Here is a 115,343-nt window from a genome sequence, read left to right as displayed (position 1 = left end):
GAGGCGGGCTCTTCGCCCGGTTCCAACCACAATCGCAGCGTGCCGGTGACATCTTCGCCAAGATAAGGTCGCGGTGCGGCGAGGAAGACCGACGCGCCTTGTTCGGCAGCGGCGATCGCGGCCGAGACGGCTCCGGTCGTTCCGCCCACGACCACGACGTCCGCCTGGTAGGCGATGGGCAATTGGCGCTGCGATTCAATGATCGATGTTTCCGCGAAAACGGACCGCGCGCAAGCGATCCAACAAAGCAAGGCGATCGAGGTGCGATAGTGCTGCATGATGGAAGGTTTATCGATTGGGGAAAGGATGGATGCGTTGGGAAGTTCCGGCGGGCTGGATTTTCAAGCTGGAACCGCTGAGGTACAGTCGGTCTGCCTGAGTGCGTTTTTAAACGTTCGAGTGTCCGAGTCGATTTATGGTAGACTGCAGGCCCGCAATCGCCGACTTTTCGGCTTTCATTTTGCCCGCCATTATGATGCAAGACACTTCCCCAAACAAGCAATTGCCGGCGAAGAGCCTCGATACCGCATGACCGAACTACCGATCGTTGAACGCCCGACGCAAAAGCGTCCGGGAAGACTTCAAACCGCCGCCCTGCATTCCTACCGTGTGATCTTGTTCCTGGTGATTATTGCGGCGATCCATCAGCAGCATCGTTGGTATGTCGCGCAACAGCGCGGCGATCGAGTGCAGGCGTTGGTCGTCGATCAGGTGACGGAGTTGTTTCCCGATGCCAAATCGCTGGGGCCGTGGGATCCCGATCATGGCGGGCAAACGGTGTTGGATGCCGACGAAAAAGAGTTAGGCTTTGTCGTTCAGACGTTTCCCGAAGCCGACAGAGTGATCGGATTTTCGGGCCCGACCAATACGCTGCTCGCCTTTGGGCCGGACAAACGGATTCTCGGGATGTCGGTTTTGCACAGCGGCGACACGCGCGAGCATACGCGCGACGTGGTCGAGAACGAAAGGTTTATGACCAGTCTAAACGGGCTGAATTGGCAAGCGGCCAGCCAGCCGCAGGTCGATGCGGTCTCCGGCGCGACCTTGACCAGCCTGGCGATCATCGACGGGATCGCGCGGCGGTTGGGCGGGGCGAATCCATCGTCGCGGTTTCCCGAGCTGATCACTGTCGAGGAAGCCAAGGCGTTTTTTCCCGAGGCGACCGGTTTAACCGACGATCCGCAGAAACCGAGTTTGCAGATCGTACAAGACGCTCAAGGGACGGAGCTGGGCAAAGTGCTGAGGACTTCACCGCACGCCGATAACATGATCGGATACCAGGGCCCGACTGACACTTTGATCGCGTTGGATCCCGAGCACCGGATCGTCGGGGCGGCGATCCGACACAGTTTCGACAACGAACCGTACGTGCGGTATGTCAAAGAGGATGAGTACTTCTTCAATATCTTCAAAGGGTTTTCGCTAGCGGACATCGCGGAGCTGGATGTTGTCGACGCGGGGATCGAAGGGGTTTCGGGAGCGACCAAAACGAGCACTCAGGTCGCCGAAGCGTTGATCCACACGGCGGCGGAGGTGCAGGCGGAACAACCGATCGTGGTGGCCGAACCGCCGCGTTGGTACGATTTTTCGCCGCGAGATTACGGCACGGCGATCGTTGTCCTGCTGGCGCTGCTGCTGGCGCTGACCCATCTGCGAGGCAAGCGTTGGTTGCGGATCGGATTCCAAGTCGTGTTGATCGTCTATTTGGGATTCATCAACGCCGACATGGTCTCGCAAGCTTTGTTAGTCGGCTGGGCTCAGAACGGCGTCGCTTGGCAGGTCGCACCCGGCTTGGTGCTGCTGACCGCGGCAGCATTGGCTTGTCCGATCTTCACCGGACGGCAGGTCTATTGCACGCATCTGTGCCCCTTTGGTGCAGCTCAAGATTGGCTGCGCCGCGTTCCGCTGCGAGCGAAGTTTCCGCGTTGGATCGACCGTACGCTGCGTCTGCTCCCCGCGCTCCTGCTGATCTTTGTCGTAGTGGTGGCGATGATGCATCTGCCGATCAGCCTGGTCGGGATCGAGCCGTTTGATGCGTTTGTGATCCGGATCGCCGGCTGGGCGACGCTGAGTGTCGCGGTGGTTGGGCTCGTCGTGTCAGCTTTTGTTCCGATGGCTTACTGCCATTACGGTTGCCCGACCGGAGCGATGCTTCGCTTTCTGAGATGGCACGGCGGCAGCGGTCGCTTTACACGCGGCGATCTGTTTGTCACCGCGCTGGCTGCGGTGGCGATCGGGATCTATCTGAGTTGAGATTCGCAGGGTTCTTCGTTTAACCGCGTGGGCAACGGGCCGCGCGTTGGGGCTGCAACGGAGGGATGCGCGCGGTCGGCTAAAGCCTTTACTCCAGCGCGCGGTCGGCTAAAGCCTTCACTCCAGCGCGTTGTCGGCTAAAGCCTTTACTCCAGCACGCGGTCGGCTAAAGCCTTTACTCCAGCGCGGGGGCGGCTTGGTCGGAGAGGAACTTGGTTATTTGGTCGACGATCTGGTCGGGCGTTTTATCGCTGACGTCGATCCGCAGATTGCCGACTTCGCGATACAGCGGCTCGCGCGCCTCCATCAACTGACGCACCTCTTGCAGCATCGGATGTTCGGTCAAGCTGGGGCGGCGGCTGGCGCTGGTGGCATCGGCTTCGATCCGCTCGACCAGGACTTCGGGACGGGCGTCGAGCCAGATCGCCTGGCCAGTCTGGGCGATCACTTTGCGGTTCTCCGGTCGCAGGTGCGCTCCGCCCCCGAGTGCGATCACTTGCGGCGGCGTCTTGCTGAGCGCTTCGATCGCGGCGGTCTCTCGGTCGCGGAACCCCGGTTCGCCGTGGGCTGCAAAGATCTCGGCGATCGAGACTCCCTCGCAGCGTTCGATCTCGTCGTCCGAATCGATCCAGGTGCAACCGATTTTTGCGGCCAGGAGGCGAGCGACCGACGATTTGCCCGAGCCGCGATAACCGATCAAGTAGAGATGTTTTGAATTCAACAAGCGAGTTTACTTTCAGGCAGGTGTTGGGGGGGCGATCCCGCGTCGGACGCGGTCGATCATTTCGCGTATCGTTTTGTCGTCGTAACCGATCTGTCTGCTGACCTTGCGAATCGTACGGATTTCATAACTGGAGAGCGAGCCGTCGGCCATCGCCAAGCGAATCAGGTTTTGCAAGTGATCGTCGTTCGATTCCGCGGCCGCTTCGGTCCCCCGATTCTGCTTCGCACGCTGAATCATCGCATCGCATTTCGCTTTGTCCCAGCCGTGTTTGCGAGCCCACTGGGACAACACTTTTGCTTCGCTCGTGTCGAGTTTGGCGTCCGAAAACGCCAGCTGCGCCAACTCGAGGAACTCTAGATCTTTCAGCTCTTCATCGCTCAGCTGGTGGCCGTACTGTTGGTCCAGGTCCTGTTTGAGGATTTGCTGTGAGGCTTTGCCGCGTTTGCGAATCCAGTAGATGAGGGCCGCGATTCCGGTCACGATCGCTGCCAGAACGAAGGGGTGGGAGGCGAGATAGCCGCTGACGATTGTCAGCAGTGCCAGCGGCAGACCGATCAGCAGGGCGACCAGGAACATTCCCGATTCGGCGATCGGACCGATCACTGGAATGTGGAACAGGAACCCGACAAACGTCGAACCGAGGATCAGCGTTCCGACCACGACTGCGGCGGTGCCGATCGCGCGGACGATCCATTTCACCCGTTGGATATGGGACTTCATCGACGCCAAAGCGGTTTGGCGATCCCCGGCGACGATGTAGTGAAGGTTCCCCGAGTCTTGGATGATCTGATTGATGAACCCACGGCGTCGGTGCGATTGGTCGGCGACGCCTCGTCCCGCCGCGGACTTGCCAAAATAGGTTGCCACCGCGGGGACGGGAATTCCGGTGTAACGGACCCGTTCATCGCCTAGGTTGTCCGAACGATTCTTCGACAGGTAGAAGTATTCGCCTTGCGGCTGCAGACGCAAGTTGGTGCCCGCTTGAGAAAGGGTGAGACTGCTGGGGGAGATGGGGTTGTAGGCGTCGACGAATTCGATCAACTGGCTATCGACCGGCAGCTCGCCAACCCGATATTCCGACGGGTGCAGCGAAGTCGACGAACATTGCTGATGAATGCCGCTGTTGCGCGAATTGCTCTCGACGCTGCTCATCCATTTCATCGACCAGCGAACTTGATCGTCATCTTTGTCGCGGTCCCAGCAATAGACTTGGGCGCTTCGCGCGACGATCAGGTAGCCGGTGAACGAATCGACGTATTTGCCGGAGTAGGTTAATTCAGGATCCATCGAACCGGTCAGGGAGAAGTTTGATCCCGGTTTCGCATCGGCGGCCGTACCAACTTCGGTCGTCTTCGCGGCTGCTTTGTAGTAGTCGAACCGCGTCTCGTTGCACCACAGTGCCGCCATGGCAGCGAGCATCACGACGGGACCAATCACAATGCCGCCCCAGCGGCTTTTTTCTTTTCGAGCCATCGTGGCACCTGTCTTATCAATCGGGAGGTCGACGCCGGCCAACAGCGTTGGGATGCCGTTCGCCTATCTCTAGGGTTCAATACGTAATTGCAAGCGGTTTTGGCGATGGTCGTATCCGACGATACTTCCTTCACCGCTCCACGGACGATCGGTCGCTTGGTCGAACTCATCGGCCAGGGAACGCGGAATGAACATCGTGACCGGCATCACCGGGTCGATCGTTTGGCCGATCACCACGTGTCCATCGGGATAGGCGTGCGTCTTGCTGCTACTGCTGTAGAGTTCGCGGCGCTGCGGAATCAGATTCAACTGCATCGGCAGATCGCGGACGGCATCGACGATCCGGTCGACCTGCCGGTCGTCGTCGATCACCGATTGGATCATCTCCAACGTCGCTGCGAACGTCACGTCGGGTTCGTCCCCGGCCGTCGTGGTCGGCTGCGTCGAGACGCTCCCGCCGTTGTCGATCGTTTCGACGGAGGCTGCCTGGACAAGTTCCTTCGACGGTGCCAGTTGCATCGCAAGCGAATCGTTCCAGTCGGGCCAACGGGGGATATCGATGCAGATCTTCGTTTCCCAGAGGATCTGATTCGAACCGAGATTCATCGTGAAGCAAGGCTCGTTGGGCAGTTCCAGTTCCAGCGGAATCCGCGTCTCTTTGTTCCCGGGCAGGGTGCGGATATCGTCGACCAATTTTCCGCCGCGGAACAGTTCGTGGCGATGCGTTCGTCGGTTGCTGCCCGAACCCGAGACGCAGACCTCGGTGCCAGTTACCGTCCAGATCACGGAATTGATCGGGATATCTTTTTGAGGATGAACGCGAAGCGTCGCCCGAAGGGTTTCACCCGGTTGGAAGCTTTCTTGATCGAGTGTGTATTCGACTTGTCCCAGTAGTTTCTTTGGCAGGTACTTTTTGAAGAACCACCAGATGCCGGCACCGATTCCAATCGGGATCCCAAAGATCCAAAGCATTGGGTTGAGCAGCATGAACAACACAAAGACCACCAGCAGGATCTTCACGATTCCGCCGATGACGGGACTGGTCACGGTGTTTTTCTCGACCAGGCCCGCATTGGGGGCGGTGGAGCTGACGACCTGATAAGGTCGCGATTCCTTTGGATCGAATGCCCAAGGGATATCGGCGGTCGCGTGGACGTAGTGGTCGACGCTCAGGAATCTACCGTGATAGGTGGGAGGCCAGGACGAGACGGGCAGGTCGAAGCGGTAGCGATGCTCTTCGCCGCTGCGCCATTGTCCTTGGAACAGCACCTCGGAGTGTAGATCATGCGAATCGATGTTGCCGCGGCCGTGCGTCGCCCAGCCACTGCGCACCTTCAGCCCTTTGCACTGGACGTCGTCGTCGGCGCGAACAACGACGGTGCCGCGGATGCGGTCGTTGGACGTGTAGAGGCGGTCGGGTTCGTCGAGTTCGATTGCCAAGCTGCATTTTGCCATCAGCCGACTCCAATCTGCTGTTGAAAGCGTTCATATAAATCGAATTCGATCGCGCGGATATCGCTGCCATGGCGTGTCATCCAATCGGCTGCCTCGGTTTCGCTGATTTGCGGAATCGGGCCGCTGCGAAGTCGGGCCAGCTGAATTCGACGGTTGAGCATTTCGGCTAGTCGTTCTGCCGTGAGATCTTGCCCCACATGATACGTCCAGACGCGGTATCCTGCACGCCGTAGGGGGCCGGCTAAATCGACATGCGTTCCCAGCACCAAACCGCCGCCGCGGGCGAAGACCCGCCGTCGCACAAGCCAAGGCAGTCGTTGGACTTCGTCGATCAGCAGCGGTTGGCCGTGTGGAATCGGCGGGCAGCGTTCGTCTTCGGGCAGATAGACGTAGGCCGCCGCGGGGGCTTGAGCCGCGATCGACAACAGATGCGTCGTCTTGCCGCGACCACAGTCGGCTATGAACTGCAAAGCCGTTTGCGGTTGCTGCAGTCGATCGATGCAATCGGCGACATCGACCACGGCGGCGCGCACGCGGTCGTCCCGCGTCAGTTCACCAAACGGATTGCGGAGCAGGTTCATCGCCGCAAAGGGTTGCCAATCCATCGGATCTACAGTTCCCATGCCTTCATCGGCGACAACAGTTCTTGACGCGTCAGATCGAATTTCAGCGGCGAGACCGTAACAAATCCTTCCGCCAACGCGTTGAGGTCGGTGTTGTGGTCGGTCGGTGCGGGGGGCGGATCGACGGTGGCCCAGTAGTAGTCGCGGTTGTTGGGGTCCTGGCGTTTGATGTACTGGCTGCCGTAATGCCCGATGCCCATCGGGACGACACGCACTTCCGCCGGCTGACGCGTCGCTGCGGTGGGGATGTTGATGTTGAACAACCCCGCTTTGGCTTCGTCGCGGGCGACGATCTTCATCACGATCTCGCGGGCGATCTCGGCGGCGCGGTGAAAGTCGGCATGGGGATCGTATTCGAGCGAGACGGCGAAGCTGGTGACGCCAAAAAAGGCGGCTTCGATCGCGGCGGCAACCGTTCCCGAATAGAGGACGTTGATACCAGCGTTCAGCCCGCTGTTGATGCCGCTGATCACCACGTCGGGGCGATGTTCGCAGAGTTCGGAAATGCCCAGCTTGACGCAATCGGCCGGCGATCCGTCGACAGCAAACGCGCGTCGGTCGTTTTCGCGGAAGACTTCTTTATAGGTCAGTGGAGTCAGGTAGGTGATCGAATGCCCGACGCCACTCTGCTCGGTCGTCGGCGCGCAGGTTTGGACATCGCCCAGCGGCGTGAACTCTCGTTCCATCGCCTCCAACCCCGGCGCGAAGATTCCATCATCGTTTGTTAACATAATACGCATCGTTGATCAGCTCCTTGTGTTATGCAGAGCAACCTAGCATCAATGTTCTCGATTTTGAACAGGGTGCCGCGAGCGCGTTGTGTGGCCATGGCCCCTGCCGCTTTGCTTGTCAGGGTCCCGGGCAATCGGTAATCTTAATGCGATTCGTGGCTGCGGGCTGCGAGGACGCTCGCCGATCCAAAACTACCTTGGCTCCGGGCCATTTGCGACCCGTCGGTTGACGGCGTCCGACATTTCATCGCCCCAAGGTTCCTCGTCGTGAGCAAACTCGATTTTTCGTCGCGCAATTGGTTGGTAGGGATCTGGATCGCGCTGGCGGGATATTTGGTCGTGGCGTTGCAGGTCACCGGTCGCTTGCTTCCTGAGCAGGTCCCCGATTCGCCCAGCTATCTCGAGTTCCCCTTTGATTCGGTCGCGGCTGCGTTACAGAGTACTCGCACGCCGGTCTATCCCGCGATTCTGGAACTGTTTGAGTCGACCGGGACGATGTCGCTGGTGCCACACTTTCAGTTGCTGGTGCATCTGATCGCTTGCGCGATGTTGGCCCTTGGGTTCTCCAGAATTGGGATCCCTCGTTGGCAGACGTTTCTGATGGCGGCGGCGGCATTGCTGAGCATCACTCTCTGGTTCAACGTCAACCTGATCTCGACCGATTCGCTGGCGGTCTCGATGAGTCTGATCACCTGCAGTCTGCTGCTGATGTATTGCAGCACGCGATCGCTGCGGCTGCTGCTTGCGATCAGCCTGATGTCGATCCTCACCATTCTGTGCCGTCCGGCGTATCTATTCCTAGTCGGCTTTTTGCCAGCCGCGGCGGCATTGATCTGGCGGGACGAGGGGCTCGCTTGGATGCCAACGATGCGTCGGTGCGGCGTCTTGTTTTTTGCAAGCCTGGCCCCGGTGTTCGTCTATTCGCTGATCAGATTAGTCGTCGTGGGGCAGTTTGGTGTTGTCGCGTTTGGCAGCCAGAACCTCGCCGGCGTCACGGTACAGTTCATGGATCAGGGAATCGTCCAGCAGCTGCCTGCCGATCAGCAGGCGTTCGCGCAACATGTGCTCGATTCTCGCATCGATTGGTATGCGCAGCATCCCGCGTTGTCCGAAGGGATGGGGTACCAAACGATGGAGGACCGTTGGAACGCCATGATTTACGAAGTGGTTGTCCCGACGGCCAGCCGCGAATTTGGTGACAGCGTGCTGCGGCAGCATGAGGAGATCTCGAGCTTGAATCGCGAGATCATCATGCGTAAGCCGATCGCCTATGCGATTTGGATCGTCAAAGCGGTGCGGCAGACGGTGCGCATCACCCTGGCTCACATCGGTTTGCACCCACCATTTTTCGTCTGTTTGCTGGTGGGGACGGTCGCGTTGATTCTGTTGCCCCTTTGCCGTCGTGACGCCGATCGCAGCGTTTTGGCGATCCTGGTGCCTGAAGAGGTCACACGAGCGAACGTCTTAACGCTCGCATTCGCTTTGCTCTACTGTGTGTTGGGGATGATTCCGGTCATCCTCACCTCCGCTCCGCTGGGCCGCTTTGTCGATGCGGTGACGGTCCTGATTCCGGGAGCGGTCGCGGTTTTGCTGTCGCATCATCTGGCCAGTGTGCTCCGCAACTATCGAGGCAGCTAAGCCTAGAGGATCTCTCACAACATTCGCCTCTGCGAAAGCTATCCGGCAGCGGGCGAAGATTCACAAAAGTTTCATCGAACGCGGCGTTTACTGTTTCGTTGGGCAGGAACGTACCGTTCCTGATTCGCCTATACTGATGTGTGCTTTGGTCGCATCGGGCGTTTGTCCGATGCGAACCGCGAATCAACCGTCGGCCCAACTTTACGGAGGACGCTCGGATGAGTATTCGTTGTGCAGAGAGACTGCCGGTCGCAAAACAGATCGCGTTGATCTCGGAGTCCGCTGTTTTGTGCGATAGCTTGGTCGATCGAGCCCGCCAGCGATCGGTCGGCCTGTCGCATGTCGTGTCGGTCGGAAAGTTGTTGGGGACGACGCTTGTCGATTATGTCCTCCGCGTCGCCGCCGATCCGGAGACCGATGCGATTGGGATCTGCGTCGATTCGATCGACGATGTCGCGGCGCTGATCGAAGCGGCGGAGGAGTGTTCCGGTCGCAAGCCGATCGTGATCTATACGCCGAAAACTTTTTGGGCGTCGGCACGCGACACGTTTCATGAGGAAGTCTGGTTGGACCGCGACCGGATGGATGACGCTGTGTTCCGAAAATGCGGCATGGTTCGAGTCGCGGCGCCGGAGGATGTTGTTGATGCCGCGGCATTTCTATCGCGAAAGCCACGTGTGTCAGGGGCTCGTGTTGCGATCATTACCAATGCCAGCGGGATCGGTCGGGTTGCTGTCGAAGCGATGCAAGATCGCCGCAGCGTGTTGGCGGAACTGGAGCCGTGCACCATCGAATCACTAAAGCGTCTGCTTCCCGAGCACAGCGAGATCGCAAGCCCGTTCGATGGCACTGACTGTTCCGCCTCGCATCGGTTTGCCGATGCTGTCGGTTGCGTCATGGAAGACGGAAACGCGGATGTGGTGCTTGTGCTCTGGAGCCCTTCGACGTCCACTGATCTTGGCGAAGCGGCTACGCTTTGGATCGATCGTTGCCGCGATTCGACGAAGCTGGTGTTGGCGGTGGTGATGGGGGAGGCTGGGGCGACGGCGGTTGAGCCGTTGTTGCAAGCTGCGGGCATCGCAAGCTTTCGATCGCCGCAACAAGCGATCATGGCACTCGACTATCTATTGCAACCGCGAGGCCACCGCGAGTATTCGGATCAACCGGCCCGCAGTTATCAGCTGCGCAGCGATTGCAGTCCGCTGATCGTGCAACAAACGCTATCCGACGCGGTCCGGGATTCGATCGAAACAATGGCGGAAGATGCATCGAAGCGAGTGCTGAGCGCTTACGGCATTCCGGTCGCTGAATCGCTGCGGGCGGGGAGTGTCGATGAGGCGGTCGCTTGTGCCGAAGTGCTTCGTTATCCGGTGGTGTTGAAGATCGTCTCGCAGCAGATCGCACACAAGACCGATGTTGGAGGCGTGGCGTTGCACCTGCATGACGCATCGGAAGTCCGGGCTGCGTTTTGCGGATTGATGCGTTCGGCGAGGCAACACGCTCCCGATGCGATCGTGCCGGGCGTGACGGTCCAGCCGATGATCGATTCACGCGATGCGTTTGAATTGATCGTGGGAGGCTTCCGCGACCCAGCGCTGGGACCGATGTTGATGTTGGCGACCGGCGGGATCGCTGGCGAAGCGTTGCACGATACGGTCTTTGAGTTGCCGCCGTGGAACACTCCAATCGCCCGCGGGATGATTCGCTCGTTGAAGATCTGGCCGTTGATGCAAGGCGTTCGCAATCGCGCGGCGATCGATGTCGATTCGCTTGTCGACGTGATGTTGCGGACGGCGCAGATGCTTACCGATTGCCCGGAAATTCGCCAGCTGACGATGAACCCTTTGCTCGTCTCGCCACACGGTGCGGTCGCGTTGGACGCGCGGATTCATGTCCGCCGCGTTGCCTAAGATGCGTGCGACGCGATCAAAGATCCATCTGGTCCAGTTCATCGATCAGCGATTCCATCGCATCGTCCACCGCGTCGTGCGGTTCGTCGTGGTGATCGTTCCGCCCCAGAGCGACATAGCGCTCGGCCGTCGATGGACTCTCCGCAGCAGGCGGAGCGGGCTGGGATGTCGGCGGCGACGAGGGTGTCACCGGTGGAGCCGCCTTTTTGGGGCCGGGTGCCGACAGGCCAATCTGAACGGTTTTGTTCGCTCGGTTGGCCGAGCAGGCTTTGATCTGTGCGATCGCGTCGTCGATCGATTTCAGTTTCGTGAGGTCGATAAAGTAGACGCCGCGGCAGGATCTTAAAGGCGGGTTTCGGTCGCCCGCATGGGCGGCGCGACGGGCGGCGATGCCGAGCGCCTGCAAATTTCGCAAGCTCTCCTCGGGGGCGTGCCAGCCGAGTAGGATGAAGTCGCTGGTTATGCGTTCGAGCATGACTTGGTCGGTCGAATTGCCTTGCAGCTGCTGCATTGGTCCGATCAGCCGAACGTCAGCTGCTTCGTCGAGCATCAGCCGCGTGACGAGCTTCTCTTCCAGATCGCGATGAGCTTGGTTTGCGCCAGCGGCTTGGCTGACGACGACGGGCATAACAATAGGCATTGCTGGTTTATTCGCGGAGCGAGACAACTCGAGGGGACTGTGCACGAAAGGTTGCGCGGCACCAAAAGGAATTCCGCAGCGGGCTAGCGAGACGCGAGCGCCTCGGCTTGATACCAATCATACATGGCGAACCACAGCTCGCGGAGGTTGCCGTCGAGATCATCCCAGATTTGGTCGATGAAATCATGGGCCGCAGCGATCCGCCGGGAATCTTCGCTCAGTAGTTCGCTGGCCAGTTGTTTGGCTAGGTCGATCGTTGCGGCGGTGCGATGCAATTCGCAAAACCCGGGAAGCGGGGCGTGGGCGGTCGCCAGGCAACGGATGCGGCGCAGGCGGCAGATGAGCAGTAACGCCTGGAGGCGGAAGCTGTCCAATTGTTCCAGCCCGTCGACGATCAGCAACGATCCGGCGGGCTGGCGAATCGCCCAGCGAATGAAGCCACGCGTCGGATCGCCGATGCGGAGCGTCTTGTTTTGGATCGAGGTGAAGTCGTCCTGAAGTATGCCGCTCAGATGCGCTACAAGAGTCGATTTGCCCGAGCCGTGAGGGCCGATGATCGCCGAGCCGACAGCGGATTGAGATCGAAGTTTGTCGGCGAGCGATTCGAGATCGACACCGGTTTGATCGAAGCGAAAACGAAGCGCGGCGGGACGTACGCAGCGGCTTGAAAACGGATTGGTCGGCTGGCGCCAAGCGGCTTGCCGATCGTGCGGGCTAGGCGTCGCTGTCGGCATAACCAAGGAAAAACGGCTGTTGCCAAACGGTGTCGTTTTCATTGGGAAGGAAGATTCGCAATCGGACGCACCAACGGATTCGCAGCAGTTGTCCGTCGTAAGTCAGCGGGCTCATCGGTAGGGCGGTGACCAGCGAGTGTTGATAGCTGTCGCCCAGTTTACGCAATTGTTCGCCCGAGACGCGGACAAAGTGGTGGACGGAAAAGTCTTCGTCACCCTTGCCTTCGGTGTACCACAACACAGAAGCTTCGACACTTTGGATTTCATCGAGCCCAATCCGACCAATCCGCCAATTGCACTCGAGCAGGTCGCCAGGGGCGTAGACACCCTCTTCGCGATCCAGCTGGATGCTGATCATGGGTTGGTTGCGGTTGTTGCGCCGTGGGGTAGCACTACGACCGGGAATCTTCGGAAGTACGATGGCCAAGGGGAACCTTCTCCGTGGATGACAATCCACCAACTGATCGAATTGTGCGGGCTCTGAAATGAGTGCATCGCACTTGGTGGAACTGCTAACGTGAATTTTTGCTCCCAAGGCTGGTTGGGGTCAATGGTTATTTTGCTAATAGCAAGCACAATTTCTTCAAAAACAGGATGTTTCTCGGTTCGGACGTCGGTACCTTGCCGGAAAGTGGATAACTCCTCACAGACTAGTTTAGCCTGGAAAGATTTGAGGGCGGCGCGTCCGTATTGGGCTACGTAGACTTCGCATGTCTGACCGGGTTGTAACGGATGGTTGCTGATCTCGACGATTGTCAGGCCGATGCCAGCGGATTTCTTCAGTTGGATGATGAAGCGGCGGAAGGTCCAGATCCCCGCGGCACTGATGGGCACGATCAATATCGTCAGCAAAACACGCGGCTGGCCTTCGACGATCGATACGATCGAGACTCCCAGCAGCGACAGCGCACATCCGTTCCAAAGGAAGGCCAAGGCGGCCGTTGCGGCAAGATTCCAGACCGGTGACGCGATCGTTGGCAAACGATAGGCAAGCTGTGTGCCAGGGCTTTCGGTGATCCGATTTAATTGGGGCACATTGGGTAGGTCGACTTTGCCCAATTTATTGCGTGGCATCAATTCGAGCCCAGCGGCCCGTTTAGCCAACGCGCTGCGGCGTTCATGACTCGCCCCCACGCCCAGGATCCGGTAGGTCACGCCGCTGGTCCCCAGGAAAATCAGGGAGATCGAGGCGATCAGAAGAGTCCAGAATCCGAAGCCGGGTGTGACGGGGGCTTGGTCGGTGGCGAAGGTGACGATCGCGATGATCAGTCCAAACCCAAAGGATCCCAGCAGAAACAATCCCGCAAAAAAGAGGGTTTCGCCAACGGTTCCCCAGATTTCCCATCCCGAACGCCGGCTGCCACGTTTTTTATTAAGAAGGCGAGGCCAGCGGATCATCGGTGTGTCGTGGGGGTGATGGAGTGGGGACGTGGCAGCGCGGAACATCGGTCACTGGCCGCCTCGAATGGTTCGGTCTGCTGTATCATATCAATACTTTCCCCACCGTCTCGAACCCCTCGACACAAAATGTGCATACAACAATTCCTTCCAATCGATGTTGCGAGTTTACCGCCATCGTGTGGTTTTAAAACTTGGACTGCCCCGAGATGGATGGCTTTCGTCTTGGCCCTCGCCTTTACTCCCTCGCTTCACGCAGGCGATTGGCCGCAGATTCTTGGTCCCGAGCGGAATGGGATCGCGAGCGATGCGGGGGATGGTTTGTGGCAACAGACGCCTCGAATCGCCTGGCAGATCCCTTGTGGGTCGGGATATTCCGGAGTGGCCGTTGTCGACGGGAAGGTTTTTTTGTGGCACCGAGTCGATGACCAAGAGCGACTCGATTGCTGTCGTTTGAGCGACGGCCAACAGCTGTGGCAGGCGGAGTTTCCGGCGACCTACGGCGGTGGATTTAACAACGACCGCGGCCCGCGATGCGTGCCGGTGGTCGATCGCGGGACGGTGTATGTCTACGGGGCTGCGGGAGATCTGCACGCCGTCGCCGCGTCCGATGGCAAACCGATCTGGTCGCGAACACTGCGCCAGGACTATGCCGCCGAAGACGGCTACTTTGGCGCCGGCAGCACGCCGATCGTCAGCGGCGATACGGTTGTCGTGGCGGTGGGTGGCGATGAGGGGCATGGGATTGTCGGCTTGGATCGCAAATCGGGCAAAACCGTTTGGGCGGCAACCGATCTGACAGCCGACTACGCTTCGCCGATCGCTTTCGACGCAACGACAGTGATCGTGCCGATGCGTTTCCAAACCGTGGTGCTGAACGCGGCCGATGGCGAGATCGTTTTTGAGATTCCGTTTGGACAGCGCGGTCTGAACGTGATCGGTGCGACGCCAACGCGGGTGGGGGAGTTGTTGCTGTTGAGTGCCAGTTATCGGATCGGAGCGGAATTGGTCGATCTGTCGAAGCGTCCGCCGGAGGTCGTGTGGAGCGGCGATGATATTTTGAGTAGCCAATACAATTCGGGAATCGTCCGCGACGGCTACGTCTACGGAATCCATGGACGCGAGGATATGGGGGCGGCGACGCTGCGATGTATCGAACTGGCGACCGGCAAGGTCCAATGGTCCGAGGAGGATTATGGCGTGGCGCATTTGATCGGCGCCAGCGATCGGTTGATCGCGCAGCGGACCGATGGGACGCTGGAGTTGTTTGCTGCGGATCGGACGAAGTTCCAATCGCTCGGGAAGTTGGAACTGCCGCCGGGAACCTACCGCGCGCTGCCAGCATTGTCGGGCGGCAAGTTGATCTGCCGGATGAGCGATGGCGAGCAGAGCAAGTTGCTTGCTGTCGATCTGGCGGCCGGTGGGGCCGATCAGAAATAATACCGGTCGTGTCGGTGGTTATCGTCCGCAAGGCGTCGAGCTTTTTTGAAGTGCGGTCCAGACGTGTGCGGTGGGACCTCGGCAGACGTTCCGTTGCGGTTCTGCTATCTATAATGAGGAAGTCCGGGAAACGCATCTCGCACAACGGCGTCTCTTGATGTTATTGTCAGCAGGATCAAAGGTCTGCTGCCGCTCCACTGGAGGGGCGTGTCACTCCCCCATGCCGCCTCTCGGGCAACCATCCTGTGTGGCGAGACGATCCCCTTAGCTTTTACTTTCATTTATGTACCGCACGCTCTTTTTTATCCCTCACGAATTTGCTGGCATTCCACTGTTTGGCTTTGGCTGGTTGCTGGGAGCGATCGTGTTGTATGCGATCGCGATCACGATCTTTTCCAGCCGCGATCCGGCCCGTCGTTCGGAACTTTACAGCACGTTGGGGATGTGCGCGATCGCGGCGGTTGTCGTTGCGGTGGTCTTTCCCAATGTCGAGATCCGCAACCAAGCGGGCGAACCGATCGGGATGGCAATCCGCGGCTATGGCTTCATGATGCTGTTGGGGGTTAGTGCGGCGGTGGGTTTGGCGATCGTCCGTGCCCGCAAATATGGGATGGGATCCGAAACGATCATGTCGGCCGCGCCGTGGTTGTTTGTGCTGGGGATCTTAGGAGCACGTGCATTTTATGTCATCGAGTATCGCGACCGGTTCGAGCACGAGAGCATGCTGCAGATGTTGCGATCGATCGTCGATTTCACGCGTGGCGGGATCGTGGTGTACGGTTCATTGATCGGCGGGTTTGTTGGGCTGGTCCTCTTTTGTCGTCGCCATAGTCTGCCGTTCTTTCGGATGGCCGACATCATCATTCCGTGCGTCTTCATCGGTCTGTTCTTCGGCCGCATGGGATGTGTCATGAATGGGTGTTGTTATGGCGGTCGCTGCGAACCAAGTGCTTATTCGATGCAGTTCCCCAAGGGGAGTCCTGTCTACGAGGATCAGGCACGCTCGGGCGATCTGTTGGGACTGGTCGTCGATTGGGGAGATAGCGACAAATCGGATTCGGCGCGGTTGGGGAAGATCGTCGAAGTCGTGCCGGCGTCGCTGGCTGCGGAGGCGGGAGTGGAACCGGGCGGAGAGGTGCGGATTCAGTTGGAACGCCCAGCTCCCGAGGATGCCGATTTGACGTTGCCGATCGACGATACAAGCGGTCTCGGGATCGCGATGTTTGTCGATGGAAAGACCTATCGGTGGAAAGCCGACCAATTGCCCCAGCAGGCGAACAGCGTCGCTCCGGCTCAACTGTACAGCAGCGTGCTTGGACTGGTGATGGCGGTTCTGTTGATGACGATCTCACCTTGGATTCGTCGCGAAGGGGTGTTGATGGGGATCGGATTTGCCGGGTATGCCGTCGTCCGCTTTGGGCTCGAATCGATCCGGTCGGATGAACCGGGCCAGTTTGGAACCGGGCTGACGATCTCGCAGTGGGTCAGCATCATCGTTTTCGTCGGTGCGATCGGGCTGTTGATTTATCTGTATCGACGACCGGTGAAAACGGCAGACCCCACGACGGTCACGGCATCTCCGTAAAGTTGGTCTTTGTGTGCTGAAAGGTGTCGTTAACGCTTGAATCTGCGGCCCTCTTGTGCCATTCTCTTGCTTTTCCAAAAGCACTATGTCCGCAAGACTTTGAGATATGATTCATCCGTTAATTGTGATGGCGATCGGCATTGCGCTGGTCATTGGTTTGATCATGTGGCTGCGCGTCAATGCGTTTATCGCGTTGTTGATCGCTGCGATCAGCGTCAGCTTGCTGACGTTGGAACCGGTTCCACAGCCCACCGGGGCGGGGGATTCGACATCGCAGAGCGTCGGATATCGTTTGGCGGGCGATGCGATGTCGCGGGTGACTGCTGCCTTTGGTGAAACCTGTGGCAACATCGCGATCGTGATCGCGTTGGCCGCGGTGATCGGTACCTGCATGATGGACAGCGGAGCGGCGGACAGGATTGTGCGCGCGTTCATGTCGATGCTGGGGGAAAAGCGAGCTCCGTGGGCCTTAATGGGCAGCGGGTATGTGTTAGCGATACCGGTCTTTTTCGATACGGTTTTCTATCTGCTGGTGCCACTGGCGCGTTCGTTTTATCGACGAACCGGCGGTGCGTATCTGAAGTGCATTCTGGCGATCAGTGCTGGCGGAGCGATCACGCATACGTTGGTCCCGCCGACTCCCGGTCCGTTGACGATGGCTGCGAATCTGGGCATCGATATCGGGACGATGATCTTGATCGGGGCGATGGTTGCCTTGCCCGCAGCGATTGCAGGCATCTTCGTCGCCGGACTATTGGACCGGATGTTCGATATCCCGATGCGAGAGGTCGCGGGGCATGAAGAGCCCGAGCCGCTGGCCGACGATCAATTGCCTAGCTTGTTCGCGTCGCTGTTGCCCGTGCTGTTGCCGGTGGTGATGATCGCGCTGCATACCGTTGCCAGTACGTTTTCGTCGCAAGAATTGCTCGGCAAAGCCGAGGTCGAAGCTGTGGCTCAAGGGACCACTTTGGATGCTCAGATTGCGGCGATCCAATTGGAATCGGAGCAGGCGGGCAAGAAGAAATCGAAGGATGAGATTCTGAAGCAGGTCAAAGCGGAAACATTGGCTCAGTACGGATCGCCTGGGTTCTTCACCAACGCAAGTCGCGTGACCAACGTGGTTGGCAATCCAGCTTTCGCGCTGCTGATTTCCACGATCATCGCGATGGGAGTTTACATCCGGCAGCGAACTCCCAGCCGACAGGATGTTGCCAAGATGGTGGAACTGTCGCTGATGAGCGGCGGGGTGATCATCTTGATCACGGCCGCAGGCTCTTCGTTTGGGGCGATGTTGAAGCAGGGGGGCGTTGGCGATTCGATTCGACAGATTGCCGAAAGCACCTTCGGCGACACGAGCCCCGGCACGGTGATGTTGTTCCTGGGCTTCGGTTTGGCGTCGCTGCTGAAGATCGCTCAGGGGTCCAGCACCGCCGCGATGATTATCGTCTCGGGGATGATGGCAGGGATCATCGACGGCACCGAGCTGCCCTACGGTACCGTTTACATCGCAACGGCGATTGGAGCCGGTTCGTTGGTTGGATCGTGGATGAACGACAGCGGGTTTTGGATCTTTGCCAAGATGGGCGGCTTGACCGAAGGGGAAGCCCTGAAAACCTGGACTCCGTTGTTAGCGGTGCTGGGAATCGTCGGCATGGCGGCGACGCTGGTCCTTTCGCGAATCATGCCGTAGCGTGGCGGCAGGTTGCGTCGCGGGCAGGCTTATGCTTGGCCGCGTGCGCGGGCGATTCGCTGCAGGTCGGCTTCGATCTCGATCAGTTGTTCGGTTGTCGCGTCGCGTAACGCGTCTTCGCTGGAAACCGTCATCGACAGGATGCCTTGCAAAATCTGAATCCTGCCCAAAACCACGCCGCGGGCCTCTCCTCTCGCTTCGCCGATTTTCTCGCCTTCCTCACGCGCGGCGGCCAGTCGCCATTCGTGATCGCGGAGCGCTTTTTCACGTTGATCGTACATCGATCGGTCCTCGGTCTTTTCAGAGATAGTTGCCACGGTCGCGATCGCCTGCTGGAACTCGATCGCTGGTAACAGTTCGCGCAAACGTTTTTCGTCGAACTCGTGAGCCCTCATCAAAAAGAAAACCCATTGCTCGATGCAGACTTGTCATGGCAGGTCGCGTCGCGGGCAGGCTTATGCTTGGCCGCGTGCGCGGGCGATTCGCTGCAGGTCGGCTTCGATCTCGATCAGTTGTTCGGTTGTCGTATCGCGCAACGCTGCTTCGCTAGAAACCGTCATCGACAGGATGCCTTGCAAAATCTGAATCCGCCCCAAAACCACTCCGCGTGCTTCACCGATTTTCTCGCCTTCCTCACGCGCGGCGGCGAGTCGCCATTCGTGATCGCGGAGTGCTTTTTCACGTTGATCGTACATCGATCGGTCCTCGGTCTTTTCAGAGATAGTTGCCACGGTCGCGATCGCCTGCTGGAACTCGATCGCTGGTAACAGTTCGCGCAAACGTTTTTCGTCGAACTCGTGAGCCCTCAGCAAAAAGAAAACCCATTGCTCGATCCGGCTCGCCGTAGCAATCGAGTCTTCCTCTAAATTGTACTTCAGAAGTTCGACGGTGTGTACTTCGATCGCATCGTTCAGCTGGCGACCGCTGGAGCGATCGAGCATCTGAAACCGATGGTGTGGCTGAGGCGAATCGGTAAACAGGTTCTTGTTCAGCAAACAGATCGAGATCGCTGGATTCAGATTTGAATAATTGTCGCCGGATTGCAATTGATCGACGTACATCGTGCAGGCGTAATAAGTCAAGCGTTTCAGCAGACCGCTTGCGATGGAAACCTGCATCTCGATGTTTAGCCAGCGGTCGCTTTGGTCGCGAGCGCGAACATCTAGCACGATCTGCTTGGCGTCTTCGAATTCTTGGTAGCTGAACGGATTCAGGATCGTGACTTCTCGAATCGGCGACTGCAGCTGTAATACCGCATTCAACAGACCGATCAACGCCGAAGTGTTTTCGGGACTCCCGAAAATTTTCTTGAAGGCGAAATCGACAAGCGGACGGATACCGAGTGGCATAACACTCTCCACCGAATCGACAGACTGCAATGAAGCCTATGTTAGCATAGCATAGGCGGGGGCGTCTGACGCGGCATGCTGAATAGCAATGTCTAGCGTTGCATCGCCGGATTCGCTTCGGCGACGCGAGCTTGGTGGGGCGCTTCCCAGATTTGGAACTCCGCCCAGACGGGCAGGTGGTCGGAGACATCCAATGCTTGTTCGCGCGTCAATCCAAAGGCGCTCTCAAGATCGAACACACCCCAACGTCCGGTATACTCCTGCGTCGCTTGAGCATGGAAGAGGATGTTGTCGTAGGCTTTGTTCTGTCGCGTGTTGGTCATCGCATTGCGAACGACCCAAGTGATACCTGGAATCTGCCCCAGTGGCCCCAACTGCGTTTCGCTGGCATTGAGATCTCCCAGCAGGATCACGTCGTCTTCATCCGCTCGCGCCGTTTGCATCACGCGGAACACATCAGCCAAGGCTGCGACTTCTTCCGGAACTTCGTCGGGATCGGTGTGCGTGTCGACTAACCAGAACGTAAACGCATGCTGCGGCGACGCCGTGCGGGCGCGGAACCTCGCAATAAAAGGTTCTCGGTGCAGCAAGTCGTTGGGATCTTGCATCGTGCCGACGGCTTGAGGGTCGTGCTCGATGCGGTTGGTGTCAAAAATGTAGGCGTATTGTTCTTTACTATTGGAGCGTCCCAAGCGAGGACCGATCAAAAAACTATATCGGCTGCCATCGGCGTTGATCGCGCTGAGAAAGTCGGGCAGGATGTTGTCCGCTTTGGCGCGGACCTCTTGAATCGCAACGATATCAAACTGGCGAACGACTGCTGCCAAGACCTCGACGACTTCCGGCTTGCCAAGCTTGCTCTCTCCGAAAACTTGAATGTTAAAGGTCGCGATCAGCAGTCGATCGCTCGGCTTCCGCGAGGCGGCCTGCTGCACCGGGGCAGGACGTATCGTCGCCGAGGTCGGCTGCACGTAATTCGTTCCTGCCTGTGGCGTGGCGGGAGGGTATCGGCGTGCTGGATTGGCGGGGGCTGGTAGCGCTCGAGGATCGATCCCTGGCGGAGTGTATCCCTGGACATAGCCGGGATGGTTCGTGGGAGTCGCCGCGGGGTAGCCGGTTGCGCCGGGAGCCGGGAACGCGCCAGCAACCTGTTCGTCGTCACCGCCGAGATGGCTAGCAGCCAGCGCCTGCACCTGCTGCACCAGCGGTCCGATAACGGGGAGATCTGACTTCAAATAGCCGCCGATCCCGCCGCTGGAAACGGTGGCGACCAACGTCCAGATGATCGTTGTCAATCGAGGGCTTTTGCGCGACTTTCTGCGTGCCACGTCAGGCCTCCCTGCCTGCGTTGTGCTGAGATCTTTCGAGAGCCGAAACCGGTCATCGGACCCACTTCGCGTTGCGCAATCGAATTCACCACTCTCTATAGTGGCTGACCGCTTGCCAAGGCAAGATCAGTGCGGGAGGTGACAACACCTCGCAAGAAATGCGAACCGGTCCCGAGACTCCCGTTCGCTGTGGCGAGGATCGATGACGCAGCAAATGCGGCTAGAAATAGGTGGGCCTTGCGTGGCCCGCGACGGCTTGTGCGGAATAGAGCATCGCTCAAGCCGTGCTTTGCGTTTGCCAGTGCTCGGACTATTTGCCGATGCAATACAGCTTGTGGTTCACGCGAATGAACAGGTTGCCGCCGGAGACGACAACGCTCGATCGGACGTTGTTTTCGCTCGGATCATCCATCGAAACGTTGTTGATGATCTCGCCCGTCTCGGCATCGAAGATGACCACGTCGCCAGCAAAGTTGACCACGTAGATCTTGCCATCGGCAACGGTTGGCGAAGCTTCATACTTCTTCAGTCCAGGCGTTTTGACTTCCCATTTGACCTTCCCGGTCTTCGGTTCGACTCGCATCAGCATCTTCCGCAGGTCGCTGAGGACAAAGAAGTCGCCATCGTAAAACGCAGGAGTGGGAACGTCGGACGTCAAGTTGCGATCGTCGGTGCTGATCCAGCGGATCGACGAATCGTCCAACAAGCCTTTGCCGCCGGCGGCAACCGCGTAGATCGGGTCCTTCTTTGGAGCACAGATCAGGATCGTTTCATCGCCCACCACGGGAGAGGGAACGTGACGCCAGTGCCCGATGCGTTGCGGATTCCAAGTCCCCCAACGCCACAGTTCTTTCCCGGTCGCCGGATCGTGGCCGGTGATCGCGTCGCCGCCGATCACCAACAGTTCTTCTCGCCCGTCGTGCTGGTAGGGGATCGGAGTCGTAAAGGCTTCACGCGATTCCGCTTGTGCCTTGCTCGGGCGAATGATCCGCCAGATGTTTTCGCCGGTCTGTGGATCGATCGCCATCAGATACGATTCATTCACCTTGTCCGCCAAGCCGCGTCCGTTGACGGGGGTGTCGCGTTGCAGGACCTGCATGATCAAGCGGTTCTGGTAGATCAGCGGGCTCGTCGAGAAAGTCCACTGGAACGCAAAGGATCCGTATTCGTCTTGCAGGTTGCGCTTCCATTGCTGTTTGCCGTCGAAGTCGTAAGCGACCAATTCACCGTTGCCGAAGAAGAAGATCGCGACCTTTCCGTCGGTCACGGGGGATGGTGCGGCAAAGGTGCTTCGCGTGTCCTGCCGGGTCCCCTTGGCGATCTCATGTTGCCACAACTGCTTCCCCGTCTTGCGGTCGAAGCAGAGGGCCAGCAGTTCATCGTTTCCGGGGGAGGTGCTGGAGACGAAGATATGATCGCCCCAGATCGCGGGCGTCGCAGCGCTTGGTCCGGGCAGATCGGCTGACCAGCGAACGTTTTCGGTGCGCGAAAACTCGGTCGGCAGATTCGTCTCGGTCGACGAGCCATTAAAATGCGGACCACGGAACTGAGGCCAGTTTTCCGCTGTGGCAAAGCTTCCGCACAGGATCAGTCCTGCGCATCCAAGGAATCGAGCGATAGAAGCGGAACGCATGGGGATCGTCTTTCGTTTTGGTAGGAAGCAAACTCTAGGAAGGCCACGATCCCCATAGGATAATCCCCCGCCAACACGGGAATCAAGTCGAACGTCGATTCGGTAAACCGGAACCGTTGCCGGCGCGATCGCACAGTGGCGCCTTCGCCCCGTTTTTGCATCGACAATCAGCCAACGCGCTGCCGCGGCGGATTGTAGACAACACCTAGTCAGCCCACGGCGCAAGCGGTTCAATAGGACAGCCGCGATGCCGTCGCCGGTTTCCGAGCCCCTGTGTTACCGATCACCCCAGCAAAACGATGACCAAGACGAAAACCAAGGCCGCTCCAAAAACAGCTCGCAAATCGAAGCCACCAACGATGGCCGAAACCGCCGACAAGTTCCTCTGCTATCAGAAGTCGGTGCAATCGCCCAGCCATGAAGTCGAGTTCTTTGAGCAAGCGTTTCGCGACGCCTTTCGCCGCAAACCCTATACACTTCGCGAGGACTTCTGCGGCACTTTTGCCGTCTGTTGCGATTGGGTCGATTCGAACAAACGCCGGACGGCGATCGGAGTCGACCTGTGCGATCAGACATTGCAGTGGGGCCGCGACCACAACCTGTCCAAACTGACCGAAAAGCAACAGTCGCGCGTGACGCTGCTGCAGGAAGACGTTCGGATTCCCAGCACTCCCACCGTCGATGTCTTGGCGGCGCAGAACTTTTCGTTTTGGATCTTTAAGACGCGTCCCGAAGTGCTCGAATACTTCAAGGCCGCGCGAGCGAACTTGAACCGCGAAGGGATCATGGTGATCGACATGATGGGAGGCGGCGCGTGTTACGAGGAGCAGAACGTCGACAAGCGGACGATCAAAAAAGGGAAGCACGGCTTCGAATACCATTGGCAACAAGTCAGCTTCAACCCGGTCAACGCGGACGCTCATTTCCGCATCGATTTCAAATTCGCCGATGGCAGCAAGATGAAAAACGCCTTTGAGTATCACTGGCGTTTCTGGACGATCCCCGAGGTCCGCGAACTGTTGGCCGAGGCGGGCTTCCGCGAGAGTCACGTCTATTGGGAACAGGAAGAGGACGCCGGCAAAGACGCCGGGGAATGGCGACGCGGCACCGACGCGCCGAGTCATCCCAGTTGGATCAGCTACATCGTTGGCGTCGCATAGCCGGCGGGCCACAAGATGATCGTGCCATCGCGGCTGGCGGTCATCATCAGGCTGCCATCGCGCGTGGCGTCGACAGCCGTCAGCCCCAAGGAGTGCTTGCGGAGCGCGAGGATCTCGCGTCCCTTGCCCGACCGATCGGACAGTCGCGGGTCCCACAGTCGCGCCGATTTATCGCGACTGGCGGTCATGATGCGACGCTGTCGCGGATCGCTTCCCAGAAATCCGATCGCTTCGATCTGATCGGCATGTCCCTGCAAGACGCTTCGCGGCGTGTCGGCACCCTCGCGGTCATCGGTTAATTGCCAAACGCGGGCTTGCCGGTCTTCAGACCCTACGGCGATCCATTGGCCATCGGCGGAGAACGCTCCGCACAAGAATGGTGCATCGGATTCCTTGTCTTTGAACCGGTGTGGCGGTTGATCTTGGTCGACACTCCAAACGCGAGCAATCGCATCGTCGCCAACACTCAACAGATACTTCCCGTCGGGGGAGAAGCGGACTTGATGAATCGTGGCTTTCTCGGTTCCCGCGTCCTGCAATTCTTTGATCAGTGTGATCGCTTGCTGTTGTGGATCCCAACGCCACAGACGACAGACACCATCCTCGCCGCCGCTGGCAAAAGTGTAATCCGATTCGATTGGCGAGAATTGGACCGTGCGGACCGCTCCATCGTGCGGGACCTCCATCTTCTGCAGCGATCGCCCCGAAGCGACGTCCCAAATCCGGATCGAACGACTTCCCGTGACGACGTATTTTCCATCGAACGAGAAATCGGCTTCGGTCACGCCCCCGTGCGATCGATAGCTGCGGATGTGATTCAGACTTTTTAGGTCCCACAGGAACGCCGCGTCGCCGGCCAGCGAGAGCAGGCGGTCGGTTCCCATCGGGACCGCATCGGCCAACGTCGCCAGCTTCTTCGGCATCTGCAAGACCTGCCCCACGGTGGCCTTTCCGCCGGTGAGTCGCCAGACTTTGACCACGTCGCCGGAGGTTTGATCGTGCGAGGTGACAAGCGTTTCCGAATCGCCAAATCGAACGCTCACGATGCGTTGGTTTTTCGCCGCTTCCGCTTCGGACGCTTCACTGCGGCGGACCGCGCGATCGATCACGCGGTCCTTTCCATTGCTGAGGTCCCACAGCGTGACGGTGCTGGTGAGCGTTCCTTCGAGCGACGATTCCGCCAACGTCGCGGCGGTTCGTCCATCGGGGGCGATGCTCAGCCGCGTGACAAAACCTGGGTGCGGAAGGACGTCCAACATTTGCAGCGTCTTTAAATCGACCCGCGAGACCTTTTGATCGTCGGCGGCAATCAACAACTGCTGGCTGTCGGGGGTGAACTGTGCCGCATTGATCCGGAATCCAAGGTGTTGGTTCAACGCTGCCCCGACGGCTTTGCCGGTCGCACTATCCCACAGCACGCCTAGCCCGTTGCGATCGCCGGTGAAGATCCGGCGGTTGTCGGGTGAGATCGCGATTGCGGTGACGGTGGTTTGATGTTGTTTCAGTCGGAACTTCGGCTTTTCGGCGATCATGCCCTGCGCGTCGATTTCCCAAACCAGGAACCTCGCCTCTTCGTCGCTGCTGCCAGTGACCAACAACCTGCCGTCGGACGAGACCGCAAGGGTTGTGTTGAGTCCGGTTCCGATAGCGCTCGATAATTGGCTGCCGCTTCCCATATCCCAGACGCGGACGGTGGAATCGGCACTGCCGACAAACAACCGGTTGTGGCTTGGATCGACCGCCAGCGAAAGGGCAACAAATGGCGAACCCTCCTGCAGGCGTCCGTTCTCGTCGACCAAGTCGACCGTGTTTTTGAAACCCAACGTCTGCGGATCGATCTCCAAAATGCGTGCCGTGTGGTCTCGGCTGGCCGTGACGATCTTTGTTCCGTCGGTGTTGAACGACGCCGACCAGATCTCGTCGTCGTGAGGGCGCGTTTGCAGCGATGGCATGTCCGATTCGGTCGATTGGAACGCGACGGTGTCCTGTAGCGTCGCCGGTTGCCAAACGCGGACCGCCGCATCGTTTCCTGTCGACAAGATCCGGCCATCGTTTCCAGGAAAGAAGACCGCGTCGCGAACCCAGCCGCCGTGCCCGCGAAGTGTCTTGGTCAATCGAGTCGATGCGACATCCCAGAGCTTGATCGTGTAATCGTCGGACGTCGTCAGCAATTGTGTCCCATCGGCGTTGAACTCGATCGATTCGATCGCATCGGTGTGCGCCGCCGCGAGCGACGCCTGCGAATCGGTGGGCGTCAGTTTCAGCGTCTCGTTGGATTGCGCATCGATAAGTTCACGAAACGACGTCGCTTGCGGCGAGCGCGCGTCGGATGGGGCAGCGGGATTTGCGAGAGCATCGGATCCCGAGATCGCTTTGACCGCCATCGTGATCCGCGACGCATAATCGACCGGGTGAACCGCGTTGGTTTCCCAGACGAGCACGCGGCCGCTGCGGTCGCCCGAGGCGGCGCGGAGTCCATCGGCGGAGAGTGCGACGGCCATCAGAGGCGCATCGTGTTCCAGGAAATCGCCGACGCGTTGAAATTGTCCCGCCTCGAGGTCCCAGACCACGGCGCGGCCGGAGCGTTCATCGGCGACCGCCGCCAGGATGCGGACTCGGCCGTCGGCGAGCGACAGCGACAGGTCGTTGACCGCGGCGATGTGCCAACACTGCGCCAGTTCTCGCTGTTGGTTCAGATCCCACAATCGCAGCGTTCGATCGCGGCTGCCGCTGATCAAACGTTGTTCGTCGACAAAACCAAGCGAGGTGATTTCGTCGGTGTGACCGCGCAACACGCTCCGCAATTCGAGCGTCTTGGCATCGTACAACCGCACGATTCCATCGGCACCCGCCGTGGCGATCGCCTGTTGGTCGGGAGAGATCGCCGTCACCTCGACTGATCCCAGGCTGGGCAATTGGCCGACCTCGGCTGTTGTGATCTTCCCGGCGTCGTCGATTTCGATGCGTTGCGTCGTGCCATCTTCAAGTGTCACGATCGCTTGGTTGGCGGTGCGGTTGATCGCGAGATTGCGTCCGGCGGCCGACAACGGTTTGTCATCTTGAGCCTGGTTGGCTTGATGCCACAGCCATTGCCATTCCCAGCCAGGCGATTCACCCTCGGCAGTCTGAGCTTTCAATTCCAACAGAATGCGACGTGCGTCATCGAATTCGTTTTGGTCGATCCGTGCTTTGGCCAAACCGATCTGCGCAACATACGCTTCGTAGACCGCGTTCTCGCGTTGGCGAATCGCTTCTTCGGCATTCTTAATGGCGATCGAACGTTGCTGCAAAGCGATCTGTTCTTGTCGCGCCGCTTCTTCGGCATTTTTGATCGCCTTGCGTTCGTTGGCGGCGGCCAATTGGAAATTGCTCTCCGCCTCGATCGCTTTTTGCGTGGCGATCGCTCGCTGCCGATCGGCTTCATCGGCCTCCTCTTGAGCGATCCCTTTCTGGTATTCTGCCTCGACCTGGCTTCGCCTGGCAAGCTCCATGTTCGCTAACGCTTCGGCTCGCTTCGCTTCGGCCAGTCGAGCGTTGGTGCGGGCTTGGCGTTCCGCATCGACGGCGCGGTTCTTTTCGGTGCTGATCTTATAGAGCGCGCCGGTGCCCCCGAGCAAGATAAAAGCGACCAGGCCGACGGCGACTTGTTTGGCGAGGCGCAGACGTCCGCGACGGGAATCGCGGTCTTGTTGACCGTGCTGCAGTTTATCGATCAGCGGACGATGCGCTTCTTGACCGGAATCCAGCAGTGAGAGCCCGAGTTCAAAGTCTTCCTTTTGCAAAGCGTTGGTTGCATAGGCGATCCGTGCTTTGTCCAATCCATGGGCCGCGATCTCGTTGCCTGGCCAAAGCGTCAACGCTTCTTCGAATCCAAACGTGGCCCGTGCGAAATCGGTGTATTCGTTCGATTCTTCGGCCTGCAGCAGATCCGTATCGGCACGCACCGTCATCATGATGCTCTCGGCATGCGATCGGTACTGGCGAATTGCTTTTTGCAAATCGGCAACCGTGGCATAGCGTCGCGAAGGCTTGGTCGCCATCGCGGTTCGGGCGATCTGCATCAGTTCGCCATCGTGGCGGCTGGAGACTTCGACGATCTGGTTTGTGACAGCCGCTTTTAAACATTGGGTTAAGTTGTTGCCGATGTGCGGTGGGCGGCCGGTGATGATTTCGAACAGGACTGCGCCTAACAGGTAGATGTCGCTGGCCGGTCCAATGCTTTCGACCGGGCCCGTGGCCATCTCGGGGGCCATGTAAGCAGGCGAACCACCCAAACTTGCCGCCTTTTGTATCGTCGACTTCTTTTTGCAGCCGGGTTTAGGAATCGCCAATCCCCAGTCCATCAGCATCACCACCCCAAACTCACCAAGCATCACGTTTTCGGGCTTGATGTCGCGATGAACGACGCCGCGGGCATGGGCAAATCCGATCGCATCGCAGACTTTCAGCAAGATTTCGAGGTTCTCGTCTTGCGATTTGTCCATGATCGCTTGAGACCAGGGCGTTCCGTCGACCTTTTTCATCGCGTAGAACAAGGCCTTGTCGTCGGCCAATGCCAGGTCATGGATCGGGACGATGTTGGGATGGTCGAGGTCGCCCGTGACGATCGCTTCGGAGAGGAATTGGTTTCGGCGATTGTTTTCGGCAGCGTCCAGTCGCCCGGTTTCACGCAGTTGTTGGGCCTTGGCATCGGGCAGTGGACGGACCATCTTGAGCGCTACGAGCCGGTCCAGCGAGGTCTGGCGGGCCAGGTAGACCGTGCCCATTCCACCTTCGCCCAGGACCTCGATCAATTCGTAATCGGATCCCAGGGTGAGGTCGGTGCCGATGCCCGACAATTGCCGGCCAGGAACTAAGACCTTGCTCTCGGTGATGTTATCGCGATCGACCGCGCCACGGGGCGCTGCCGGTCGCGGAGCTTCTTCGCTGGCAACGCTGAAATCGGTCGTCAGTCCCCAAATCCGTTTGTCTTCATCGCTGAGCGCGCGTGAGTCGATCGTTTGGGTGATGTTGTTACCATTGAGTACCGAATCGGGATCGATCGTCTCCTTCAGATCCGACGAATCGGGAATCATCCCGCTTTCAAATTCTTGCGTGGGGAAATCGGCGACCCCTTGAGGATTACCGAGGTCGACGGTTGGAGTCTCGAACGTCTTACCAAAGGCTTCGTCGACCGTTCGAGCCAGATCGGGCTGGATTGGTCCGTCGGACTGCAGCGCCTGCAAGTCGTCCGCATCGAGCGTAGGGGAATCGTCGGAAGCCTGTTGAGTGAACTCAACCGTTTGATCGCCGGGGAAAAATGTTTGTTGGGGATCGAGGAAATGTTCGCCTTCTACGATCGTCCCCGTTGGGCCAAACGCTTTGCTCAACGGTGAATCGTCGACGTCAAAGCTGGTCTCCTCGTCGAACTCAACGGTTTGGTCCCCCACCTGCTCGCTTGCCGGAGCATTGGACTCATCCGCGTCGCTCGGTGGCACTACGTGGTCCTCCGGGGCGCGGAGAGGGAACATCGGTTCCGATTTATCCGCGCCTTTCCGGTCGTCATTGTCGTGAGGATCGTTGTTGGTCATCGTCAAACTGTCCGAACAAAAATGTGGCTTCTGTAGGGTGCGAGCGAATTATTTGGCAAAGCGACGCACAATGCGCCTCGTCAGGCTGTATTCGCCGCCGCGGGGACGTTGTTGTTTCTTGGCCAACAACCCCAGCAATACGCTTCCCGTTGCCAAGGTCACGCCTTCATCGTTTTCGGTCGTCACGGCATCTTGCCATCCATCCAGCCTTTCGGGTGTCTCGGCATGAACTTGTGGGATAACGTGCTCTGGCTTGCTGGGATCGACCAAGGTGAACTCCGCCGCATCGACCGAGGACGTCGCGTCGGTCGATTCAAAATCGTCGGGCTGCTGTTGAATCGGCAGAGCAGGCTCCTGCAACAAATCCAAATCCAGTTCTTTCAGCTTCAGGAGGCCTCCCTCCAAATCCTCTCCCGGAATGATCGGCTTGCCTTGGCGGATCTCCACGCGCAAGATCGACCGTGCGTTCCCTTCTCCCAACACGTATTCGATCTCGTAGGTCCCATCGGGCAAGTTGGCAAACAACGTTTGCAGTTTGTCGCCCGAAAGGATGTCGTCGGGCAGGCGCTCGGGCGGGACTTCCGATTCAATATTGGGATCGGGAGAGATCACACGGATTTGAAAGTATTCATCGCGTGAGGTGGTGGTGGTGACCGACGAGGTCTCGGTGGATGTCAAAGTCGTCGTCAACAGAGTCGATGTTTCGGCGTACGCTTCACTGAGGCGACGCACCAACTCAGGATACTCCGGCGGTGGAAAGAACAGCCGGGTTGGAATCGACAAGTTGGGAACCGTGAACTGCGCTTCGCCATTTTCTAACAACGGGCTGGTCTGCGGATTGTCCGTCGAAGAAACGAGGCCGCCATCGACGATCTGGGCTCCCGATATTCCCTGTTCGATCGACGCGCCTTCCAATACGATCGATTCGTGTTGACGAACGGTAAAACGAACTTCCACGGGATTGGTCGAGGAAGATCGACCGTTGAGCGTGGTCGTCAAAATTTCCGCTTCGGTGTACGTGTGATGGACGGTCGTCATCGATTCGCCATCGATCCCGTCGACGACCTGGAACCGATTGCTTTCCGCACCCCAATCGATTTCGATCGCCAGCCCGCGTTCGCCGGCCGTTCCCACGTCGATCGTCAGATCGCCGCCGAAACCTCCCGGTTCCGATGCGAGTATCGTCGTCGTGACGGTATCGTAATCGTAGAACGCCGTGTCGGTCACGCCTTCCTCGGGACGCGGTGCAAAGACGCGAGCCACACCGGTGCTGGCGCCGGTGTTGATTTCGATCTGTTCGCCTAGCAGGATCTCTCCGACAGCGGCGATCCTCACCGCGCCGGCCGTCGATTGCGACGCGTGGATTTGAACTCCTTCGTCGATGGTGAGGTCGGCGTCGGTCTGCAACAGGATCCGTCCATTGTCGCCCCCAGCGACGATCTCGGGATCGGCAGTCCGGTCGCCGCCGTCGTTGCTGAGGTCGGGATCTGCCAGCACGATCGATCCGCCAGCGGACACGCGAATTTCACCGTTGCTGGTTCGCAACATATCGGCGTCGGTCGCTTCATCGCTGGTCACCAAGTTCAATGCATCGGTCTCGAGGATCTCTAGATCGCCGCGGCCGCTGCCACTGACTTCGGCTTGCAGGTCGTTGATCGTTGTTGTCAGTTGAACCGCGTTGTCGCCATCATCGCTCTGATTCCCCGCGATCAAATGCAGGTCGTCGGCGAAGATCAAATTGTCATCATCGATGTCGGTATCTAGGATGTCATTGTCGGCGGTCAGGTGCACATCGGCCCCCGCCGCTGCGGTAATCTTCGTGACCAAAATGCTACTCGCCGCACCATTGGCGACCAACGCGATGTCGCGACTGTCGGCCTGTCCAATCGCTGCATCGGAGGAGCTTGTGTTGGTCGACTGCACCTCGGTCGCTGTGATCGTTCCACCCGCGGTGACCGCGATGCGACCGTCTCCTGTGATCACCCGACGCAATTCAATTGCATCGGATTCCACGATTTCGATCGTCCCGGATGTCGTCGCTTCGGCCTCCAAGACGTCGACCGAGGTTTCGATCGCATTTCCAACGCCGATGCCTAGCGGAGCCGTTAGGATCGCTTCGACCGCCGCGATGTCTTGGTCGGAATCGCCCGCCGGATCGGCGTCGATGATTTGCGATGATTGTGAAGTCAGGATCACATTGGCCATCGTCGATGTGATGTCGCCGATCGTGACGTCTTGCTCTGCTGTCCCGGTGATGTTTCCGGCCACCGATTGCAGCGTCGCTGTTGGAGCCATCGTCAGGTTGCCCGTGGTCGCCGTCAGATCGATCGTTCCGGCACCGGCTGTCGTCACGTCGACGAAAGCGTTCAGCAGAATGTTGCGGGACGCATCGATCACGATGGCTCCGCTGCCACTGGCGATGTCGGCGCCAGCGATCAGATCGCTGTCGGCGCCATTTGCGTCGATCTGAACATTCCCCGATCCGTCGGCGGAGATCGCCCCGTCGCCGGAGGCTGCGGTCCCTTCGTTGAGCGTGATGCTGCCATCGATCGTTTGCAATGCGATCGAACCGTCGCCATCGGTTGTGCGCAGATCGCTCTGCAACGCATCGGTTCGATCCGTCGAGGATGCATCGTTCCCGACCCGCTGCACCGTCACCTCGACATCGTCGATCGCGATGCTATCGGTCTCGAGCAACTGGATCCCGCCGGAGGTCGCGCGGCCGCTGAGCGTATCGACATCGGTCTCGATTGCATTGGTTGCCGTTCCAACGCCAATGGCCGCAGCCAAACGCAAGCGGTTGGCTGTCACATCGACATCCGCATCGTCGGGATCCGCGTCCAGAATCGATCCGCCGGTGCTGATCAGCGAGACGTCGGCGTCGGTCGCGACGATATCGCCAATCGTCAGATCGGCTCCCGCCGCCGCGCGGATATCGCCTGCCTCGGTTTGCAGTGTGGCAGTTGCCGCCATCGTCAACGCCCCCGCAGTCGCTTCGAGATCGATCGTGCCGTTGGCCGCTGTGGTAACGTTCACGCCAGCGGCGACTGCAATCGAATCGGCGGCGATCAGACTGATATTGCCAACGCCGCTGACAATATTTGCGTTGGCGTTGATCTGCGAACCGAGGCCTTCGGCCGCGATCAGAACGTTCCCGATCCCATCGGCTTGGATCGCGCCGTCTCCCGCAGATGCCGTTCCTTCGTTGAGCGTGATCTCTCCGGCGAGCGACCGCAGCACGATACTGCCGTCATCGGTCGTGCGGAGGTCGCTTTGCGCGAGGTCGTTGACCGTCGTTTGCGTCGACCGGAACTCGGGACGCTGCACCTGGACCGCGACATCATCGATACGCAGGCCATCGGCTTCGATCACGTGGACGCCACCGTTTCCCGCACGCGCACTCAGCGTCGCAACTTGGGTCTCCAGTCCGTTGGCCGTCGCTCCCAGCATGCCTACGCCGTTCAACGCGTTCATTCGCAAGCCCGCTGCCGTGACGTCGATTGCCGCGTCATCCATGTCGGTGTCGACGATCGATCCGGCGATGCTGGTGATACTCACGTTGGCAAGCGTCTCGATGCGGCCGACTGAAATCGTTTGGTCGGCAGCGATATGGATATCGCCGTTTACCGTTTGCACGCGGGCTTCGGCAGCCATCGCGATCGCGCCGCTGGTTCCCGCCGAAAGGCTCGCGTCGATCGCAATCGTCCCGTCGCCGCCGGTCTGCACTGTGACATCGTTTGCCAGTTCGATGGACTCTTGAGCTTGCAAGCCGATCTGGCCGCTTCCGCTGAAGACCGATCCATTGATGTTCAGGTTCCCCGACCCGCGTGCGTCCAACAGGACGTCGCCGCCCCCCGCTGCACTCACTGCGATCCCGTCGTCGTCACCATCGTCGAGTGTTAGATCGCCATCGGACGCGACAACTTTGATCGAACCGGAATCGGTTGTCTCCAAATCGGCTAGCGTTTGCGAATCTTCGGACGTGGTCGAATTGAAATGCACGCGATTTACATCGACGGAGACCGTGTCGACAGTCAGATCGCCCGCGGTCTGATGCAGGTAGATTCCATCGGCGCTGCGTGCGGCAACGCGTTGGGCCGCGATGTCGATCGCTTTCAAGTTGTCGCTTGGCAGGCTCGATGGATCGGGCGATCCGATGCTTCCCTCGCCGTCGGAGTTCGCGTCGGCGATCAACATGACCGAGCCGGCGGTGATGTTGAGTGTCGCTCCGTTGCCATCGATGATGTTCCCGGCAGCCGACAAACGGACCGCGTCGGTTCCCGCGTCGATCGCTTGGACGACAAGATCGCTTTCGCCCAGCGTTTCGATGGCGATATCGGCACCGCTGGTGATCGTTGAGCCCACTAGCATGTGGAAGCCATCGACGGCTGGCGTTTCGGCGAACGCATTGCCCGCTTGGCTCCACACCGTCCCCTCGCCCCCGGTGGAAAGATCGGCGGCCAACGCGATGTCGTCCGCGGCGGAAAGGCTCACGTTGCCCGAATCGCTCGCAACGTCCGCGTTGATCACGACATCCGAAGCGTCGCCACCGGCGGCGAGCAACACGTCGCCGAGGCCCGCGGCATGGAGACCGTTGTCGTCGGCATCCCCTTCGTTGATCGTGATCGTTCCGGCCAGCGTCTTCAATTTGATGGGGCCGGCATCGGTCGTTTCAAGATCTGAAAGGCTGGCATCGGTGATCGTGGTCACCGTCGCGTCGGCGCCCACCTGTTGGACCGAAATGTCGGTCGTGTGGTCGATCGCGATCGCGTCGGATTCAAGAATGTAGATGCCGTCGGCAGCGACAGCGGCTAGCGTTGTCACGGCGGTTTGAATCGCGTGGTCGTTGCTTTCAATGGAGTTGCCGGTATCGGAGGTTCCGATCGTCCCCGTTTGGTTCCCGTTGGCATCGGCAACGATTCGCAATGCATCGCCCCGAACATTGCCCAACGTTGACCCATTGTTATCCAGCACGTCGCGTTCGGCGAGCAACGAAACGTCTCCGGTTCCGGCATCGATTAGGCCCAGGAACAGGTCGCTTTCACCAGCGGCTTGCAAGCGGATGTTTCCACCTCCGGAAACTGTTTGCGCGTCCGAACGCATCACGATTCCATCGTTGCCGACACCATCATCGTTTGAATTGGAGGCCGTTAGCGAGATGGTCCCTTCGCCGCCGGTCATCAGATCGGCATTCTGATGGATGTCGTCCGCTGCGTTGATGCTCACGTGGCCGCTTTCGCTGCGGACGCTGGCGTCGATGACGATGTCTGCCGTCGTTGAAATCGTCTGCAGCAAGACGTTGCCGCTGCCATCGGCGACGACCGCATTGCCGTCTGCCGCAGCGGTCCCATCGGTCAGAGTGATATCGCCGGCGAGCGACCGCAGGACGATGCTGCCATTATCGGCTGTCGTCACCAAGTCGTTTTGTGCCGCGTCGATGACTTCGACGACCGACGCGTCGGAGGTGACGCGGTTGACGGTGATCGCGACGTCGCCGACGGTGACTGCGTCGGTTTCCAATAAATTGATTCCGCCAGCGGCGGCGCGCGCCGTGACGACGCCAACGCTTGTTTCGATCGCGTTGCTGCTGGCGCCCAAAGTTCCGACTGCGTTCCCTGCGTTTAGGCGAAGGCCTTCTGCGGTGACGTCGATGTCGGCGTCAACGGGATCGGCGTCGAGGATCGATCCGGTGCGAGCGGTCAGCGAAACGTTGGCATCGGTGGCGAAGATGTCGCCGATCGTCAAGTCGTTGTTTGCGAGTCCTCGGATATCGCCCGTAACCGATTGCAACGTTGCGGTTGCGTCCATCGCCAACGATCCGGTCGATGCTTCGACGTCGATGGTGCCATCGGTTCCTGTTTGAACATCGACATCTGCGTTCAGCTTTAGGTCGCCGGCGGCAATTAAACTGAGGTTGCCAGAGGTCGAACGAATGTCCGCGTCGGCGACGATGTCGGTGTCGATGCCTTCGGCTGATATCAAGACGTTGCCGCTTCCATGGGCGACGACCGCATTGCCGTCTGCCGCAGCGGTCCCATTGGTCAGCGTGATGTCGCCGGCGAGCGACCGCAGGACGATGCTTCCGTTATCGGCTGTCGTCACCAAGTCGCTTTGTGCCGCGTCGATAACTTCGACGACCGACGTGTCGGAGGTGACACGTTTGACGGTGATCGCGACATCGACGACGGTGACTGCGTCGGATTCCAATAGGTTGATTCCGCCCGCGGCGGCGCGCGCTGTGACGACGCCAACGCTTGTTTCGATCGCGTTGCTGCTGGCGCCCAAAGTTCCGATTCCGTTGGCCGCGTTTAGGCGAAGCCCTTCTGCCGTGACGTCGATGTCGGCGTCATCAGGATCGGCGTCGAGGATCGATCCGTCGATCGCGGTCAGCGAAACGTTGGCATCGGTGGCGACGATGTCGCCGATCGTCAAATCGTTGTTCGCAAATCCTCGAATGTCGCCCGCATCCGATTGCAGCGTTGCGGTAGAATTCATCGCCAGCGATCCGGTCGTCGCTTCGACATCGATCGTCCCATCGGTTCCCGTTTGAACGTCGACATTCGTGTTGAGTTGGAGGTCGCCAGCGGCGATCAAACTGAGGTTGCCGGAGGTGGAACGAACGTCCGCGTCGGCAACGATGTCGGTGTCGATGCCTTCCGCTGCAATGAAGACGTTGCCGCTTCCATGGGCGACGACCGCATTGCCGTCTGTCGCGGCGTTACCGTCGGTTAGCGTGATGTCGCCAGCGAGCGATCGCAGGACGATGCTTCCGTTATCGGCTGTCGTCACCAAGTCGCTTTGTGCCGCGTCTTCGACTACGACGACCGACCCGTCGGAGGCAACGCGGTTGACGGTGATCGCGACATCGCCGACGGTGACTGCGTCGGATTCCAATAGGTTGATTCCGCCAGCGGCGGCGCGCGCCGTGACGACGCCAACGCTTGTTTCGATTGCGTTGCTGCTGGCGCCCAAAGTTCCGACTGCGTTCCCCGCGTTAAGGCGAAGCCCTTGTGCCGTGACGTCGCTGTCGGCGTCATCACCATCGGCGTCGAGGATCGATCCGGTGCGAGCGGTCAACGAAACGTTGGCATCGGTGGCGAAGATGTCGCCGATCGTCAAGTCGTTGTTTGCGAGTCCTCGGATATCGCCCGCTACCGATTGCAACGTTGCGGTTGCGTCCATCGCCAGCGATCCTGTCGATGCTTCGACATCGATGGTGCCATCGCCAGCGGTTTGAATGTCGACATTTCCACCCAACTGAAGGTCGCGGGCGGCGATCAAACTGAGATTGCCCGAAGTGGACCGAACGTCGGCGTCGACGACGATATCGGTGTCCAAACCTTCCGCTGAAATCAAGACGTTGCCATTGCCGTGGGCGACGACTGCATTGCCGTCTGCCGCGGCGGTCCCATCGGTCAGCGTGATATCGCCAGCGATCGATCGCAGGACGATGCTGCCATTATCGGCTGTCGTCACCAAATCGCCTTGCGAGCCATCGACGATAGCGGTGGGGACTGTGGTTGCCGAAACGCGGTAGACCATCGCGTCGACATCTCCCACGGTCACTGCATCGCTCTCGATCAGATGGATCCCGCCGCTGGTGGATCGGCCGCTGACGACGACGACACTTGTTTCGATGGCATTGGCTCCAGTGCCCAGTTCACCAAAACCGACAGCGGCATTGAATCGCAGGCGTTGCGCGACGACATCGAGATCCGAATCGTTGGCGTCGGCATCGAGGATCGATCCCGTGGCGCTGATCAGTGAAACGTTGGCAGAGGTGGCAACGATATCGCCGATCGTGAAGTCGCCGTGGGCGGAAACTCGAATGTCACCATCGGTCGATTCCAGGATCGCGGTCGCATCCATGGAGATCTCGCCGACGGACGAATCGAGATCGATCGTTCCCGAGTCGGCGGTTTGCACCCGAACGTCGCTTCCTAAATCGATCGAATCGGCGGAGAGCAAAGAGATGTGCCCGGCATCGGTCTGCACGTGAGCGGAACCTGTCAAAGCGATTAGCCCCGCCGCGTTGCCGATCTGCGGGCTGCCATTGTTGAAATCGGTTCCCGACTTGAGCAGGATCGCGCCGGCCTGCGTCGCTGTGATCGCAACGACAGCCACTGTGATCGAATCGCCAGCCAGTAGGTAAATGTTTCCCGATCCGCCTGCGGCAGTCACGTCGGCTTCGATCGTCAAACTGTCGCCGATGGAAGTCCCTTCGGCTGCGAGCGTGATATCGCCGCCGTCGTCGTTGAGCACTCCAGTACCCGCGGCGATCTGAAACGCTCCGGCGGTGCGGATTGTAATGTTTCCCAACGCGTTGTTGTTCAGGGAATCGGTAACCGCGATTCCCGACAACCCGTCGACTGTCTCGACGGATAGCTCTTTGGCATTTTGAAGATGGATATCGCCCGCGTTGGTAACTGCCGCGAGGTTGGAAACATCGAGATCGAGATCCGCATCGTCGGCAGCGGTTCCCGAACCGATTCCTGTTTCGGCGCGCAGCGCGGCTGAGGTGGCGGTGATATTGGCAGCTTCGTCGGAGCTGCGATTGTCGATGATCCGACCGGCCGTGGTCGTCAGCGCGACGGTCTCGGCGGAAGTGATTCGGCTGATCGCGATGTCGCCTTGCGAGGTCATGCGAATGTCGGCATCTCCCGCGGCGATCGTCGACGAGTCGTGCATCGCGATCCCCGCGACGGCGTCGAACGTAACATCGCCATCAGTGACACCACCGCTGGTGTCGATGCTGACATCGGCGTGGATGTTGATCGTTTCGGCGGTCACCGCCAGCGTTCCGGTGACGCTTCCCGAGCCCAGCAACAACGTTCCAAGTGAGCTGTTGAAGTTGACGACGTCGGTGCCGCCATCATCGCCGTTGATTGTGAGCGCAGCGCGGTAGTCGGAATCCAGCGAATCGACATTGATCGTTTGGTTGCCATCGCCACCGTGGATCGTCATCGAGACGTTGGGGTTGTTGAAGTGGACGACTTCGCTGAGCGGGATACCACCATTGTCGGAAACGATCTTGTTGTCCAACGGTGTGGGCAACGGCCCGACCGCGTCGCCGGGACTGGACAACGTGATCGTTTCTGTTGCCGCAGAGGAATTGAATGTGAAGCTACGATCGTCGACGTTCAGGTTGTCGAAGATCGGTTCCAATCCGTCGTAATAAATCGTGGTTGAACCCCCTAGACCGCCGTTGTTGGTCGCGTCGGTGATCACGATCGAGCCGACATGCCCGACGGTGCCCTCATCTTCAAAGAAGTAATGCACGCTATCGATGGTTGTCATTGCGGGCGAAGCTTCGAGAATCAACGTGTCGCCGTCGATTCCTGGGATCGCGTCGTTGCCGATTCCATCGTTCGCTTGCGAACCGGCATTGAAATAGATGCCCCCGCTGACATCGATGCTGCCGTTGTCGGGTTGGACGATCTTCAAGACGTCGTCGCCGCCGTAGCTGTCGAAGGTGATCGAGGTGATGTCGCTGAAGGAAACCGGTCCGAGCGTGATTTCGTCTGCCGTGCCGATACCCGTCGTCAGTACGAAGGTTCCGGAGGCTTCACCGTCGAAGGTGACGACCAACATGTCGTCTTGATCGGTGCCGACGATCAACATGTCTTCCACACCCACCGCGATCGGATCCCCTTGGTAGGCACCGATGTGCGGCAGTGTTGTGGCGATGTCGGACTGGAATTGAGTCGATTGGTAAGCGGCCGAAGAGCCAAAGCGAAGTGTATAGAATTCGGCGAGGGGGATCGCCGTGGCGTTGGTTTGATCGCCGTTGGCAAACGGATTGGCATCGTCGCCGGTGATGTTGGAGGCGTCGAGCGTCTGGTTCGAATCGACGTCATTGGCGAAAAAGGCATTGTTGACAACCACCGCGTCCGCTGGTGTGATCACGCCGCTGCCCTGGATCGGCGGTGCCGGAGGCAGTTGCTGAAGATACAACACGATCGACGTGCCATTGTCGCCGGTGTAGGTGTTCTCGGCCGTGGGGGCTTGGTCAAAAGCCCAGTGGGCAACGAGGTTGGCGTGCGTGCTGACTCCCGCGGCGCGGATGGCATCCCGTTCGGCTGTCGACAACGCGGTGTCGTACCAAGCGACATCATCCATCATGCCATCGAAGAACCGATCGCTGCTGCTGGCGTCGCGGCCCATGAACATCAAGCCATTGACGGTATCAGCGACCGAGGTCCAGTTGAGATTTTCCGGCGTGTAACTCGATAGATACGTCGATTCAACACCGTCGACATAAATTTGCATTTCGCTGGTGGCGAAATCCCAGGTGTACTGGATGTTGTGCCAACCCGAATCCAAGACCGCCGCATCGCCGCCACTGCGAATGACGTAGTCGCCGTTGGTCGACGTGCGACCGTAGACCTGACCACTGCCGTTGGTCCGATACTGCATTTCGAAACCACCGTTTTCGGGGCCTTCGAAAAATTGGTTTCGCCGATCGGTGGCATCCATCTGGACCCAGAAGTTCAACGTGCCGCTGGATCCCACATCGAACGTGGCATCTTGGAACGTGGCGAAATCGTCGGCACCATCGAACGCCAACGCACCATCGAACCGGCCTGCTCCGGCGACAAATTCGGGACCCAAGGGAACGATCCCATCGGTCACCAGCCGCATCTCTATCCCTTGTTGATTGTCGATCGCCGTCTTCCCACTGGTCTGATCGAAGTCCCAATGGGCGATCATACGGGCATCGGCAGCGTACGTCGCCGCTCCGCCGGTCATGACACTCTGGACCTCCGTTTGGCTGAGCACTGCGTCGAAGAAGGCTAGGTCGTCCATCGAGCCGTGGAAATCGCGTGCGTCGGGGTTCCCAGGATCACGGCCGATAAAGATCGCCTGCATCGTGTCGACGATTTCGGTCCAATCAGGACTCACATCGGGATCGTAACCGGAACGATAGGCAACTTCGACACCGTCGATGTAAATATGGCCCTGCTGTGATGCGTGATCCCAGGTGAACGCGAGGTGGGTCCAGGTGTCGGCCGCAATCGTGTCGGTGCTCCAGACCAGCGTATCGCCATCGCCTAAGTTGCCGGGATAAAAGTAGAGGTCGTTGCTGTGACGAAGCTGAAATTCGACCGCTCCGCCGGCAATTTCCTGACGCTTGCCAAGCACATCGGGATTGATCCAGACCGTAAAGCTGCCCGAATCGCCGATGTCGATTCGATCGTCTTGCACGAGCCCAAAGTCGCCGTCGCCATCGAGGTAGATTGCGCCATCGAACCGACCGGCTGCCGGTTGCCACGTCGGTTGCTCTTCGCCGGGCTGTTGGCCGCCGTACGCAAAGCCATAAAAAATGTTGTCTTGGATCCGAATCTGATCGGTGTGGTTGGTAAACGCCGGATTGATGTAAACGCCCGCAGGTTGCGCATGGACGCCGTTTTGGTTTTGCGTGTCGGTGTCGCGCCAATCGAACGTGTTGTGGTCGATCAGGAGGCCGTCGGGCGTGAGTCCCTGGTTCGTGATCGTGACCGTATGGTTTTGGTCGCCGCTGGATTGGAAGTCGACAGGATCGAGTCCGTTGCCGAAGTAGTTGAACGAGATCTCACCGCTGAAGGCAAAGTTGTTCGGTTCGCCAAACGTTCCCTGCGGCCCGATCGCGATCGGTCCCCAACGGAAATGGTCCTCGCGGAATTCGTTGCGCGTGATCAGGAAGTTTTCGCCGCTGCCATCGGCGCCGTCGCGGATCGTAGCGCGGCCCCAACGCCCTTCAAAAATGGAATCCGAAACTTCCAAGTGGTCTGCCGTTTCGAAGACGATCGCGCTGCGATACCCTTCGTCGTCCAACGGGTTGCCACCGAACGACTCGCCAAATTGAACCTGGTGGATCGTCGTGTGATCCGCTTGCGTCAACACGACGTAGCCTTGGTAATCGTTGGCCAGGAAGTCCACCCAACCCAACTGCATCCCACGTAGCGTGACGTTGTCGGCTGTGATCCGAATCGCTTCGTCGTAATTGCCGGCCGGCGCACCCGCTTTACGAAGCTCGGTCTGCCCCATCCCTTGGCCTTCGATCGTGACCGAGCGATCGATCCGCAAGGTGCCGGTGTGGACATACGTCCCCGCGTCGACGTAAACGGTGCCACCGAGGTCGACGCTTTGAATCGCTTCTTCCAACGTCGGGAAGGCATCGATTCCCAGAATCCCGGGTTGGTTGCCGGCGGTGTTAAAGTCGACGTCGGCGATCACGCTGCCGGGTGATTGCGTGAAGTCGTGGGAAACGAAGACCTCCGCCCGCGTCGCCGGAATGCCGATCAAGGTGACGTCGTTACCGTCGCCGCCGTTGTAATCAATGCGGTACTGAAGACCTCCCACCGCGGTCACCGTACCGCCGTTTTCCAACACGACGTTCGATGTGTCGACAAACCGACCGACGACCGCATCGGTGCCATCGTTGTCGATGATCGTATAAACGTCGCGCGGGTTGGCTTCGGTCGATCCCAAATCCTCGAGGTTCAGCAGAACGTCGGTGCCAATCGTGACCGTCCCTTCCACACGCATTTGATCGTAATCGACGCCCGCAATGCCGCCGGGCAATGCGGCCAAAGGATCGTTGGCATCGTGATCGTCGATCTCGACGGCAAAGGTGGAACCACTGGAGAGGTTTAGATTGGCAACCGTCAGCGATCCGGGACTGTCGCCGGGAGCGAGTGTGCTTCCGGATTGAAGATTCACGCTGGCCGTCCGGTCGCCTGCGAGAACGGTTCCGGTTCCCGAGAGGCTTGCCCCGTTGTGAATCTGCAAATCCGCTTCGCTCCCGTTTGCGGTGAGGTCGAATTCGCCCGTGATTCGGACCGTGGGAGAATCGCCGGCGCCCGAATCGCCAGCTTGTAGCAAAGTCGACGACATCCCCGTGATTTCGATCGGCTTTAGTCCCGTGAAAGTGATTGTCGAGCTGCCCAGCGCCGGGTCGCCTACGGTGATCGATCCCTCGGCAGGCAGCAGCGTGTTCAATGAATAGACGGCCGTTTGCGTGCCGTCGCCGATCAGACTCAAGCGATCCGACGCCGCTTCGCCGGGATCACTGTTGGGACCGCCATGGTAGGTGATCGAAGGAAGCGATGCGTCGTTGGGGGCATTGTGGAAATCGACGACCAAATGATCCTGGCCACCGCCGAGCGAAACATCGATCGAAGTCACTGTGTCTAACGACGTGACCGGTGCGCCGAGATGATCGACGATTTCCAAAGGGGACCCCAGCTGGGTGATCTGAAGCTCGCCGTCGGTATTCGAATCGATCGTGACCGTTTCGTTGGCGACTGCGGCGTCACTGGTGATCACCAATTCCCCCATGGCCGACAAGACGCCCCCTGCGTCCAACACGATCCGTTTCTCAAGCCTTCCAACGCTCAAGGGGGCCGCGCGACGCAACCGGACCGGCAGAGGGGGGCGGACCGGCTGGGCACCCCGAACTCGCAGCAGCTGGCGTGCCCAAGCTTTCGCCTGGTTAAACCGTTGGAGGGCGTGTAACAATCGCATCGACGAGATTTACCTTTTCAGCGGCCATTGAATTAACGAACGCAGGGGTAGGGAGATCGTTCAGAATAACCGCTTATCCTAGTCACCGCACGTTTGTGGCCGATCGTTTTCCCCAGACAAACCCGCAAGTTTCCCCCCCGATGACCTCCCGAGAGATCGGGATTTGCTTGGGTTTAGCGATTATATCGAAGCTATCGAGAGTACCAGTAACGCTGGTGGCAGGGGGGGCGAGTGCCGATGTTCTAAAAAAGCCGGTTCATCGATACCCTCGATTTGGAGGGTCGGTGGCATCCTTTCTTCCTGAGCAACGATCGATGCGCCATCCAATCTCTACAATCGCGGCTTTGCTAGCCCTCTCCACGACCCCGATTTTCAATTCCGGGGAGACCGCAGCGGTCGATCTGGAACGGCAATACGGGCCTGCCGGACGGTTTCAGGTCGCGATGATCGAAGTTGCACCGGCTGCGCTACCTGTGGAGCAGCCATCGGACGAAAGTGAGACAACGACGGCTTCCGGGGAGGCCGATTCGGCCAAACGCGATCCGATTGCGGAGCGTATGGCGAGACTGACGAAGCCATTGGGGCAGATTCGGTTGGAACCGGTTTCGGATGGTTCGAAGTCGCCCGAAGACAAAGCGGCCGCCCAACTTTCGGGAGAAGTGACCGTCATCACCGCGGAATTTCTGCCGTTTGCACCCTTCGATCGTTATCCGATCTGTTCGTGTCACAATCCGTTGTATTTTGAAGAGCCCGATCTGGAACGTTGTGGCAATGGGTGTGGGATCGCAACGACCGCCGTTTCCGCTCTCCATTTTCTTGCCAACACGGTGACCCTGCCGTATCAAGTCGCCGCCGATCCCCCCTGCAAGACGCATTGTGCCTTAGGCGATTGTCGCTGCTGCGAACAAATGCCCCGCATGCGACCGTTTGAATGCAAGCTGCACGCGGCAACGTTACAGGGTTTGGCAACCGCCGGTTTTGTCTTTCTGCTTTTGTAGCGTCGACAGAACGACTTAAAGCAATCCGCCGTCGAGGGCTGGAGAATCCGAACAGCGGTCGCAGTTTGCGGTCGTCGGATTGGGGAAACAGGCCGACCGCTCACTGCGACACACTGATATAGTTATTGGCCCGAAGGCTTTGGACTACAGATCGATTTCGATCTTTTCCGCGTTGGCAGCTTCACGCAGCTTCGACAACGCACGGGCTTCGATCTGGCGAATCCGCTCTTTGGTGACGCCCAACTCTTCGCCGACCTCTTTCAAGGTCTGTGGTTCATTACGGCGTCCCAATCCAAAGCGAGCGCTGATGATCCGTTGTTCGCGATCGTCCAAGCGATTCAGGATTCGATTGACCTGACGTTGGCGACGTTGATGCGCCGATTCTTCGGCGATGGGATCTTTACGTTCATCTTGAGCGGCCAGGAACGGTTCCTCACCCGTGGTGCGGAAGCGATCGCGGTGCTTGAATTCGTCCGGAATCGTGCGGGCGAAGTTCTTCATGATCGACCAGCTAGCGTACGTGCTGAACTTGTTGCCACGAGCGTAATCGAACTTTTCGACCGCGCGGATCAACGACATGTTGCCGTCGCTGACCAGACCGAAGAAGTCGTCGGTCGATCCCACGTGTCGTTTCGCGATCGATACGACAAGACGCAGGTTCGATTGAACGATCTTGTTTTTGGTCTGCACCGCTTGTTCGTAAAGGGCTTCGATTTCGTCCATCAGCGAACCCTTGGCGTTGCCGGGAACCAGTTGCTCGCGCAGCTTGTTCGCTTTGTGCTTGAGGTAGTTCATCTTACGGAACAGGTAATATTCCTGTTCGCGATCCAACAGCGGCACGTCGTACAAGCTGGCCAGATAAGGTGGCAGTCCCGCGGGAACACGCAGCTTGCGCGGCGCTTTCTCTGGTTCGGGCATTGCACCGAGGATTTCTGGTTCGAGTTTCGCGTTTTCGAAGTCTTCGTTGTACATGTAGTCCAACGGCAGTTCCATGATCCGAGCGGCTCGCATGTCGACGAGGATCCGTTGGATGCTGCTACGCGTACGGCCGTAACGCTTGCACAATTGAGGGACGGTCGTGCCGCGACGGGCCAATTGGAAGATCGCTCGCTTGTCATCTTCGGTCAATGCACCGCGATGATTTGGGAAGATCGCCAGTTGGGGATTCTCGGCATCGTAGTTCTTCAGGGTGTAGCGGATCGTTTCAGCACTGCGGCTCATCCGCGCCGACAAGCGGCGGGTGACTTCCGACAGGCTGGTACCGCGAGTCGCCATTTGGCGAGCGCGTTCGATCATCTCCCCCTTCTCATCTTCGCTCAATTGGCTGAAGCGTTCGCCTCGCTTGACGCGATCCTTATTACGGGCAACAAAGTGCTCGACGCTGCTGTGCAGAAAGCCGACGCGCTTGCGTCCTTCAAACACGAAGCGGCGGCTCACCAAGCCCTGATCACGCCAACGGCTGATCGTCTTGGTCGAGACGTTAAACATCTTGCTGAGATCGTCGACGGTGTGGACCGGTTCGGTCGCTTCGTCGGCATTGACATCGGCGGCGTCCGAAACGTCTTCAACGAACAGACGCAGGTCGTGACGGATATCTTTGCCGTGCACCAATCGACGCGAGGGTTGCTCGGGGCGGTATTCCGTGATGCGGTAGCAGACGAGATCATAAGGATAATCCTTGTTGATCTCGATTTCCGAGAGCAACTTCTCCGCACGCGCGGCTTGTTCCAACTTTTTGCTGCGAGGAGCAAAACGTAGGTGGTCGCGCAGTTCCTTGACAGCTTGGTCGCGATAGTCTTCGTGCATCACACATATTCCCCGTATACCGACAGCGACGGCATCCCTACGACCCCGGCGGGTCGCTCCGTCATTGCTGCCTAAAATTAGGCCCGGGATTCGCCTCTTCCCGAGGCGGGTTAACACGGACGGCGGCTTCCGGACTCCTTGTCCCTCAACCAACCCATGTTACGAAAACCAAACGTGTTGAGTTCTTTTCAACACCTTGATTTCATAAATGGATACCGTTGTCCATGTACATCGTTCCAACTCAATCAATCTTGGGCGTCTGCCCTACAATTTGAATCCTATCATGAGTACGCGGGATCCGTTGTGAACCACACCACACATTCCAGAAAGCTTCGAGTCACAGGTCCTTACTAGGAAATTAGAGGCCAAACAGAATAAAAGCGTTCATGAATTTCCGTCCAATTTCGACTAAGTGTCTGAAAACAAAGGACTTAAATTTTTTAGCCCGCTTCGGTCACCCACCTTTGGAGCTTTGTAAGTTGTTCGTATCCTGTCCCCAAGCCGTGTAAAAACTGTCCTGTGGTATCAATTTGACGCCAGGTTGTCGCAATTTGCACCACCACGCTGCCAATTTGGCCACCTAGGATGCCTTTAGCCTGTCTCTATTGTATCGAGAGGGCAACCGACGCAGTTCCTGCGCCGATTCACCTGGTGAATTCCAGTGGCAGCCCTCGCCGCGGCGTTTATTCGTGACGCAATGCTTCGATCGGATTCATGCGAGCAGCGCGAATCGCGGGATAGAGGCCGCTGAGGATTCCGACGCCCATCGCGATCACCACAGCAATCGGAATCGATAGCTGGACGATTTGTGGCCGCGCCTCACGGATCGCCTCCGGTAGCGCAGCGAGCTTCTCGGGGATGAACTCGGTGGCCAGTAATCGCATGCCGTCGTACATCCAAGGACTCAGCAGCCCCAGGACGATTCCAAGCAGCGATCCGACGAAGCTGAGAACGATTGTTTCGACGAGAAATTGCCAAACGATATCGGCGCGCTTCGCCCCCAGGGCGCGGCGGATCCCGATCTCGCGCGTCCGTTCGGTGACGCTGGCCAACATGATGTTCATGATCCCGATACCGCCGACGAACAGCGAGATGAAGGCGATCAGGACGCCGATGCCGATAAACATCAGCCGCATGTTCTCGGCTTGTTCTAGTAATTCGAGTGGGAAGACGACCGAGATGTCGTTTAAAGCCGCATGCCGCGGCCCCAACAGATCTTCGATAAACGCGGCCGTTGTTCGCACATTGCTAACCTTATCGATCTTCAGGGTGATCTGGTTGAGTTCGACGATGTCCATCGAAAAGCTGCCGCTGCCGCGGGTCACGATCGTATCGCCGATCCGCTGTTCGAGTGTCTTCAGCGGGATGTAGACATCGCTGGAAAAGTCCTGCGAATCGAGCGAGCCGCCGATCGCGGCCGATGCAGTGCGGTGCTTCAGCACCCCGACGACACGATAAAAATCGGTGTGCTCGGGAAGATAGATCCGCTTGCCGATCGGGTTTTCAAATGGGAACAGCTTTTCAGCCACCTTGGCCGCCAATACGCAGACGCTGTCCCGTTTGACGTTGTTCAGGTCGGTGATGAATTGGCCTGAATCTCCCTCGGGGCCCGGTTGCAGTTCCAATTTCGTGACTTCGGCATATTCGGGAGTGCAGCCGACCAAGCGGCCATCGATCGACCGGTCCTGGTACATGAACTGGCGTTTGATTTCACGAATCGGCAGGGCGCTGCGAATCGTCGGCACGGTGGCGATCAATAGTTCCAGTTCGTCGCGTTGCAGACCGTAAGGAACCGCGCTGCGGCCGGCGAAGACGTCGCTTGGCGGCTTGACGGTGCGGACGATGATCGTGTCCGCACCAAGGCTCTCGATCTGTTCCTGGACTACACGACTGGCACCGTTGCTGATCGCCGTCAGCGCGATCACGACCGCGACGCCGATCAAGATGCCAAGCATCGTCAGACCGCTGCGGAGCGGATGCAGCATCAAACTCTTGACGCCCAGTCGGAAGGTTCTCAGAAGCAACATAGATGTTCAGGTTTCGTCGGTGTTGGCAATGCTTCGTAGGGTGAATCGGCAAGGGAAACGTCGGCGGCAGGGGCTTATTCGTCGCGGACCGCTTCGGCGGCAGCCAGCGAAGCCTGGCGCGCTCTGGTTCGCTCTTCCTCGCTGTTTTGTTTGTCGCTGCACAGCAGGCCATCCTTCAGACGAACGATGCGGCGGGCCCGTTCAGCGACGTCGTCTTCGTGCGTGACCAGAATGATCGTCCGCCCCTCGTTGTTCAATTGATCGAACATTGCCAAGATCTCAGCGGTTGTCCGCGAATCGAGGTTTCCGGTCGGTTCATCGGCGAGGATAAAATAGGGATCGTTGACCAGCGAGCGCGCGATCGCCACGCGTTGCTGTTGACCGCCGGACAGTTGTGTCGGGCGGTGGTCCAAGCGATCGCGCAAGCCGACAAGTGCGGCCAGTTCGACGCAGCGTTGACGCTCCTTGGGCCCCAGTCGCCCCTGGTAATACAGCGGCACTTGGATGTTTTCAACAACGGTTAATTGTTGGATCAGGTTGTACGATTGGAAGACAAATCCGATCCGGCGGCTGCGGACCTCGGCCAGTTTGTCGTCGGTCATGCGCGATATGTCGTCGTCCCCCAACAGCAGTTGTCCGCTGGAGGGTTTGTCGAGGCAGCCGAGCATGTTCAGGAGCGTGCTTTTGCCGCTGCCCGAAGGGCCCATGATGGCAACGTAGTCACCCTCGGGCACGTCGAACGAAACGCCGCGCAGCGCGCGGACGGTTTCGCTTTTGAGCACGTATTCCTTCTTCAGATCGCGGATCGAAGTCGCCAGTCGGACCATCGGATTATCGCCCCGCGCCGTTGTTGGAGGCGGCGAAGCGAGCAGCCATCGCGCTTGTAAGTTCGGCGCGCGTGACTTTGCCATCGCTGTCGGCATCGGCCGCTTTGGCCATCGATTGACGACGGTCTTCCATCTGCCCGATCTCCTCTTCCGAAAGCGAACCGTCTTTGTCGGTGTCCGATTCGTCGAAGATGCGTTTGACGATCGCCGCTGGCGACGGCGGTCCGCCACCGTCCCGACCTCCAGGACCGCGAGGTCCTTCGCCGCCAGGGGCGGAGGCTTGCGCGGGGCTGGGCCCATCGGCTGGTTGGGGCGCATTGGGGGGAGCGCCATTGGTGACCGAGACGCCTGTTTTGCCTTCGATCAAACCAGCCAAGCCGGTGTTGGTATCGGTCGATGCGGTCGGTAGATCGGTTAAGAGATTCAAATGCTGACGCAGGTTCAAAACGATCTCATCCCCTTCGTCCAAGCCCGATGCGATCGCAGCCAATTTGTCGTTGGTCGCATCGATTTCGATCTTGCGAGTTTCGAATTTGCCCTGCGGGGTGCGCACCAAAGCAAACGTTTGTTGGCTGTGTTCGTAGACCCCCTGGATCGGGATCTGCAACGCGTCGGGTTTCTGTTGGACAAAGATCTGCACCTCGGCGGTCATCCCGGTGCGGATGCTTTCAGGTGGATCGATGATCGCGATCGAGCAGGCGTATTCCTTGATCGACGACGTAAAGAAGCTGCTTGGTTCGGAGTAGCGGTTGACCTTGGTCACCTGGCCCAACAGTTCGACGCCGTTGAGCGACGAGACGCTGATCTTGCATGGCATGCCTTCGGAAACCAAGGCGATCCGCGATTCATTGATCTTCGCTTTAACCTGCATCTGCGTCGGATCGGGCAGGCGGATGATCGCTTGCCGTTCGCGAACGGTTGCGCCCGCTTCGACGACAAATTCGGCGTTGCCGCCGCGGCTGCTGAAGCGGTTGGCGTGAACAACCACCCCATCGCTAGGGGCGTAGATCACACAGGCCTCGATCTGTTCTTCCATCTCAGCATATTTGTCCTGTTCTTCACTGAGCGTGCTTTTGTTCGCTTCGAGGACCGCGCGAGCCGATTCGATGTCGCTGTCATATTGAACCAGGAACTTTTGTTTGGTCAGTTCCTGCAAAACCTTCAGCCGCCCCTGAGCAGCTTCCAGTTGGTTTTGCGTATTGGCGACGGCAAACTGATCGGCTTCCATTTGCAGCGATTTGACCAGCCCTTTGGCGACAAGTCGTTGGGTGCTGGCGAGGGCCAATTGCGCTTTACGGAGTTCCTGTTCGGCGACCGCCAGTTCGCTGAGGATCGCTTTCTCTTCGGTCTTAAAGGTTCCCTCGAGGTACTCTTGCCGCGAGATCTCAGCCTGTTTCAACAATGCCGCTGCGTTGGTCACATTGGCTTCGGCCCCCAGTAGCACGATCCGCTGCGTCTTTAGGTCCTGCTCCAGTTGGGACGAATCGAGTTCGACCAGTTTGTCACCCGCTTTCACCCGGGCTCCTTCATCGATGACCCACAGGATCGCCGTGCCACCGCCGCCGCGGGCCTCGACTTCGCATTCGAGTTCGATGTTTTTACTGCTTTCGATCTCCCCCTGTTCGAGCACGATGTGGTCGAACGCGCCACGACGAACGACATCGGTAATCAATTCACCGGTGTTTTTCGCTTTGGCGGGACGAATCTTGACGTACCAGTAGGCGCTTCCTCCCACTGCGGCCAAAACGATCAAAATCGATAGGATCGACAGCATTCCGCCGCGGCGGATGGGGGCAGGTTGTAATCGAGGCTTCATGAGGGGGAATCTCCGCTGACAAAGGGCGCCAGCCAAACGGAAAGGTGGGGATGTATCCAGAGGGACTGCGCGTCATCACGACGTCGCACGACATCAAAGTTCAGTATAGACGGCTAGGGAGCCGGCGAAAGCAACGAACTCAAAACTTGCAGCGCCCACGATGCACTGCTTCATCGACGGTGTGCGAAAAACGCGACGATTACCAGTCAAACCCCGGCCGACACGATTAAGACCGCAAAAACAATCGAATTGCGGGGCGGAGGGTCAGCGGACCCCTTCGAATAGCCGCGATCCGATCCGTACGCAGGTCGATCCGTGAGCGATCGCCGCTTCAAAATCGCCACTCATGCCCATCGAAAGTTCTGGCAACGGCAGTCCGGTTGTAGCGGTCAAGCGATCTCGGAGAGCGGCCAGCGCGGCGAAATCGACCGCCGGATCGTGATCGGGGCGATCAAACGAGGCCATCCCCATCAGGCCGACAATTTTTAGCGCGGGCAACGCGATCAATGCGGGGAGAATCTGGTCGATCTGTGTTGGATCAAAACCGTGCTTTTGCTGATCGCCAGAGACGTTGATCTCCAGCAGGCAGGAGGTGCTTTGCCCCAGTTCGGCACTGTTTTCGGAGACCGTTTGGGCCAAGCGGAGCGAATCGACCGAATGCAGGCGGTGCAACAACGGCACCGTCCGCCGCGATTTGTTCCGCTGCAAGTGTCCGATGAGATGCCAGCGGATCGATGGATCGGCCAGCGCTTCCGCTTTTTGCCACAGCACCTGCGGACGATTCTCGCCAAGATCATGGCAGCCGGCCCGAACCAATGCCTGCGTCATCGCGGCGTCGACATATTTCGTGACCCCCACGATGGTCACATCCTCGCGGCTTCGACCCGCCGAACAGCACGCGGCGTCGACTTGATCGCACACTGCTTGCCAATTGTCGTCGATCCGTTTCTGGATGGTTGCGGAAACCTGGTCGGTCACGTTCGTTGGTTTCCAACTCTATTGGAGGTGATTGGTGCGGACGACTTGGTCGATCAAACGGTCGAGCTTATCACCCGAAAATTCCATCCTGGCAGCAGCCAACGCAAACAAACGCTTTTCGGATTCAGACATCTGCCCGTCGGCGGCCATCATCCGAATCAGATCGCTCAAAACCGCTTCCTGTTCCTCCGCGTCGGTTGGCAGTTCCAACCGGGCATCATCCCCCAGGGCATACGAGACCGCGTCGCAGAGTTCCTGTTCCTCGAAGCCAAGTTCCGCGCAGCGTTGGCTCAGCAGCGACAGTTCGTGTTCGGCCAGCGCGCCGTCGGCGATGGCCATCACGACCAGATTTTTCAAGTAAGCGATGCGATCCATCGATTGGGGGTTCCCGAAGCGTTCGCGAAATGTATCCGTAAGCGGCGTTCACGGCGCGTCGATTCCAATTGGCGGAAGGCTCGCATTTCCTCACGTCGACAAATCGAACGCGGGGCGGAGACTGAGCCCGCTTCGATTGGAAAACGGCAGGCCCTGATTGCCAAGACGCCGTTGGTTCCGCTTGCGGAATCCATTATCTTCCGCGTCGATGGCATTGGCAACCTGCCGTGGAATCCGACGGCAGACGCAAGCGTCTTGATGATGAGGCGAGGCCGGCAGTACGTAATCGCTAGCTGCGTCAACCGCGGAAGGTTTCGCGAGCCTGCCGGGAGTCGTTGTTTTCCCTACCGGACGACTCTCATTCCTTGATATCCAACGTGAACGAATTTTCCGTCCCTTCGGCGACGGTGATGCTCAGCGGAGTCGTCTTGGCAGAGGCGAACTTTTTCGGAAACGGAGTCGGCGTGGCGACAGCCGACGGGGCGCTGCCCGGTTCCGGTGGAACGGGATCCACTTCGGGAGGAAGTAAGGTCACCTGATAGGTTCCGTAGGGGACGTGCTCGAGACTGGCGACACCTTGCGGGTCCAAAGTCGCGCCGCCTCCCTGCCCGGACAAGTTTAATTGGCCCGCCGGCACGGGTTGGCCTCCTGAGAGGATCGTGATCGAAACCGCTTCGCCCGGGTGTAGGTAGTCGGGTTCGTGATCACACCCAATCGAAACGAAGAGGCCCGTCATCGCCAACAGGGAACGCAAAACATGCCTGTGCGTCTTGGGGCAATGTTTAAAAGTGAAGTGCATCGTTTGGTCTGTGAGTGGTGGATGAAGATGTGTGTGACAATTAACGATTGCCCTGTCGGCAGACGATCGCAATGGCGGAACGCTTGGTTCCGCCAGAAACATTTAGCGAGGTGAATGTTAGAACTCGCCCATCACCTGGCCGTCGTCGCGAATGCTCAGCTTGATCATCGTGTCGAGTTCGATCGTCTCGGTCACAAAGCGGACGGCGCCATCGGTCAACAGGCCGTGGATTCCGCCCGGGTGGAACGAGTTGAGGATGGTGTTCACTTCGTATTGGCTGCTAGCACTCGACGGAGCCCCCGATTTCCAGAACGCGTTGGGGGAATAACGAACTGTGGTGATTCCACCCGCATAAGCGGCCAAGCTGGAGAACGATGAAAGGCTCATGTTTTCCAACATCTGTTCGCCCGAATTGTTCACCCAACCGTGCCAACCGCCCAACGGATTTGCGCTGGCTTCTTTGCCGTTCACGTTTCCCGATTGTTCGGCGATGATCAACGTGCTCGACGTGCCGTCGGTGCAATCGCGGAATCGCTTGTTGAAGTAGACCATCATCATGCCGTTGTTGCAGTAGGTACCGCCGCTGACGATATTGTCGGCCGTGCAGGCAGTCGTCCGGCCACTAAGGTCGGGGGTCGCCCCCGAGACGCCGACGTAATCCATGACCATGCTTGTGATATCGGTCGTCGAATAGCGAGACAGCGGAATGTCGGCGATGTTCGTTGCCCCATGAGGACTCGACGGACAGACGTACCCGGCGATTCGCAGCGTCCTCAATACCGTGTTGTTGGTGAACGGACCGCTGTGTGCCCAGAAGGTGCCGGTTTCGAAATCAATCTGATCGTGTGCTGCGGTCTCCTCGATGAACGGCAGGATCAGAGCGCGCCAATTGGTGCCTTTGCTGTTGTAGAACGCGCCGACGGGAAACGTCTTGTGGACGTCGTGGTAGTTATGCAGTGCCAAACCGATCTGTTTCATGTTGTTTGAGCAGGACATCCGGCGTGCGGCCTCGCGAGCTGCTTGGACTGCGGGAAGCAGCAGGCCGACCAAGATACCGATGATGGCGATGACAACTAACAATTCGACCAGGGTGAATCCCGATCGCAGAGACTTAGACTTCATGGGGAAGGGTCCAGGAATAGTTGGTAGGAAGGGTGGTGCCTGGAAGGAAATCCGAGGCGGGTAGGAAGGACGGGCTCAATCGAACCTCGTAAGGCTCGCTACTGCAACCTGAGTGCCAATCGTTCGTTGAATCAAGAAGATTGACTGCCGTGCGACAAGCCGAGTCGCCATCGAGACGACGCATCGGGGTGGATCGGGGCCGCCCTGGCAATCGTTGTTCGATTCGCCACCGTAAGGCTTCGGCGATCGGGAACAGAAAATTTTGGCGTCTACACGGTGGCAGAATGCAAAAGCCCGGTAAGTGTTCGCTAACCAGCGATCGGGTGCTTTAGGAATAGGCTCTTTTGCAGAGAAGGTCGACGCGATGGCGAAGTAGGGCGGGCAGGACTTGAACCCGCGACCAAGGCATTATGAGTGCCCTGCTCTAACCGACTGAGCTACCGCCCCTTATTTCACCATCATGCTTCGCGGGGATCGTGCTTGACGAACGTTCACCAAAACGATCGTTCATCAGACCGCCGCCGATGCGAAAGCATAGTATCTTCGCCCAGGCGGCTCGGTTCAAGCGGGGAATGATCGCCCCTGCGGAAGGATCATCGTGTGGCGCGGCGGGCCGATTGGGCCACTTGCAGGTATCCAATCATCGTCTTGTTCGATCGGATGATGAAGAATTGCGACTGGCTGCCGCTGCGAAATTCGTCGCTTCGCAAGATGTAGTCGAGGTCGTTGAGGCTGGACGTCTGCCAGTTGCGGATTCCCAAGAGGACGTCTCCCGATTGCATGCCCTGGCGATCGGCTTGGCTGCCGGGGCGGACCGAAGTGATCTTCAGCCCCGCTCCGTAGGCGGTTTCCATGCGACGATTCAGGTCCTGCATCGTTGTTTCTGCGACAGGTTCCCCTTGGATTCCGAAGGAGGTCCAGATCCGCTGAGCTACCGGAGTGGCAGGTGTTTCGCTTGATCGCGGGTGAGGCTGAGATCGCAGTGAGACCAGCGTGACGTCCCCCTTGGTGTTGGCAACTTCAAATTCGATTGCGTCCCGCGATGTCAGTTCCAACATCGCGAATTCGAAATCCATGTGGTTGCGGACGCTGTGACCATTGATCTGCAAGATCCGATCTCCCGTGTCGACTCCTTCTTTTTCGGCGGAGCTGCCGCTGGCGACACTGGTGACCACAAATTCGGATTCATCCTTGTCGTTCCACTGGGTAACGCCACGGATTCCATGAGTGATTTGATTGACGGTCTTCTGTTGAATCAGACCCGACACGATATCCAGCACCTGGTCGACAGGAATCGTAAACGCGATCCCTTGAGCTCCCACGCGGACGGCGACGTTGATTCCGATCATCTGGCCATCAAGGTTCAGCAACGGGCCGCCCGAATTGCCAGGGTTGATCTCGGCACTGGTCTGAATCAAATCGGTGTAACTTTGTTCTTCGTTCACCGGCACATCGCGATGCAACGCACTGACGATACCCTGGGTGACTGTATGTTCGTATCCAAACGCGTTGCCGATCGCGATCACTGTCTCGCCGACCCAGAGATCTTCGGAGGTTCCGATCCGAATCACGGGAAGCGGCTCGCGAGCGTCGATCTTTAAGACGGCCAGATCGGTGCGAAGGTCGTGAGCGATTACGCGGGCAACGGCCGGACGGCCATCGGCCAGCGTCACGCGGATGTCGTTGACATCTTGGACGACATGAAAGTTGGTAATGACGTAGCCGCGAGGATCGATCACGACTCCCGTTCCCATGCCATTGACCTGTTGGAACGACTGGCCTTGGCCAGGAAGGCCACCGGCACGCACCGTCTTGTGTCCGTGAATGTTCACCACCGACGGTGACGCTTCGCGAACGACCCGGACGATCGGAGTTTCACGATTCGAACCCGATGCCGTCTGAGCGGTGTGGGCCAACATCGTGCAAATCGTTGCCAGGCACAACACGCTGCTTCGAAGAAGTCTTGTCATGGATGCGGGTCGCAGTTTCATAGGTCCCTACGCGATACCTTGTTAGGGCATGCTAGCGAGAACGCACCGAAACCTGCGGGATGAGGCTCAACATGTTCCCTATTATAACTCTTACGAGCCTTAGCATCGGAACATCGTTGTTAGCAGCTTGACGCCTGCAACCATTGAGCCGCAAGGTTTAACTGGCTTGCGCAGTCGACTGAGTGGATTCGGCCCTCTGGTTAGACTGAGTAGTTTATGCCTGGCGGGGAAGCCTCCTGCTGCGTTGGGGGAGTGTCGATTGGTTCGGCGGCCCCCGATGACGGCAGCGGTCGCAGCGGAGGAAGCATTTCCATTGCTTCGGGATCGCAAGGGGCGGCCATTGGCATCGCTCCCCCACCTTCGAAGACGGGCCGTGTGGGGAGGGAATGGAACAGTGGCCAAGGAACCTTGTTTTTCTTCTCACGCCGATGCTGGCATTCCATGCAGTCGCTGAGGCCGCAGGTACAGGCAGATTCGTAGTCCGCAGCGTGCGGATTGCGATAGCGAACGCTAGGAAAACAGTGGCATCCGCTGGCGATCGATAAGATCGCAAGGGTTAAGAAAACCGCGAATTGTGGTTTTTGAAACATCTCAGCCAGCTAGCATTTCGAGAGAGACAGAGCGCAATCGTGCACCGAAATCCCCCTGCCCTAGGGATCGTCATGCGCGACGTGTTCCGATTAGGTAAACTGAGCGAAGTTTTTCAATTATGTTGAAAAGTCCGATTTTTGCAGCGAATGCGAAGGGGATTGAGGGGGCACGGGGCTGCGTTTTCAGTTTTTTTGAAGCGGATTGGGTTCGATGGCCAAGATACCCGTTTGTTCCGCGAATCAGACCGGTAGGGACAACTGCATCGGCATGCGTTGATGTGGAGGCACGACTTTGCCGTGGCTGCTAAAAATGAAAGCTTGCGACGGTAGGAAGTCATGTCTCCGGCATGGCGGTTGAAAACCGAACGTTGCGTTGGGGGAACGCTGCAACCACCTCTGGAAGGGCCTTTTGACATGTTGATCGACGCGGAACGGGTTCCCGGTGCGACACCGCCTGCGATCCTGGACGTCCCCCTCCAAGATATCGGTTGGAATTTGGACGCGAACCCATCCGGTAGCCGCTGGAAATCGATTGCGTCGGGTGCGTTGAAGTGGGGCGTGGTCCGGCCATTTCAAACCGCCAGTCTGATCATTTTATTGGCGTTGCTCAGCGCCCTCCCCGTGCTGCAATTGATTGCCTTGGGGTATCTGTTGGAAGTCAGCGGCCGAGTCGCGCGCAGCGGGCGTTTGCGGGACGGATTGTTCTTGTTGGATCAAGCCGGCCGGATCGGCATCGCAGTGGTTGCGATACTGATTTTGACCTTGCCAATCCGGCTGGTCGCCACATGGGCTCAGGCGGCGCAATGGGTTGATCCGGGAGGCCGTGCTGCCGCGGTGTTGCCCGTCTTCGGCACCGCCTTGGTGATCTTGATTGCGGCGCACCTGGGATGGGTTTGGTTTCGCGGCGGCCGGTTGCGGAGCTACTTTTGGCCGCGGCCGATTCGGTTTCTCAAACAAGTCTGGCGACCAGCCACTTGGATCGAAGCACGCGATCGCTTGTGGGACTTTGTCGCTTCGATGCAACTGGGCCAACTGTTTTGGCTGGGCACGCGTGGCATACTCGCCACGCTCGTCTGGCTGTTGATTCCCGCTTCGATTTTGATCGGCACGACCCGCGATGGGCAGACCGGCGTCGCAGCGCTCGTCGGAATCATCGGCTTCATCTCGATGGCGATCGTGCTGCTGTATCTGCCGTTCCTGCAGGCCCGTTTCGCGGCGGAGAACCGCTGGCGAGCGATGTTCGAAGTGCGTCCGATCCGCGAAGCCTTTCGGGCATCCCCGGTTTTCTTCTGGCTCGGCCTGACACTCACTCTGCTTTTTGCTGTGCCGCTGTATTTACTGAAGATCGAAGCGACACCTCAGGAAGTGGTCTGGCTGCCTTGCATCGTCATGGTCGCCTTTATGCTGCCGGCGCGATTGTTCACTGGGTTGGCCGTCGGGCGAGGTCAGCGGCGGACACCCGGTGCGACGCGTTGGCACAAGACGCTGCGGATTGGCGTGCGTCTGCTGTGCCTCCCGATCATCTTCGGTTACCTCGGGATCGTCTTCCTTTCGGCCTTCACAAGCTGGGATGGACTGGCCACTTGGTTTCAGCAACACGCCCTGTTAATTCCCGTTCCCTTCAATGCGGGCGTGTAGTCGCACCGCGGCGGGGTGCGGCGCTTAGAAATCGCGAAACGGACCTCGCGGTTCGGCAGCTTCCATCTCGGCGATCCAGTTGGCGTAGCGTGCTTGAACGCGTTGCAAAACCTCAGGATGCGATTCGGCGAGGTTATTGCGTTCACCCGGATCGGCTTCCAGATCAAAAAGTCCTCCGGTGCGTCCCGCCATGTCGACCCACTTCCATTGGCCGACCCGCGCTCCGATCATATCGCGTCGCTTCCAAAACATCTCCTTGCGCGGCGATGGTTGTTGGTTGCAGAGGGTGGGCCACCAATCGAAGCCGTCCAGTACAACATCGTCGGGAGCTTCGGCCCCCGCGGCTGCGGCGAGGCTGGGCAACAATTCGAGGCTCGACAAAAGTTCGTCGTTCACCTGCATCGGTTTCACGCCGCCGTCGGGCCAGCGGACGATACAGGGGACGCGAATACCTCCCTCCCACGTCTGTCCCTTGTGGCCGCGCAGCGGTGCATTATCGGCACCGCCGCTGCCACCGTTGTCGGAGAAAAAGATCACGATCGTGTTGTCGAGTTGTTGCAATTGTTGCAAACGATCCAGCAGTTTGCCGATTGACGCATCCATGCAGGTGACGGCCGCGCGGTAGTCGCGCCGTCGTGCCGCTTGCGTGGCAACCGTTGCCGGGGCACCGTAGCGATACTTTTTATTGATCTGTGTTTCGGGATCGACCGCCGGATACATGTCCTTGAATTCCTGCGGCGCTTGGACCGACGACCGGATCTCCGGTTCAAGTGCCGACGAATTGTGAGGGGCGTTAAAGGGCAGGTACAGAAAAAACGGGGCCTTGCCGGCGTGTTGGTCGATGAACCGCATCGCCTCGCGTTCAAACAGGTACGTGCAATACGTTCCCTCATCTTCGGTCGTTGGCGATTTGTTGCGAAACATGCTGGGGACGCCATATCGCCGGTGGGTGAAATAGTCGATGCCGGTGTTGACGAAGCCGTAGAAGTCATCGAAGCCACGCGAGGTTGGCAGGAAACGCTTCAGTGTTCCCAGGTCCCACTTGCCGTAGATGCCGCACTTGTAGCCCGCCGGTTGGAGAACCGCGGGTAGGATCACTTCGCGTTCGTCCATCCCTCCGACGCGCTCGAACGACACGTCGTACGCTTCCGGTGAATACTTGTGGCCGTAATCGGGAGCCTCATTGCGGATCATGTCATAGATCCCGTTGCGCTGCGGATAGCGTCCGGTCAAAAGACTCGCCCGCGACGGCGTACAAGCGGGCCAAGCGACGTAGAAGTTCGTCAGCCGCGTCCCTTCCTTTGCCAAGCGGTCGAGGGTGGGAGTGATGATCCCGTTACCGAGGATGCCGAGGTCGTTGTAGCCTTGGTCGTCCGAGACGATCAGCAGGATGTTGGGTTGAGGGGCGGCGTGCAGCGTGCTGGCGAGCAGCAGAAGCGAGGCTGCTAGCCGAAGAGGAAGGCGAAGCACAGCGATGTCCTTTGGAGAGCCTGGAGGTGGGAGCGAACGTCGGTTGACGATTCTACACCAGATCTCCAGGGGGCGTCGGAAGGACCAACGCCCGGCGGCCCCCCCATGACGCCGTTTTTGCTCGTGATCAATCGCTGCCGCTGGCTGTCAGCGTGTAGGTGCTGGCCAGTTGCAGCGGACCGGCTTCGATCGTGTCGGATTGAAAGTTGCTGTCTCGCGGGAAGCCGTTATTGATGAAGCCGTCTTCGTTTTCATCGAACAATTGTTTGACCGAACCATCGGCCATCACGACGTTGCAGATGCCCCGATGCAGCGGAAACATGCCGCGGTAATCTTGCAGTGTTTCTTTGTTCCAGACCTTCCACCAACCCGACGCACCTTCGCGTGCGGTCCCCCCGGCAAACGATGGCGTGACGAGTCCGGAAGTGGTGATGGCACCACCCACCACCGTGCGGGTCATCAATTCGCCCGCCAAACGGTCGCCAATATTCTCCGAGAGTGTGTCGTTGGCCTTGGCGTCGCACAACAGCGGGATCGTGTAGCCAGGGACGCGGGCAGAATCGATCTGTTTGGTGGTCAACGCACCCAACGTCACGTTCGGGCTATTCATCTCCGAACTGCATGCCGCTTTGATCGGGTCGAGGTTGCCGTCGTCGTCCAACCGCACACCGCTGCGAACCAGGAACCACGAGGCGGCATAGTTCGTGTTGAATCCGCGATCGTAGACATCGCTCGTCAGCACCTGCATCCGTTCGGTACTGGCCGGGCCATACGCATTGTCTGTAATGGTCAACGCATAATTTTTGGCGATCGTTCCATCGACTTGTGTCACCGCGTCTTTTCCCAAACGTGGCGCACAGGCTTCGTTGCTGGCGTCGGCGACCGACATTTGGATGAGATCGCGGTAGGCGACGCTGATCTGCGACGGGTTCGAGGCACAGCGGAATTCGCTAGGGGCTAAGCCATCGCGAACCAGATCGGCAACCCAGCCAATGTCGGTCACGGCACCATCGTTTGCCCAGTCGAAGGAACCACTGCACAGCCGGCCTTTGTCTTGTTCGGCACGGGCGATCAAAGCGGTTCCCATCTGTCGCAGGTTGTTTGCGCATTGGGTTTGCCGAGCCGCTTCGCGGGCCATGTTGATCGCTGGCAGCAACAGGCTGACCAAGATGCCAATAATGGTGATCGTCACCAACATTTCGATGATCGTGAAACCGCGACGTTTCATAGCAGCTTTGCCTGGGTTTAGAAGATTTCCACGTCGATCCGTGGCGGTCGGGGCCGGCAACGCGACGATGCCGTTGCGAGTTCGAATCCCCAAGTGCCTATTGGATCCACCGCGTGTGAAGATCCGATGCGCCCCAAAGCTTAGCCTTTGTGAAGCTTTCCCCAGGTTCGATCGGTCCGCAACCAAATATCCGACGGCAATGCCAACGCACCACCTTTGGAAAGGTATGGACTGAGAGATGGTGGGGCAAGCGTTCCACACGGAGATCTCATCAGACCTTCACGCAATCTTCATCTTTGGGCGACGTCGCTCGCCTATTCGCTCCATTGAGCAACGTTCGTGGTGGTTTCCCCCACATCGATGCGGCGTGGTCTGCGACGTTTAGAGGAACCAGCCGATCAACCACAGCAGCACAAAGATCAGCCCCATGAAGCCCATGATCCAGTACGCGGTGTGCCACGCTTGCACCATGATCTCTTTAGGATCTTCGTGCCGCGTCCCTGCGTAGACAAAGCTGATCGCGATCAGCAACGGAATGAAATACAGCATGTAAACGGGGGTCATCGGCAACATCAGACAGCTCCCTTTTCGTTTTCGGAATCGCTGGCTTCATCGGCCGAATCCTCTTTGGTGGAACGTTCCGATTTGCCGCTGATCGCGATCGCTAGCGGACCGGCGTAGGCGTCGAAGATCACCAACACGTTCAATAGTCCGGCGATCATGGTGTACCACGTTCCCATCTCGTATCCGGCGCCCCGTTCGGCATACCAGCTTGCCAAGTCGTCGGCATCGTTCTCTTGCAACGGGCGACGCGGTGGCGCCATCAGTTCGCCAAATAGCGGCTTCCAATCCGCGGTGGTGATCCCACGCACGGTATGCTTCCGCATGTTGTTCCCTTCGATCAATGCCGGAAAGGCGACCAGCCCGACCGGCAACTGGCACAGATAGTGCCACCGCTTGTCGCCATCGATCCACGATGCGTAAACCACATGCCCGCCGCCGATGGCAAACCCGAAAAAGTAGGTCAATAGGATGCAGATCATGAACATCCAGCCCTTGCGGGTGCGGCCTTGATACAGATGTCCTGCACCGGGGACCAACCAAGCCAAGACGGCGGCCAGTGCGGGTTTGCGCAAATAGACGGTCTGTCCATCGACTTGCACGACGCGATCGCCGGGGCCTGGGTGGAACGCGGAGGGATTGTTTTCGCTGCGAGGACTGGACATTGCGGTTCCTGATCGGGACGCCCTGGATGTCACTGCGTCCCAAGGCCGAATGGACCATTGTGCCGCAAAATGGCGATTAGAACCAGATCATCCCCTGCCAAATCCCCCAAGGGAAGCTGCGAGATCGCCACCTCACATTGGCGGCGTGGAACCGTCCCCGTCATCTTGCCCATCGCGAACGATCCGAGCGGGCGGGCCTGAAAGAGATCGAATTTCAAAGGCTTTGCATACAGTTCGCCGACCCCGAGGCATATACTCAGGACATCGACAAACGCGCAGGTTGCGTTTGTTCACCCCTGAGGGGGACGTTTGGGGCGTTCTTGCTATCGAACGCCATTGCCCCAGCCACGCGCAGTCGTTTGCCACAGCGGAGTGCCTTGCATGAATTCGTCGCGTTTCCCCGGTCCTTTGAGCGGCATCGTGCCACCGTTGGTGACCCCACTGACCGCTCCCGACAGCTTGCACTACCAGGGTGTCAGCAATTTGGTCGAGCATGTGATTGCCGGCGGGGTGGCGGGTGTGTTCCTGTTGGGAACCTGTGGCGAAGGCCCCGCGCTGCCATTCAAATTGCAGTGCGAATGGATCGAACGGGCCTGTTCGCAAGTCCACGATCGCGTTCCGGTGCTGGTCGGTGTCAGCAGCCCATCGCTGGAAGATTCCATCGGGCTCGCCGAACACGCTGCCGACTGTGGTGCCGCCGCAATCGTTTCCACCTTGCCCTACTATTTCCCGGTCCCCGAGGACCAGCAATCGGGGCATCTGGTCCGGTTGGCGCGACGTAGCCCGTTGCCGTTGGTCGTTTACAACATGCCCGCCTGCGTGCATCAATCGATCTCGATCCGCACGCTGCAGCGGTTGGCCGACGAACCGAACATCGCAGGATTCAAAGATAGTGCCGGCGATATGGATGCCTTCCGTCAGTACTGCGATCTCGCGATCGAACGGCGTCCGGAATGGTGCCGTTTGATCGGCCCCGAACATCTGTTGGCGCAGGCGATTGCCGCCGGAGGGACCGGGGGCGTCGCCGGTGGCGCGAACGTCTGCCCATCGCTGCTGCACAGCCTCTATCTTGCCGCGGTGGAAGAGGACGTGGTGGCGTTGAACCGTTTGCAAAAACAAGCCGATGTGTTGGGGCGGTTGTACGGTCAACCCGAAACGATCGGTTCGGTAATCCTTGGCCTGAAGATGGCCCTCGGTTTGCTGGGAATCTGCGAGCACCACACGACCGAACTCTTTGCACCGCCGACCAATGAGCAGTGGAAGGCGACCGAAAGCGTGCTGGCCCAGCTGGCGACGTGGGGCTTAGCCTCCGTTTGATTCGGAGGCCGCGTAGCGGTTCATTAAGTCGGCCGGAGCGCCGATCGGAACGACGCGGATCGTGCCGGTGAACTCCCGTGCGCCGGCGGCGTCGAAGCCTATCTTCTCGGCGACAAAGGTGCAGGTCAGGTCGGCGCGAAAACAGGGATTCCCAGGGCTGCCGGTGTCGCAATCGAGTCCGCTGGGAAGATCGATCGCCACGCGAAACGCTTTGGCGGCGTTGGCCGCTTGAATCGCCAGGGCGATCGCGCCGCGAGGGTCTCCGCTGGCGCCGGTCCCTAACATCGCGTCGACGATGCACGCCGCATCGGCCAGCTTGCGCTGCAGGCTCGGCAGCGAACGTTCATCGACAACCTCGCAGGCAATCTTACCGGCCATCGCGATTTGCCAATTGGTCAACGCATCTCCCGCCAACTTTCCAGGATCGGCCAGCAGGAACACATGCGGTCGACGTCCCATCAGTTCCAGGTGCCGGGCGATCACAAAACCATCGCCGCCGTTATTGCCGCCGCCGCATAGGATCGCGATCTCGTTGGCGGGAGTGTGCGCAACGATCTGTTCCGCCGCGCCACGTCCGGCATTCTCCATTAGGCAGATCCCGGGCATTCCGTATTCTCCGATCGCGATCTCATCGATCGATCGAACCTCCGCCCGCGTCAACGGCCGCAATGCGGCTGCCGTTACTTGATCGCCAACATGCGTTCCAGTGCTACCAAGGACCATCGTGAGGTCTCCTCATCGACTTCGATCACATTCACATTCTCTTGCGCGACCAAATTCTCCAGGCACCAGCAAAGGTGGGCCAGATCGATGCGGTACATCGTCGCGCACATGCAGATCACCGGCGACAGGAAATGGATCTCCTGTTCCGGATGTTCCTGCTTCAATCGATTCACCAAATGCAGTTCGGTTCCGATCGCCCACTTGGTTCCCGGTGGGCTGGCCTTGACCGTGTTGATGATCTTGCCCGTGCTGCCCGAAACATCGGCCAGGTCGTTGACGTTTTGCGGGCATTCGGGGTGGACCAAAATCTTGATCCCGGGGTGGTTCTTGCGGAACGCATCGACATGTTCGGGGCGGAACATCTGGTGGACGCTGCAGTGCCCCTTCCACAGGATCACACGGCTGTCGCGGATCGCTTGTTCGTCATTGCCGCCAAGCTCCTGTTCGTACGGATCCCAGACAGGCATCTGATCGTTGGTGATGTCCATCGTCAGGGCGGTGTTGCGACCGAGATGTTGATCGGGGAAGAAGAAGACGCGTTGGCCGCGTTCGAACGCCCACTCCAACACGGCTCGGGCGTTGCTGCTGGTGCAGACGATGCCGCCATGTTTTCCGCAAAACGCTTTCAAGCTGGCGGCGCTATTGATGTAGGTGACCGGGATTACCGAATCGGTATCGATGACCTCGCCCATGTCGGCCCAAGCCGTTTCGACTTGGTCGATCGCCGCCATGTCGGCCATCGAGCAACCGGCGGCCAGGTCGGGCAGGATCACTTGCACCCGTTGCCCGTCGCGCTGCGCCAGCTTCTCCGGGCGGTTGGCCAAGATGTCGGCGGTTTCGGCCATGAAGTGGACGCCGCAAAAAACGATCGTCTTGCATGCGGGGCTCTCGGCCGCCATCTGGCTCAACTGATAACTGTCGCCGCGCAGATCGCTGTGCTCGATCACTTCGTCCTGTTGGTAATGATGCCCCAGGATCAGCAGCGAATCGCCCAATTGTTGACGCACCGCGTCGATACGTTGGGACAGTTCGGTGTTGGAAAGCGATTTGTAAGGCTTCAGCGGCAACGCCTCCGAAGGCTGGATCGATACAGACACGAGATACACCTCTAATTATGTTGAGCCAACACCGTTGCTAGGTTGGCGATCTATTCCATCGGCATTATACGCCAACGACCGCGATCGGCCATCGGCTGTACGCCGCGATCCGGTCTGCATCCGAAGAGGACGCGACAAACACAAACGCATCGTTGGCAGAGATCTCGGCAAGGGAAACGTCCCCCGCGATCCGCCATTCCTGCTCCGCAGTCCAGTCGTGCGTCGTGCCGCGGTTCTGGAAAAAAGCCCGCTCGGTCGACTCCAGGCTATCGAAGTCGCTGTCGTCACCGTAAATCACCGGGCGACCGCCACGCGATTGGAGGACGCGGCGGCGAATCGCGATCCCAAACGGTTCGTAGTCCCAGCGGCCTAAATGCGCTCGGAAAACGCGGCTGCGTAACAAAGCGGGAAGCGGCCGCGCCGAGAAACAAGTGACCCGCTGGCCACCACGTGTCAGCCGATCGGTCGCCAACAGTCGCTGCGTTTGCAGAATCCGCCGCAGCGTCCCCAGCGGACCTGGATCGGGAGCGCTACGTCCCGTCAGCAATTCATCGAAATAGTCTTCGTCGCTTTGATCGGGCCACGCCCCGACGCGCTCGCGCGTGCAATGGATCAGGTAGGGCCAACGGTCGGCTGTGGCGGATTCATCCCGTTGCGACAACAACTGCTCCAGCGTGCTGTGGTTTTGCTTTGGCACCTTGATTTCGTCGACTGCGCTCACGTGCGCTGCGTGGGGGGGCATCCAGCCGATAGCGCCGTAATCGATCAGCGGCGTGGGCGGTCGATTTTCGTGATCGATAGCGATCCAAACACTCTCCGGATTCCAACGACGATCGGAGAGCCGCTGGATCAGCAAGCGATCGATGTTCCCGCCGCGGGCGACATGGGGCGCGAAGATCCGGTCGGCCAGGAAGATCGCCGCCGCATCCTGACGCGGTGCGTTGCGGTTGGCGACGGGCGAATCGATCGGTGGCGAGATCGCGATCTGGTCGGTGGGGGGATGTTTGCGAATCCGCGATAACCAAGCATCGAAGCCCTCGTCCCACGGGCTCACGCAAATGGAAACCGATGGGCAATCGAAGCGTCTCGCACCCCGTTGGGTCCACGGGGCCGCCGCGGTTCGGTGACTGATCAGGAGCGTTGCCGATTCACGCTTCGTCGATGCGATCGCTTGACGCAGCAAAGCGAACCAATCGCGGCGCCGATGAAGATGTCGGCCCAGTCGCGAACTGACGACCGTAAAAAGCGGACGCCGCCAGTCGACGTCGGTGGGAATCCAGTGGATCGAATCGCCGATCCGGTCCGCCACCGCGGCGCGACTTGCGTCGGGCCAGCCCAGCGTAAATCGTCCGCCCGGCAGATGCAGGGCATCGGCCTGGGCCAGACGTTGCAGCGGCGACGCTTCCGCTGCGTTCATCGGATGTTACAACTGGCTTGCGGGCAGCGGTAACAGGTTCCATTTGTGGATCGTGCTAACGGTGTTGGCATAACGTTCCTTCTTGCTCAAGACTTTCCAGTCGGGATGAACACGGAATTTTTTCCAGCCTTCATCCTTGGCCTCTTGGTTCGGATAAACGGTCATGTACGTCAGGTTGGGAATCCGGTCGCCGACGAGAGCTTGGCCAAAGAAGATCGGTTGGATTCCACAGTCCAAGAAAATCGGAACCTCACCCGAATTGAACATCTCCACTTTCAGATCGCCGCGATGTTCGGTGGCGCTTTCGTAGGTACGAAGTTCGAAGATTCGTTGCTGTTTCGTTTTGCAAATTTCGGGCACGTTCAGTTTCGGCATCACGTCGAAGGCGATCAACAGTTCGCTGCGAACTCGATCGATGATCGGTGTCGACGGTTCGGTTTTGTTGTAATCGGCAGCCGCTTTGGCATACGCATCGTCGTTAGCCAGCGTGGCTGGGATTTCGGCAACTTGGCCGGCGCTCGCGAGCGGGATCAGAACGAAACGCGACTCCTGTTCGGTGCTGGTATCGGTTTTGAAAAGCCCCACGGTTTCGATTCCCATCCGGTTCAAAGCGGGCAGCAATGCGTCGGACAAATACGCGTCCAACAACGTCGGATCGGCGTCGCTCTTCAGTTTGTATTCGCGGAGTTCGAAATACTGCTTGCCTTCGACGGCGAATGCTTGGGGCATCATGACACCCATGATGAGAAAGGAAACGAGAGTGCGAATCATCTTGTGAATTACTCCAGCAAACGGATTATTAGCAAGGGGGGATGGCCTGCCGGGTGCAGGTGCCAGCCCCCCATGATAACACAAGATCAATCGGTCGGATCGCCCTTCGGTGATGCCGGGATTTCATCGCCGCGAATCATTTCGGGTTGTAGGTTTGGTGGCAGTTGGGGGGCGATCGCTTTGAGCAACGCCGAATTGGGTAAGAAGTGGCACATGACGACATAAGCGCATACGATTCCCACAAGTGCTCCCAAAACGGTCTTGAGCATTTCGGCCATCACGCCGCCGATCCCCGGTGATCGACGTCGGCGACGCGTCGTGGTGCGGGGCCCCGGTGTGGTGGGTCCCGGGAGATTAAAATCCGACGTCGCATCCGCCGTGTCGACGGGGATCGATGTGGATTCTGACTGGGAATTTTCAGGAAGCGTTTGCGTTGCGGACCCGTCTGGCTGGAACGCCCAGTTCAAAAGGGGTGGTTGTGGAGCGGGGGATTCGCTGGGGCGCTGCGGCCGGTTCTGTCGTTCGCGCGGCGGGGGCGAATGCGGCACGGTGGGTTGTGGTTGCCTTTGCAAATAGGCATCGCGGTCGGCGGCAAGCAATTGGGGCGGGGCGGCGCGAAAATGGAGTGTCGGCCCACGTAGTGCCAGATCGATCTGGTCGCCAGGATGAATCCAGTGCCTCGTGTCGGTCGCGGTCTGTCCAAGCGTCAGCGTCCACGGGCCGCAGCTTTCGATCAACCAACGGTTTGCGATGCGTCGGATCACCGCATGTTGATCGTGGATGCCGTCGATCGGCGGGACGATGAAGTTGCAGTTGGCGGCGCAGCCGATGATGATCTCGCCTTGTGCGAAAACGTGCCGCGTGCCATTGTCTAACGAGAGTTCAACCGACACTTCGGATCAGTCCAAATCGAGGGCGCTGTAGATCTCTTTCATCTTGTCGTTCCAATCGATCAGCGCAGAATCCGAGAGGCCGCTTTTGCGTTGAATCCTCAGTTGAGCGGTGAGGCCCACCGTTGGAAGGTTCGCAGCGACGCCAAGCATTCCGTCGGCGTTGTACTGGAATTTCACCAAGACGGGCGTGCCGGCAGGCAGTCCCGGCGGCAAGTCATGGACGACACATTTGCCAATCGGCGTCGAGTTTTGTCCGCTGCTGTCTCCCCCTTCGATCACCTGGACCGCCACGTTGGGCTGGCCGGCGGTATGGGTTTCAAATTGAGCGGTGTGGGTGGAGGGAAGGGGAGAGTTGCGTGGAATCATCACGCGGTTGCGGTGTCGGCCGGTCGTTTTTTCGATCCCCAGCACACCCAGCGAATGCGAATTCACGTTGGTGACCCGAACTGTCTGCGGTTCATCGGTCTGCTGTGCATGCAGGATCTTGCCATACAGCGCCGCACCGTGTGCAACCGCTTCGTCGGCCGAAAGCGACCGATCGGCGACGCGTCCGCTCTGCTGTTGCAGCATCTGCCCGACCTGTGGCATCCGCGTCGATCCGCCGACCAGCAGGACGCGCGTGATATCGCTCCAGCCGATCCCGGCATCCTTGAGCACCTTGTTGATGGTGAACCGGGTGCGTTCAAGCAGATGGGCCGTCAGGTCGTCGAACTCTCCGCGGGTGACGGTGGTCAGCATCACCGAGCCGGCGAATTCAATCAACACGTTGGCTTGCGATCGAGCGCTCAACGTCCGTTTGGCCTCTTCCGCTTCACGCATGAACCGCGACATCGCTTTGGGATCTTGGCAGGGATCGATCAGATGTTCGTCGGCAAATCGATCGACCAAGTGTTTCGCCAAACACATGTCCCAGTCGATGCCGCCCAGCATCACGTTGCCATCGGTGGCAAGCACCTCGTAATGTTTCCCGTCGATCCGCATCACCGACACATCAAACGTGCCGCCGCCGAGATCATAGACCAGGATCGTTTCGGTCCGTTGCGATTCGCCTTGAGAGTTCAGGAAGCCTTCGGAAACGCCAAATGCGATCGCTGCGGCGGTCGGTTCGTTGATCACCGCCAGCACGTCCAGTCCGGCCAACCGCCCGGCGTCTTGGGTGGCTCGGCGTTTGGGTTCGTTGAAGTATGCGGGGACCGTGATCACGGCCTGCTTGATCGGGCCCAACTTCTCCGACGCGTCCCGCTTCAATTTTTCCAAGATCAACGACTGAATCACTTCGGGAGGGAACGATTGCCCTTGAAATGTCTTGGAGAACAGCGGCTTGCCCATCTCACGCTTGGCAAACTCTGCAACCTTGTCGGGGAACAGGGCCGCTGCTTTGGCCGCTTCTTTGCCAACGACAAATTCGTTCTCGTCGAACAGCACGACGCTAGGCGTGGTGAGGTCCCCTTCGGCATTGGTTACCGTGCGAGGAATCCCCGAGGCGTCCAGGTAAGCGACCACGCTGAAGGTCGTCCCTAGGTCGATGCCGACGATCGTGGATGGTTTGTCGTTCACGTTGGCACTTTGTGGAAGGCGTGAGCCGAGTTCAGGGAGGGGGGGAAGGGGATCAGCGGAGCCTGGCGGCAAACCCTCGAATTGGTATCCCGCGTTGGGCCCATTGTAGCAAGGCGGGCTTGGCGACCGAAGGCACTTTTTCTAGTTTGACGCGCCGTGGTTCGATACGGCACCGTCTGCGGAGGGGGGCGTTGGCGATAGCGCGGAATCTGCGGTCGGTCGGCCCGACGGGGGTGTTGGGGGAGGGACCCCAGGGTTCATCAGGGCCAGCACCAACGCGCCGATCCCCAACAACAGTCCGCTGACAAGCAGCGAGAAGCCGGCAAGGATCCAGTTCCGCAGCGAGGGCTTACGGGACAAGAGGCCTCCGCTGCGGCCGTCGTTGGCCGACGTATGGACGACAAAATTCCTGCCGTCGGTCGCCGCACGGGGGCTCAAAGCATTGAACGGGTTGGCCGGCTGGGGGCTGCGGATTGGAGGGGGCAGGTTAGGGCGAATCGGACGCGGTGGCGGAGCCAGAATGGGGCGAACTGCAGCGGTTGCAGGTGCCGGGCTGGCGGGCGGAGTCGGGATCGACGCGGTGGCGGGCTGGGCGATTGATCGCCGCAGCGTGGCGTCGTAGCTGGCCCGTTTCTCGGGGTGGATCAATGTCAGCCGGGCGGCGGAGACACAATTCATCCACTTTTCGGCGAGTTCGGCATGCTCGCCATTGGAACAACCGTGCAGGTAGGTCATCCGTTGTTCGTAGGCTGCATCGATAGCCTGGACGTCCGTTTCAAACGGTGCGACGCCTAGCAATCGGTAGTGAGTTGGTGGTTGTTCCTGGGGAGGAATCCCAATCCAATGGTGCAACGGATCGAACATGTTTCTCGTAAAGCCTGCCCGCGCCGACGAAACGCGTCTGCGACATACTTGACGCGATTATCATCCAGTCGCCCGCCCCTTCAAAGGGGTGGGGTGGGCGAAGGCCTGCCACCGCGAGAGGGTGCTCTCGCGGAGTGGGGCGTTGCGCGAACGATTAGGCCAAGTCGCGGTCTTCGAACAGAAGCAGCGAGACGACCAGCACGACCACCATGAAGCATGCCAGGTAGGTGAACGCACCGGCGAGATAGATCGGTGGAATCGGGTTCCCCGCGTCGACGGCTGCCTGAACGTTAAACGTGTTCAGGTTCGGGAAAATGACGGCGATCAAGCGGCCGACAAACCTGACCAGTTCGTTGTCCTCGGCCGAGGCCCTGACAATGGGCGACGTGATGTTTCCGATCACGTAGATCGTAAAACAGATCACAAAGTTGGCGATCACGGGCAAACGCGTGGCAATCGCGACGCTGATTCCAGCGATCAACGTGGTTTCCATGAACAACAAGCACAGCCCCGGCGCGGTGGTCACCATTTCCAAATGGCAGGTTTGCCATGGGGGCATCTCGGTTGTGTTCTCACGCGAATCGTAAATCGGTTTGTATGCGGTGACGACCATCAACAGCAGCCCCAGGATGACGAACATCAACAGGATCGTCCACATGATGCCCAGGTACTTGCCGATCATGAACGATTGTCGGCTGACCGGTTTGCTGAGCACGGTCAACGCGGTGCGGCCTTCGATCTCTTCGGAAACACTGGTGCCCGACGACCAGACCGCTTGGATGATGCTGAAGATCATGATCAGCGTCATCCCTGAATCCTTGAGAACTTTGATGTCTTCGCCCAAGGTGTGGAACGGCACCCAGATGAAGAGCACGATGGCGGCAAAGCCGATCAGCAGGAGCGTGATGTACAACGGCTGTGCGAGTTCGCTTTTGGCCGTCGCCAAGGCGATCGCGCTGATTTGCGGGGCCGCTTGTCGGATCGTGATCATCGCCGTCATCAACAGCAGCACGATAAACGCGGTGACCCAAATCGTCAGTGCTTCAGGGGCGGCGGGTTTGGTGACGATCGCGATCTTAACCGTCGCCGGATCGACTTCGCGGTTTTGGAAGTAGACGCCATTGGTCGGATCCAGCGGCAACGGCAACACCGATCGGATCAACGGATTGGCTTTGCCACGGCGCCATACGACCGGGTCGTCCGATTCGAAACGCTGGGGGCTCATCGTAAAGTTGTCGGGAGATTCGGCGTCGGCGATCATGATCGTGCGATCCGAAACGATCACAACTTCGGAAACCGATTCCGGATCGTATTGGATCAGATCGTGGCGTTGAAACGGCGATTGATCCGCTGGTGCATCGGCCGGCGCGGGATCCAAAGTGATCGTGGTCTCCCAGCGATCGCTCTCGAGCACCGCGGGCATCGAGCTGAGGATCTTGTCGCGATCGGAGATCAGCGTTGTCGTGGCGAGGCCAAGCACGATAAAGCCGGTCAGGGCAAGCAACAGGTATCCGGTGATGCCTTCGCGGGCGATCTGGAAGATCTCGCGAATCGTGCGTTGCCAGACGCCATACACCAAACCCCAGCCAACGATCACTCCCAATCCGATCATCGGCAGGATCAAGTACGCGCGGTGGGCGGCGGTTGCGCTTTCATCTCCCGCGACGGTGATTTCAGGGGCGTCGGCGAAGACCACGGTTTTTAAGATTCCCAACGCGGCGACGACGATCGCGATTCCCGCCGCGACAAAGGTCGCTTTGCGGCTATCTTCGGCCAGGTTCCCCAGGGCCGGAATGCGCGACAATCCGGCCAAAACCAGATAGACCGCGGCGGTCGCCACCAGGCCAAGCAACATGCCGACGGCCAGGATCCAGATCGGAGTCAACCACGAGCTCAGCCAGGAAATTTGTTGTAGCGGGATCAAAGCGAAAACCGAAGCCATTGGAGGAGTGGTCCGTTACGGGCAATGAAAACTTAAAAAACACCGGGATCGGTCGGCTTCTTACGCAATGACCGTCGGTTTAGTTCAATGCCGATTCCAGCTCGCTTGGCACCGCCGATTCCCAAAGAGAAAGCCGCCGCAAGTCGTCCAGTACTTGCAGGCGGACCATGGGACAGAAAATGTTTGCAAACAATGCTGACGATGTCATATCGATCAACAAATGAAACGGTTTGGCAACGTTGTCTCTCGAAGAGAAACACCGCTTGGGGAACCTATTAGGTTCCCGAGTTGCGAACCGCTCTTTTGATCAGTGACTTCAGCGAATCCCGGGTTTGGAATCCAGTCAACTGAACGCGAGTCCATGATCCTGCATTGCCTTTGGAAAAGACAATGATCTGGGGCATCATCGGGCCGCGCATCAATTTTCCGGCTAAACCAGGCTCCACGTCACGATTGACGATCGCCATTTCGACACCTTCCAAATCTCCCGCCTGCTTCAACGATTCGATCGTACTTTGCTTGAGATTCACACACGCGGGACACCAATCGGCACCTACGACTACCATCAACGGCTTTCCCTCTTCTTGTGCACACCGGTAAGCGCTGGCGTAGCTGGGATTGGTTGTTTCCTCAGAAGCAACCACCGAGAGTAGAGCAGTCAGTAGCACTGAAAACATTCGAATTCCCCCATAATCCTGGGTTTGAACAAGGCCGAACGAGTAGGTCGATACGCATCCACCCAATCAATGTCACGTCCGGTATCTCCCTAAAAAAAGGAAATCGCAAGCGCCGCACCCAATTCAAGGCAACCTCCGTGGGCCCCATGACTTCAGTCGGTCGGGGGGGCTTTGGACAAGAGAGGCCATCTGGCGAACTCACGCTGAGCGGGCGATTGTAGGCTTCGGGTTGACCTTGACAACCACGAAACCGATTCGCTTTCGGAAAAACGAAACGCCGAAAAGCTTGCAAAATGCGTTAAATTGGGTGGTTTAGCCCATCGGATCTTCACAATTCTTTAGCTTTTTCGAAGCTGCGTTCCTGGCTAGCACTTCAAATTTTGCACCGGGGATGCGACGTCAGACCTCGCCCAAATGGCGGGATGGATGTCGGACGACGAACCGGAATCGCCCGTCCTGATGGGGGGCCGCTGCGAGCTTTGGGCTTGTTCGGTGGCGTGAGGCGGCAGTCCAACGGAGCTTGAGCGTCCGGAACACAACCTTTTCACAGCGTCCGCTCCAGGCGGCAGGGCTGGCAGCGGATCGGTGTTTACGGTGGGGCGGGGCTGTTCGTCGGGCGGCAGATGGGGCTTGGCTGGTCGTGGCGCTGCCATCGGAAGCCGATGCGCTCCGATGATCGGGAGCGAGATGTCGGTTCGGAGGCGAATTCAGGCAGCGGTGACACCCTGCCGCGCAAAGGGTATAACTGGCAATTCGTTGGATCTGAGATTTGCAGGCAACGTGGGAACGCAGATTCCTGTACATTAAACCGCTTTGATCCGCTTCTCATTTCTCCTCCCGCATTCCGCGATTGGTCTATGCGACTTCGAGTTGGCGTTATTGGACTTGGCCCCGCTTGGCAACATCGGCATCGACCTGCGTTGATGATGATGCGCGATCGCTTTCAGGTCCGAGCGATCTACGCGCCGGTGGCGCATCTTGCTGCTCAAGCGGCACGCGATTTTGAAGCCGAAACGATGGATGGCTACCGGGCCCTGATCCATCGCTCGGACATCGATGCGGTGATCGTGCTCGATAGCAGTTGGCAGGGCTGGTTGCCGCTGGTCGCTGCTTGCGAAGCGGGCAAGGCGGTCTACTGGGCCAGCGATTTGAATATCGATGCCCAGCGGGCGGCCGAACTGAAAGAACAGGTCGACAAATCGGGGATCGCGTTCATGGCGGAATTCCCCCGCCGCTACGCGCCGGCGACGCTGCGATTGAAAGAGCTTTTGGCGACCAAGTTGGGCAAGCCTCAGTTGCTGTTTTGCCATCGTCGCCTGCGGCATTCCGATCCGACATCAAACAACCTGGTTTCGGACGTTCCCCAGCATCAAGAGCGGACGACGCGCGAGCTGGTGGAGATCGTCGACTGGTGTCGCTATGTCGTCGCCGACAATCCAACGCATTTGAATTCGACGATTTATGGCGGGCCGGGGCAGGAGACGTATCGTCAATTGAGTATGCGGTTTGGAACGGGGCCGGAGGCTGTCTGCGCTCAGATTTCCGTCGGCCAATACGTTCCGTCCAGCTGGCACGAAGCGATTGGATTCCGCCCCAGCGCGGACATGCAGATCTGTTGCGAGCATGGGCTCGCGTTCATCGATCTGCCCAGCACGCTGGTCTGGTTCGACGATGCCGGCCGACATGTGGAATCGCTCGAGACCGAGCTCCCCGTGGGGGAACAGTTGTTGATTCAATTCCATCGCAGTGTCACCAGTTTGGTGCGGAAGATGGCAAACCTGCAGGACGCTTATTACGCTCTACAGGTGATTCGTTTAGCCAGCCAGAGCGCCGAAACGGGGCAACGCATCTGCCTGACCGAACTCTTCAATCCCACACCTCCGATTTAAACTCTCCCGACGCCAGCCATAGGAAGCCGACCGCATGCACTCCTCACCCACGCCTGTTTTGCCTCTTTTGTCGCGCCGCCAAGTCCTCACCTCTGCGATTGCCGCATCGGCGGTCGCCGGTCTTGCGCCGCGGATCGCGTCGGCGGCCGAAGTGATCCCAGGGCGGGAGGGGCCAAAGTTCAAGTTTTCATTGGCCGCTTACAGCTACCGTTCGCTGCTGCAGGGCAAAGGGGATGTTCCCCCCGCGATGGACTTGCTGGGTTTCATCGACGAATGTGCCAAGATGCAATTGGATGGGGTGGAGCTGACCAGCTACTACATGCCCGAAGAACCGACCGATGCGTATTTGATCGGCTTGCGAGCCCATTGTTTCCGCCAAGGGCTGGCGGTATCGGGGACGGCGATCCGCAATGATTTTGGCCGCAGCGAAGGCGAAGCCCGCCAGCGTGAATTGGCCCACGTGCGACGCTGGATCGATCACGCCGCCGTGTTGCACGCGCCGATGATCCGGATTTTTGCGGGGCACGGTCAGAAAGGAGATTCGCCGGAGAAGACCCACGATTTAATGGTCGAAGGGATCCAGCAGTCGTGTGATTACGCCGCCAAGTATGGGATCTATTTGGCATTGGAGAACCATGGAGGCGTCACCGCATCATCGGAAGGGTTGTTGAAATTGGTTCGCGACGTCGATAGCCCTTGGTTGGGCGTGAACCTCGATACCGGCAACTTCCGTTTCGGTGGCGAACCCTACGAGCAGATGGAAGACGTCGCAAAGTATGCGGTCAATGTGCAGGTCAAGGTGGTTGTGAAAGATGTCGATGGCAACCCGCAACCGATGAACTTTCCGCGGTTGAAAAAGATCCTCACCGATGCCAACTATCGTGGCTTTGTCGTGCTCGAATACGAAGAACCGGGCGACGTGCCTGCCGAATGCCGCCGCTATGTCGAGCAGATGCGGACCGATTTGGCGCTTTAACGTTGCCGTTTGGCGACGTGCCGTTTGAGGTCGTTCCCTCGCTTCGCCATCACTGATTGTTTTACCGGATCATGGAGGTCTGTCATGACAGAAAGCCGTTACACCCTAGAAGCCTTTTTAGAGAAGACTCGGGATCGCGATCGGAAGCAAGGGCTGTTCGAACTGGAATCGGATCGGATGCTCGACATCAATCTCGATGGCGAGGTTTGGATCAAGATGGGGGCGATGGTGGCGTACACCGGCCAGGTGACGTTTGAGCGGGAGGGGATCCTTTCCCGTGGGATCGGCAACCTGCTGAAGAAGGCGGTCTCGGGCGAAGGGACTTCGCTGACGAAGGCCTCTGGGAATGGTTCGGTGTTCTGCGCCGATGCGGGGAAGAAAATTACGATCCTTCAGTTGCATAACAATGCGATCTGCGTCAACGGAAACGATCTGTTGGCGTTTGAAATGTCGCTGAAATACGACATCAAGATGATGAAGCGAATGACGTCGGTATTGGCTGGCGGGCTGTTCAACATCCGCTTGGAGGGGACCGGGATGGTGGCGATCACTAGTCATTACGACCCGATGACGCTTCCCGTAACGCCGTCTCAACCGGTTACGACCGATCCCAACGCGACGGTCCTGTGGTCGGGAAATCTCGAACCGGAATTGAAGACCGACCTGCAATTGAAGACGTTCTTCGGACGCGGTTCGGGCGAATCGGTCCAGTTGATGTTTCGTGGCAACGGCTTTGTTGTCGTGCAGCCCTACGAAGAGGTTTACTTCCAGCACGGCGGCAGCTGATCACGTCGTCCGGCAGCGGCGGTGCCCACCAATCGGGCGGCCTCCGCGAACCCTAACGCCAGATCGGCGATGGCAACCATTGCCGAAAACGTTCGGCGATGCCGGGGGCCGATTCGATCGATGCTTCGACGGGTCCTGGAACGTCCTTGGTCGCGATCGGTTCGTCTGGCAGGCCCAAGACGTGACGCCCCCAATAGGAATCGAGCAAGCGTCCGCAGGCCGAAAGGTCGCCGCCTCGCATCCGTTCGACGGCGACAAACACCCGGCTTTGCAGTTCCTTGCGTTCTTCGCTCGTCAGGAATTGATCGTACAGCATGACGTCGTCGATCCAAACTTTGCCCGGGCTGGCGAGATCAAACGCGATCCGAAGCTCTTCGAGTCCTTCGACCGGCAGGTCGGTGACTTCGAGTCGGAACGGCATGTTCGACCAATCACTGCTGGTTGCCGTGGCCGGTTCCTCACCGATCACGGTGCTGCGACGGATCGAACGATCGCGGTAGCGGCCTTCGAGCGACAATCGCAGGCGTACGTTTTCGGTTTTCATGTCGCGACGAACGCGGGCGTGAACCGCTAATCGGCCCGACGCGGGGGCATCAAAAGGATTGCTCAACAGCCAGGTTTTGGCATTCGTTTCGCCATTGTTTGTCAATTGAACGGCTTGGCTTCCCAGCACGCCCGCTTCGGACGCCAGTTGGACGCAGCCGGGGGGATGCTGAGCCGACAACCAACCTGGAATATCGCTGCGGTTGACGACGGGCTGTTCGAAGTTCTGGTTGGGAAGCCCTTGGTACGGTTTGGGCTGACCTAGGGTGCCAACGGTTTGTGTCAGGCGTTGCAATTGCAATCCGAGATGGTCGCGAAGCGCTGGCAATCCGGGGATCTCGACATTCCAAGCGGCGATCTCCGCCTTGGGAGAATCGATCCGGTAGGCGATGATTTGTCCCGGCAGCAGCGTTTGCGTGAGCGTTCGCGTCGCGGGGAGGTTGTCCGATTCCGCACCCAACGGATGGATCGGAGCCGCATCGGGATTGTTCAATTCGATTTTGACCTGAACCATCCAAGGGGCGGGGTTCAGTGCGTAAAGGTGGAATGCGTTGGGGGTGCGGAGACGCCGGACGATCGCCAGTTGGGCCGCCTCGGGGCGTTCGGCTGGGACCGATTCAAAGCGTCCGGGGGGCAAGGCACGAAAGCACCTCAGGAACTCGCGCGATGCCGCTTCACTTCCCCGCGGCGTGGTCCATCCGCCAACCGCCAAAACGTTGGCGTCCGCAGGCATCAGGATCTGTGCAAGAGCCCGCTTGCCATCGTCGCTCGAAGGCACGCCGTGGGCAAACAGCCAGGCTTGGGTGTTCTCCGCGCCCCAAGGGCTTTGCGATTCGAAGGCCCCCAGTCGGACATCGGTCGGCGGTCGCATCAGCAACGCTCCCGATGCGGGCAGGGCGGCCAAGTGGTTGTCCCACAGCGTGTCTTGCGAGAGCGCCGCGTCGACGCTTTGTCGGGCATGGTCGGCCAAGGGTTGCGAGCGATGCAATCGCATGGGGATCACGTTCTCAGCGCCACCGATCGATTCCCAGTCGATGCCCGCATCCAGCGAACGGCGTTGGGGATCGGTGTTGCCATCGGTGGTGTCGGACATCCAGTCAGCCGTCAGCAAGAGAAGAGGCCGTTTGCCGGCCGCTTGGGACATCGCGGCGAACAGGCCCGCCAATTGTCGGCCTCGCCAGTCAAGGAAGGCGCCGTGCCCTTCTCCTTCGATCCAGCCGATCATTTGATTGCTGCCAACCGGCGCCGATGACAGCGTGCCGCGAAATTCATCCAGCGTGTGCTGGTCGACACCCCAGTCGATTCCGGGCAATTGCATGAACGTCTTGCCGCCTAGGTGGACTCCCACCCCGTGCATCGCCGGGTGTTTGCCGTAGCGGGTTTCCAGTTCGGCAATCACGGCGGTGATCGCTTTCTGGACACGTTGGTCTAACGGGTTGTAGTACGGTGCCAATCCGTGTTCGGATTCGGAGATGTCGACGTATCGGTGCCCTGCCGCATTGATCGGTTCGATTCCCCGTGATGTTTGCGGATCGCGAAGCGCTCGTTCCAGTTGGGTCAATGGAGTGGCGAGTTCGACGGCGGGGACCAGTTTCAGGCCGGCGCGATCGAACATTCGCAGCAACAGTTCCAGAACATCCTTTTTGTTTGGGTCGATTCCCGTCGACGAGAAGATTCCCATATCGTGGCGGGCGGTTGCCGACATCGTTTCGGTCGGGTAGAGCGCGGCACCTTCGGCGTTGACCGTGACGATTGCGCCATTAAAGCCGGCCCATTTGACGTATTGAACCAACCGTTGGCCCGCTTCGAGAAACGTTTGCCAGTCATCGATCAAGGTGACGCCATCGGCGTCGATCGCTCGTGTGCAGCCGAAGGTGTCGGCAAGCACTGGCTTGTCCAAATACAGGGCGGCCAAGCGATGCGGGTTCGCCGGATCGTTGCTGTTGACCGCGAGATCGTCTTCGGACGCTAGCGTCTCGGGGCCTGCTGCAATGCTCAGGTTGGCAAACCATGCCGGCTTGGAAGAATCGAAGTTTGTCAGCAAGACCATCGGTTGGCGGGTCTTGGGCCAAAAGACGATCCGATGTTCTAGCAGTTCCGGTGGGGCGGCGAGTGCTTTGGGGAGCACGGCGACGCCGGTGTCGACCCCCAGCGGGATCACTTTGCCACTGGCATTGGGCTCCATCACACTGACGCCCAAACGCATTGGGCGATCGTTGGGGTAGCGGACCACCAACACATGAGGTTTGCCCGGATCTTTGATTTGCAGCGGATAGGATTGCCAGCCGCGCGGTTGCAATTCGGAGACCAATCCATCTTGCCAGGCCTGGTGGGTCAGCGGTTCGCTGCTGAGCGGTTGCTGCCGCGCAGGCACAATCGAAGGAATGGCATCGGGGACAAGCTTGCCCGGAAGCAAGCGGTCGGGCATCCAAACTGGATTCCACCATTGGCGTTTGGTCGGTTCGATGCGGGCCACTTCAATAAATGGACGCAGGTCTTCGGTCGGTTGGGTTTCGCTGAGCACGACAAACTGGACGCTGCGTTCGATCGTATCGGTCTCTTGAGTCCAAGGGACTTCCAGCGTTAGGTAGCGTCGTTCCGATGCGAGGCGCACGTGGATCGCGTAGGCGGCTTCGGCGTCGGGGATCGTCAACGGCCCGGCATCGACCGCAGCAATCCTGCCATCGGCATCGGTAGCGACTTGCCATTCTTGTTGGCTGATCGTTTTGGATGAACGCGCTTTGGTGAGCGTCATCGTCAGCCGTAGCTTTTGATTGGGGAGCAATCCGGTCGCATTGGGAACGATCGTCAATGGGACGCGCTCGCCGGGTTGGAAGATCAGGTTCTCGCGGTCCCATTGCACGCGCAATCGATCGCCAGGGGCGCGGTCGATCACCAATTGGATCCGGCCGCCGGAGAGTTCAATCGATTGCGGTTGAGCGATCAGCGCCGCGAGGTTCACGGTTGTCGCGGGCTTGGCCGAGGCCGAGGCCGCGGGAGAGGAGGCGTTTGCCGATTCCTGCAACGTTAGGACCGCATCGTTATCCCCCTGGGCAACGAATTCGAGTCCACCTCGCAGCGAAGCGGTCCGTGAGTAGACGGAGATCCGTTTGCCGTCGGGGGACAGATCCAATCCACCCGTCGATCCCGCATCGAGGGAAAGGTTCCGCAGTCGGCTCAGGTTGCCCTTGTCGATTTCGATCGAGAGGCCGGTGCGCTCCAGGGCCGCGGTTTGCCAATGGACGCGCAGCCGCAGTTCCTGTTCTTGCGAATGGAGCGTTGTTGGGAGCGCAGCGAACAACCAGGCGATCGTTCCGCAAATCGCGAACGATCGAAATCGCCGAGCCAATCGAAGCGGACGTCCTTGTCCGTGCATCGTGAGCGTCTTCGGGGGAGGAGTGTGATGTTACGTTGAAAACAGCGGTTCACGCTGTCGAACGGTCATCTCCGATAGTACGCAGGCCCATGCCACCGGGTAAATACCAGTCGATGCAGGCATTTGTTTCCCGTGAGGCGCCCTATGTCGCGATGCGGGCGTCGACGCATCCACTCGTTTTGGGGCTACTCGATCTTTCGGTTTTCCAGCAGTTCGTGCAAGTCCGCGATCATCGCACGCATCGATTGATAGCGATCTTTGGGCTTTTTCTGAATCGCTCGCATCACGATCGCGTCGGCCGCCGCGGGGATCTCGCGATCGGGAGACCGTTCGCTTGGCGGGGGAGGATCGACGTTTTGGATGTTGTCGAACGTTTCGTTGATGTTACGGCCACGGAAGGGTTCGCGTATTGCAAGCATTTCGTAGAGGACGATCCCCATGCTGAAAATATCGCTCCGCTCGTCGAGGTACTTGTAGCCGCGAACCTGTTCGGGGGACATATATAAGGGGGTCCCTGGACGTTGCCCCCCTCCGGTTAGGGTTCGCAACTGCATCTCTTCGTCCTCCGCGTCTTCGCGGCGGAACACAAACGATTCCGATTCATCGGAGTGCCCCCAGACTTTTGCGACGCCCCAGTCCAAAAGGATCACTTCGCCGAAATTGCCGATCCAGATGTTCTCGGGTTTGACGTCGCGGTGGATCACACCACGAACATGAGCGTAGGCGAGCGCTTGGGCGGCGGAAATCGCAATTTCGAGACGTCGCTGCAGCGAATAGGCTTCGGCGGTCGCTTCGTCTCCCATCGCAATCCGTTTGAGCGCCTGGAAGAAGTTTTCTCCCGAGATCCGCTTCATCGTGAAATAGATCCCGATTTCCGGATCGTGTCCAATTTCGTAGACCGGCACGGTGTTGGGATGCTGAAGCATCGCGGTGATTCGCGCTTCGCGGAGGAACCGACGATTTTCCTTCGGATCGTGGATGAATTTCGACTGTAACGTCTTCATCACGACCAATCGATTGACTACCGTGTCCCAGCAGGATCGCAGCTTCCCGCTTCCCCCTTCGGCCATGTCTTTGAAATTCGTGTATTTCGCCAATCCAACAGGCATCGGATCGGGGAGCCGATGATCGGTCGCCGAGAGCACGATACCGGTCGAGGTGTGATCAGCCATCTGAAATTCCGTTTCGCCCTAGAACAAAAAAACCGACCGCCCAGGCTTTGGGCGATCGGTTCTAGTTTAACGATTTTTCTAGACAGCGTTATGCCGTTACAGGCAGCTTGGCGCTCTTAACTGTCGCAATAATTGCGCTAGCAACCATATAAGGATCCGCGTTCGAAGCGGGGCGTCGGTCTTCCAACCAGCCCTTCCAGCCGTGCTCGACGGTGAAAATTGGGATCCGGATCGACGCGCCACGGTCCGAAACGCCATAGCTGAACTTGTCGATCGACTGCGTTTCGTGCAGGCCGGTCAAGCGTTGGTCGTTGTCAGCACCGTAAACATCGATGTGCTCTTTGATGCGTGGTTCGAAAGCTTGGCAAACCGCTTCGTAGATTTCTTGGCTGCCGCAGGTGCGGAGCAAGGAGTTGCTGAAGTTGGCGTGCATGCCGCTGCCGTTCCAGTCGCCCTTGACCGGTTTGCAGTGGTAATTGATTTCCAGGCCGTGCTTTTCAGCTGTGCGATCCAACAGGTAACGGGCCAACCAAATTTGATCGCCAGCGTCGCGTGCGCCCTTGGCGAAGATTTGGAATTCCCATTGTCCCAACATCACTTCGGCGTTGATGCCTTCGACGTTCAGGCCTGCTTGCAAGCAGATTTCCAGGTGTTCTTCGACGATGTCGCGACCAACCGCTCGGCCACCGCCAACGCTGCAGTAATAAGGGCCTTGAGGGGCGGGGTAGCCTTGCTCAGGGAAGCCCAGTGGCTTTTGAGTTTCGGGATCCCAGAGGGTGTATTCTTGCTCGAAACCGAACCAGAAATCGCCATCGTCATCGGCAATGGTCGATCGACCATTGGTCTTGTGCGGCGTGCCATCGCTGTTGAGCACTTCGCACATCACCAGGAAGCCTGTTCCGATACGGCCTGGATCAGGAATCACTTTCACAGGCTTGAGCAACAGGTCCGACTTGCCGCCTGTCGCTTGTTCGGTGGACGATCCATCAAATGACCACATCTTGGCGTCTTCAATGTTCCCGCTGAAATCATCTTCAATCTTAGTCTTGCTGCGGAGCGTTTGTGTTGGCTGATATCCATCGAGCCAAACGTATTCGAGTTTGCACTTGGTCATGCGGAGCTTCCCCCAAAGGAACCTAAACAAAAGAATCGAGTAACAATTCGATCGAACAATTTCGACCGATGACAAACATCCAAAAACAGGACGATTGCTCTCATTATATAAAAGCCGTCGACCCGTCGTTGTTCGTTCTCGCGTCCGCCAAAAACCGCCGAGATTTGCACATCCTTGTGCTGCTACAGATCTGTTTCGATTCATTGGGTTGCCTAGACCCTCGATCGCTTCTCTGTCGAACTAATTCACCTTAATAACTTTTTCGCTCGACTGAAAGTAGTTCTGCGCAATATTTTTCCCTTCACTGACCTCTGAGACGCCCTGGCCGGGGGTTAATGAACCATTGTGGCGGACCGTACCACTCAAGCGGTAGGATTCTGGCAGCCAAACGATCAGCGGCCGAGCTGATCCGCCAGGAACGGAGCACCGTAAATTTTTTCCAGCGCCACCCGAATTGCGGCTGCTGATACCGAAACCGCTCGTGCCTGATCGGAGGTATAGATGTAATCGGATGTCAAACTTTGGATGTTCCCGTCGAAGATCAGCCCCACCAGTTCGCCGGCCCGATTCACGACCGGGCTACCGCTGTTGCCGCCAATGATGTCCGCGGTGCAAACAAAATTCATCGGGGTTCCCCGCGGGATCGCGGCGGCCGCGCGCTGCCAGCTTTCGGGAAGTTCGTAGTCTTCCTGCCCCGCATGTTTCGCGGCGTAGTCGAAGATCCCCTCCATCTTCGTCCAGGCCGGAACCTCTACCCCGTTCTGCGAATATCCTTTGATCGTGCCGATCGCCAGCCGCAGCGAGAAGGTTGCGTCGGGGTACTTCGACGTGTTGCCGGCGGCGAGCGAAGCTTCGGTGATCTGCGTGTAAGCCTGTTTTTCCTGTTCGTCCAGTTCGTCGCGGATCTTCCGCAGCCGCTGGTATTCCCCCTGCATCGCTCGGGCCAGCAGGATCATGGGGTCTTCCGATTTGTCGATCAGCGGCGCGCCGACTTCGACGAACTGCTTCCGCGTCTCGAGGTCGCCGACCTTGGTGCCGAAGACGAGTTCGGCCGCTCGGACGTCGGGCCGCTTGCCGTCGAGAATCTCGACGACCAGCGGATCATCGCCGCCGCGACGCTCGGCCAAACGCATCAGTTCATCGGTCAATTTGACGTGCTCCAGGTCGTTGTAGATCGGCGCCGTGCTCAATAGATCCTGCAGCAGCGAATCGCGATTGGAGACGCGCAGTTCGGGCAATCGCTCGGAATTCGGCTTCTTGTCTTCAGCAGCCATCAAGACCAGCGTCTCCGCCAAATCGTACAGCCGCGAACGGAAGCCGCTGGTCTGATCGAGGATTTCGACCCGTTGTTGTTGCAGTCGAGCGATCGTTTCCCAGGCCGCTGCCGCTTCGGGCTGCTTGGACCGAACCGCTTCGAGCACCCGCTGCTGCCGACGGATTTTCTCCTGCATCGTTTGGGGATCCTGCAGTCCCGCCAACATGCCACCGTACGCTTTCCGCGAGTTCTGGATGCCGAACAGTTCGTCGCGGGCGCGGCGGGATTCCTCTTTGCCACGCAGCCCAAACTGCTGCATCAGCACCTCTTTGCGCCGCAAGTAATCAAGCACATAAGGAAGCCGGTGGTCGCGCAGGTACTTCAGCGCCTCGACAGTAAAGATCCGCTGCGTACGCCCTGGATGTCCGGAAACGAAGACCAATTCGTGCTCATTGATCTCCTTGTTGCTCCAAGGCAGGAAGTTCTCGATCTTGGCCGGTTTTCCCTGTTCGTAGACCCGCAGGATCGTGGCGTCCATGCAGTAGCGTGGGTATTCGAAGTTGTCGGCGTCGCCGCCGAAGAAGGCGATCTTGGTCTCGGGAGCCCAGACCAAGCGGACGTCGGTGTATTTTTTGTATCGATACAGGTGATATTTCGCACCGCCGAAGAGCGTTACGACATCCGACCGCAGCCCGGTCCGGTCGAGCGATTCCTTCTCGATCTCTGCGATCACAGCCCGCCGCGCGGTGACGGCGTGTTCGGGAGACATCGCCGGCGTGACCGCGGCGGCCACCTTTTCGCTGACATCGACGATCTCGACCAACTGGTTCAATTCGAGGTCGGGGGCTTTTAGTTCCTGCTCGTGCGAACGCGCAAGAAAACCCTCTTCGATCAGGTTGCGATCGGCCGTGCTCAGTTTGTGCAGCGTGTCCGAGGCGACGTGGTGGTTCGTCAACACAAGTCCATCGCTCGACACAAACGACCCCGAGCCGCCGGAGTTCAGCCGCACCGACGCCTGCATCAGTCGATTCACCCAGGCGTCATCGGCTTTGAAGCTGTAGCGATCTCGCAAGTATTCATTGGGAAGGTCGTTGAACAACCACATCCCTTCGTCGGCAAAGCTGTTGCTGGATAACAAGAAAGCGAGCACTAGAGAAACCTTGTTCATCGAAGTCGTCCATGATCCGCGGGTGGAATTGTTTTTCTTGCGACGAAGATTGGTACAATCGCATCGACAGGGCGACATTCTATCGGGTCGCTGTGCGGCTGTGAATAGAATCCGGCAGCGCCCCGCCCGAGGGCGACCGAGCGTTTGCTGAACCGGGCGCCAACGCGTGCCACGCTGATAAAACGTCCGCTCGTGTCCCAATATCAAGACTCTTCTCAATCCTCCTTGCTGGCCTGTGCTGTGGCTGTCGATTCTAAATGGTTACCGATTTCGCGAGCAGAGATCCTGCCCAAGGTGCTCGATGGCCTGCAGCAGCGGTTCATCTACAGCGACGAAATCGGTGACGTCCTCTCGGCGGCGCTCTACGAACCATGCAATCTGCTGCTGTGGGGCCCCGGCGGGCACGGCAAATCGGACATGGTCCTGGCCGCACTTCGCGCGATCGGCCTGACCGACGACGAGATCTTCATCCAATCGTTCGGGGAAGGGATGAGCGAAGATCGGCTGTGGGGCGGTCCCGACATGGCGTCGCTGGACACGTGCGTGCGGTACGACACCTCGCGATCGTTCCTCGCACCTCAATACAAAGTGGTGATCTTCGAAGAATTGTTCGACGCCCCGGCGCAGGCGCTGCTGCCGCTGAAGGATGTGCTCACGCGGCGAGTCTTTATGAATGGGCCCGATCGCGTCCCGATGCACGCCAAAGTCGTGATCGCTTGCACCAACAAAGATCCCCGCGATTTTGTCGAGGGAAACGACGCGGTCCAGGCGTTGATGGAACGCTTCCTCTTGCAAAAGGAAGTCCGTTGGCCGCAGTACGAAGAGAAGAACTACCGCGAATTGTTCGCCAAAGTCCACCCAAACGCATCGGCCGCCGGGTACGAGTTGCAGCGTTTGCTCAGCCGCGTGATCGCCGGGCTGAACGAAGAGGCGTTTACGATGTCGCCCCGGATGGCGCTGCAATCGCTGGAAGTCGTCGCCAATTGCGCGAGGATTCGGGGCGACAACCTGATCACCGCCGACGCGTTCCAGAGCATTCGTTTTGTCCAAGGGATGCAGTCCTATACCGCGGATCTAACTCGCAAGATCGAGAAGCAGCTGCCCAGCGGGGCAATCAAGTTGAAGCTGGAAGCGAGCGACCTCCGCGACGCGAGCGAAGATCCGCTGCGGACGCCGCGGGCCGAGATCCCGACCGTGATCTCCAAAAGTCTCAAGTCACGCTACATCCACTGTGACGAGATCATCCAAGTCCTCACGCACGCGTTCTACCAACCGTGCAACGTCTTGTTGTGGGGGCCCGGCGGGCACGGCAAGTCGGACATGGTGATGACCGCGCTGCGCAAGCTGGGGTATGGCGAGGAGGAGATCTTCCTGCAGTCGTTTGGCGAAGGGATGAGCGAGGATCGGCTGTGGGGCGGCCCCGATATCTCCAAACTGGACGAGTGCCTTGAATACGATACGGATCGATCTTTCCTGCCGTATGAGATGGTGGTGCTGGAGGAGATCCTCGACGCTTCGTCGCAGGCGCTGCTGCCGCTGAAAGACGTCCTGACGCGGCGGACGTTCATGAACGGCAGCCGCCCGGTGCCGATGAAAAGCAAGGTGATCATCGCCTGCACCAATAAGGATCCCCGCGAATTCGCCAAGGACAGCGACGCGATCAAAGCACTGCTCGAACGATTCCCCTTGCAACTGGAGGTCCGTTGGCCATCGTACGTGCAATCGGATTACGAAGCGTTGTTCGCCAAATCGCAGCCCGACGCAAGCAGCGACAAACGGAAGCTGCAGCGGATCTATGCGCATGTGATCGCCAGTCTGAACGACGAACGCGAGGCCGGATTTAAGGTGTCGCCACGGATCGCGTTAGGGGGGCTGCGACTGGCGGTCAACAGCGTCGGGCGACATGGGCGGAAACGGATGATCGTTGAGGACATCCTGACGATTCGCAACGTGCAGGGGATGGAATCGTACAAGCGGGACGTGGAATCGCTGATCCGGTCGGCGTTGCTGGAAGGGGGGATCGAGGTCTTGTTGAGCGATATCGACGAGCGGGCGATCAAGCTGCGAGGGGAGATGGATGCGATCAACGCAAAATTTGACGCCGCTAGAACCTTTGAAGGCGAAGCCCGCAGCGAGATGAACGACCTGGCGATCGAAGCGATGATCGAATTGATCAGCAGCGTCGACCGGCTGCGGATGGAGCTGGTTCAGATCGTCGTCACCGACCCCAAATTGATCCAATGGAAAAAGTTGTCGGAAAAAAATGTCGAGGAATTGGCCGACGAGATCGAAGCGGGGACGTGACACCGCCGAACAAGAGTAGGGACAGTCGCGATAAAACGGCTGGTGCCGGATTGGCCGATTTTGATTTGCCTTGCTTTTCCGGTTCACAGCCTCGCCGATCTGACAACGTTTAGCTATAATCCCTTGCTTAGCGACTTTCGATGCGGTCTGGCACCGTCGTGTGGCTGGGACCGATTCGATCGGGCCCAAATCGAACGGAAGAAAGTTCGCTTTTGTGCTCGCGAGATTGCTCGCTCCCCTCCAATTGCCTCTTGCCCCAATTCAACGCATGGTGTCCGAGAAAATCCCGTCCGCTGCCCCTTCGCGACTCGCTGCCCTCTGCATCCCGTTGCGGCTGGCCACAGGTTGGGGGCCCTACCCCAAGAAACTGAGCCTTCTAGCAGCGTTGATGCTGGTCCTGCTGCGACTCTCCATCGGCTGGCAGTTCTACAGCGAAGGGACTGACAAAATCCAAAACGGCTTCGATTCGAGCCGCTTCCTGAGCGCTGCTCGAGGCCCGTTCGCCGATCACTTCCACAGCGTCGTCTGGGACCGCGACGGCGGCCTGCGATTGGACGACGAAGCGACTCAGCGACGTTGGCAATGGTACCGCAACACCGCCGGTTCGCACTTCGGCTTCGACGATGCTCAGCAAAAGCAAGCCGATCAAGTGCTCAAGCGAACCCTGAACCAATATCAATTTGTCCTCGACAACAACGTCGATGAACTGGCCGAAGTCGATTTCGGTCGGCAACGCCTGGCCGATTTGGCGGCGCGTCCGGAGCGGAACGACGTCGCGAGCCTGATCGGACAAAAAGAAACAATCGAGCGAGAATGGCGACAAAAACTGGACCCGATCTTGAGCGAGGTGGATAATGCATGGGAGAACCTGGAACGCGATATGAACGCCGTTGCCAGCGACGACCAACTGCGCCGCCACGGTCATCTGGAACTGCCGCCACTTCGCGATCAACGGATCGACACCACCGTGATGGACAAGTTTGTCCCATGGTTCGATTGCACGATCGGCGTTTTGCTGATCTTGGGGCTGTTTACTCCAGTGGCTGCACTTGCCGCCGCGGGGTTCCTGTTTTCGGTCTTCCTGAGCCAGTTCCCACCGGCGACGGGACCTACCTCCACGTATTACCAATTGATTGAATCGATGGCCTGCTTGGTCATCGCTTCGACCGGAGCCGGACGATTCGCCGGCCTCGATTCCATCATCCATGCTGCCTTCCACCGAGGCCGCTCCCACGAACAAGGGTGATCCCCATGGTCGATAAACTATCCGACGAAGCACGCCAAATCGGTAGTGCCAACTATTACGAAGCCGTTGGCGTCACGCGACGCGATTTCCTGCAGGGCGTTGTCGCTGCGGGAGCTGTCAGCGGTGCCGGCCTCGGCGCGATGTACTTCGGTTACGACAAGGTCACCGACCCGGTCCGCATCGGCGTGATCGGAACCGGCGATGAAGGAAGCGTCCTGATCGGCGGCTGCAACCCCGACTACGTGACCGTCAAAGCGATCTGCGACATCCGCCCCTACAACGTCCACCGGGCGTTCCATGGCGACGTCAGCAGCCCCGCCGCCCAAGCCGCCCGGCCTGGCCTGATCAAGCAATACGGCTACAAGAGCGAAGCCGAAGCACGCAAGGAAGTCCAGGTTTACGACAGCAGCAACGGTGGCATCCAGGCGATTCTGGACGACCCCGATATCGAAGCGATCATCATCGCGTTGCCGTTGTTCCTGCACGCTCCGGTTGCCATCCAAGCGATGATGCGCGGCAAGCACGTGCTGACTGAAAAACTGATGGCACACAGCGTCGCGCAGTGCAAAGCGATGGCGCGCGGTGCTCAGGAAATGACCACCAAGGGAGGCGATCCGCTTCACTTGGCGACCGGTCACCAACGTCACTACAGCGTCAAATACGACAACGCGATCAACCTGATGCGTTGGGGGATGTTGGGCCAGATCCACCACATCCGCGCTCAATGGCACCGTGGCAACGTCCCGGGTGCCGACAGTTGGAAGATGCCGCTGCCAGGTGGCGAAGCGATCAACGGAACCAGCAAGCGATACGACAAGATCGCCGACCAGTTGGGCAGCATGAAGCGTAAGCTGGACGCCGAGACCGATCCCGCAACGGCGGAACTGTGGGCCAAGAAGATCGCCCAGTGGGAAGCGTGGGATGCCGACAAGGGTGTCGACGCATCGGGCCACGGATACGAAGACGGTTCTATCGGCGATCGCGTTCGCCCCGCCCTGGAAGAACTGTGCCGCTGGCGTTTGTTCGACCGCACCGGTGGTGGACTGATGGCCGAACTGGGCAGCCACCAGTTGGACGCTGCCACGATCTTCCTCAGCTCGCTGCGGAACGATGGCAAGAAGGCGCACCCGTTGAGCGTTTCCGCCGTCGGTGGTCGTCACATCTTCCCACACGATCGCGACGTCGACGATCACGTCTACTGCATGTTCGAATTCCCTGGTCCAGAATACGACCCGAAGTTCGGCATCAAGTACTACGACCGCGTCGAAAACTACCCGAACCCTAAGGGGGAGATCGAAGGTTACAACACCGACCCCTCCAAGAAGGTTGTCGTTACCTATTCGACGATCAACGGCAACGGTTTCGGCGGTTACGGCGAAGTTGTGATGGGTACCAAGGGAACGCTGGTTCTCGAGAAAGAGAAAGACGTTTACCTGTACAAGGACAGCAACACGTCGGCCAAAGTGGGCGTCAAGAAAGATGGCGACATGGCGGCGATGGACACCCAGGCCAGCGGAAGCATGGCCGCACCGGTGGCCCAAGCTGCCGACAGCGGTCCCGTCAGCCGTGGTTACAACGAAGAGATCGAGCACTGGGCGTATTGCATCCGCAATCCGTCGCCAGAAAATCGCCCGCGTTGCTACCCCGAGGTGGCGATGGGCGATGCTGTGATCGCGTTGTCGACCAACGTTGCGATCAAGAACGCTAACCAAGGCAAGGGCGGTTACCTGCAGTTCGACCCCGAGTGGTTCGAGCGCGACAGCGACAAGACCCCCGATGGCAGCGATGTGGCTGCGGAAATGAAGGCCTTGAAGGACTGGAAGCCCGTCTAGTTCGCGGCTTGCCAGAGAGTTGAATCAACCGGATTCGATCCGGTTGCGAAGCGCCGGGGCAATCGCCCCGGCGACCGCCTGTCGATAGCGGTTTGCGGCTGAGGGATCGGTTTTGCTACGATTGGGCTGATGAGCAGTTGGACGACGCAGCCGATTTTTGATTCGCTCGGGCTGATCGGCCTGGTGGCGATCCTCTTTGTGCTCACGACACTTCTTGTCGTTCCGCAATCGACTCAGCTGACGCAACGTCGGCGACGCACCCTGATCGGGCTGCGGTTAGTCGCCGCCACCGTCTTGGTCCTGGCGCTGCTGCGGCCAACGCACGTCGTCACGCTCCAACAACCCGCCGCCGCCACGCTCGCGATTCTGTTAGACGGTTCGCGCAGCATGACCCTTCCCGCCGGCGGCACCAGGTCGCGCTGGCAATCGCAGAGCGAAGTTTGGCAACGGATCGCGCCGATGCTCGACAGCGGCGACCCGACGCTAAAAACCGCCGTCTACGAATACTCCGGCGACCTTTCACCTCTCGACCCAGCGACCGGCGCGGTCGATGCGTTTCTAAAATCGCAGCCCGAGGGAAAACAGACCGATCTAGCGGCAGCCCTTCGCGACACGATCACCCGCGCCGCCGGCAGCCCGCTGGCCGGGATTGTCCTGATCGGCGACGGAACCCAAACCGCGGATATCGACATCGGCCCGCAAGCGGTGGCGCAAACGCTCGCCTCGCTGGAGGTGCCGCTGTGGACCGTCCCGATCGGCCCCAGCCAAGACACCTCCGCCGCCCGCGACGTCGCGATCGACGGGATGCCCGACCAGTTCAGCGTCTTCGCCAAGAATCTGTTCCAGGTCACGGCCACGCTCTCCGCCCAGGGACTCGACAACCGCTCGATTCCGCTGCGGTTGATGCTAACCAACGCGCAAGGTGAGACCGAGGAGATCGCCCAGCGGGAGATCGTCGCCCGGGGAGGCGATGACGATCAGCGGATCGCGATCGAACTGCCCGCCCCCGCGCCGGGCAACTACCGGCTGGACCTGATCGCTGAGCCGCAAGATGGCGAGATTCTTACCGACAACAATCGCCAAACCGCCTTCCTCGATGTCCGCGATGTCGGCGGCCGGGTTCTCTATTTGGAAGGACAACCGCGGCCGGAACAGTTGTTCCTGCGACGCAGCATCGCCGCCTCGGCCGATTTCGAACTCTCGTTCCAGTGGATCGAACGAATCGGGCAGGGGAAAAACTGGCCCGTCGATCTGGGAACCGCGTTTGAGCCCGATCGCTACGACATCTACATCCTGGGCGATCTCGATTCGCAGGCGCTTGGCGAGAAGCAACTGCAGGCGCTCCGCCAACGGATCGATGAGGGAGCGGGCCTGTTGACGCTCGGGGGCTTCCACAGCTTCGACGCCGGCGGTTACGGCAGCTCTCCCCTGGCCGACGTCCTTCCCGTCAAAACCTCTCCCGATCGCCGCCAGTCGTATGGCCAGCCCCCCGACCCGCAGCTGCAGATCGAGGGCCCGCTGCCGGTCCGGATCACCCGCCCCCACCCGATCAACCAGCTTGCCGCTGGCGGCCCCCAGCAGGCCGCCTGGGACCAGCTGCGTCCGCTCAAGGGAGCGAACCGCTTGCTGGGCCCCAAGCCAATTCCTGGGGTCGAGGTGCTGCTGGAAACTCCCTCCGAGGAGCCCCTGCTGGTGATCGGCGATTTCGGCAACGGCCGCTGCGCCGCCTTTGCCGGCGACAGCACGTGGCAGTGGTGGCGTCAGGGGGAACGAGAGCTGCACCAGCGGTTCTGGCGACAGGTGTTGCTGTGGCTGATGCGGCGCGAACTCGCCTCCCCCGACCAGATCGACTTACAGATGGACCGCCGCCGCTTCGCCGCCGATATCGAAGTGCAGTTCCAGGCGAGTCTCGGTGGCGACGCGGACGATGCGGCCGAGCGAAAACTGACGGTCCAGGTGATCGATTCCGCCGACAAAGCGATCGACGTCCCCGTCGCGAAAAGCGACGCACAGGCGGGGGGAGCGACTGCCTGGACCGGCAAGCTGCCCGAACTGGCCGACGGCATGTATCGCTTGCGAGCGAAAGATACGACCACCGGCAGCAAGATCGAGCCCCAAGAGCTCGCCTTTCAAGTTGCGTCGATCGACCGCGAACTCAGCCGCCCGGTTGCCGATATCGCTCAGATGCAGCAACTGGCTCAGGTCACATCGGAGATCGGTGGACGTTCGATCCCTCCCGAGCAGATCGAATCGCTCCGCGAACTGATCGCTCAAAACCGTCAACGATCGGTCTCGCCGGTCGTGCAGCAATGGCGTCTGGGGGACGAACCGGTCAGCGGTTGGCTGACGATGCTGATCTTCGGCGGGCTGCTGACCAGCGACTGGGTGCTACGGAAGCGCTGGGGAATGGTCTGACGGACGGCCCGATGGCTCCCAGCACCAGCGGCTGAGAGCACTCTCCGCGACCAAGCAGTGGCTGATCAGATCACGTTCGTTTTCCGCTGCTGCGCCGTCGCCTCCATCGATGGACTGCAATCGGTCAGCTTCAGGAATTGCGAACTTTCAATATCGTAAGCGAACACCTGGCCTGTTTCGATTTTGTAGACCCACCCATGCAAATGCAGATCGCCTCTGGCAAGTCGAGCTGCGACTGCCGGTAGGGTGCGGAGGTTTTCGAGCTGAACGAGAACGTTCTCCTCGACCGTCGCACTTAACAACCGATCTCCTTCGAGTTCGCTGTAGTTCTCTTTCATGATCCGCCGCGTGGCGTCGGCATTCGACAGCCAATCGGCGACGGCAGGCATTTCGACAACTTGTTCCGGATCGAGCAGCCCCTTCATCGCACCGCAGTGGGAGTGGCCGCAGACGATGATGTCCTTCACGTTCAGGCCCGCGACTGCGAATTCGATCGTTGCCGCTTCACCTCCACCGGCCCCGTGGGGCGGCACGATGTTCCCTGCGTTTCGCAGGATGAACAGATCGCCTGGCTGAGTGCGGGTCAATAGCGTCGGATCGATCCGCGAATCGGAACAGGTGATGAATAAGGTCTCGGGGGACTGTCCTTTGGCCAGTTGTTCAAACAGTCCCTGCAGCGGAACGAAGCTCTCACGCTGAAATTGATGGATTCCTTCGATTAACTTCTGCACGTTCGACCTCGATTCATAACAGGCGTCATAACTTTGGGAGCATTCACACGAATTGGATCGTCCGTGAACCACCAGTTTTTACGCAGGAGGGCGAAGTGGCAAGAGGCTCCAGCGAACCGACCGCGCATTCGGTCAAATGAATTTGAAATCGCGGCACAAACAGGCTGGAATGCGTCCTTCCGTGTGACGAAAAAAAAGGTCGCCCAAGCGTTCGCTTGGGCGACCCCAACCATGCAAAGATGGCTAGACGCTGATGCTATTTAGTGCAGCAAGTTGCATTGCACTGGTCGCTACATTGGCAGGGGCCACCAACATCGCATGCGCACTGCTTTTCATCGCAAGCACACGACTCGCACGTGCAGCCTTCGCCACAGCAAACGCAGGGGGCGGCTACAGAGGATTGAGCGAACGGGGCGACGGCGATTCCGCCAACCAATGCGAGACCAAGAAACATAAGCTTAAACATAGGAAATTCTCCAAACTGAAATGTAGTTGTTAAAAACAGACTGACTTCAGGATGGAGGCCTATTTCCGCCAAACGCACAACGTCGCCTGCCGCTGGTTATGACACCAGGGGAGCGGAGCAAAAGAGGAATCGATCGCAGCGAGAGAGGTAAGTGGCGGCACATTCGGCACAAACGCCGCCCAGGCGACAGGGGGAACCTGCACGGGCGTGCTGGTTTCACTGGGCACCGCGGGCTCGCCCGCTCTTGGGGCAGAGAGATCGCAGCACGAATTGCAACCTTCGCCCAGCATGCGGTCGCAGCACGAACGCTCTGCCGTCGCAGGTCGCTCGCAGCAGCACGATCCCAGATCGGGCTGAGGCGCACAGCATGCCAGAGGCGACAGCTCGACAGCGCACCGGCAGCTAGAGATCCCAGGAACTGGAATCGCTATCGCGAGGCAGATAACTGCCACGAAAAGAGAGCGAAGTGCGATCATGTTTTTATGGTATGACGCGCTCAACAGAGAATCAAGCTCGAAATGTCGCGCGACCGTGTGCCGACACGCGTTCCCGATCGGTTCAGTAGGTTATGCCAAGCACGAGGCCAGCTTGGGTTCGCTTTGCGTCAAAGTCCTGGTTGTCGGAAGCAAAGCGATCGTGCCCGCCGACCAGCGAGAGGGCGACCAAGTCGCTGAACATCCATCGCAACTTGCCGCCGGCGCGCCAGGTCAATTCATCGCGGTCGGGGGTGCCGGTGAAGTCGGCATAGTTGCGGTAGCCAATCCCCACGCTTGGGATGAAGCTCAGGCGTCGACCAAACTGAAACGTCGCATCGGAATGTCCATTGATCGCGGAATAGCGATAATCGTCCCCTTCGGTGTTGGCGTATTCCAGATCGATTCCACTGCTCCAGGTGGGCAGCCAGTCGATGCCGGTTTGCGAAAAACGACTAAGTCCACCGCTGATCGCCGCCCCATCAAGCGAGGTGGCTGAAGGGTTGATTCCGTCGTCCTTAAACTGCGACACACCTGTCGCCAGGTAGGCGTAGAACACATCCAGATCGGGGCGAATCATGATCACCGACGCTGTCACAGAATGGCGGTCGTCGACATGTTCGCCCCCCAGCAGATCCAGCGCGTAGACGTAATCAAGCCGCGCGATCAGGTCGTTTTCACCCCAGCAAAAATCGCGTTCGATAAAAGCACCCGGTTGCCCGCTGGTTAGGTCCAGGTCGCTTTGATGGGCTTCGTTGACCGTAAAGTATCCGCGTGCCAGCGGACCGGCACGCCATGAGTCGCGGCGGATGGCGATCCATTCCAGTTCCGGGTTGATAAAGCCTTGAAAGCTTTCCGCACTGTTCGACGCCAGCTCTCGGCTGACCGGCGTCAAGCTGACGTTTGTGTTGTATAAGACTCCCAGCTCCAACAGCACCCGCAACCGCTTCGGTGTCGGACTGATATCGCTACGCACCTGTTCCAGCCGACGATCCAATTCCTCTTCGCCGTCAAACGTCTGGATCTGGTAACTGACCGGCTCGACATCGACCGCCGCGGCGCCGCTTTCTATCGATGTCTTGTTGGATGCAAACTCAGCAGGCGCGCTGCCGCGATTCCCCGCCGGATGCACCTGCCCCGAGGGACTTGCCGAAGGAGGTCGTTGGGCAAAGCCGCCAGCATGAAGCTGCTCGGCGTAGTCGCTTGCCGGTGCCAGTAAAACGCACTGCTGTGCATGGTAGGGGGCCGCCGGATCGCCGATGGCATGCAGCAGTTGACAGATGTCGAAATGCGAGGCGGCGTTTTCGGGATCGATCCGAAGCGATTGACTGTAGGCATTGATCGCGGCTTCCGAATTCCCTGCCTTTGCCTCCACTTTCCCCAGCAAACGCCATGAATCACTATGCCCCGGATTCTGTTGCGTGCGCGCCCGCACGATCGCCAGCATGGCATCGGCGGGAGTCTGTGATGCGCCGCTATCCGCTGGCTGCTGCCCAAACAAACCAGACGACCGACACGCGATCCCGAGAAACAGGACCATGCCTAGCAACGCTGCGCCACCTACCCTTGGAAACGCTCTTGCTCCAAGCCGATTCGATGCCTGCCTGTCGTACTGCGCGGTGTCTCGCCGGACGGTTGCACGATAGTGGATGTTCAATCGGTTCTCTCTTTCGCTTGACTCGCTGGTTCGCGTATAGGAAGAAGCGGACAGGCTGGTGCCCGACTCGGACGGTACTGCTTTTTCACCCCATAAAGCCATGGCGATTCGTCATGCAATCACATCTTCCACGAACATGTGGTTGGGCATTTTGGCGTGGGGAAAACCTATCCATCGATCTGCGGCCGACGACGGGTGGTCAGTGTGGCGAACTCGCAGGGTTGCAAACGTTCAGTAGCGAAGGAGATCCGAAGATGAGAATCACTTGCATCGCAGTGGCAACACTTGCATCGATGGCATGCCTCACGCAGTTTGCCACTGCCCAATTGCCTGGCGGACTGGGATCGGGTGCCTCGGGTGCTGCCAGCGCAGCGGCGGATGCTGCCCGCGCCCAGGCCCAGGTACAACAGCGCGTTCAGGCTCAGATCCAACAGCGCGTGCAGACGCAAGTTCAAGCCAACATCCAGTCCAACATCCAGGCACAGATCCAAACTCGAATCCAAGCCGAAGCCAACCGGGCCGCCGAGATCGCGATGCGCGCCTCGGCTCGCGCCGCTGATCGCGCGCAGGCCACCGTCGCCAACGCACCCAATGGCGTTCAGTTGGGCGTGGGGGTCCAAGCCAACACCGGGACCGACGCCAACGTTGCGGGAAATCGGACGCGATTCAACTCGAGCGGACAGCTGAGTCTGCAGGCGGGCGCGTCGCTGCCACCTGGAGTCACGCAAGCGGATGTTGCGATCTATGACAGCATCTTCGGCCAGTTCAATCCGCTGCGACAAGCGCCAAGCGATCGCCCGACTGCCGCACCTGCAACCGCACCGGAAAGCGGCCGCCAACGCGACGCCGCCAACGAAAAGGGGACTGGAAACGTCGCAAGCACCAACGATCAGCGCCCTTCGCATGCCGGCGGACTGCTCAACGCAAACCTCGACTTCGCGACGCGCGTCCATATCGCGGCACGCCAACGACGTGCCGAGATCTCACAGATTCGCGACCACGCGATCGAAACCGGGAGCGCCGAACTGCTGATGCAAGCCGATCAATTGGAGACTCGTTTGAACGCATTTGCTCAAGCCCAAACACAGCTGCAATCCCGACTGCAGACGCAAGCCCAAGGCGCCGCAACCGCAGGCGTCAACGGCGCTGCACAAGCGACCAGCCGAGCCAATGCGCAGTTGGGGCAAGGCCAACCCGTTGCGCGGACTGCAGCCCGGGCAGAGACATCAGTCACCGCATCGGGCAACAGCCAATAAAACGGCGACGATCATCGGTGAAGAAACTTCCGCAGTCTGCGCCGCCGCCCCAACGCGGGGCGGCGCGGATGTCCGAAGAGCGCCGGATAAGAACACACCGAAAGTGTCGCGGCCCTAAGAACACAAGCTTGCCGCGCCGTGTTGCAGGGCAAGACACTGTTTGGATAGAAGTGCTATCGCGGCCCTGGACCGCAAACGCGGAACTCAAGCGGTGCCTTGCTTACGCAACGAACAACCATTTGCCGAAACGCTCTAGCTTTCAAAAAGGAACTGGCCCATTGTCTCGCTGAATAACTGCGACGCGATCTGCGGTCGCTAGCCCGCTCTTTGCGACGCTACCAGAAAACGGGCGGACCCACCGCGGTCCAAACGATTACTGGCGTTTGATTCGCCGCTTCGTAACAGGAAAAAATAGCAACGCAGCACAGAAAATCGCACTCACGAGCGCAACGCATTCAAGCTGGCGAACCAAAGAAACGATAAAAATGTCTCCGTTCGAGAGAGAAAGGCTGAAATATAGTTCCAAAACAGGCCAAATTCGCCTTGTCCTCGATTGCAAGATCGGTAAACTCTCGTCTTCTTAGCTGGAGTCTATCCAGCCAGCGTAGCTCAGTTGGCAGAGCAGCGGTTTTGTAAACCGCCGGTCGTGGGTTCGAATCCCTCCGCTGGCTCTTCGCCGAACTGGTTGAAGCGACAAATTGCTAAGAAAAGGTTGAGTGCCCTAGGGCGTTCAGCCGAACCAAGCAGAATTGTTTTGGGGGGTTGCCCGAGTGGTTAAAGGGGGCGGACTGTAAATCCGCTAGCTTTGCTTACACAGGTTCGAATCCTGTACCCCCCATAGGCTTGCGGAACGCACATGCGTAACATAGCGTGATGTGCGTGCGCAGGCTGACTAAATGAACGTCGCTGCCCATGTACCGCAACTGGGCCATGGCAGCCGAAAAGTGGTGACGGAAGAGGTTTGCGGGTGTAGCTCAATGGTAGAGCCACAGCCTTCCAAGCTGAAGACGAGGGTTCGATTCCCTTCACCCGCTTTCGCCATCAGCTGCTGTAGCTCAGTGGTAGAGCACTTCCTTGGTAAGGAAGAGGTCATGGGTTCAAGTCCCATCAGCAGCTCTTTGCGAATTTTATTGTATCGTTTCTGGCGGTTGACCCGAGTGTCGGGTGCAGCCAAGCGGTTCCTGGCAATTCGACGTTGTGTCGGCCGGTAACTGGACTAACACATAGAATCTTGTAGGTGAAATAAAGCGATGGCCAAGGAGACTTTTGAGCGCACAAAGCCTCACGTGAACGTGGGTACGATCGGACACATTGACCATGGCAAAACCACGACCACGGGTGCAATCCTTGCAGTTCAAGCTGCGAAGGGTTTGGCGAAAGCCAAGGGGTACTCGGATATCGCCAAGGGTGGTACCGTTCGTGACTCGACCAAAACGGTAACGATCGCCGTAGCTCACGTTGAGTACGAGACCGCTAATCGTCACTACGCCCACATCGACTGCCCGGGCCACGCTGACTTCGTTAAGAACATGATCACCGGTGCGGCTCAGATGGACGGAGCGATCTTGGTCGTTTCGGCTGCTGACGGCCCAATGCCTCAAACCAAAGAGCACGTTCTGTTGGCTCGCCAGGTAGGCGTTCCATACATCGTGGTCTTCTTGAACAAGATCGACTTGGTCGACGATCCCGAATTGTTGGAATTGGTCGAATTGGAAGTTCGCGAACTGCTTAGCAAGTACGACTTCCCAGGCGATGACGTTCCTGTGATCCAAGGTAGCTCGCTGCCTGCTTACAACAATCCTGCAGATCCCGATGCGTCGAAGTGCATCAGCGACCTGATGGACGCATTGGATCAATACGTTCCCGAACCAGCTCGTGAAGAAGATCGTCCATTCCTGATGGCGATCGAAGACGTCTTCTCGATCGAAGGTCGTGGTACCGTTGCTACCGGGCGTATCGAACGCGGCGTGATCAACGTTGGTGAAGAAGTCGAAATCGTTGGTTTCCACGAAGCCACCAAGAAGACGATCTGCACCGGTGTCGAAATGTTCCGCAAGCAAATGGACAAGGGTATCGCTGGCGATAACGTCGGTTGCCTGTTGCGTGGCGTGAAGCGTGAAGAAATCGAACGTGGACAAGTTCTCGCCAAGCCTGGCAGCATCACTCCGCACACCAAGTTCGAAGCAGAAGTTTACTGCTTGAGCAAAGACGAAGGTGGACGTCACACTCCATTCTTCAGCGGCTACCGTCCTCAGTTCTACTTCCGTACCACCGATGTTACCGGAACTGCAAACCTGGTTGGCGCCGAAATGTGCATGCCTGGCGATAACGTTAAGGTCGAAGTTGAATTGCACAAGCCAATCGCGATGGACGACGGTGTTCGTTTCGCGATTCGCGAAGGTGGGCGTACCGTTGGTTCGGGCGTTGTCACCAAGATCCTTGCCTAATTGGTAGGACGCAAGCACATCGCCACCTGGTTGACGTGTGAGCAATAAATGAAGATCATGCTAAGTGGCAATGCGATACTAAACCATCGCGGTTGCCACTTAGCTCTATGTGGACCACTTTGCGAAGAATTGGTCTGCGTTGCTAGGGGAGTAGCTCAATTGGTTAGAGCACTGGTTTCCAAAACCAGGGGTTGCGAGTTCAAGTCCCGCCTCCCCTGCTAGCATTTGCTTTGAAGGTATTTGACTGCATTCGCGGAAGAGTAAAAATCTCCGCCGCGAAATCCCGCAGCGACCTTGGCTTGCAAGCTTCTGAGCTTGGCTTGTCTATTGAGTGGTAGCGCGGTGGCAGATGTGGTCACAGCCAGAAAACAAACTTATATTGATACACGATTCGTCGGGAGTTCGCCCGGATGTCCACGGAAGTAGCCGGAAATTCAACCACCCCCTTGTTGCCTGAACTGTTCAAAGGGCAGGTTTACAAGCGAAATCAGGGGCGACTGGTACGACAGATGACCTGTCTGGCATTCTGGGTGATCGTCGCCTTGGGGTGCAAGAGTCTGCACGATACGTTGAAAGGTTTTTTCAGCGAAGAATCGGCGATGTTAGAACTGGCGATCCCGGGCATTGCTGCATTGCTTGGCTTTTGGATCTCCTTCCGGTTGGTGAATTGGCCGCGTTTTGCGGACTTTCTGATCGCCGTCGAAGCGGAGATGAACAAGGTCTCTTGGCCTAGCAAGGCCGAACTGATTCGGGCTTCGATCGTCGTGATCTTCACGATTTTTTTCCTTGCGATGTCGCTGTTTACTTTCGACATCATTTGGCGGGCAATTTTTGAGTTTATCGGCGTCGCCGCTTAACCGAATTGCGAACATAGATATAAGCATCGGGCCGATTGCTTGATGCGGACAAGAAAGGCTGAACTGCGGTGGACGGCGAAGATAAACGAGACCAGGACGAACAACTTGACGCCGCTGCGGCACCCGGGCCGGCGGAGGGTTCGTCTGACGCTCCTGCTGAATCCGAGGTCAGCGTAACCGAAGAGCTCGCATCGGGCGAAGCGGTTGGCGGTTCGGCAAAAAAGGCCGCACGCAAAGAAGAGCCCGCAGCGGATCCGATCCTCGAGGACGATTTTGAGCCGCGTGCACGGCGGATCAAAAAGCCCGAGGTCGATGTCGAAGACGAGATCCTCGATCCCGACGATGCGCCCAAGGATTGGTACATCCTGAAGGTCGCCTTCAATCGTGAAGAAACTGTCCGCGATGCGATCATCAAGCAGATCAAAATGTCCGGCATGGACGGCTACTTCGGGGAAGTGCTTGTCCCCACCGAAGACATTGTCGAGTTCAATCGCAGCGGAAAACGCAAGATCGTCAAACGGAAGCTCTATCCGGGCTACTTGATGATCTACATGCACGTCAACGACGACACCTGGTTCTTGATTCGTGATACCACGGGCGTCAGTGATTTCACCGGAACCGCGGGAAAGCCCGCGCCGATGGATCCCGCAGAAGTCGAGCGGGTGATCATGACGAATGACGACGGTGAAGATGGTGAAAAGCAACTCAAGACGTCGATACCGTTTAAGGTCGGCGAACGCGTTCGTGTGAAGGAAGGTAACTTCCAGAATCAGGAAGGCGAAGTTGAGAAACTGGATGAGGCAAACGGTCGCATCTCGGTTAATATCAATATTTTTGGCCGATCTGTGCCAGTAGAGCTTGACCATTGGCAGGTCGAACCGCTCTAGTATCCCCTCGCAGATTTGTGTAGGTGGCCAGCCGAAGCGATAGGCTTCGATTCATGGCTGGCAGTCTACGTCAGATCCCACATAAATAGTATTCCTGGCGGCAGGTTGAAGTCGGTGACGTAAACCGAGTACAGCCGCGATGGACCGCCTCGAGAAAGTAGACAACAAAAATGGCAAAGCAACTTGTTGGCCAGGCTAAATTCCAAGTGCCTGGCGGACAAGCGACTCCCGCGCCTCCCGTGGGTACGTCGCTTGGTAAGTTTGGTGTAAACCTTGGGCAGTTCGTTCAAGCGTTTAATGATCGCACCAAGGAGTACGCAGGTACCCCGATCCCCGTGATCGTTTCTGTATACAACGATCGCAGCTTCGACTTTGTCACAAAGAGCCCACCGGCGGCCTCTTTGCTGAAGCAAACCGCTGGAATCGCCAAAGGCTCTGGCGTTCCGCATAAAGACAAAGTCGCGACCGTCTCTCGTGCCCAGTGCCAAGAGATCGCCGAAAAGAAGATGGCCGATCTGAACGCACGCGACATCGATCACGCGATCCGCATGATCGAAGGTACCGCGCGAAGTATGGGAATCGACGTCGTAGGTTAAGTCGCACCATTGTGACCCTCGGTGACATCGATCGCGTTCACACGCGAAATGGATGTCGCCAGCGGTCGCGAACCTTTACGCGACCTCAACCATGGACACTCAAGGAATAAACCAAATATGCCAAAGCAATCAAAACGTTATCGCGCGTTGGCCGCCAAAGCGACGGCGGTACCAAAACCACTGGACGAGGCCGTTGTCTCGTTGAAGGAATTTAATACAACGAAGTTCGATCAAACGGTCGAAATTCACATGCGGTTGGGGATCGACCCTAACCAAGCCGATCAGATCATCCGCGGTAGCCTCGTGTTGCCTCACGGTATTGGTCGGACCCAACGCGTTGTTGTTTTCGCCAAGGGCGAAGCGGCTGAAGCGGCCAAAGCAGCGGGCGCCGATGAAGTGGGGCAAGAAGATTTGGCCAAGCGGATCAAAGACGGTTGGACCGATTTCGACGTCTGTATCGCAACACCCGACATGATGGGAGTTGTTGGTCCGTTGGGACGCGTGCTCGGACCTCGCGGTTTGATGCCAGCGCCACGTGCCGGAACGGTAACGCCAGACGCCGGTAAGGTTGTTGCGGAATATAAGGCCGGTAAGGTTGAGTTCCGAAACGACAAGGGTGGCAACGTCCACGCGGTCGTCGGTAAGTTGAGCTTCGATGCCGAGAAACTGTCCGAAAATATTCAGGCGTTTATTAGCCTTGTTGTGGGTATGAAGCCACAGACGGTCAAAGGGACCTATGTGAAGGGAATCGCGATTGCCGCGACGATGAGCCCAAGCGTTCGCGTCGCAGGTTAGGCGTTCTCGTTGGAGCACGATTGGTCGTCCGAAGCGTAGGGCTTTGGATCCGTCAAATATAAAACATTCGCAATACGGCTGATGGCGAGCTTCGGCTGCTGACAAGCTGCAAGTGAGATTGAAATATGAGTAAATTCGTTAAAGAATTGGTAACTCGCGATATCAAGAATCGTCTTGATGGAGTCGAGGACGCAGTGATCGTGAGTACGGTTGGGATGGACGCCAACACGACGTGCGAGCTTCGTGCCGAGCTGAGGCAGAAGGATATCACCATGATGGTGGTTAAGAACTCTTTGGCGCGGAAGGCCACTGAAGGAACGTCGCTTCGGCCGATGTTCGAAGGTGCCGGTGGCTCGTTGGCTGTTTGCTTCGGTGGCAGCGATTTCATTTCGTTGGCCAAAGAAGTCGTTCGGCTTGACAAAGACACCGATAAGTTCGGTAAGTTTGTTGCGGCCGGCGGCGTGATGGATGGTGAGGCTTTGGACCCCGATGGGCTCAAGGCTGTCAGCAAATGGCCTAGTCGTGAAGAGCAGATCTCGTTGCTCGTCGGGCAGATCCTTGGTCCAGGTGCAACGTTGTCTGCAGCATTGCTTGGTCCGGGTAAGACGCTTAACGGCCAGATCAAGAAGATTTCCGAAGAGGAATAAGAGTAGTAGTGTGATGGCCTTTCGAGGCGTCACGGTTTGGTCGGGATGCCATCAACGCGGTCCCGTTGGAAAGTAACCCAGCCACCCACCGGGTGTCTGATTTGAATAAACCCTTACGTTGTGTACCTCACCCGTCGCGAGGCGGTGTTGTGGGAGGTTGAAAAGGTGGGCATTTGATGGTGCTCGCCTCACAATTCATCCGCCTTTTTGAATAGGAAAGAATACCCATGTCGGAAGACACCGCAGTAGCTGAAGTCAGCGCCGAAACTAAAGAAATGGGCGACAAGATCGCTCAATTGACCCTCAAGCAAGCCAAAGAATTGAGCGATTACCTGAAGGACGCGCACGGCATCGAGCCAGCTTCCGGTGGTGGCGCTGTCATGATGGCTGCTCCGACCGACGGTCCTGCTGCTGAAGCAGAAAAGACTGAGTTCGACGTCGTTCTGACCGGATTCGGCGACAAGAAGTTGAACGTTGTGAAGGTTGTTAAGAACCTGACCGGCGCTTCGCTGATGGACGCCAAGAAGATGGTCGAGAGCTGCCCAGCAACTCTGAAAGAAGCCGTCTCGAAGGAAGATGCCGAGAAGATCAAGGCAGAAGTCGAGGAAGCTGGCGGAAGCGTCGAACTGAAATAGTTCGCCCAACCATCGTCGTCACAATCGCGGTTCGCCGCGGTCGTTCGACCGACATTTAATATAGAAGAGGGTGTGTTCCAGCTAATCTGGAACGCACCCTTTTTTCGTTTGCTGAGTCTTATTGCCTTCCTTTCGAGGTGCCTAGATTTCGGTCGATTGAGTGCCACTGGCTTGCCAGTGCTTTCCGATCGAATCTTCAGTTGCTCCATCGTTCCAACCAGCGAACAATATCAAGGCTTCTTCAGCGATATCTCATCTGCTGCAGGGAGACTCGTCCACGTTCGATGGCGTTAGACACCGCTGAGTCGTCTATTCGTCGGGGCTCCGGCAGCGGAACACGGGCATAGCCCGTGGCACCCCTAGCATTGGGACCTCTTTCGGTGGACGTCGGCTGTGTAGGGTGGCACTGGCTCTGCCAGTGCTTTTCGATCGAAGTAGTTCGGGTTCGATGACTCAAAACCATCATTCAACGGGCTTTGGTTCCCGGCGGCCGTCCCTTGGCACTGCCTGAAACTTGTGTTGCTAAAAACTTTTTCACGCCACGACTTCCAGTAAATGCTAAGGCGATACCGCACTGGATGCGGGTTCGGGGGATGCCGTCGCGGGGGATGCCTGATCTTTGGCTGTAGACTCGATTTTGTACATCGAGTACGACGCTAGAAACGTCAGGACCGCCGCCAGCACGATGGCAACGTAGGTGCGGTTCCTCTCCTTTCTGTACCTTGCTTCACTGGCAGCTCGCTGTTCCTCTCGCTCCGCTTTGTCTTCCATGCGGTACTTCAACAGTTCTGCCTTGTCTTCGGCCCGGTTCTGTCGTGTCTCAATTCGTAGAACTTCAACCGCTTGCATCTCCTTATACCCCTTTAACTCCCTTCCGTTTACTACGGGAATGAAACCGCTACATTCGCGATCCTTCCCGATTGTCGCCAGTATCGTAGCTTTTGAAGAACCGTTGCCGCAACTTTCGAGCAGGTCTTCACTGCACAGCGGCGTATCAATGAAATCGCCGGACGACACTCCTTTGACCCGAAATCGGCTATCAGCAGAATGCCATATGTGTTTTTGATCCTGAACCGACAGCCACCCACAATCTTTACACTTAACCATCGCGCAATCCAAGCGTTGAACAAGAACGCTTTTTTGCGTACAATGACGCTGCAATTTCGGCGTTCTCGAAAGGGAACAAAAAAGAGCCACGGTTACTGGAATGCTCCCCAAAACCTGATCCAGGTGTTATGAAAGTCTAGAGCCAATTCCGGCAAAGGATTTTCCATGAGCAAGAAACGACGACGACATTCACCCGAACAGATCATCAAGAAGCTGCGTGACGCGGATGCCATGCTTGCCGCCGACAAGAGCGTGGGTGAGGTTCTCCAAGCACTGGAAGTTAGCGAGGCCACGCTGAGCCGCTGGCGGAGCCAGTATGGCGGCATGAAGAGCGAAGAGGCCAAGCGTCTTAGGGCACTTGAGGAGGAGAACAACCGACTCAAGAAGATTGTGGCCGACCAAGCTTTGGATATTTCGATGCTGAAGGAAATCACCAAGGGAAACTGACGACCCCTCGATCGCGACGCGCGGCAGTAGCAGAGCTTCAACAGAAGTTCGCTGTGTCGCAACGACGTGCCTGCCGCGTGCTCGACCAACCGCGATCGAGCCAGCGATTTGAGGGGAAACCCAAAGACGAAGACGAGCGACTGACGAAGCGAATTCTTCACTTTGTTCGCGAGCGTCCTCGCTGGGGGTATCGACGTATCTGCCAACTTCTTCGCCGCGACGGTGAGACTATTAACAGGAAAAAAATGTATCGGCTTTGGAGAGCATCGGGGCTGAAGGTGCCACAAAAGCGTCGCAAAAAGCGTGCTACTGGCGTCCGAGGCAATGCATGCGACGTTCAAGCGGCAGGTTTTGTTCACGATGTTTGGAGCTGGGATTTCGTGCAATCGTCGACACTTGATGGACGAACGATTCGCTTCTTGAACATCGTCGATGAGTACACGCGGCAATGCCTGACGATCAAGGTCGGCCGCAGTATCACGAGCGAAGATGCGATCGACACGCTGGCTGAGCTGTTTGCAATGCACGGCGTTCCGAAACGACTTCGTTGCGATAACGGCCCCGAGTTCATCTCGACAGCGATCAAGCAATGGCTGGCAAAGATTGGCGTTGAGATCCTTTACATCGAACCTGGCTCGCCATGGCAGAACGGTGTCTGCGAGAGTTTCAACAGCCGGCTTCGTGACGAGTATCTGCATCAAACGGATTTGATCAATGAAGACGACACACGGATGAAAGCACGAGCTTGGCGGGAGGACTTCAACACCCAGCGCCCGCACAGTTCGCTTGGCTATCTAACCCCATCAGAGTTCGCGCATCGCAGTGCTGCTTCCGTTCGGCCTACGGCCTCACTCCAGCAGCACTGCGAATCACCCACCCCTGTTTCCTAACCCAATCTTTCATAACGCCTGGTGCAGAAAACTGGGGCATCCCATTACCGCCGTGGCTCTTTCTCATTCTAGCAAGTTGCTGACGATTCCAGTAGCTCGCGAATGCTCCACTTCGTCATTGCGATCCCGCATTCCATCGCTGGCGTTTGACGCAACGTGTGATGCTTTCGGCACCAGTTGTACCACGCAAAGAAAATGTTCTGCATTGCAACGTGATGCTCAACGCTCTTGCTGTGCCCAGCGGTCAAGCGTGTAAACCGTCGCAAGTGCATACGGATCTTTTGGTTCAGCGTTTCAATATGGCTAGTGCAGATCGAATCAGGATCGGGGCTACCGAACACGGATTTCTTCTCAGCACCTATTATTGCCGCTGGGCTGTATCGGGTTTCCTGTTGCTGCGCCGCATACTTCTTGATGAGCATTCCGAAGTTGGCATTCGATCCCAATGCAAAGGGCACGCCGTACCGGTAGTTGCTCAATCCGTCAGTTGAAACCTGAAACGGTGCCGATGCGTCGATTGCACGCCGCACCTTGCCGAGAAACACGTTCGTGTCATTCGTGTCGCGACGGCCAGCGTGATGAGCAAGAACCATCTTCGTGTGCCGCTCAACGGCGATATAAGTCCAACTGTCGCCCACACTCGAATCATCGCCCAAGTTGCGAAGGTTCGCGGTTCGCTGCTTCATGCCGACAAACGTCCAAATTTCGTCAATCTGAATGTCAGTGACGCTGACACCCGAGATTGAATCAAGCAGTCGCCCGCATTGCTCGCCAGCGGTCAGGATCAGATTCCCGATCGTGTTCTGATCGATGTTCGTGATTCGTGCGGTTCCACGGATGCTCATGCCCTCAAGCAGCATTGACAACGCCATGCACGCCCGGTCTAGGTCGACTTGCATGGTGCCGATGGGGCGAATGCGGTCTTCTTGGAAAGTCTGCCCGCAGTTTTTGCAGCGGAAACGCTGGTTTCCGTATCGGTCTTTGCCGTGTTTCTTCCGATTTTCATGCTCACATGGCGCAATCACGGATCAGCCTTTTGCAGTTGCGGCTGATTGCGGTAGAATTCAGATGCTAAGCGGAATTCTGGGCGTCAGCCTGGGTTTTCGTGCCTGATCCAGTTGACGCTGGATCAGGCGTTTTTCTTTTCACTCCCTCTATTGTGTCTACGCTTTTGACACGTAAGGTCACGGATGGCAGATAGAAAAACAAAGGCAGAACGAAGGCGAGACAACGTTCTTCGCATACGGCTATCCGATGCAGAGAACGAGGCAATCGAGAGGGCCGCAGGCGGAACGATGGTTTCTACCTGGGCGCGTTTAGAATTGCTTCGCATCGCTCAGAGTGAGCGGAAAGCGGGGGAGTCGAACCCGTCCGATGTGACGGAACCCTAGCACAGTTTATAACGCTGCTGCGTCAGCCGAGACGCGGGCCGCTTTCCGGATCAAGAGGCTCGAGCCGAGGATTGCGGTTGTTGATTTTGAATACACATGCCAAACGAGAGGCTCGAGCCTGGCAAAGGTTCGTGTCGTAATGATGACCAAAGGCCTCAAACAAACGCTTCTCCCGTTCGATGATCAGTTGACCCACCTGCTTACTGCTGATGAAATCTATGAACGGTGCGATCAAACGCTGCTTGACAAACTGAACGAAGATAATCGAATCGAGCGGAAACGCAAAAAGTTCAGTGGCGAAAACATCGGCGAGTATGTTTCGATGTGGGCCAATACGCCACCAGACGGTGGCTTGATGGTAATAGGGCAAATCGACAAGAAAGACGGAGGAGGGTACGACGGGTTTGCAGATGAAAACCAGAGCCTTATCAATAAAGTCGAAAAAGCGGCTTCTGTGTTTTGTGCCGATGCAAAAGTTTCGTCGAAACGAGTTCCTGTGACAAACACCGCAGGTAAAGAAGATTTCGTCATCGTACTAAGAGTGCATTATCACCCGTCAATCGTCATCAAGACATCAAAGGGGCTGGCTTTTTGCAGGAGGGGTGACGAAAAGCACGAGCTAAAGCCAGAGGAAGCAAGGGAGCTAGCTGTCGACAAGAAGCAAGTCAACTTCGAAGAGGAGCCTTGTGGGCTAGAGTACCCTTCCGGGTTTGACATGCCAGCAATCTCGCAGTGGTCGCAGAAAGTGCGTGATAAGATGGGATCGGGGCATGGTCTTTCGGATGAAGAAGTGATGGCCAATCGTTTCCTGGGCCAGAATGGTCCGAATGGGTTCGTTCCCAACATCGCATGCGCTCTGCTATTTGCCAAACAGCCTCGAGCCATCATCCCAGGCTGTAGGGTTCGGTTCTTGCGTTTTGACGGAACGATGGAGAGGACTGGGGAAAAATACAACGCTGTGCAAGATGTGTGGATAGAAGGAACTATTCCGCAAATGATCCGAGGGGCAGAGCAGGTGCTGAAAACTCACCTTCGTACATTCTCACCACTTCACAGGGGCGTTTTCTACCCTGTCCCGGAGTACCCTGAAACAGCTTGGTATGAAGCGATCGTCAATGCATGCGTTCATAGGTCCTACGGAGACGGAAAGAAAAACGTAGAGGTCAAGATTCGCATGTTCGACGACCACCTGGATATCGAGAGCCCAGGGCCATTCCCGCCATATGTCACCGCAGATAACATTTACGACATGGAGGTCCCGAGGAACCCAAGGGTGTTTGAGGCTGCTTACTTCCTGAACTTGGTAAGGATGAACCGGGAAGGCACGAGGCGAATTCGCGACACTATGAAAGAGATGCAACTGCCATCTCCTGAGTTTAAGCAGAGCGAAATAGGGTACTCAATAGTCAGGGTGCGACTGAAGAACAATATCGAGCGAAGGCGAGTCTGGGTTGACCAGGACATAAGTAAGATAGTCGGCGAAGCTATTGTATCGCAGTTCTCCGAAGACGAAAAACGGGTGCTGAATTGGATCGCTGAATACGGCCAATGCAATGTAAATAGCATCGTTCGCTTGCTAGACAAGGAATGGGGAACGTGTAAGAAACTACTGATAACACTTACTCGCCGGAAGGTTTTACAGTACGTGCGATTTAAGCCCGATGGCGAACGAGACTCACAGGCCTTTTTTCGCTTGAAATCCGACATTGATTTGCCTGACGGAAGTAGAGACGCATCGGATAATATTACTTGATGTCATACATCCGCCACGTTTCTCCGTGCTCTACTGCCATCGGGATCTGCCGCAACGCCCTCTCAAGATGCTCAACCGCCGCCCTCGGCTCACACGGCAATTCGTACCCCGCTTCAGTCATTCGCACCATTATGTCAACCGCTGTCAACGGTTCGCCTGTGTCACTTAACACTTGCCTTGCCCAGTCAGCCAGTGATCGATGCTCGCCCGCATCAAAATCCGGCAAGCAATAGCCGACCTTCTTGTCGGCTTGCGGGTGGCTCACCTTCTTAATGGTGCCTTCCTTGACCAAGCGATGGAGCGTCGCGCGAATGGTCTGGATGTTGGGGCTGCGATCTGGATCGGCAGACTTAATGAGACCTTGAACATCGTCAACGGTCACGATCCGATCGTTTGGGATGAGTGCTGCCACAAGGTCGACAAGCTTCTCTTCCCGTTTGGATTTTGGCCTGGTTGCTACCGGCTTCCCGATAAGCCTTTGTTCCATCGCTGCGATTTCGGCGATGGTCTCGCTGTACTCTGCACGGATTTCGTCAAGCTTGCGGTTGCGAGTTTCTTCGGCTAGCTTGCGTAGGTCGCTGAATAGTTCTTTGCTCATGTATTGCAAGAGAACTAATCCGCCCTGATGGTTCAACTGGTGATGGTCGGAGCAACACAAGTTTCAGGCAGTGCCCGTCCCTTCGGCTGCTCCCGGTTCAGCGTACCCCCATGACTTTGGCGTTATCGATAGCTGGTGCATTCTCGGGGACCTTTGGCAATTCAGCAAGGGCAAAGCCCATGGCACCCCATGTGTCGAGTGTTGGAGTATTCAGTCCCGACTCCGATGCCGGGTGCCACTGGCTTTGCCAGTGCTTTCTGATCAAAGCCCCAGTGCTCTGCATCTCGGAGCGTTATCTAATCCCGTGTGGCTTTGCCTTTGGTTCCGACCGTGTTCGCGTTGGTTGATGGTATGGCTGGCACCGTTGGTCATTCGATCGCTGGGGGTTTGGCAAGGGAGCACGGGCAGAGCCCGTGGCACGCCATGTGTCGAGTGTTGGAGTATTCAGCCCCGACTCCGACACTCGACACATGGGGTGCCACTGGCTTTGCCAGTGCTTTTCGATCGAAGTCCCAACGGCACGGTAAATCTGACCATCACCCAAGGTGTTGTCGTTCCCGACAGGTTCTCAGCATCAACCTCCCCCCATGCTGGTATCAATGTCTGGTGGTTCATTCTCCTGTGACTTTGGGAATGCAGCACGGGCACAGCCCGTGGCACACACGTAGAATTCGTGGACCTCCGGTGGAGACTGTTTGCTGTGCAGGGTGGCACTGGCTATGCCAGTGCTTTTCGATCGAAGTCCCAACGGCACGGTTACTCGGACCATCACCCAAGGTGTTGTCGTTCCCGACAGTTTCTCAGCGATCAACCTCGCCCATGCTGGTATTAATGCCTGGTGGTTCATTCTCCCGTGGCTTCGGGAATGCAGCACGGGCATAGCCTCGTGGCACACACGTAGAATTCGTGAACCTCCGTTGCTGCCGTTTGCTGTGCAGGGTGCCACTGGCTATGCCAGTGCTTTTCGATCGAAGTCCCAACGGCACGGTAACTCGGACCATCACCCAGGATGTTGTCGTTCCAGACAGTCTCTCAGCGATCAACCTCTCCCATGCTGGTATCAATGTCTGGTGGTCCATTCTCCCGTGAATTCGGGAATGCAGCACGGGCATAGCCCGTGGCACACACGTAGAATTCGTGGACCTCCGGTGGAGACTGTTTGCTGTGCAGGGTGCCACTGGCTTTGCCAGTGCTTTCCGATCGAAGTCCCAACGGCCCGGTAACTCGGACCATCACCCACGGTGGTATCGATCCCGGCATCTTCTCAGCATCAACCTCTCCCATGCTGGTATTAATTTCTGGTGGTTCATTCTCCCGTGACTTTGGGAATGCAGCACGGGCACAGCCCGGGGCACACACGTAGAATTCGTGAAACTCCGTTGCTGCCGTTTGCTGTGCAGGGTGCCACTGGCTTTGCCAGTGCTTTTCGATCGAAGTCCCAACGGCATGGTAACTCGGACCATCACCCACGGTAGTATCGATCCCGGCATCTTCTCAGCATCAACCTCGCCCCATGCTGGTATCAATGTCTGGTGGTTCATTCTCCTGTGACTTTGGGAATGCAGCACGGGCACAGCCCGTGGCACACACGTAGAATTCGTGGACCTCCGGTGGAGACTGTTTGCTGTGCAGGGTGGCACTGGCTCTGCCAGTGCTTTTCGATCGAGGACCCAACGGCAGGGTAACTCGGACCATCCCCCACGGTGTTGTCGTTCCCGACAGTCTCTCAGCGATCAACCTCGCCCATGCTTCTATCAATGTCTGGTGGTTTATTCTCCCGTGACCTCGGGAATGCAGCACGGGCATAGCCCGTGGCACCCCCGGCGGCTTCGAATCGGGAAACCATTCGATAACCTCGCGTCAGTGAACGGGCCCCCAGCCTCCTGCCGTGCGGCTAAGGTCCCTCTTCCCAGGCCCGCTTCGGGGGGATGCATATCAACGATCACTCGCAAATCGTTACAATCGGCACCGGCGATTGGTCACAGATGCCCAGCCTCCGGGGGGGAGACAGACCGTTCAATAACCTTTGTCTCGTGACACCAACAGCCAGCCCACGACATCGAAACTCAAATGGCAACTTTGGAGAATCTCATGCCTGAAACAGATCTCAATGGCAAAGTCGCGATCGTCTTTGGAGCGGCACGCAACATGGGACGCGCGTTCGCAGAATCGTTGGCTCAGCGTGGCGCCGCGGTGGCGGTCCATCATCGCGGGGCGAGTTCCCAAGAAGATGCCCAGGCGGCTGCGAATCAGATCGTCGATGCGGGGGGACGGGCGATCGTCGTGGCGGGCGATCTCGCTGAATCGGCGACCGTCGCGCAGATCTTCGACAAGGTGAAGTCCGAATTTGGCCGGGTCGATTTTGTTATCAATTGCGCCGGCGTCGTGATCAAGAAACCGTTTGTCGAATACACCGACGAGGATTTCGATCGGTCGTTCGACGCCAATGCAAAAGCGGCTTTCTTCGTCATGCGCGAGGCGGCCAAAGAGATCGAAGACGACGGAAGGATCATCTCTCTGGGAACCTCGTTGCTAGGCGCCTTCACCGGCTTTTACGGCGTCTACGCGGGATCGAAAGCCCCGTTGGAAGACTTCACCCGCGCCCTGGCCAAAGAAGTGGGGGGGCGCGGCGTCACGGTCAACGTTGTCGCTCCCGGACCGGTCGACACCGGGTTCTTCCATGGCGAAGAAAGTCCGGAGTCGGTTGCCTATTTGAGTGCAGCGAGCGTCGCCAATCGACGGGGAACGATCCAAGACATCGTTCCCATGATCGACTTTCTCTGCTCGCCCGGTTCGGCCTGGGTGACAGGTCAGATTCTGTTCGTCAACGGCGGCTTTGTAACACGTTAACGGGCGAACCCGACGTGAGCCGGCGGCGGATGATTCTGTCGCCGATTACACCATCCATTCCACCTGCTTGGGCAGGGCATTGGCCGTGCGCTTGGAACGTCGGAACACGCGGCGCAGATGAAGCGTCATCCTCAGGTACCAGCGAGGGAAGACGGTCGCCGACATCCAAACCCAAGTCATGCAGATCAATGCCGCTGCCAACGGGCGACGGTACGTCATGTGGCTGAAGAGCGATCCCTGGCCGACGCGGGGCATCTCTGCCGGGGCGATCGCCAATCCGTAGGACTCCGCGATCTGTTTTGCATCGACGACGTTTACAATCGGGACGCCTTGGGCGAGCATTCGCGAAGCGACACAGTCGGGGACCTCTTGATCGCTTGGCGTCGATCGATGCACGCCGGCGCTGAAACAGGCGTTCCCGGTTGTGCCGCCGATCGAAGCCGATCCGCCACCAACATTGATGTAGGCGGCATACGGTTGATCGGAGCTGGCGTTTTGATAGATCTCCATCCGCTGACCGACCGAATCTTCGATGTCGGCGACGTCCAACACGGGGATGCCGTTGCGGGTCGCAGCCAGTTCCAACATCTCACGCGTTGGTTCGGTCATCCCGGCCGCGCGGTCGAACAGCCCTCCCAACGAAGCGCTCTGCGCGGCGAAGGACTCTGGAAAAATCCCGGCATCGCGGAGCTGGCGTTCCATGTCGACCCACATCATGTCGGGGGAGTTTGCGCCGTATTGGCTCGATGCCACCGACAGCACGATTGTCGGCTTCAGTTGCAGCGTTTCGGCAGCGGCATAGACGGCGATGTTCAGCGCCGGCCAAGATCCGCTGGCCCCGATCGCGATCGAATCTCCCGGCTCGACGCCCGCCTGCTCCAACCAACGGACGACCACTGCCGCGAGGTTCGGGTTGATCGAGGTCTGCTTCGATTCCAAAGAACCCAGCTTGCTAGTGACCATCGACATCGACGGGCCGATCAGGTGGGATCCACTGGGGTCCAGCTTGGGCAATGCGCGATGCCCCTGAGCGATCCGCAGATCTTTGGTGTGGCGGAGCGCTTCGTCCGCTTTTTCGGCAGCGGCTGTCAATTGAGGCGATGGAGCGGCAACTTGCTGAGGCCACCATTCGACGGCGAACAAACCGGCCAACGAAGCGAGCATGCCAGCCCACAACCATCGCCGCGAGATCTGCTTGGGACGCCAATACATCACCTGGAACGGTTGCGCAGGATTCATTTTGAGGAACGATTGCCGATTCATGAGAAGTTCTCCACGCCGATGGTGATCAAGGTCAAACGAACCAACACCGCCGCCGACATCATCGGGGACAGTGTTTCAATAAAGCCTTGGCGTTCAAACCACAGCGCGATCAGGCCGGGAATGATGAAACCGATCATCACCACGGGGTTCATCGCATCTTCGGCCGGCACTCCGGCCAGACTTGTCGCCAGCAGACGGAACATCGTCCCGACGACAAATCCAAACAGCATCGTCAACACGACGCGTCGGCGGCCGTACAAGATCACCCACCGGGAGACCTGGCGAATGATTCCCCAGGTCACAAGGGCCGCGACGATCGTCATCACCACGGCGATCGGGTGGTGCATCGACAGCGCGATGTATCCCGGCACGATCATCCCGCCGACACTTAAACCGAAGACCTCGGTCACCACCAGACTGACGACCAGGCCGATAGCAATTGCAAGCAAAGTGGTATCCATTACGCGGCCTCCTGCAGCTGGGGTTCACGGGTTTCGCAGCGGCCCGAATCCTGGGCGTGTTGAAAATAGTT

At 58.3% G+C, this 115,343-nt stretch carries 80 protein-coding genes and 6 tRNA genes (2 of these 86 only partly in view); 34 read left to right on the top strand and 52 right to left on the bottom strand.

Annotated elements, in window-relative coordinates; genetic code table 11:
- On the bottom strand, positions 1 to 278 hold the 5' portion of the coding sequence (locus tag Poly24_RS21975; RefSeq protein ID WP_145100716.1) for an FAD-dependent oxidoreductase. The gene continues 3,121 nt to the left of window position 1, outside the view; only the first 278 of its 3,399 coding nucleotides appear in the window; its start codon is at positions 276 to 278; its stop codon lies beyond the left edge, outside the window.
- Positions 279 to 528: 250 nt separating this feature from the next.
- Here Poly24_RS21975 and Poly24_RS21970 point away from each other — a divergent pair, with 250 nt between their 5' ends.
- Complete coding sequence (locus Poly24_RS21970; protein WP_197452092.1) at positions 529 to 2,253, top strand: FMN-binding protein; 1,725 nt, start codon at positions 529 to 531, stop codon at positions 2,251 to 2,253.
- Between the two features lie 175 nt (positions 2,254 to 2,428).
- On the opposite strand, the gene Poly24_RS21965 is transcribed toward Poly24_RS21970, so the two are convergent.
- The 5 genes from Poly24_RS21965 to surE all read right to left on the bottom strand — a co-directional run bounded on the left by Poly24_RS21965 (position 2,429) and on the right by surE (position 7,268).
- On the bottom strand, positions 2,429 to 2,977 hold the full coding sequence (locus Poly24_RS21965; protein WP_231753281.1) for a shikimate kinase: 549 nt from the start codon (positions 2,975 to 2,977) through the stop codon (positions 2,429 to 2,431).
- A gap of 12 nt (positions 2,978 to 2,989) precedes the next feature.
- Entirely contained in the window at positions 2,990 to 4,450 is a 1,461-nt protein-coding gene (locus Poly24_RS21960; RefSeq protein WP_145100710.1) for a TMEM43 family protein, read from the bottom strand.
- A gap of 69 nt (positions 4,451 to 4,519) precedes the next feature.
- Complete coding sequence (locus tag Poly24_RS21955) at positions 4,520 to 5,905, bottom strand: vacuolar protein sorting-associated family 26 protein (protein WP_145100707.1); 1,386 nt, start codon at positions 5,903 to 5,905, stop codon at positions 4,520 to 4,522.
- A complete protein-coding gene (locus tag Poly24_RS21950) occupies positions 5,905 to 6,510 on the bottom strand; it encodes a hypothetical protein (RefSeq protein WP_145100704.1) in 606 nt (201 codons plus the stop codon). The genes Poly24_RS21955 and Poly24_RS21950 overlap by 1 nt, the downstream gene beginning before the upstream one ends.
- A gap of 5 nt (positions 6,511 to 6,515) precedes the next feature.
- Entirely contained in the window at positions 6,516 to 7,268 is a 753-nt protein-coding gene (surE, locus tag Poly24_RS21945; RefSeq protein ID WP_145100700.1) for a 5'/3'-nucleotidase SurE, read from the bottom strand.
- Positions 7,269 to 7,526: 258 nt separating this feature from the next.
- Here surE and Poly24_RS21940 point away from each other — a divergent pair, with 258 nt between their 5' ends.
- Both Poly24_RS21940 and Poly24_RS21935 read left to right on the top strand, forming a co-directional pair.
- Positions 7,527 to 8,897, top strand: coding sequence for a hypothetical protein (locus tag Poly24_RS21940; RefSeq protein WP_145100697.1), 1,371 nt, complete (start codon positions 7,527 to 7,529; stop codon positions 8,895 to 8,897).
- A 218-nt stretch (positions 8,898 to 9,115) separates the two neighbouring features.
- The gene (locus Poly24_RS21935) at positions 9,116 to 10,807 is read left to right on the top strand and encodes an acetate--CoA ligase family protein (protein WP_145100694.1); all 1,692 of its coding nucleotides are present in this window, start codon (positions 9,116 to 9,118) and stop codon (positions 10,805 to 10,807) included.
- A 16-nt stretch (positions 10,808 to 10,823) separates the two neighbouring features.
- Here the strand turns inward: Poly24_RS21935 and Poly24_RS21930 are convergent, their stop codons facing one another.
- The 4 genes from Poly24_RS21930 to Poly24_RS21915 form a co-directional block, all read right to left on the bottom strand.
- Entirely contained in the window at positions 10,824 to 11,447 is a 624-nt protein-coding gene (locus Poly24_RS21930) for a hypothetical protein (protein ID WP_145100690.1), read from the bottom strand.
- A gap of 83 nt (positions 11,448 to 11,530) precedes the next feature.
- On the bottom strand, positions 11,531 to 12,223 hold the full coding sequence (locus Poly24_RS21925; protein ID WP_145100687.1) for a hypothetical protein: 693 nt from the start codon (positions 12,221 to 12,223) through the stop codon (positions 11,531 to 11,533).
- Positions 12,162 to 12,539, bottom strand: a complete 378-nt coding sequence (locus tag Poly24_RS21920) for a hypothetical protein (RefSeq protein WP_145100684.1) — start codon at positions 12,537 to 12,539, stop codon at positions 12,162 to 12,164. The genes Poly24_RS21925 and Poly24_RS21920 overlap by 62 nt, the downstream gene beginning before the upstream one ends.
- Entirely contained in the window at positions 12,536 to 13,579 is a 1,044-nt protein-coding gene (locus tag Poly24_RS21915; RefSeq protein WP_197452091.1) for a hypothetical protein, read from the bottom strand. Before Poly24_RS21915 ends, Poly24_RS21920 begins: the two co-directional genes overlap by 4 nt.
- 213 nt (positions 13,580 to 13,792) lie before the next feature.
- Here Poly24_RS21915 and Poly24_RS21910 point away from each other — a divergent pair, with 213 nt between their 5' ends.
- The 3 genes from Poly24_RS21910 (at position 13,793) to Poly24_RS21900 (ending at position 18,294) form a co-directional block, all read left to right on the top strand.
- Entirely contained in the window at positions 13,793 to 15,019 is a 1,227-nt protein-coding gene (locus tag Poly24_RS21910; RefSeq protein WP_197452090.1) for a PQQ-binding-like beta-propeller repeat protein, read from the top strand.
- A gap of 283 nt (positions 15,020 to 15,302) precedes the next feature.
- Entirely contained in the window at positions 15,303 to 16,604 is a 1,302-nt protein-coding gene (locus tag Poly24_RS21905) for a prolipoprotein diacylglyceryl transferase (RefSeq protein ID WP_145100675.1), read from the top strand.
- Between the two features lie 106 nt (positions 16,605 to 16,710).
- Positions 16,711 to 18,294 carry a GntP family permease gene (locus Poly24_RS21900; RefSeq protein WP_145100674.1) on the top strand — a complete coding sequence of 528 codons (1,584 nt, stop codon included), beginning with the start codon at positions 16,711 to 16,713 and terminating at the stop codon, positions 18,292 to 18,294.
- A 29-nt stretch (positions 18,295 to 18,323) separates the two neighbouring features.
- On the opposite strand, the gene Poly24_RS21895 is transcribed toward Poly24_RS21900, so the two are convergent.
- From Poly24_RS21895 to Poly24_RS21880, 4 genes are all read right to left on the bottom strand, one after another.
- On the bottom strand, positions 18,324 to 18,689 hold the full coding sequence (locus Poly24_RS21895) for a hypothetical protein (protein WP_145100671.1): 366 nt from the start codon (positions 18,687 to 18,689) through the stop codon (positions 18,324 to 18,326).
- Between the two features lie 60 nt (positions 18,690 to 18,749).
- Positions 18,750 to 19,643, bottom strand: coding sequence for an Rpn family recombination-promoting nuclease/putative transposase (locus Poly24_RS21890; RefSeq protein WP_145100669.1), 894 nt, complete (start codon positions 19,641 to 19,643; stop codon positions 18,750 to 18,752).
- A gap of 92 nt (positions 19,644 to 19,735) precedes the next feature.
- Complete coding sequence (locus Poly24_RS21885; protein WP_197452089.1) at positions 19,736 to 20,971, bottom strand: endonuclease/exonuclease/phosphatase family protein; 1,236 nt, start codon at positions 20,969 to 20,971, stop codon at positions 19,736 to 19,738.
- 310 nt (positions 20,972 to 21,281) lie between these two features.
- A complete protein-coding gene (locus tag Poly24_RS21880) occupies positions 21,282 to 22,604 on the bottom strand; it encodes an outer membrane protein assembly factor BamB family protein (protein WP_145100662.1) in 1,323 nt (440 codons plus the stop codon).
- A 299-nt stretch (positions 22,605 to 22,903) separates the two neighbouring features.
- On the opposite strand from Poly24_RS21880, the gene Poly24_RS21875 reads away from it, so the two are divergent.
- On the top strand, positions 22,904 to 23,764 hold the full coding sequence (locus Poly24_RS21875) for a class I SAM-dependent methyltransferase (protein ID WP_145100659.1): 861 nt from the start codon (positions 22,904 to 22,906) through the stop codon (positions 23,762 to 23,764).
- On the opposite strand, the gene Poly24_RS21870 is transcribed toward Poly24_RS21875, so the two are convergent.
- Positions 23,743 to 29,334, bottom strand: coding sequence for a protein kinase domain-containing protein (locus Poly24_RS21870; RefSeq protein ID WP_145100656.1), 5,592 nt, complete (start codon positions 29,332 to 29,334; stop codon positions 23,743 to 23,745). The two genes, Poly24_RS21875 and Poly24_RS21870, sit on opposite strands and share 22 nt — an antisense overlap.
- Positions 29,335 to 29,382: 48 nt before the next feature.
- Positions 29,383 to 42,840, bottom strand: a complete 13,458-nt coding sequence (locus tag Poly24_RS21865; protein WP_145100652.1) for a LamG-like jellyroll fold domain-containing protein — start codon at positions 42,838 to 42,840, stop codon at positions 29,383 to 29,385.
- Positions 42,841 to 43,154: 314 nt separating this feature from the next.
- Between Poly24_RS21865 and Poly24_RS21860 the strand changes: the two genes are divergently transcribed.
- The gene (locus Poly24_RS21860; protein WP_145100649.1) at positions 43,155 to 43,838 is read left to right on the top strand and encodes a hypothetical protein; all 684 of its coding nucleotides are present in this window, start codon (positions 43,155 to 43,157) and stop codon (positions 43,836 to 43,838) included.
- 144 nt (positions 43,839 to 43,982) lie between these two features.
- On the opposite strand, the gene Poly24_RS21855 is transcribed toward Poly24_RS21860, so the two are convergent.
- The 11 genes from Poly24_RS21855 to Poly24_RS21805 all read right to left on the bottom strand — a co-directional run bounded on the left by Poly24_RS21855 (position 43,983) and on the right by Poly24_RS21805 (position 56,169).
- Entirely contained in the window at positions 43,983 to 45,644 is a 1,662-nt protein-coding gene (locus tag Poly24_RS21855) for a sigma-70 family RNA polymerase sigma factor (protein ID WP_145100646.1), read from the bottom strand.
- Positions 45,645 to 46,327: 683 nt separating this feature from the next.
- The gene (locus tag Poly24_RS21850; protein ID WP_145100643.1) at positions 46,328 to 47,671 is read right to left on the bottom strand and encodes an ABC transporter permease; all 1,344 of its coding nucleotides are present in this window, start codon (positions 47,669 to 47,671) and stop codon (positions 46,328 to 46,330) included.
- Between the two features lie 74 nt (positions 47,672 to 47,745).
- Positions 47,746 to 48,498, bottom strand: coding sequence for an ABC transporter ATP-binding protein (locus Poly24_RS21845; RefSeq protein ID WP_197452088.1), 753 nt, complete (start codon positions 48,496 to 48,498; stop codon positions 47,746 to 47,748).
- Positions 48,499 to 48,502: 4 nt separating this feature from the next.
- A complete protein-coding gene (locus Poly24_RS21840) occupies positions 48,503 to 50,314 on the bottom strand; it encodes an HlyD family efflux transporter periplasmic adaptor subunit (RefSeq protein ID WP_145100637.1) in 1,812 nt (603 codons plus the stop codon).
- 264 nt (positions 50,315 to 50,578) lie between these two features.
- Positions 50,579 to 51,292 carry a YggS family pyridoxal phosphate-dependent enzyme gene (locus Poly24_RS21835; protein WP_145100634.1) on the bottom strand — a complete coding sequence of 238 codons (714 nt, stop codon included), beginning with the start codon at positions 51,290 to 51,292 and terminating at the stop codon, positions 50,579 to 50,581.
- 18 nt (positions 51,293 to 51,310) lie between these two features.
- A complete protein-coding gene (locus Poly24_RS21830; protein WP_145100631.1) occupies positions 51,311 to 51,667 on the bottom strand; it encodes a tellurite resistance TerB family protein in 357 nt (118 codons plus the stop codon).
- A 358-nt stretch (positions 51,668 to 52,025) separates the two neighbouring features.
- A complete protein-coding gene (locus tag Poly24_RS21825; protein WP_145100628.1) occupies positions 52,026 to 52,466 on the bottom strand; it encodes a DUF4382 domain-containing protein in 441 nt (146 codons plus the stop codon).
- A gap of 117 nt (positions 52,467 to 52,583) precedes the next feature.
- Positions 52,584 to 53,588 carry a DUF1559 domain-containing protein gene (locus Poly24_RS21820; RefSeq protein WP_145100625.1) on the bottom strand — a complete coding sequence of 335 codons (1,005 nt, stop codon included), beginning with the start codon at positions 53,586 to 53,588 and terminating at the stop codon, positions 52,584 to 52,586.
- 373 nt (positions 53,589 to 53,961) lie between these two features.
- Positions 53,962 to 54,035: transfer RNA gene (locus Poly24_RS21815), tRNA-Ile, on the bottom strand.
- Between the two features lie 146 nt (positions 54,036 to 54,181).
- Positions 54,182 to 55,558, bottom strand: a complete 1,377-nt coding sequence (locus Poly24_RS21810) for a trypsin-like peptidase domain-containing protein (RefSeq protein ID WP_145100622.1) — start codon at positions 55,556 to 55,558, stop codon at positions 54,182 to 54,184.
- Between the two features lie 221 nt (positions 55,559 to 55,779).
- The gene (locus tag Poly24_RS21805; protein WP_145100619.1) at positions 55,780 to 56,169 is read right to left on the bottom strand and encodes a hypothetical protein; all 390 of its coding nucleotides are present in this window, start codon (positions 56,167 to 56,169) and stop codon (positions 55,780 to 55,782) included.
- A gap of 336 nt (positions 56,170 to 56,505) precedes the next feature.
- Here Poly24_RS21805 and Poly24_RS21800 point away from each other — a divergent pair, with 336 nt between their 5' ends.
- Complete coding sequence (locus Poly24_RS21800) at positions 56,506 to 57,807, top strand: DUF4013 domain-containing protein (protein WP_231753280.1); 1,302 nt, start codon at positions 56,506 to 56,508, stop codon at positions 57,805 to 57,807.
- A 24-nt stretch (positions 57,808 to 57,831) separates the two neighbouring features.
- Here the strand turns inward: Poly24_RS21800 and Poly24_RS21795 are convergent, their stop codons facing one another.
- The 4 genes from Poly24_RS21795 to Poly24_RS21780 form a co-directional block, all read right to left on the bottom strand.
- Positions 57,832 to 59,277: a sulfatase-like hydrolase/transferase gene (locus tag Poly24_RS21795; RefSeq protein WP_231753279.1), complete on the bottom strand. Its 1,446-nt coding sequence runs from the start codon at positions 59,275 to 59,277 to the stop codon at positions 57,832 to 57,834.
- A 127-nt stretch (positions 59,278 to 59,404) separates the two neighbouring features.
- Positions 59,405 to 60,505, bottom strand: a complete 1,101-nt coding sequence (locus Poly24_RS21790) for a DUF1559 family PulG-like putative transporter (RefSeq protein WP_145100616.1) — start codon at positions 60,503 to 60,505, stop codon at positions 59,405 to 59,407.
- A gap of 381 nt (positions 60,506 to 60,886) precedes the next feature.
- The gene (locus tag Poly24_RS21785) at positions 60,887 to 61,078 is read right to left on the bottom strand and encodes a hypothetical protein (protein WP_145100613.1); all 192 of its coding nucleotides are present in this window, start codon (positions 61,076 to 61,078) and stop codon (positions 60,887 to 60,889) included.
- Positions 61,078 to 61,731, bottom strand: coding sequence for a DUF6677 family protein (locus tag Poly24_RS21780; protein WP_197452087.1), 654 nt, complete (start codon positions 61,729 to 61,731; stop codon positions 61,078 to 61,080). The genes Poly24_RS21785 and Poly24_RS21780 overlap by 1 nt, the downstream gene beginning before the upstream one ends.
- A gap of 381 nt (positions 61,732 to 62,112) precedes the next feature.
- On the opposite strand from Poly24_RS21780, the gene Poly24_RS21775 reads away from it, so the two are divergent.
- Complete coding sequence (locus Poly24_RS21775; RefSeq protein WP_145100610.1) at positions 62,113 to 63,048, top strand: dihydrodipicolinate synthase family protein; 936 nt, start codon at positions 62,113 to 62,115, stop codon at positions 63,046 to 63,048.
- On the opposite strand, the gene Poly24_RS21770 is transcribed toward Poly24_RS21775, so the two are convergent.
- The 9 genes from Poly24_RS21770 to Poly24_RS21730 form a co-directional block, all read right to left on the bottom strand.
- Positions 63,034 to 63,771: an NAD(P)H-hydrate epimerase gene (locus Poly24_RS21770; RefSeq protein ID WP_145100605.1), complete on the bottom strand. Its 738-nt coding sequence runs from the start codon at positions 63,769 to 63,771 to the stop codon at positions 63,034 to 63,036. The genes Poly24_RS21775 and Poly24_RS21770 overlap by 15 nt on opposite strands.
- Complete coding sequence (gene nadA / locus Poly24_RS21765) at positions 63,729 to 64,868, bottom strand: quinolinate synthase NadA (RefSeq protein WP_197452086.1); 1,140 nt, start codon at positions 64,866 to 64,868, stop codon at positions 63,729 to 63,731. The genes Poly24_RS21770 and nadA overlap by 43 nt, the downstream gene beginning before the upstream one ends.
- A 64-nt stretch (positions 64,869 to 64,932) precedes the next feature.
- Complete coding sequence (locus Poly24_RS21760; RefSeq protein ID WP_145100598.1) at positions 64,933 to 66,285, bottom strand: hypothetical protein; 1,353 nt, start codon at positions 66,283 to 66,285, stop codon at positions 64,933 to 64,935.
- A gap of 6 nt (positions 66,286 to 66,291) precedes the next feature.
- Entirely contained in the window at positions 66,292 to 67,056 is a 765-nt protein-coding gene (locus Poly24_RS21755) for an NIPSNAP family protein (RefSeq protein ID WP_145100595.1), read from the bottom strand.
- Between the two features lie 86 nt (positions 67,057 to 67,142).
- Entirely contained in the window at positions 67,143 to 67,949 is an 807-nt protein-coding gene (locus Poly24_RS21750; RefSeq protein WP_145100592.1) for an FHA domain-containing protein, read from the bottom strand.
- 6 nt (positions 67,950 to 67,955) lie between these two features.
- Positions 67,956 to 69,506 carry an Hsp70 family protein gene (locus tag Poly24_RS21745; RefSeq protein WP_197452085.1) on the bottom strand — a complete coding sequence of 517 codons (1,551 nt, stop codon included), beginning with the start codon at positions 69,504 to 69,506 and terminating at the stop codon, positions 67,956 to 67,958.
- 141 nt (positions 69,507 to 69,647) lie between these two features.
- Positions 69,648 to 70,370 (bottom strand): J domain-containing protein, encoded by a 723-nt coding sequence (locus Poly24_RS21740; protein ID WP_145100587.1) that lies wholly within the window; start codon positions 70,368 to 70,370, stop codon positions 69,648 to 69,650.
- A gap of 154 nt (positions 70,371 to 70,524) precedes the next feature.
- Positions 70,525 to 72,312 (bottom strand): ABC transporter permease, encoded by a 1,788-nt coding sequence (locus Poly24_RS21735; protein ID WP_145100585.1) that lies wholly within the window; start codon positions 72,310 to 72,312, stop codon positions 70,525 to 70,527.
- 275 nt (positions 72,313 to 72,587) lie between these two features.
- Complete coding sequence (locus tag Poly24_RS21730) at positions 72,588 to 72,989, bottom strand: thioredoxin family protein (RefSeq protein WP_145100583.1); 402 nt, start codon at positions 72,987 to 72,989, stop codon at positions 72,588 to 72,590.
- An 857-nt stretch (positions 72,990 to 73,846) separates the two neighbouring features.
- Between Poly24_RS21730 and Poly24_RS21725 the strand changes: the two genes are divergently transcribed.
- The 3 genes from Poly24_RS21725 to Poly24_RS21715 all read left to right on the top strand — a co-directional run bounded on the left by Poly24_RS21725 (position 73,847) and on the right by Poly24_RS21715 (position 76,640).
- Positions 73,847 to 74,878 (top strand): Gfo/Idh/MocA family protein, encoded by a 1,032-nt coding sequence (locus Poly24_RS21725; RefSeq protein ID WP_145100581.1) that lies wholly within the window; start codon positions 73,847 to 73,849, stop codon positions 74,876 to 74,878.
- A gap of 34 nt (positions 74,879 to 74,912) precedes the next feature.
- The gene (locus Poly24_RS21720; RefSeq protein ID WP_145100579.1) at positions 74,913 to 75,854 is read left to right on the top strand and encodes a sugar phosphate isomerase/epimerase family protein; all 942 of its coding nucleotides are present in this window, start codon (positions 74,913 to 74,915) and stop codon (positions 75,852 to 75,854) included.
- An 84-nt stretch (positions 75,855 to 75,938) separates the two neighbouring features.
- Positions 75,939 to 76,640 (top strand): AIM24 family protein, encoded by a 702-nt coding sequence (locus Poly24_RS21715; protein ID WP_145100577.1) that lies wholly within the window; start codon positions 75,939 to 75,941, stop codon positions 76,638 to 76,640.
- Positions 76,641 to 76,692: 52 nt separating this feature from the next.
- On the opposite strand, the gene Poly24_RS21710 is transcribed toward Poly24_RS21715, so the two are convergent.
- From Poly24_RS21710 to Poly24_RS21695, 4 genes are all read right to left on the bottom strand, one after another.
- Positions 76,693 to 80,559: a hypothetical protein gene (locus Poly24_RS21710; RefSeq protein ID WP_145100575.1), complete on the bottom strand. Its 3,867-nt coding sequence runs from the start codon at positions 80,557 to 80,559 to the stop codon at positions 76,693 to 76,695.
- A gap of 185 nt (positions 80,560 to 80,744) precedes the next feature.
- Positions 80,745 to 81,731, bottom strand: coding sequence for a serine/threonine protein kinase (locus tag Poly24_RS21705; protein WP_145100574.1), 987 nt, complete (start codon positions 81,729 to 81,731; stop codon positions 80,745 to 80,747).
- Positions 81,732 to 81,819: 88 nt separating this feature from the next.
- On the bottom strand, positions 81,820 to 82,845 hold the full coding sequence (locus tag Poly24_RS21700) for a glutamine synthetase beta-grasp domain-containing protein (protein WP_145100572.1): 1,026 nt from the start codon (positions 82,843 to 82,845) through the stop codon (positions 81,820 to 81,822).
- 392 nt (positions 82,846 to 83,237) lie between these two features.
- Complete coding sequence (locus Poly24_RS21695) at positions 83,238 to 85,268, bottom strand: S46 family peptidase (protein ID WP_145100570.1); 2,031 nt, start codon at positions 85,266 to 85,268, stop codon at positions 83,238 to 83,240.
- A 240-nt stretch (positions 85,269 to 85,508) separates the two neighbouring features.
- On the opposite strand from Poly24_RS21695, the gene Poly24_RS21690 reads away from it, so the two are divergent.
- The 4 genes from Poly24_RS21690 to Poly24_RS21675 all read left to right on the top strand — a co-directional run bounded on the left by Poly24_RS21690 (position 85,509) and on the right by Poly24_RS21675 (position 93,065).
- Complete coding sequence (locus Poly24_RS21690; RefSeq protein WP_145100568.1) at positions 85,509 to 87,572, top strand: AAA family ATPase; 2,064 nt, start codon at positions 85,509 to 85,511, stop codon at positions 87,570 to 87,572.
- A gap of 268 nt (positions 87,573 to 87,840) precedes the next feature.
- Complete coding sequence (locus Poly24_RS21685; RefSeq protein ID WP_145100566.1) at positions 87,841 to 88,818, top strand: DoxX family protein; 978 nt, start codon at positions 87,841 to 87,843, stop codon at positions 88,816 to 88,818.
- 5 nt (positions 88,819 to 88,823) lie between these two features.
- Positions 88,824 to 90,650, top strand: coding sequence for a Gfo/Idh/MocA family protein (locus tag Poly24_RS21680; protein ID WP_145100564.1), 1,827 nt, complete (start codon positions 88,824 to 88,826; stop codon positions 90,648 to 90,650).
- A gap of 129 nt (positions 90,651 to 90,779) precedes the next feature.
- On the top strand, positions 90,780 to 93,065 hold the full coding sequence (locus Poly24_RS21675) for a glutamine amidotransferase (protein WP_145100562.1): 2,286 nt from the start codon (positions 90,780 to 90,782) through the stop codon (positions 93,063 to 93,065).
- A gap of 65 nt (positions 93,066 to 93,130) precedes the next feature.
- On the opposite strand, the gene Poly24_RS21670 is transcribed toward Poly24_RS21675, so the two are convergent.
- Together Poly24_RS21670 and Poly24_RS21665 are read right to left on the bottom strand one after the other, a co-directional pair.
- The gene (locus tag Poly24_RS21670; RefSeq protein WP_145100559.1) at positions 93,131 to 93,796 is read right to left on the bottom strand and encodes a carbonic anhydrase; all 666 of its coding nucleotides are present in this window, start codon (positions 93,794 to 93,796) and stop codon (positions 93,131 to 93,133) included.
- A gap of 1,024 nt (positions 93,797 to 94,820) precedes the next feature.
- Positions 94,821 to 96,275 carry a hypothetical protein gene (locus Poly24_RS21665; protein ID WP_145100556.1) on the bottom strand — a complete coding sequence of 485 codons (1,455 nt, stop codon included), beginning with the start codon at positions 96,273 to 96,275 and terminating at the stop codon, positions 94,821 to 94,823.
- 371 nt (positions 96,276 to 96,646) lie between these two features.
- On the opposite strand from Poly24_RS21665, the gene Poly24_RS21660 reads away from it, so the two are divergent.
- From Poly24_RS21660 to rplL, 13 genes are all read left to right on the top strand, one after another.
- A complete protein-coding gene (locus tag Poly24_RS21660; protein ID WP_145100553.1) occupies positions 96,647 to 97,648 on the top strand; it encodes a hypothetical protein in 1,002 nt (333 codons plus the stop codon).
- A 598-nt stretch (positions 97,649 to 98,246) separates the two neighbouring features.
- A tRNA-Thr gene (locus Poly24_RS21655) sits at positions 98,247 to 98,319 on the top strand.
- 85 nt (positions 98,320 to 98,404) lie between these two features.
- Positions 98,405 to 98,486, top strand: a tRNA-Tyr gene (locus Poly24_RS21650).
- A 125-nt stretch (positions 98,487 to 98,611) separates the two neighbouring features.
- Positions 98,612 to 98,682: transfer RNA gene (locus Poly24_RS21645), tRNA-Gly, on the top strand.
- A 10-nt stretch (positions 98,683 to 98,692) separates the two neighbouring features.
- Positions 98,693 to 98,764, top strand: a tRNA-Thr gene (locus Poly24_RS21640).
- A 134-nt stretch (positions 98,765 to 98,898) separates the two neighbouring features.
- Positions 98,899 to 100,095 (top strand): elongation factor Tu, encoded by a 1,197-nt coding sequence (gene tuf / locus Poly24_RS21635; RefSeq protein ID WP_145100551.1) that lies wholly within the window; start codon positions 98,899 to 98,901, stop codon positions 100,093 to 100,095.
- 144 nt (positions 100,096 to 100,239) lie between these two features.
- Positions 100,240 to 100,313, top strand: a tRNA-Trp gene (locus tag Poly24_RS21630).
- Positions 100,314 to 100,505: 192 nt separating this feature from the next.
- On the top strand, positions 100,506 to 100,952 hold the full coding sequence (gene secE, locus Poly24_RS21625) for a preprotein translocase subunit SecE (protein ID WP_145100548.1): 447 nt from the start codon (positions 100,506 to 100,508) through the stop codon (positions 100,950 to 100,952).
- A gap of 68 nt (positions 100,953 to 101,020) precedes the next feature.
- Positions 101,021 to 101,839 (top strand): transcription termination/antitermination protein NusG, encoded by an 819-nt coding sequence (gene nusG, locus Poly24_RS21620; protein WP_145100545.1) that lies wholly within the window; start codon positions 101,021 to 101,023, stop codon positions 101,837 to 101,839.
- Between the two features lie 170 nt (positions 101,840 to 102,009).
- Positions 102,010 to 102,435, top strand: a complete 426-nt coding sequence (rplK, locus tag Poly24_RS21615; protein WP_145100542.1) for a 50S ribosomal protein L11 — start codon at positions 102,010 to 102,012, stop codon at positions 102,433 to 102,435.
- Between the two features lie 117 nt (positions 102,436 to 102,552).
- Entirely contained in the window at positions 102,553 to 103,230 is a 678-nt protein-coding gene (rplA, locus tag Poly24_RS21610) for a 50S ribosomal protein L1 (RefSeq protein ID WP_145100539.1), read from the top strand.
- Between the two features lie 125 nt (positions 103,231 to 103,355).
- Positions 103,356 to 103,877 carry a 50S ribosomal protein L10 gene (rplJ, locus tag Poly24_RS21605; protein ID WP_145100537.1) on the top strand — a complete coding sequence of 174 codons (522 nt, stop codon included), beginning with the start codon at positions 103,356 to 103,358 and terminating at the stop codon, positions 103,875 to 103,877.
- Between the two features lie 227 nt (positions 103,878 to 104,104).
- Positions 104,105 to 104,512, top strand: a complete 408-nt coding sequence (gene rplL, locus Poly24_RS21600) for a 50S ribosomal protein L7/L12 (protein ID WP_145100534.1) — start codon at positions 104,105 to 104,107, stop codon at positions 104,510 to 104,512.
- A 558-nt stretch (positions 104,513 to 105,070) separates the two neighbouring features.
- Here the strand turns inward: rplL and Poly24_RS21595 are convergent.
- A complete protein-coding gene (locus tag Poly24_RS21595) occupies positions 105,071 to 105,619 on the bottom strand; it encodes a hypothetical protein (RefSeq protein ID WP_145100531.1) in 549 nt (182 codons plus the stop codon).
- A gap of 165 nt (positions 105,620 to 105,784) precedes the next feature.
- Here Poly24_RS21595 and Poly24_RS27515 point away from each other — a divergent pair, with 165 nt between their 5' ends.
- Positions 105,785 to 106,066, top strand: a complete 282-nt coding sequence (locus Poly24_RS27515; protein ID WP_231753174.1) for a transposase — start codon at positions 105,785 to 105,787, stop codon at positions 106,064 to 106,066.
- Between the two features lie 53 nt (positions 106,067 to 106,119).
- Positions 106,120 to 106,956, top strand: a complete 837-nt coding sequence (locus tag Poly24_RS21590) for an IS3 family transposase (RefSeq protein WP_231753175.1) — start codon at positions 106,120 to 106,122, stop codon at positions 106,954 to 106,956.
- A gap of 68 nt (positions 106,957 to 107,024) precedes the next feature.
- Here Poly24_RS21590 and Poly24_RS21585 read toward each other — a convergent pair whose 3' ends face one another.
- Positions 107,025 to 107,981, bottom strand: coding sequence for an IS1/IS1595 family N-terminal zinc-binding domain-containing protein (locus Poly24_RS21585; RefSeq protein ID WP_449314246.1), 957 nt, complete (start codon positions 107,979 to 107,981; stop codon positions 107,025 to 107,027).
- Positions 107,982 to 108,486: 505 nt separating this feature from the next.
- On the opposite strand from Poly24_RS21585, the gene Poly24_RS21580 reads away from it, so the two are divergent.
- Complete coding sequence (locus Poly24_RS21580; RefSeq protein ID WP_145100525.1) at positions 108,487 to 110,100, top strand: ATP-binding protein; 1,614 nt, start codon at positions 108,487 to 108,489, stop codon at positions 110,098 to 110,100.
- Here the strand turns inward: Poly24_RS21580 and Poly24_RS21575 are convergent.
- Complete coding sequence (locus Poly24_RS21575; RefSeq protein ID WP_145100522.1) at positions 110,093 to 110,698, bottom strand: hypothetical protein; 606 nt, start codon at positions 110,696 to 110,698, stop codon at positions 110,093 to 110,095. The genes Poly24_RS21580 and Poly24_RS21575 overlap by 8 nt on opposite strands.
- Positions 110,699 to 112,789: 2,091 nt before the next feature.
- Between Poly24_RS21575 and Poly24_RS21570 the strand changes: the two genes are divergently transcribed.
- The gene (locus tag Poly24_RS21570) at positions 112,790 to 113,548 is read left to right on the top strand and encodes an SDR family oxidoreductase (RefSeq protein WP_145100519.1); all 759 of its coding nucleotides are present in this window, start codon (positions 112,790 to 112,792) and stop codon (positions 113,546 to 113,548) included.
- A gap of 45 nt (positions 113,549 to 113,593) precedes the next feature.
- On the opposite strand, the gene pgsW is transcribed toward Poly24_RS21570, so the two are convergent.
- The 3 genes in view from pgsW to pgsB are tightly spaced (each overlapping or abutting the next) and all read right to left on the bottom strand, a layout consistent with a single transcriptional unit that may run on beyond the window.
- A complete protein-coding gene (pgsW, locus tag Poly24_RS21565) occupies positions 113,594 to 114,811 on the bottom strand; it encodes a poly-gamma-glutamate system protein (RefSeq protein ID WP_145100517.1) in 1,218 nt (405 codons plus the stop codon).
- Positions 114,808 to 115,272, bottom strand: a complete 465-nt coding sequence (pgsC, locus tag Poly24_RS21560) for a poly-gamma-glutamate biosynthesis protein PgsC (protein WP_145100514.1) — start codon at positions 115,270 to 115,272, stop codon at positions 114,808 to 114,810. The genes pgsW and pgsC overlap by 4 nt, the downstream gene beginning before the upstream one ends.
- A protein-coding gene (gene pgsB, locus Poly24_RS21555; RefSeq protein WP_145100511.1) for a poly-gamma-glutamate synthase PgsB crosses the window boundary here: on the bottom strand, positions 115,272 to 115,343 show its 3' portion. 1,161 nt of this gene lie beyond the right edge of the window; the window shows 72 of its 1,233 coding nt (coding positions 1,162-1,233); its start codon lies off the right edge, out of view; its stop codon occupies positions 115,272 to 115,274. The genes pgsC and pgsB overlap by 1 nt, the downstream gene beginning before the upstream one ends.

Source organism: Rosistilla carotiformis, from assembly GCF_007753095.1.
GTDB classification, from domain to species: domain Bacteria; phylum Planctomycetota; class Planctomycetia; order Pirellulales; family Pirellulaceae; genus Rosistilla; species Rosistilla carotiformis.
This window is presented reverse-complemented; position numbering and strand designations above follow the sequence as displayed.

What these genes read in the sequence shown, in the direction of transcription:
- Poly24_RS21970 (WP_197452092.1), top strand. Translation starts at nt 529, where the DNA reads ATGACCGAACTACCGATCGTTGAACGCCCGACGCAAAAGCGTCCGGGA.
- Poly24_RS21960 (WP_145100710.1), bottom strand. Translation starts at nt 4,450, where the DNA reads ATGGCTCGAAAAGAAAAAAGCCGCTGGGGCGGCATTGTGATTGGTCCC.
- Poly24_RS21955 (WP_145100707.1), bottom strand. Translation starts at nt 5,905, where the DNA reads ATGGCAAAATGCAGCTTGGCAATCGAACTCGACGAACCCGACCGCCTC.
- Poly24_RS21950 (WP_145100704.1), bottom strand. Translation starts at nt 6,510, where the DNA reads ATGGATTGGCAACCCTTTGCGGCGATGAACCTGCTCCGCAATCCGTTT.
- surE (WP_145100700.1), bottom strand. Translation starts at nt 7,268, where the DNA reads ATGCGTATTATGTTAACAAACGATGATGGAATCTTCGCGCCGGGGTTG.
- Poly24_RS21935 (WP_145100694.1), top strand. Translation starts at nt 9,116, where the DNA reads ATGAGTATTCGTTGTGCAGAGAGACTGCCGGTCGCAAAACAGATCGCG.
- Poly24_RS21930 (WP_145100690.1), bottom strand. Translation starts at nt 11,447, where the DNA reads ATGCCTATTGTTATGCCCGTCGTCGTCAGCCAAGCCGCTGGCGCAAAC.
- Poly24_RS21925 (WP_145100687.1), bottom strand. Translation starts at nt 12,223, where the DNA reads ATGAAAACGACACCGTTTGGCAACAGCCGTTTTTCCTTGGTTATGCCG.
- Poly24_RS21920 (WP_145100684.1), bottom strand. Translation starts at nt 12,539, where the DNA reads ATGATCAGCATCCAGCTGGATCGCGAAGAGGGTGTCTACGCCCCTGGC.
- Poly24_RS21915 (WP_197452091.1), bottom strand. Translation starts at nt 13,579, where the DNA reads ATGATCCGCTGGCCTCGCCTTCTTAATAAAAAACGTGGCAGCCGGCGT.
- Poly24_RS21910 (WP_197452090.1), top strand. Translation starts at nt 13,793, where the DNA reads ATGGCTTTCGTCTTGGCCCTCGCCTTTACTCCCTCGCTTCACGCAGGC.
- Poly24_RS21905 (WP_145100675.1), top strand. Translation starts at nt 15,303, where the DNA reads ATGTACCGCACGCTCTTTTTTATCCCTCACGAATTTGCTGGCATTCCA.
- Poly24_RS21900 (WP_145100674.1), top strand. Translation starts at nt 16,711, where the DNA reads ATGATTCATCCGTTAATTGTGATGGCGATCGGCATTGCGCTGGTCATT.
- Poly24_RS21895 (WP_145100671.1), bottom strand. Translation starts at nt 18,689, where the DNA reads ATGAGGGCTCACGAGTTCGACGAAAAACGTTTGCGCGAACTGTTACCA.
- Poly24_RS21890 (WP_145100669.1), bottom strand. Translation starts at nt 19,643, where the DNA reads ATGCCACTCGGTATCCGTCCGCTTGTCGATTTCGCCTTCAAGAAAATT.
- Poly24_RS21880 (WP_145100662.1), bottom strand. Translation starts at nt 22,604, where the DNA reads ATGCGTTCCGCTTCTATCGCTCGATTCCTTGGATGCGCAGGACTGATC.
- Poly24_RS21875 (WP_145100659.1), top strand. Translation starts at nt 22,904, where the DNA reads ATGACCAAGACGAAAACCAAGGCCGCTCCAAAAACAGCTCGCAAATCG.
- Poly24_RS21870 (WP_145100656.1), bottom strand. Translation starts at nt 29,334, where the DNA reads ATGACCAACAACGATCCTCACGACAATGACGACCGGAAAGGCGCGGAT.
- Poly24_RS21865 (WP_145100652.1), bottom strand. Translation starts at nt 42,840, where the DNA reads ATGCGATTGTTACACGCCCTCCAACGGTTTAACCAGGCGAAAGCTTGG.
- Poly24_RS21860 (WP_145100649.1), top strand. Translation starts at nt 43,155, where the DNA reads ATGCGCCATCCAATCTCTACAATCGCGGCTTTGCTAGCCCTCTCCACG.
- Poly24_RS21855 (WP_145100646.1), bottom strand. Translation starts at nt 45,644, where the DNA reads ATGCACGAAGACTATCGCGACCAAGCTGTCAAGGAACTGCGCGACCAC.
- Poly24_RS21850 (WP_145100643.1), bottom strand. Translation starts at nt 47,671, where the DNA reads ATGTTGCTTCTGAGAACCTTCCGACTGGGCGTCAAGAGTTTGATGCTG.
- Poly24_RS21845 (WP_197452088.1), bottom strand. Translation starts at nt 48,498, where the DNA reads ATGGTCCGACTGGCGACTTCGATCCGCGATCTGAAGAAGGAATACGTG.
- Poly24_RS21840 (WP_145100637.1), bottom strand. Translation starts at nt 50,314, where the DNA reads ATGAAGCCTCGATTACAACCTGCCCCCATCCGCCGCGGCGGAATGCTG.
- Poly24_RS21830 (WP_145100631.1), bottom strand. Translation starts at nt 51,667, where the DNA reads ATGGATCGCATCGCTTACTTGAAAAATCTGGTCGTGATGGCCATCGCC.
- Poly24_RS21825 (WP_145100628.1), bottom strand. Translation starts at nt 52,466, where the DNA reads ATGCACTTCACTTTTAAACATTGCCCCAAGACGCACAGGCATGTTTTG.
- Poly24_RS21820 (WP_145100625.1), bottom strand. Translation starts at nt 53,588, where the DNA reads ATGAAGTCTAAGTCTCTGCGATCGGGATTCACCCTGGTCGAATTGTTA.
- Poly24_RS21810 (WP_145100622.1), bottom strand. Translation starts at nt 55,558, where the DNA reads ATGACAAGACTTCTTCGAAGCAGCGTGTTGTGCCTGGCAACGATTTGC.
- Poly24_RS21805 (WP_145100619.1), bottom strand. Translation starts at nt 56,169, where the DNA reads ATGTTTCAAAAACCACAATTCGCGGTTTTCTTAACCCTTGCGATCTTA.
- Poly24_RS21800 (WP_231753280.1), top strand. Translation starts at nt 56,506, where the DNA reads ATGTCTCCGGCATGGCGGTTGAAAACCGAACGTTGCGTTGGGGGAACG.
- Poly24_RS21790 (WP_145100616.1), bottom strand. Translation starts at nt 60,505, where the DNA reads ATGAAACGTCGCGGTTTCACGATCATCGAAATGTTGGTGACGATCACC.
- Poly24_RS21785 (WP_145100613.1), bottom strand. Translation starts at nt 61,078, where the DNA reads ATGTTGCCGATGACCCCCGTTTACATGCTGTATTTCATTCCGTTGCTG.
- Poly24_RS21780 (WP_197452087.1), bottom strand. Translation starts at nt 61,731, where the DNA reads ATGTCCAGTCCTCGCAGCGAAAACAATCCCTCCGCGTTCCACCCAGGC.
- Poly24_RS21775 (WP_145100610.1), top strand. Translation starts at nt 62,113, where the DNA reads ATGAATTCGTCGCGTTTCCCCGGTCCTTTGAGCGGCATCGTGCCACCG.
- Poly24_RS21770 (WP_145100605.1), bottom strand. Translation starts at nt 63,771, where the DNA reads ATGGTCCTTGGTAGCACTGGAACGCATGTTGGCGATCAAGTAACGGCA.
- Poly24_RS21760 (WP_145100598.1), bottom strand. Translation starts at nt 66,285, where the DNA reads ATGAACGCAGCGGAAGCGTCGCCGCTGCAACGTCTGGCCCAGGCCGAT.
- Poly24_RS21755 (WP_145100595.1), bottom strand. Translation starts at nt 67,056, where the DNA reads ATGATTCGCACTCTCGTTTCCTTTCTCATCATGGGTGTCATGATGCCC.
- Poly24_RS21740 (WP_145100587.1), bottom strand. Translation starts at nt 70,370, where the DNA reads ATGTTCGATCCGTTGCACCATTGGATTGGGATTCCTCCCCAGGAACAA.
- Poly24_RS21735 (WP_145100585.1), bottom strand. Translation starts at nt 72,312, where the DNA reads ATGGCTTCGGTTTTCGCTTTGATCCCGCTACAACAAATTTCCTGGCTG.
- Poly24_RS21730 (WP_145100583.1), bottom strand. Translation starts at nt 72,989, where the DNA reads ATGTTTTCAGTGCTACTGACTGCTCTACTCTCGGTGGTTGCTTCTGAG.
- Poly24_RS21725 (WP_145100581.1), top strand. Translation starts at nt 73,847, where the DNA reads ATGCGACTTCGAGTTGGCGTTATTGGACTTGGCCCCGCTTGGCAACAT.
- Poly24_RS21720 (WP_145100579.1), top strand. Translation starts at nt 74,913, where the DNA reads ATGCACTCCTCACCCACGCCTGTTTTGCCTCTTTTGTCGCGCCGCCAA.
- Poly24_RS21715 (WP_145100577.1), top strand. Translation starts at nt 75,939, where the DNA reads ATGACAGAAAGCCGTTACACCCTAGAAGCCTTTTTAGAGAAGACTCGG.
- Poly24_RS21710 (WP_145100575.1), bottom strand. Translation starts at nt 80,559, where the DNA reads ATGCACGGACAAGGACGTCCGCTTCGATTGGCTCGGCGATTTCGATCG.
- Poly24_RS21705 (WP_145100574.1), bottom strand. Translation starts at nt 81,731, where the DNA reads ATGGCTGATCACACCTCGACCGGTATCGTGCTCTCGGCGACCGATCAT.
- Poly24_RS21700 (WP_145100572.1), bottom strand. Translation starts at nt 82,845, where the DNA reads ATGACCAAGTGCAAACTCGAATACGTTTGGCTCGATGGATATCAGCCA.
- Poly24_RS21695 (WP_145100570.1), bottom strand. Translation starts at nt 85,268, where the DNA reads ATGAACAAGGTTTCTCTAGTGCTCGCTTTCTTGTTATCCAGCAACAGC.
- Poly24_RS21685 (WP_145100566.1), top strand. Translation starts at nt 87,841, where the DNA reads ATGGTGTCCGAGAAAATCCCGTCCGCTGCCCCTTCGCGACTCGCTGCC.
- Poly24_RS21680 (WP_145100564.1), top strand. Translation starts at nt 88,824, where the DNA reads ATGGTCGATAAACTATCCGACGAAGCACGCCAAATCGGTAGTGCCAAC.
- Poly24_RS21675 (WP_145100562.1), top strand. Translation starts at nt 90,780, where the DNA reads ATGAGCAGTTGGACGACGCAGCCGATTTTTGATTCGCTCGGGCTGATC.
- Poly24_RS21665 (WP_145100556.1), bottom strand. Translation starts at nt 96,275, where the DNA reads ATGGTCCTGTTTCTCGGGATCGCGTGTCGGTCGTCTGGTTTGTTTGGG.
- Poly24_RS21660 (WP_145100553.1), top strand. Translation starts at nt 96,647, where the DNA reads ATGAGAATCACTTGCATCGCAGTGGCAACACTTGCATCGATGGCATGC.
- tuf (WP_145100551.1), top strand. Translation starts at nt 98,899, where the DNA reads ATGGCCAAGGAGACTTTTGAGCGCACAAAGCCTCACGTGAACGTGGGT.
- secE (WP_145100548.1), top strand. Translation starts at nt 100,506, where the DNA reads ATGTCCACGGAAGTAGCCGGAAATTCAACCACCCCCTTGTTGCCTGAA.
- rplK (WP_145100542.1), top strand. Translation starts at nt 102,010, where the DNA reads ATGGCAAAGCAACTTGTTGGCCAGGCTAAATTCCAAGTGCCTGGCGGA.
- rplA (WP_145100539.1), top strand. Translation starts at nt 102,553, where the DNA reads ATGCCAAAGCAATCAAAACGTTATCGCGCGTTGGCCGCCAAAGCGACG.
- rplJ (WP_145100537.1), top strand. Translation starts at nt 103,356, where the DNA reads ATGAGTAAATTCGTTAAAGAATTGGTAACTCGCGATATCAAGAATCGT.
- rplL (WP_145100534.1), top strand. Translation starts at nt 104,105, where the DNA reads ATGTCGGAAGACACCGCAGTAGCTGAAGTCAGCGCCGAAACTAAAGAA.
- Poly24_RS21595 (WP_145100531.1), bottom strand. Translation starts at nt 105,619, where the DNA reads ATGGTTAAGTGTAAAGATTGTGGGTGGCTGTCGGTTCAGGATCAAAAA.
- Poly24_RS27515 (WP_231753174.1), top strand. Translation starts at nt 105,785, where the DNA reads ATGAGCAAGAAACGACGACGACATTCACCCGAACAGATCATCAAGAAG.
- Poly24_RS21580 (WP_145100525.1), top strand. Translation starts at nt 108,487, where the DNA reads ATGATGACCAAAGGCCTCAAACAAACGCTTCTCCCGTTCGATGATCAG.
- Poly24_RS21575 (WP_145100522.1), bottom strand. Translation starts at nt 110,698, where the DNA reads ATGAGCAAAGAACTATTCAGCGACCTACGCAAGCTAGCCGAAGAAACT.
- Poly24_RS21570 (WP_145100519.1), top strand. Translation starts at nt 112,790, where the DNA reads ATGCCTGAAACAGATCTCAATGGCAAAGTCGCGATCGTCTTTGGAGCG.
- pgsW (WP_145100517.1), bottom strand. Translation starts at nt 114,811, where the DNA reads ATGAATCGGCAATCGTTCCTCAAAATGAATCCTGCGCAACCGTTCCAG.
- pgsC (WP_145100514.1), bottom strand. Translation starts at nt 115,272, where the DNA reads ATGGATACCACTTTGCTTGCAATTGCTATCGGCCTGGTCGTCAGTCTG.